At 69.4% G+C, this 83,851-nt stretch carries 81 protein-coding genes and 3 pseudogenes; 49 read left to right on the top strand and 35 right to left on the bottom strand.

What is annotated here, in order from left to right; translation table 11 throughout:
* Positions 1–255, bottom strand: a pseudogene (locus tag MKK65_RS28765) (hypothetical protein); the annotation flags it as partial.
* A 390-nt stretch (positions 256–645) separates the two neighbouring features.
* On the opposite strand from MKK65_RS28765, the gene dnaK reads away from it, so the two are divergent.
* The 3 genes from dnaK (at position 646) to MKK65_RS28750 (ending at position 4,819) form a co-directional block, all read left to right on the top strand.
* Positions 646–2,562 carry a molecular chaperone DnaK gene (gene dnaK, locus MKK65_RS28760; RefSeq protein ID WP_243961595.1) on the top strand — a complete coding sequence of 639 codons (1,917 nt, stop codon included), beginning with the start codon at positions 646–648 and terminating at the stop codon, positions 2,560–2,562.
* 271 nt (positions 2,563–2,833) lie between these two features.
* Positions 2,834–3,979, top strand: coding sequence for a molecular chaperone DnaJ (gene dnaJ, locus MKK65_RS28755; RefSeq protein WP_243961594.1), 1,146 nt, complete (start codon positions 2,834–2,836; stop codon positions 3,977–3,979).
* Between the two features lie 201 nt (positions 3,980–4,180).
* Positions 4,181–4,819, top strand: coding sequence for a class I SAM-dependent methyltransferase (locus MKK65_RS28750; protein ID WP_058191900.1), 639 nt, complete (start codon positions 4,181–4,183; stop codon positions 4,817–4,819).
* Positions 4,820–4,903: 84 nt separating this feature from the next.
* On the opposite strand, the pseudogene MKK65_RS28745 reads toward MKK65_RS28750, so the two are convergent.
* Positions 4,904–5,191, bottom strand: a pseudogene (locus MKK65_RS28745) (GIY-YIG nuclease family protein).
* 460 nt (positions 5,192–5,651) lie between these two features.
* Between MKK65_RS28745 and MKK65_RS28740 the strand changes: the two are divergent.
* Positions 5,652–5,981 carry a hypothetical protein gene (locus MKK65_RS28740; protein WP_243961592.1) on the top strand — a complete coding sequence of 110 codons (330 nt, stop codon included), beginning with the start codon at positions 5,652–5,654 and terminating at the stop codon, positions 5,979–5,981.
* An 18-nt stretch (positions 5,982–5,999) separates the two neighbouring features.
* Here MKK65_RS28740 and deoA read toward each other — a convergent pair whose 3' ends face one another.
* The 9 genes from deoA to MKK65_RS28695 form a co-directional block, all read right to left on the bottom strand.
* Positions 6,000–7,298, bottom strand: a complete 1,299-nt coding sequence (gene deoA, locus MKK65_RS28735) for a thymidine phosphorylase (protein WP_243961591.1) — start codon at positions 7,296–7,298, stop codon at positions 6,000–6,002.
* 5 nt (positions 7,299–7,303) lie between these two features.
* Entirely contained in the window at positions 7,304–8,035 is a 732-nt protein-coding gene (gene deoC / locus MKK65_RS28730; RefSeq protein ID WP_243961589.1) for a deoxyribose-phosphate aldolase, read from the bottom strand.
* Positions 8,028–8,852, bottom strand: a complete 825-nt coding sequence (locus MKK65_RS28725; protein ID WP_243961587.1) for a purine-nucleoside phosphorylase — start codon at positions 8,850–8,852, stop codon at positions 8,028–8,030. The genes deoC and MKK65_RS28725 overlap by 8 nt, the downstream gene beginning before the upstream one ends.
* Positions 8,845–9,273, bottom strand: a complete 429-nt coding sequence (locus MKK65_RS28720) for a cytidine deaminase (protein ID WP_243961585.1) — start codon at positions 9,271–9,273, stop codon at positions 8,845–8,847. The genes MKK65_RS28725 and MKK65_RS28720 overlap by 8 nt, the downstream gene beginning before the upstream one ends.
* Before the next feature lie 349 nt (positions 9,274–9,622).
* A complete protein-coding gene (locus tag MKK65_RS28715; RefSeq protein ID WP_243961583.1) occupies positions 9,623–10,387 on the bottom strand; it encodes an anti-sigma factor family protein in 765 nt (254 codons plus the stop codon).
* A gap of 89 nt (positions 10,388–10,476) precedes the next feature.
* Complete coding sequence (locus tag MKK65_RS28710; RefSeq protein WP_243961581.1) at positions 10,477–11,100, bottom strand: sigma-70 family RNA polymerase sigma factor; 624 nt, start codon at positions 11,098–11,100, stop codon at positions 10,477–10,479.
* A gap of 57 nt (positions 11,101–11,157) precedes the next feature.
* Positions 11,158–11,712 carry a glutathione peroxidase gene (locus MKK65_RS28705; RefSeq protein WP_243961580.1) on the bottom strand — a complete coding sequence of 185 codons (555 nt, stop codon included), beginning with the start codon at positions 11,710–11,712 and terminating at the stop codon, positions 11,158–11,160.
* A gap of 139 nt (positions 11,713–11,851) precedes the next feature.
* Positions 11,852–13,543 carry a methyl-accepting chemotaxis protein gene (locus tag MKK65_RS28700; protein ID WP_243961578.1) on the bottom strand — a complete coding sequence of 564 codons (1,692 nt, stop codon included), beginning with the start codon at positions 13,541–13,543 and terminating at the stop codon, positions 11,852–11,854.
* Between the two features lie 236 nt (positions 13,544–13,779).
* Positions 13,780–14,916 (bottom strand): patatin-like phospholipase family protein, encoded by a 1,137-nt coding sequence (locus MKK65_RS28695; RefSeq protein ID WP_243961575.1) that lies wholly within the window; start codon positions 14,914–14,916, stop codon positions 13,780–13,782.
* A 351-nt stretch (positions 14,917–15,267) separates the two neighbouring features.
* Here MKK65_RS28695 and ispG point away from each other — a divergent pair, with 351 nt between their 5' ends.
* Both ispG and MKK65_RS28685 read left to right on the top strand, forming a co-directional pair.
* Positions 15,268–16,602: a flavodoxin-dependent (E)-4-hydroxy-3-methylbut-2-enyl-diphosphate synthase gene (gene ispG / locus MKK65_RS28690; protein WP_409565511.1), complete on the top strand. Its 1,335-nt coding sequence runs from the start codon at positions 15,268–15,270 to the stop codon at positions 16,600–16,602.
* A gap of 450 nt (positions 16,603–17,052) precedes the next feature.
* Positions 17,053–19,083 carry a potassium transporter Kup gene (locus MKK65_RS28685; protein ID WP_058191888.1) on the top strand — a complete coding sequence of 677 codons (2,031 nt, stop codon included), beginning with the start codon at positions 17,053–17,055 and terminating at the stop codon, positions 19,081–19,083.
* 83 nt (positions 19,084–19,166) lie between these two features.
* Here MKK65_RS28685 and MKK65_RS28680 read toward each other — a convergent pair whose 3' ends face one another.
* The 4 genes from MKK65_RS28680 to MKK65_RS28665 all read right to left on the bottom strand — a co-directional run bounded on the left by MKK65_RS28680 (position 19,167) and on the right by MKK65_RS28665 (position 23,293).
* A complete protein-coding gene (locus tag MKK65_RS28680; RefSeq protein ID WP_243961572.1) occupies positions 19,167–19,565 on the bottom strand; it encodes a hypothetical protein in 399 nt (132 codons plus the stop codon).
* Between the two features lie 75 nt (positions 19,566–19,640).
* The gene (locus MKK65_RS28675; RefSeq protein ID WP_243961570.1) at positions 19,641–21,980 is read right to left on the bottom strand and encodes a xanthine dehydrogenase family protein molybdopterin-binding subunit; all 2,340 of its coding nucleotides are present in this window, start codon (positions 21,978–21,980) and stop codon (positions 19,641–19,643) included.
* A complete protein-coding gene (locus MKK65_RS28670; RefSeq protein ID WP_092042949.1) occupies positions 21,977–22,456 on the bottom strand; it encodes a (2Fe-2S)-binding protein in 480 nt (159 codons plus the stop codon). Before MKK65_RS28670 ends, MKK65_RS28675 begins: the two co-directional genes overlap by 4 nt.
* Before the next feature lie 414 nt (positions 22,457–22,870).
* Positions 22,871–23,293 (bottom strand): gamma-butyrobetaine hydroxylase-like domain-containing protein, encoded by a 423-nt coding sequence (locus tag MKK65_RS28665; RefSeq protein ID WP_243961569.1) that lies wholly within the window; start codon positions 23,291–23,293, stop codon positions 22,871–22,873.
* Positions 23,294–23,374: 81 nt separating this feature from the next.
* Here MKK65_RS28665 and moaA point away from each other — a divergent pair, with 81 nt between their 5' ends.
* A complete protein-coding gene (gene moaA / locus MKK65_RS28660; RefSeq protein ID WP_243961567.1) occupies positions 23,375–24,433 on the top strand; it encodes a GTP 3',8-cyclase MoaA in 1,059 nt (352 codons plus the stop codon).
* A 4-nt stretch (positions 24,434–24,437) separates the two neighbouring features.
* Here the strand turns inward: moaA and radA are convergent, their stop codons facing one another.
* Together radA and alr are read right to left on the bottom strand one after the other, a co-directional pair.
* A complete protein-coding gene (radA, locus tag MKK65_RS28655) occupies positions 24,438–25,874 on the bottom strand; it encodes a DNA repair protein RadA (RefSeq protein WP_243961566.1) in 1,437 nt (478 codons plus the stop codon).
* Between the two features lie 45 nt (positions 25,875–25,919).
* Positions 25,920–27,002, bottom strand: coding sequence for an alanine racemase (gene alr, locus MKK65_RS28650; protein ID WP_243961565.1), 1,083 nt, complete (start codon positions 27,000–27,002; stop codon positions 25,920–25,922).
* A gap of 707 nt (positions 27,003–27,709) precedes the next feature.
* On the opposite strand from alr, the gene MKK65_RS28645 reads away from it, so the two are divergent.
* The 8 genes from MKK65_RS28645 to MKK65_RS28610 all read left to right on the top strand — a co-directional run bounded on the left by MKK65_RS28645 (position 27,710) and on the right by MKK65_RS28610 (position 33,806).
* Positions 27,710–28,045, top strand: coding sequence for a DUF6968 family protein (locus tag MKK65_RS28645; RefSeq protein ID WP_243961564.1), 336 nt, complete (start codon positions 27,710–27,712; stop codon positions 28,043–28,045).
* Between the two features lie 265 nt (positions 28,046–28,310).
* Positions 28,311–28,919 carry a CvpA family protein gene (locus MKK65_RS28640; RefSeq protein ID WP_058191883.1) on the top strand — a complete coding sequence of 203 codons (609 nt, stop codon included), beginning with the start codon at positions 28,311–28,313 and terminating at the stop codon, positions 28,917–28,919.
* Between the two features lie 132 nt (positions 28,920–29,051).
* Complete coding sequence (purF, locus tag MKK65_RS28635) at positions 29,052–30,521, top strand: amidophosphoribosyltransferase (RefSeq protein ID WP_243961563.1); 1,470 nt, start codon at positions 29,052–29,054, stop codon at positions 30,519–30,521.
* A gap of 164 nt (positions 30,522–30,685) precedes the next feature.
* On the top strand, positions 30,686–31,435 hold the full coding sequence (locus tag MKK65_RS28630; RefSeq protein ID WP_243961562.1) for an SDR family NAD(P)-dependent oxidoreductase: 750 nt from the start codon (positions 30,686–30,688) through the stop codon (positions 31,433–31,435).
* Between the two features lie 63 nt (positions 31,436–31,498).
* The gene (locus MKK65_RS28625; protein WP_243961561.1) at positions 31,499–31,909 is read left to right on the top strand and encodes a dihydrofolate reductase; all 411 of its coding nucleotides are present in this window, start codon (positions 31,499–31,501) and stop codon (positions 31,907–31,909) included.
* A gap of 41 nt (positions 31,910–31,950) precedes the next feature.
* Positions 31,951–32,199: a type II toxin-antitoxin system Phd/YefM family antitoxin gene (locus tag MKK65_RS28620; RefSeq protein WP_058191879.1), complete on the top strand. Its 249-nt coding sequence runs from the start codon at positions 31,951–31,953 to the stop codon at positions 32,197–32,199.
* Positions 32,196–32,618 carry a type II toxin-antitoxin system VapC family toxin gene (locus MKK65_RS28615; RefSeq protein WP_243961560.1) on the top strand — a complete coding sequence of 141 codons (423 nt, stop codon included), beginning with the start codon at positions 32,196–32,198 and terminating at the stop codon, positions 32,616–32,618. The genes MKK65_RS28620 and MKK65_RS28615 overlap by 4 nt, the downstream gene beginning before the upstream one ends.
* 69 nt (positions 32,619–32,687) lie before the next feature.
* A complete protein-coding gene (locus MKK65_RS28610; RefSeq protein WP_243961559.1) occupies positions 32,688–33,806 on the top strand; it encodes a carboxylate-amine ligase in 1,119 nt (372 codons plus the stop codon).
* A gap of 134 nt (positions 33,807–33,940) precedes the next feature.
* On the opposite strand, the gene der is transcribed toward MKK65_RS28610, so the two are convergent.
* The 3 genes from der to MKK65_RS28595 all read right to left on the bottom strand — a co-directional run bounded on the left by der (position 33,941) and on the right by MKK65_RS28595 (position 36,749).
* Complete coding sequence (gene der, locus MKK65_RS28605) at positions 33,941–35,290, bottom strand: ribosome biogenesis GTPase Der (protein WP_243961557.1); 1,350 nt, start codon at positions 35,288–35,290, stop codon at positions 33,941–33,943.
* A gap of 30 nt (positions 35,291–35,320) precedes the next feature.
* The gene (locus tag MKK65_RS28600; RefSeq protein WP_243961555.1) at positions 35,321–36,031 is read right to left on the bottom strand and encodes a tetratricopeptide repeat protein; all 711 of its coding nucleotides are present in this window, start codon (positions 36,029–36,031) and stop codon (positions 35,321–35,323) included.
* 109 nt (positions 36,032–36,140) lie between these two features.
* Positions 36,141–36,749: an NnrU family protein gene (locus MKK65_RS28595; RefSeq protein WP_058191876.1), complete on the bottom strand. Its 609-nt coding sequence runs from the start codon at positions 36,747–36,749 to the stop codon at positions 36,141–36,143.
* A 322-nt stretch (positions 36,750–37,071) separates the two neighbouring features.
* Between MKK65_RS28595 and MKK65_RS28590 the strand changes: the two genes are divergently transcribed.
* The 4 genes from MKK65_RS28590 (at position 37,072) to MKK65_RS28575 (ending at position 39,758) form a co-directional block, all read left to right on the top strand.
* Complete coding sequence (locus MKK65_RS28590; protein WP_409565512.1) at positions 37,072–38,256, top strand: hypothetical protein; 1,185 nt, start codon at positions 37,072–37,074, stop codon at positions 38,254–38,256.
* A 105-nt stretch (positions 38,257–38,361) separates the two neighbouring features.
* Positions 38,362–38,994, top strand: a complete 633-nt coding sequence (locus MKK65_RS28585; protein WP_243961552.1) for a pyridoxamine 5'-phosphate oxidase family protein — start codon at positions 38,362–38,364, stop codon at positions 38,992–38,994.
* A 92-nt stretch (positions 38,995–39,086) separates the two neighbouring features.
* The gene (locus tag MKK65_RS28580; RefSeq protein WP_243961551.1) at positions 39,087–39,374 is read left to right on the top strand and encodes a hypothetical protein; all 288 of its coding nucleotides are present in this window, start codon (positions 39,087–39,089) and stop codon (positions 39,372–39,374) included.
* Positions 39,375–39,497: 123 nt separating this feature from the next.
* Positions 39,498–39,758 carry a hypothetical protein gene (locus tag MKK65_RS28575; RefSeq protein ID WP_243961550.1) on the top strand — a complete coding sequence of 87 codons (261 nt, stop codon included), beginning with the start codon at positions 39,498–39,500 and terminating at the stop codon, positions 39,756–39,758.
* A 14-nt stretch (positions 39,759–39,772) separates the two neighbouring features.
* Here MKK65_RS28575 and MKK65_RS28570 read toward each other — a convergent pair whose 3' ends face one another.
* The 4 genes from MKK65_RS28570 to MKK65_RS28555 form a co-directional block, all read right to left on the bottom strand.
* Positions 39,773–40,447, bottom strand: coding sequence for an SOS response-associated peptidase (locus MKK65_RS28570; protein ID WP_243961549.1), 675 nt, complete (start codon positions 40,445–40,447; stop codon positions 39,773–39,775).
* Between the two features lie 79 nt (positions 40,448–40,526).
* Positions 40,527–42,005: a PAS domain S-box protein gene (locus tag MKK65_RS28565; RefSeq protein WP_243961548.1), complete on the bottom strand. Its 1,479-nt coding sequence runs from the start codon at positions 42,003–42,005 to the stop codon at positions 40,527–40,529.
* Positions 42,006–42,397: 392 nt separating this feature from the next.
* Positions 42,398–43,579, bottom strand: a complete 1,182-nt coding sequence (locus MKK65_RS28560) for an SMP-30/gluconolactonase/LRE family protein (protein WP_243961547.1) — start codon at positions 43,577–43,579, stop codon at positions 42,398–42,400.
* Positions 43,580–43,670: 91 nt separating this feature from the next.
* The gene (locus MKK65_RS28555; RefSeq protein WP_243961546.1) at positions 43,671–44,846 is read right to left on the bottom strand and encodes a zinc-dependent alcohol dehydrogenase; all 1,176 of its coding nucleotides are present in this window, start codon (positions 44,844–44,846) and stop codon (positions 43,671–43,673) included.
* Positions 44,847–45,193: 347 nt separating this feature from the next.
* Here MKK65_RS28555 and MKK65_RS28550 point away from each other — a divergent pair, with 347 nt between their 5' ends.
* Positions 45,194–46,306, top strand: a complete 1,113-nt coding sequence (locus tag MKK65_RS28550; protein ID WP_243961544.1) for an alkene reductase — start codon at positions 45,194–45,196, stop codon at positions 46,304–46,306.
* A gap of 268 nt (positions 46,307–46,574) precedes the next feature.
* Here MKK65_RS28550 and MKK65_RS28545 read toward each other — a convergent pair whose 3' ends face one another.
* Positions 46,575–47,903, bottom strand: a complete 1,329-nt coding sequence (locus MKK65_RS28545; RefSeq protein ID WP_243961542.1) for a nucleotide disphospho-sugar-binding domain-containing protein — start codon at positions 47,901–47,903, stop codon at positions 46,575–46,577.
* Positions 47,904–48,371: 468 nt separating this feature from the next.
* Here MKK65_RS28545 and MKK65_RS28540 point away from each other — a divergent pair, with 468 nt between their 5' ends.
* Genes MKK65_RS28540 through MKK65_RS28530 form a run of 3 tightly spaced genes read left to right on the top strand, consistent with a single transcriptional unit; the run spans position 48,372 to position 50,334 of the window.
* Complete coding sequence (locus tag MKK65_RS28540; RefSeq protein WP_243961541.1) at positions 48,372–48,950, top strand: hypothetical protein; 579 nt, start codon at positions 48,372–48,374, stop codon at positions 48,948–48,950.
* 8 nt (positions 48,951–48,958) lie between these two features.
* Positions 48,959–49,849: a hypothetical protein gene (locus MKK65_RS28535; RefSeq protein WP_243961540.1), complete on the top strand. Its 891-nt coding sequence runs from the start codon at positions 48,959–48,961 to the stop codon at positions 49,847–49,849.
* Positions 49,825–50,334, top strand: coding sequence for a hypothetical protein (locus tag MKK65_RS28530; RefSeq protein WP_243961539.1), 510 nt, complete (start codon positions 49,825–49,827; stop codon positions 50,332–50,334). The genes MKK65_RS28535 and MKK65_RS28530 overlap by 25 nt, the downstream gene beginning before the upstream one ends.
* A gap of 39 nt (positions 50,335–50,373) precedes the next feature.
* Here the strand turns inward: MKK65_RS28530 and MKK65_RS28525 are convergent, their stop codons facing one another.
* Genes MKK65_RS28525 through MKK65_RS28515 form a run of 3 tightly spaced genes read right to left on the bottom strand, consistent with a single transcriptional unit; the run spans position 50,374 to position 52,453 of the window.
* The gene (locus tag MKK65_RS28525) at positions 50,374–51,006 is read right to left on the bottom strand and encodes a TPM domain-containing protein (RefSeq protein ID WP_243961538.1); all 633 of its coding nucleotides are present in this window, start codon (positions 51,004–51,006) and stop codon (positions 50,374–50,376) included.
* Entirely contained in the window at positions 50,996–51,817 is an 822-nt protein-coding gene (locus tag MKK65_RS28520) for a TPM domain-containing protein (protein ID WP_243961537.1), read from the bottom strand. The genes MKK65_RS28525 and MKK65_RS28520 overlap by 11 nt, the downstream gene beginning before the upstream one ends.
* Complete coding sequence (locus tag MKK65_RS28515; protein ID WP_243961535.1) at positions 51,818–52,453, bottom strand: LemA family protein; 636 nt, start codon at positions 52,451–52,453, stop codon at positions 51,818–51,820.
* A gap of 208 nt (positions 52,454–52,661) precedes the next feature.
* On the opposite strand from MKK65_RS28515, the gene MKK65_RS28510 reads away from it, so the two are divergent.
* The 5 genes from MKK65_RS28510 to MKK65_RS28490 all read left to right on the top strand — a co-directional run bounded on the left by MKK65_RS28510 (position 52,662) and on the right by MKK65_RS28490 (position 57,718).
* Complete coding sequence (locus MKK65_RS28510) at positions 52,662–53,072, top strand: hypothetical protein (protein WP_058191863.1); 411 nt, start codon at positions 52,662–52,664, stop codon at positions 53,070–53,072.
* A 2-nt stretch (positions 53,073–53,074) separates the two neighbouring features.
* Positions 53,075–53,995 carry a LysR family transcriptional regulator gene (locus MKK65_RS28505; RefSeq protein WP_243961596.1) on the top strand — a complete coding sequence of 307 codons (921 nt, stop codon included), beginning with the start codon at positions 53,075–53,077 and terminating at the stop codon, positions 53,993–53,995.
* 105 nt (positions 53,996–54,100) lie between these two features.
* Entirely contained in the window at positions 54,101–55,294 is a 1,194-nt protein-coding gene (locus tag MKK65_RS28500) for a CaiB/BaiF CoA transferase family protein (RefSeq protein ID WP_243961534.1), read from the top strand.
* Complete coding sequence (locus MKK65_RS28495) at positions 55,291–56,214, top strand: hydroxymethylglutaryl-CoA lyase (RefSeq protein WP_243961532.1); 924 nt, start codon at positions 55,291–55,293, stop codon at positions 56,212–56,214. Before MKK65_RS28500 ends, MKK65_RS28495 begins: the two co-directional genes overlap by 4 nt.
* A 178-nt stretch (positions 56,215–56,392) precedes the next feature.
* Positions 56,393–57,718 (top strand): MFS transporter, encoded by a 1,326-nt coding sequence (locus tag MKK65_RS28490; RefSeq protein WP_243961530.1) that lies wholly within the window; start codon positions 56,393–56,395, stop codon positions 57,716–57,718.
* Positions 57,719–57,833: 115 nt separating this feature from the next.
* Here the strand turns inward: MKK65_RS28490 and MKK65_RS28485 are convergent, their stop codons facing one another.
* From MKK65_RS28485 to MKK65_RS28475, 3 genes are all read right to left on the bottom strand, one after another.
* Positions 57,834–58,793 carry a helix-turn-helix domain-containing protein gene (locus tag MKK65_RS28485; protein ID WP_243961528.1) on the bottom strand — a complete coding sequence of 320 codons (960 nt, stop codon included), beginning with the start codon at positions 58,791–58,793 and terminating at the stop codon, positions 57,834–57,836.
* Positions 58,794–59,173: 380 nt separating this feature from the next.
* Positions 59,174–60,133: a helix-turn-helix domain-containing protein gene (locus MKK65_RS28480; protein ID WP_243961526.1), complete on the bottom strand. Its 960-nt coding sequence runs from the start codon at positions 60,131–60,133 to the stop codon at positions 59,174–59,176.
* A gap of 38 nt (positions 60,134–60,171) precedes the next feature.
* Positions 60,172–60,744, bottom strand: coding sequence for a helix-turn-helix transcriptional regulator (locus MKK65_RS28475; RefSeq protein ID WP_243961525.1), 573 nt, complete (start codon positions 60,742–60,744; stop codon positions 60,172–60,174).
* A gap of 251 nt (positions 60,745–60,995) precedes the next feature.
* Here MKK65_RS28475 and MKK65_RS28470 point away from each other — a divergent pair, with 251 nt between their 5' ends.
* Together MKK65_RS28470 and MKK65_RS28465 are read left to right on the top strand one after the other, a co-directional pair.
* Complete coding sequence (locus MKK65_RS28470) at positions 60,996–61,409, top strand: MucR family transcriptional regulator (RefSeq protein WP_058191904.1); 414 nt, start codon at positions 60,996–60,998, stop codon at positions 61,407–61,409.
* Between the two features lie 15 nt (positions 61,410–61,424).
* Positions 61,425–61,652, top strand: a complete 228-nt coding sequence (locus tag MKK65_RS28465) for a hypothetical protein (protein ID WP_058191856.1) — start codon at positions 61,425–61,427, stop codon at positions 61,650–61,652.
* A 103-nt stretch (positions 61,653–61,755) separates the two neighbouring features.
* Here the strand turns inward: MKK65_RS28465 and MKK65_RS28460 are convergent, their stop codons facing one another.
* Positions 61,756–63,384: an inorganic phosphate transporter gene (locus tag MKK65_RS28460; protein WP_409565510.1), complete on the bottom strand. Its 1,629-nt coding sequence runs from the start codon at positions 63,382–63,384 to the stop codon at positions 61,756–61,758.
* A gap of 533 nt (positions 63,385–63,917) precedes the next feature.
* On the opposite strand from MKK65_RS28460, the gene MKK65_RS28455 reads away from it, so the two are divergent.
* From MKK65_RS28455 to MKK65_RS28440, 4 genes are all read left to right on the top strand, one after another.
* Positions 63,918–67,067, top strand: a complete 3,150-nt coding sequence (locus tag MKK65_RS28455; protein WP_243961523.1) for an autotransporter domain-containing protein — start codon at positions 63,918–63,920, stop codon at positions 67,065–67,067.
* Positions 67,068–67,225: 158 nt separating this feature from the next.
* Positions 67,226–68,374, top strand: a complete 1,149-nt coding sequence (locus MKK65_RS28450) for a ceramide glucosyltransferase (protein ID WP_243961522.1) — start codon at positions 67,226–67,228, stop codon at positions 68,372–68,374.
* Between the two features lie 26 nt (positions 68,375–68,400).
* Entirely contained in the window at positions 68,401–69,087 is a 687-nt protein-coding gene (locus MKK65_RS28445; protein WP_243961521.1) for a DUF1045 domain-containing protein, read from the top strand.
* Positions 69,080–69,712, top strand: a complete 633-nt coding sequence (locus MKK65_RS28440) for a chloramphenicol acetyltransferase (protein ID WP_243961519.1) — start codon at positions 69,080–69,082, stop codon at positions 69,710–69,712. The genes MKK65_RS28445 and MKK65_RS28440 overlap by 8 nt, the downstream gene beginning before the upstream one ends.
* Before the next feature lie 207 nt (positions 69,713–69,919).
* Here MKK65_RS28440 and MKK65_RS28435 read toward each other — a convergent pair whose 3' ends face one another.
* On the bottom strand, positions 69,920–70,294 hold the full coding sequence (locus MKK65_RS28435; RefSeq protein ID WP_243961518.1) for a nuclear transport factor 2 family protein: 375 nt from the start codon (positions 70,292–70,294) through the stop codon (positions 69,920–69,922).
* Between the two features lie 163 nt (positions 70,295–70,457).
* Here MKK65_RS28435 and MKK65_RS28430 point away from each other — a divergent pair, with 163 nt between their 5' ends.
* The 5 genes from MKK65_RS28430 to phnE (MKK65_RS28410) all read left to right on the top strand — a co-directional run bounded on the left by MKK65_RS28430 (position 70,458) and on the right by phnE (MKK65_RS28410) (position 74,733).
* On the top strand, positions 70,458–70,811 hold the full coding sequence (locus MKK65_RS28430; protein WP_243961517.1) for a winged helix-turn-helix transcriptional regulator: 354 nt from the start codon (positions 70,458–70,460) through the stop codon (positions 70,809–70,811).
* 236 nt (positions 70,812–71,047) lie between these two features.
* Positions 71,048–71,896 (top strand): phosphonate ABC transporter ATP-binding protein, encoded by an 849-nt coding sequence (gene phnC / locus MKK65_RS28425; protein ID WP_243961516.1) that lies wholly within the window; start codon positions 71,048–71,050, stop codon positions 71,894–71,896.
* Positions 71,897–72,030: 134 nt separating this feature from the next.
* Positions 72,031–72,960, top strand: a complete 930-nt coding sequence (gene phnD, locus MKK65_RS28420; RefSeq protein ID WP_243961515.1) for a phosphonate ABC transporter substrate-binding protein — start codon at positions 72,031–72,033, stop codon at positions 72,958–72,960.
* 25 nt (positions 72,961–72,985) lie between these two features.
* Entirely contained in the window at positions 72,986–73,867 is an 882-nt protein-coding gene (phnE, locus tag MKK65_RS28415; RefSeq protein ID WP_243961514.1) for a phosphonate ABC transporter, permease protein PhnE, read from the top strand.
* The gene (gene phnE / locus MKK65_RS28410; RefSeq protein WP_058191845.1) at positions 73,864–74,733 is read left to right on the top strand and encodes a phosphonate ABC transporter, permease protein PhnE; all 870 of its coding nucleotides are present in this window, start codon (positions 73,864–73,866) and stop codon (positions 74,731–74,733) included. Before phnE (MKK65_RS28415) ends, phnE (MKK65_RS28410) begins: the two co-directional genes overlap by 4 nt.
* Before the next feature lie 39 nt (positions 74,734–74,772).
* Here the strand turns inward: phnE (MKK65_RS28410) and phnF are convergent, their stop codons facing one another.
* Complete coding sequence (gene phnF / locus MKK65_RS28405) at positions 74,773–75,516, bottom strand: phosphonate metabolism transcriptional regulator PhnF (protein ID WP_243961513.1); 744 nt, start codon at positions 75,514–75,516, stop codon at positions 74,773–74,775.
* Between the two features lie 79 nt (positions 75,517–75,595).
* On the opposite strand from phnF, the gene phnG reads away from it, so the two are divergent.
* From phnG to phnN, 9 genes and pseudogenes are all read left to right on the top strand, one after another.
* A complete protein-coding gene (phnG, locus tag MKK65_RS28400) occupies positions 75,596–76,063 on the top strand; it encodes a phosphonate C-P lyase system protein PhnG (RefSeq protein ID WP_243961512.1) in 468 nt (155 codons plus the stop codon).
* A 2-nt stretch (positions 76,064–76,065) separates the two neighbouring features.
* Positions 76,066–76,653, top strand: coding sequence for a phosphonate C-P lyase system protein PhnH (gene phnH / locus MKK65_RS28395; protein WP_243961509.1), 588 nt, complete (start codon positions 76,066–76,068; stop codon positions 76,651–76,653).
* Positions 76,654–76,656: 3 nt separating this feature from the next.
* Positions 76,657–77,757, top strand: a complete 1,101-nt coding sequence (locus MKK65_RS28390) for a carbon-phosphorus lyase complex subunit PhnI (protein ID WP_243961508.1) — start codon at positions 76,657–76,659, stop codon at positions 77,755–77,757.
* A 155-nt stretch (positions 77,758–77,912) separates the two neighbouring features.
* Positions 77,913–78,764, top strand: a pseudogene (locus MKK65_RS28385) (alpha-D-ribose 1-methylphosphonate 5-phosphate C-P-lyase PhnJ); the annotation flags it as partial.
* Positions 78,761–79,237 (top strand): GNAT family N-acetyltransferase, encoded by a 477-nt coding sequence (locus MKK65_RS28380; RefSeq protein WP_243961504.1) that lies wholly within the window; start codon positions 78,761–78,763, stop codon positions 79,235–79,237. The pseudogene MKK65_RS28385 and the gene MKK65_RS28380, both read left to right, overlap by 4 nt.
* On the top strand, positions 79,234–80,007 hold the full coding sequence (phnK, locus tag MKK65_RS28375) for a phosphonate C-P lyase system protein PhnK (RefSeq protein WP_243961502.1): 774 nt from the start codon (positions 79,234–79,236) through the stop codon (positions 80,005–80,007). Before MKK65_RS28380 ends, phnK begins: the two co-directional genes overlap by 4 nt.
* On the top strand, positions 80,004–80,708 hold the full coding sequence (gene phnL / locus MKK65_RS28370; protein ID WP_243961501.1) for a phosphonate C-P lyase system protein PhnL: 705 nt from the start codon (positions 80,004–80,006) through the stop codon (positions 80,706–80,708). Before phnK ends, phnL begins: the two co-directional genes overlap by 4 nt.
* A 9-nt stretch (positions 80,709–80,717) precedes the next feature.
* Positions 80,718–81,854, top strand: coding sequence for an alpha-D-ribose 1-methylphosphonate 5-triphosphate diphosphatase (locus tag MKK65_RS28365; protein WP_243961500.1), 1,137 nt, complete (start codon positions 80,718–80,720; stop codon positions 81,852–81,854).
* A complete protein-coding gene (gene phnN, locus MKK65_RS28360; RefSeq protein ID WP_243961499.1) occupies positions 81,854–82,384 on the top strand; it encodes a phosphonate metabolism protein/1,5-bisphosphokinase (PRPP-forming) PhnN in 531 nt (176 codons plus the stop codon). The genes MKK65_RS28365 and phnN overlap by 1 nt, the downstream gene beginning before the upstream one ends.
* Positions 82,385–82,535: 151 nt before the next feature.
* Here phnN and MKK65_RS28355 read toward each other — a convergent pair whose 3' ends face one another.
* Positions 82,536–83,399, bottom strand: a complete 864-nt coding sequence (locus MKK65_RS28355; RefSeq protein WP_243961498.1) for an outer membrane protein — start codon at positions 83,397–83,399, stop codon at positions 82,536–82,538.
* Positions 83,400–83,710: 311 nt separating this feature from the next.
* Here MKK65_RS28355 and MKK65_RS28350 point away from each other — a divergent pair.
* Positions 83,711–83,851: GTP-binding protein (locus MKK65_RS28350; RefSeq protein WP_243958598.1), on the top strand; the 141-nt coding region annotated here is incomplete at its 3' end.

Raw genomic sequence — 83,851 nt, 5'->3', positions numbered from 1 at the left:
CAGCACCACCGGCCGGGCCGGAACCGGCGCGGACCGGGGCGCCTCGGGGGCCGTGGCGGGCCCCGGCTCCCCGGGCGCCGGGGCGGCGGGGGGGCCCTCGGGCACGCCGCGGGGCGGCACCGGGGGCCGCTCGGGCTTGATGCCGAACAGGCGCTCGAAGAAATTCTGGGCCTGCGCCGGCGGGGCGGCCAGCAACGCGGGCGCCGCGACGGCGGCTGCCAGAAGGGGGAGCAGGAGGCTGCGGGTCCGTGGCATCGGGCTCTGACGGGGAAGACGAGGTGGCGGGGCCACGCTCAACCCCTTGTCGAAGTGTTAACACGCCATCGATGGCCTGGACGTGGCAGCGGCGCAACAAAATGCATCGACGCCAACCGGGCCGCCGCTGCCTCGCGGTAGGATTTTTCAGGCAGAACAACGCCTTGGCCAAAAACACGATGGCCGGGGCCAACGCGCCGGCTTTGCCTTGCGAGCCCGTCCAGGGGTTCTTATATCGCCCTCGACGCGGGATTATGCGCTGGATTTCAGCCGTTCACGGCCCTTGATCCGGCCCGGGTCCCATACTCACATCACACTCAATCCGCCATGGGCCGAGCTGCTTCGGGGCTCGGCGGTCTGCTTGAACGCGACGAAAAGAGGGATCCCACCATGGGTAAAGTTATCGGTATCGATCTGGGCACCACGAACTCTTGCGTGGCCGTCATGGAAGGCACGCAGCCCCGGGTCATCGAGAATGCGGAAGGCGCCCGCACCACGCCATCGATCGTGGCCTTCACGGATGACGGCGAGCGGCTCGTCGGCCAGCCGGCCAAGCGCCAGGCGGTGACGAACCCCGAGCGCACGTTCTTCGCCATCAAGCGGCTCGTCGGTCGTACCTACGACGATCCGATGACCCAGAAGGACAAGGGCCTCGTCCCCTATAAGATCGTCCGCGGCGACAACGGCGACGCCTGGGTCGAGGCCGACGGCAAGAAGTACTCGCCGTCTCAGATCTCCGCCTTCACGCTGCAGAAGATGAAGGAGACCGCGGAGTCGCATCTCGGCCAGCCGGTCACGCAGGCGGTCATCACGGTCCCGGCCTACTTCAACGACGCCCAGCGCCAGGCGACCAAGGATGCCGGCAAGATCGCGGGCCTCGAGGTGCTGCGCATCATCAACGAGCCGACCGCGGCCGCGCTCGCCTACGGCCTCGACAAGAAGAAGGCCGGCACCATCGCGGTCTACGACCTCGGCGGCGGCACCTTCGACGTCTCGATCCTCGAGATCGGCGACGGCGTGTTCGAGGTGAAGTCCACCAACGGCGACACCTTCCTGGGCGGCGAGGACTTCGACAACCGCGTGGTCGAGTACCTGACCGCCGAGTTCAAGAAGGAGCAGGGCATCGACCTGACCAAGGACAAGCTCGCCCTCCAGCGCCTCAAGGAGGCCGCAGAGAAGGCGAAGATCGAGCTGTCCTCGGCCACCCAGACCGAGATCAACCTGCCCTACATCACCGCCGACCAGACCGGCCCGAAGCACCTCGCGCTGAAGCTCAGCCGGGCGAAGTTCGAGTCGCTCGTGGACGATCTGGTGCAGCGCACGATCGAGCCCTGCCGCAAGGCGCTCAAGGATGCCGGCGTCTCGGCCTCCGAGATCGACGAGGTGGTGCTGGTCGGCGGCATGATCCGCATGCCCAAGATCCAGGAGGTGGTGAAGTCCTTCTTCGGCAAGGAGCCGCACAAGGGCGTCAACCCCGATGAGGTCGTGGCCATCGGCGCCGCCGTGCAGGCGGGCGTGCTCCAGGGCGACGTCAAGGACGTGCTGCTGCTCGACGTGACCCCGCTGTCGCTGGGCATCGAGACCCTCGGCGGCGTGTTCACCCGGCTCATCGACCGCAACACCACGATCCCGACCAAGAAGTCCCAGACCTTCTCGACGGCCGAAGACAACCAGAACGCCGTCACGATCCGGGTCTTCCAGGGCGAGCGCGAGATGGCGGCCGACAACAAGCTGCTCGGCCAGTTCGACCTCGTCGGCATCCCGCCGGCGCCCCGCGGCATGCCGCAGATCGAGGTGACCTTCGACATCGACGCCAACGGCATCGTCAACGTGACGGCCAAGGACAAGGCGACGAACAAGGAGCACCAGATCCGCATCCAGGCCTCGGGCGGCCTCTCGGACGCCGATATCGACCGGATGGTGAAGGACGCCGAGGCCAATGCCGAGGCGGACAAGAAGCGCCGCGAGCTGGTCGAGGTGAAGAACCAGGGCGAGAGCCTGATCCACGCCACCGAGAAGTCGGTGACCGAGTACGGCGACAAGGTCCCGGCGGCCGACAAGGGCGCGATCGAGACCGCGATGACCGCGCTCAAGACCGCGCTTGAGGGCGAGGATGTCGAGACCATCAAGGCCCGCACCACGGACCTGATGCAGGCCTCGATGAAGCTCGGCGAGGCGATGTACAGCGCCAACCAGGGCGCCAGCCCTGAGGCCGGTGCCGAGGCGGGCGCCTCCGAGAAGAAGGACGACGTCATCGACGCCGACTTCCAGGAGGTCGACGAGAAAGACCAGAAGAAGCGCGCCTGAGGCGCGGCTTCGACAGCAAACGCGCGGGGCCGGAGCGATCCGGCCCCGCCTCTGCTTGTGAAGCGCTGTTGCGCGGGCGCCGCAGGAACCGGATATCGTCCGATGTCAGCCCCGGACCGGTCGGCTCATGCTAGATCGGCGGGGTCGTCGTGATCGCGACGGTGCCTCAGCCCGCTCACCCTGCTCAAGATCTGCCCCGAGGGCCCCGCTGCGGCGGACCGGACGGGTCCAGGGATCACAGCGCCTTCTGATTGTCCGGAGACTGGGTGGGATGTCGAAGCGGGACTATTACGAGATCCTGGGGGTCGCCAAGACCGCCACGGAAGGCGAGTTGAAGGTCGCGTTCCGCAAGCTCGCAATGACCTATCATCCCGACCGGAATCCCGGCGACAAGGAAGCCGAGATCAAGTTCAAGGAATTGAACGAGGCCTATCAGTGCCTCTCGGACGGCCAGAAGCGCGCGGCCTACGACAAGTTCGGCCACGCCGCCTTCAGCCAGGGCGGAGGCGGCCCCGGATTCGGCAACGAGTTCGGCGACTTCATGTCGGACATCTTCGACAATTTCTTCGGCGACGGCCGCGGGGGCGGTGCCCAGCGCGGCCGCGGTGGCGGCACCCCGGGCCGCGAGCGCGGCTCCGACCTGCGCTACAACCTCGAGATCACCCTCGAAGAGGCCTTCATCGGCAAGGCCGAGACCATCCGGATCCCGACCTCGGTGACCTGCGAGGCCTGCGACGGCTCGGGCGCCAAGCCCGGCTCGAAGCCGCGCACCTGCCCGACCTGCGCCGGCTACGGCCGGGTGCGGGCGGCGCAGGGGTTCTTCGCCATCGAACGCACCTGCCCGAATTGCCACGGGCGCGGCGAGATCGTCGACGATCCCTGCACCACCTGTCAGGGCGCGGGCCGGGTCAATCGCGAGCGCACGCTCTCGATCAACGTGCCGGCTGGCGTCGATGACGGGTTGCGCATCCGGCTCGCCGGCGAGGGCGAGAGCGGGTTGCGGGGCGGGCCGCCCGGGGACCTCTACGTCTTCCTCTCGATCAAGCAGCACGAATTCTTCCAGCGCGACGGCGCCGACCTGTTCTGCCGGGTGCCGATCTCGATGGTCACGGCGGCGCTCGCGGGTGAGATCACCGTGCCGGTGATCGACGGCTCCCAGACCCAGGTGCGGATCCCGGCCGGGACGCAGACCGCCAAGCAATTCCGGATCAAGGGCAAGGGCATGCCGGTGCTCCGCTCCCGGGAGGTCGGCGACCTATACATCCAGGTCTTCGTCGAGACCCCGCAGAACCTGACCAAGCGCCAGCGCGAGCTGCTGCAGGAGTTCGACCAGTCGGCCTCGCCGGAGAACCACCCGGAATCGTCGGGCTTCTTCGCCAAGGTGCGGGACTTCTTCGGCAGCGCCGTTCGACCCTAGGATCGCCGATGCGACGCGATCGCCGAGGCCGAACGGGCATCCCGGTCGGGGGCGAGCGCGTCGGGCCGGATCCGAACCCGTGCACGCCCGTTATGCATCCGGCGAGCGTGGCATGCTTACCCTAGGCGCCGGGCCGGCTTGACTGTAAGACGGCGCGTTGCCTTAGCCTTCCATTCCCATCGGCTTCGAGGAATCCAGGACTTGCCGCCGCTCCGCCGTCCCAGTGCGAAGGCCCCTGCCGCCAGGGGTGAGAGTCTTGGGCCGCGGCGCGACCCCCTGGAGGACGAAGCCCGTTTCCTCCGATCCTGGTTCGAGCGGCCGCTCGTCACCGGCGCGGTGACGCCGTCCGGCAAGATGCTGGCCCGGACCATGGCGTCCTATGTCGATCCGCGCCGCGAAGGCCCGGTGGTCGAGCTCGGCCCCGGCACCGGCCCGGTGACGGAGGCGCTGATCCGCCGGGGCATCGCGCCATCGCGCCTGATCCTGGTGGAGTTCAACCCGGATTTCTGCCGCCTGCTGACCCGCCGCTTTCCGGGGGTGACCGTGATTCGCGGCGATGCCTACGACATGCGCGCGACTCTCAAGACGGCGCTGGACCAGCCCGCCGCGGCGACGATCTCGAGCTTGCCCCTGTTCACCAAGCCGCTGGAGCAGCGGCTCGACCTGCTCAACGCCGCCCACGACCTGATGCAGCCGGGCGCGCCCTTCGTGCAGTTCACCTATGCGGTCGTCCCGCCAATCCCGGCCCGCTGCGAGGCCGGCAGCTACACGGCCGACCGGTCGAACCGTGTCTGGCTGAACCTGCCGCCCGCGCGGGTGTGGGTGTATCGCCGGCCGTAGGGTACCTCTCTCCGATCTGGTGCACACCGCCCCGTCATTGCGAGCGGAGCGAAGCAACCCAAGGCTCCGCGACGCGAAGGGGCTTCACGCGAGGCCGGGATACAGATCGCGCCACTCCGGGTTCATCGCCTCGATCAGCGCGAGCTTCTTCGTCCGGGAGCCGGCCTTGATCTGCTTCTCGCGGGCGATGGCATCGGTCATCGTCGGGTGGCCTTCGTACCAGACCAGCAGCTTGCAGCCGTAGCGGCGCGTGAAGCCGGGACGGAGGGCTTCGCGGTGCTCGTAGACGCGTCGGGCCAAGTTCGCGGTGACACCGGTCTAGAGCGTCCCGTTGCGGCCACTCGCCATGATGTAGACGGCCGGCGCGCGCATGGTGGCAGTCCCGTCGAGCAGAACGATCGGCCGCGGAGCCCTGGGTTGCTTCGCTCCGCTCGCAATAACGGGATGGGCGTCATCACGCGGCGCGAGAGGCGTTTCGGGCCGGCGCTGCCTGCGTGAGCTTGCCGCCGCTGAATTGCGCCACGCTGGTGGGCTGGGTTCCGCGCCGGGGCGTTCAGGACATTCTTGGTGGGGTAAGAGCTTCCCCCGTCATTGCGAGCGCAGCGAAGCAACCCAGTAGCGCGCGATCCCCGAACGTGGCGGATCCCTGGGTCGCTTCGCTTCGCTCGCGATGACGGCTTGGCTGAAAGGGTACCAATCAGGGTCATTCCGGTGCCGGCCGAACCTGAACAACGCCTGAGGGCCGAACTCACGTCCGCGTCAACTTAAAGGCGTTACACCTGGGGCACAGCCGGTCGCGACAATGCGATCGGCGAGGCACAGGAGGACGCCGATGTTCACCAAGACCGCTCGCCTACGCCTGGCGGCCGCCGCCCTGGTGCTCGGGGGACTGACCCTCGGAGCACCCGCGATGGCTGCCCCGCTTGGCCTCGACACCGGGCTGCACCAGGGCGCCGGCGACATCGTGGATGTCCAGTACGGCTACGGGTACGGCCATCGTCATCACGGCTTCGGCCCCCGCCACGGCTTCGGCCCGGGCTTCCGGGGTCATCACCACCACGGCTGGGGTCGCGGCCACCATCGCGGCTGGGGTCATCACCGCGGGTTCGGCCATCACCACCATGGCGGCTTCGGCCACCGCCACGGCTACGGCCGCTGGTAAGGCGATCGGGGCCGGATCCTATCCGGCTCCCACCCGCTCGATGATCGCCGGCCGGCCGGGGGGCGCCTCGCCCATCCGGTAGGCCGCCCGCAGGGCCGCCTCCGCGCGGTCGGCGGCGGCCTCGTCGGCCGCGTGGACGATCCCGAGCTGACCGGACGCATCCCCTGGACCCGCGAGGTCGGTGAATCCGACCCGCGGGTCGATCGTGTCCTCCGGCCGGGTCCGGCCACCGCCGAGCCCGATCACCGCCAGCCCGATCGCCCGGGTGTCGATGCCCGCGACCGTGCCGTCCTGCCGCACCGATCGCCGTACGGGCGCTGCGGTCAGGTATCGCGCCGGCTGTTCCAGAAGATCGGCCGGGCCGCCGAGCGCCGCGACCATCTCGCAAAAAATCTCGGCCGCCCGGCCCGAGGCGAGGGCCCTTTCCAGGCGCCCGGACGCCGCATCGCGGTCCGGTGCGAGGCCGCCGGCCACCAGCATCTCTGCCCCGAGCGCCAGGGTGACCGCGTGGAAGCGCGGCTCCCGGCGAGTGCCGGTGAGGTAATCGATCGCGTAGGCCACCTCGACGGCGTTCCCGGCGGCGCTCGCGAGCGGCGCGTCCATGTCGGTGATCAGCGCCGCGGTGCGCAGCCCGGCGCCCTCGGCCACCGTGACGATGCTCTCGGCCAGCGCCCGGGCTTCATCCAAACCCGTCATGAAGGCGCCGGAGCCCTGCTTGACGTCCATCACCAGGCCCTGGAGCCCGGCGGCCAGCTTCTTCGACAGGATCGATGCGGTGATCAGGTCGAGGGATTCCACCGTGCCGGTCACGTCCCGGATCGCGTAGAGGCGCCGGTCGGCCGGGGCCAATTCGGCGGTCTGGCCGATGATCGCGCAGCCGACCCGGCCGACCACCCGGCGGAACGTGTCGAGGCCCGGGGTGGCGTCGTAGCCGGGGATGCTGGCGAGCTTGTCGAGCGTCCCGCCGGTATGGCCGAGGCCGCGGCCGGAGATCATCGGCACGTAGCCGCCGCAGGCCGCCACCATGGGCGCGAGCGGCAGGCTCACGGTGTCGCCGATGCCGCCGGTGGAGTGCTTGTCGAGCACCGGGCCCGGCAAGTCCCAGGCGAGCACGGCACCGGATTCTGCCATCGCCCGGGTCAGCGCCACCCGCTCCGGCAGCGCGAGGCCGCGGAAGAACACGGCCATGGCGAAGGCCGCCGCCTGCCCCTCGCCGACCGACCCGTTGGTGAGGCCGCGGACGAAGTCCGCGATGGCATCCGGATCGAGGGTCAGGCCGTCGCGCTTGGCCCGGATGGTTTCCTGCGGCAGGCGCATGCGCTTCAAGACTCCCGCGCCTGCATGAGCGCGCCGAACAGGCTGCTCGCTCCCAGCCGGAAGGTCTTCGGGCCGACCCAGCCCGGCCCCATGATCCGGTCGGCGAGCGCGAGATAGGTGGCGGCGTCGGCGACGCTGCGCAGGCCGCCCGAGATCTTGAGGCCCGCAGGGCGAGCGCTCGCCTGGATCTCGATCAGCATCGCTTCGGCGGCCTCCGGGGTCGCCGAGACCGGGCTCTTGCCCGTGGAGGTCTTCAGGAAGTCGGCCCCCGCTTCCAGCGCCAGCCGGCCGGCACGCCGGATGACGTCGGGATCGGCGAGTTCCCCGGTCTCCAGGATCACCTTGAGGATTGCGGCCCCGCAGGTGTCGCGCACCGCCTCGACCATGTCGCGGGCCGTCTCCGCGTCGCCGCGCAGGAAAGCCCGATAGGGCAGGACGAGGTCGATCTCGTCGGCGCCGTCGCGCAGGGCCTCCGCGGTGTCGTCGGTCGCCCGGGCGCAATCCTCGCCGCCGGCCGGGAAGTTGATCACGGTGGCGACCCGGATGCCGCTGCCTTTGAGCGCGCGCGCGCCCTGCGCCACGAAATGCGGCCAGACGCAGATCGCCGCGACGCCGCCGCTCAGCGCATCCCGGCAGAGCGCGTCGATCTTCGGCTCGGTGCAGGTCTCGGTGAGGTCGGTGAGATCGAGGAGCGGCAGCGCCCGGCGGGCGACCGCGGCGGCATCGGGTTCATCCATGTTCGGTCTCCTCGGCGGGCAGGCCGGCCACGAAGGCCCGGACCAGACGGCCGAGATCCGCCGCGGCCTGGGCCGCCACCGCCTTGGTCTCGGCGTGATGGGGGGCGCCCCCGGCGATCCCGGCGGCCAGGTTGGTCACCACCGACACGGCCGCCACCGGCAGGCCGAGGAAGCGGGCGAGGATCACCTCGGGCACGGTGGACATGCCGACGAGATCGGCCCCGAGGATGCCGGCCATCCGGACCTCGGCCGGGGTCTCGAAGCTCGGGCCGGAGAACCAGGCGTAGATGCCTTCCGTCAACGGAACCCCGCAGGTCCCGGCCGCCGCCCGGAGGCGCACGCGCAGGTCCGGATCGTAGGCTTCGGTCATCGGCACGAAGCGGGCATCGCTGGTCTCGCCGATCAGCGGGTTCAGGCCCGACAGGTTGATGTGATCTTGGAGCAGAACCAGGCTGCCCGGGCCGGTCTCCGGTCGCAGCGACCCGGAGGCGTTGGTGAGGAGCAGGCGCTTGGCGCCGAGGCCGGCCGCGCAGGCGAGCGGTATCCGCATCGCCGCCGCATCGCCCCGCTCATAGGCATGGGCCCGGCCCTCGAACACCAGCACGCGCCGCCCGGCGAGATGCCCGCGATGCAGCCGCCCGCCATGGCCGCTGACGCCGGCACCGGGGAAGCCCGGGATCGCCGCGTAATCCAGCGTGGCCGCATCCGTGAGCCCGGCCGCGATCCCGCCGAGCCCGGTGCCGGTGACGATGGCGCAGGCGTAACCGCTGCCGAAGCCCGCGGCCCGGAGCGTGTCGAGGGCGGCGGCCTCAGTCACCCAGCGTCTCCGGCCCGAACGATTCGGGCAACAACTCCGCCAGCGTGAAGGTTTTCGCGATACGATCCGGCCCGGCGGCGTGGATCGGCGTGTCCGGCCCGGCGAATTCGCGGATCCGCTGGCGGCAGGCGCCGCAGGGCGTCACCAGACCGGCGCCGTCGCCGCAGACCAGGATCTCGGCGATGCGCCGGCCGCCACCCGCGATCATCGCGGCGATCGCCCCGGCTTCCGCGCAGGTGCCGACCGGATAGGCCGCGTTCTCGACGTTGCAGCCGACATGAATCTCGCCCCGCTCGTCGCGGAGCGCCGACCCGACCCGGAACCGGGAATAAGGCGCATGGGCCCGGTCGCGCACCGCCCGGGCGGCGTCGAACAGGGCCGTCAGCCCCTCATTCCGTTGCGCTGAAGCGGCGGCCTGCATGGCCGATCTTTCGCACCCGCCGGGGCGGCCTGTCGAGGGGCGGGGACGCCGGCGCAGATCAGTTGCCCGTTTCCGGCGAGCGCTCCTGAACGGCTGCGTCGCGCCGGCTGGAAGCGCGCCTGGCAATTGAAGCGCCCTTTCCCGCGCACCGGGAACGTCAGTGGACGGTAATCGGGCATCCAGCAGAGACAGCGCCGCGCAGTGGCACGATCAGCAGCAACGTCGCTTCGGGCGGAGGCTTTGCGTTGTCTCGCCCTGGGTCACGGGGCGCATTCCGCTGTCGCTGCATGCGCCCGGGAAAAGGGACGCGCGGAATGAGAAGCTTTCCGCGACGGCCGTTCTCTCCGTCTCAGCGCGTCGTCGCGCCGGCCCCCAGCATCCCCGCAGCCTGTCGCAGGACCGTGTCGTCCTGCGGGCCGCTCAGCGCGTAGGCGGTGTCGCCGGCATTCCAGGACAGGAGCGCGCCATCGTCGGAGCCGGTGAGGGCCGCCGGGCCGCCGCGCAGCCCCCGTGTCGCGAACAGGGAGGCCTCGCCCAGGGCGCCGGCCTCGAAGGCGATCTCGATGCCGGTGCCGTGACGCCCGGGGAAGATCTGGATGTCGCGCACCTGCCAGCCGGCCGGGAGCGGCGGCAGATCGATGCCGGTGACCGATTGGAGACGGGTCCGGTCATAGACGGGGCGGTCGCCCTGGTTGGCGATGTTCTTGCGCAACTGCGCAACGGCGCGGGCCTGGCGGGCATCGGCGATCAGGGCCGGGTCGGGGGTTGCGGCCATCGTGTCGGGCACGCCGAACCGGCCGATCTCGTCATGGGCAAGCCAGCCCGCGCCGACCAGCACCACGATGGCGGCGGCGCGCTTGAGCCGCGAGGCGACGCGGCTCCAACGCAGGTTGCGGTCGAGGCGGCGCGCCAGCGCGACGTTGCGGTCCGGTCCCGGCCCCGGCAGGCGCCCGAAGCTGGCGCGAAGGGCGTCGCGGTCGTGCAGATCGGCCATCACCTGGGCGGCAGCCCCGGGATGGGCGGCCAGGTGCGCCTCGACGTCGAGGCGGCGCATCGGGTCGATCTGCCCGTCGACGAAAGCGATGAGATCGTCGTCTGTTATCGGATCCATCATCGGTGAAGTCCTCGATTCCAGCGTGCCGCAGGGGCAAATCCGCCGGTCGTCATCGTTTATGTGTGCCAGCGCGCTGCGGCCTTGATGCCTCAGGCATCGCCTGCGGCGCGTTTCATCGGCGGCCGGTCCCGGGCCTCATCGGACGCGACGAGGCGCAGGCCGGGGAAGGTGCCGCGCCGTGCCTCCGGTCGGGTGGTCTCGGGCTCGGCGTCGGCGCGGCCCCGGTTGCCGTCCTCGAAGGCCCGAAGTGCCGCCCGACCACGGCCCAAGCGGGACATCAGCGTCCCGATCGGGATGCCGAGCACCGCGGCGGCATCGGCATAGGCCATGCCTTCCAGGGTCACGAGGTGGAGGGCGGCGCGCTGCTCCTCCGGGAGGGTCAGGAAGGCCTGCCGGATCTGGGCGAGGCGGACGCGACCCTCCTGAGCCGGAGGCGCCATGTCCTCGCTCATCCGCACCAATGCGTCGGCGTGACGCGCCTCGACCTGGCGTCGGCGCTGCTCGTCGATGAAGGCGTTGTGCAGCACCGTCATCATCCAGGTGCGCAGGTTGGTGTTGGGGCGCAGGGAGCCCTGCATCTCCAGGGCGCGCACCAGCGTGTCGTGCACCAGATCGTCCGCCCGCAGCGCGTCGCGGGTCAGCGAGCGGGCATAGCGCCGCAGGGGCACCAGCAGGTCGACGATGTCCGGATGCGTGTACTTGTCTGATGCCATGGGGTGAGAACGCATCGGCCTGGGGGTTTAATCCCCGCCTTCAGCGTCCCAATGTCGTCAGGCCTGATCGAGGGTGGCGGCGATGCCCGAGACCATCCTGGGGTCGGTCGGCTCCACCTGCGTGGCGAAGGCGGCGGCGAGCGAGCCGTCCCGGGCGATCAGGTATTTGTGGAAGTTCCAGCGCGGGGTCTCGCCCGGCCGCTCCGCCGCCGCCCATTGGTAGAACGGGTGGGCGCCGGGCATCTTCACCCGGGTCTTGGCGGTCAGCGGGAAGGTCACGCCGTGATTCTTGCGCGCGGCCTCGGCGATGGCGGGGCCGTCGAGCGGCTCCTGATTGCCGAAATCCGGCGACGGCACGCCGATCACCGTGAGCCCCCTGTCGCCGAAGCGCGTCCACAGGGTCTGGAGCCCGGCGAGCTGCCCGGCATAGCCGCAGGCGGTGGCGGTGTTGACTACGAGGATCGGCCGCCCGGCATAGGCCGAGAGCGGCATCGCGCCGCCCTCCGGGTGCTCGAAGGCGAAATCGGTCGCCCGGCCCGACGGCGCAGCGCGAGCCGCGCCGGCACATCCGGCACCGAGCAGGATCAGGGCCTCGCGGCGCAACATCGTCATGGCAGCGGCCTCGCACGGTCACGGGCGCTCGCACGCCCGAACGGGATCTAGGGCGCACGCCGCGGAGATCCCGACACCGCAATCGTGAAGGGCCTTCGGCCCTTTGGCGGGGCCCAGGGGGGGCAGCGCCGAGCTTCGCTCAGGCGGCCCGGACCGTGTCGAGGAAGCGGTGGACCTCCTGGTCGAGCCGCTCGGCCTGGACCGAGAGTTCGGAGGCCGAGCCCAGCACCTGCTCGGCGGCGGCCCCGGCGCCCTCGGCAGCGCTGGCGACCCCGGCGATGTTGATCGTGACCTCACCGGCCCCGGTCGCCGCCTGCCCGACGTTCCGGACGATCTCCTGGGTGGCCGAGCCCTGTTCCTCGATCGCCGCGGCGATCCCGGTCGACAGCCCGCTCATCTCCGTGATGCGGCCGACGATGAGTCCGATCGCGTCCACCGTCTCTCCGGTCCAGGACTGGATCTCGCCGATCTGCCGGGCGATTTCGCCGGTGGCCTTGGCGGTCTGGCCGGCCAGTTCCTTCACCTCCGTCGCCACCACCGCGAAGCCGCGGCCCGCCTCGCCCGCGCGCGCGGCCTCGATGGTGGCATTGAGCGCCAGCAGGTTGGTCTGGCCGGCGATGCCGCTGATCAGGTCGACCACGGCGCCGATCTTGACGGCGCCGTCGCGCAGGTTGCGCACGAGGTCCGCGGATTTCCCGGCTTCCAGCACCGCCGCGTCGGCGAGGTCGGCGGAGGCTTGCACCTGGCGACCGATCTCGTTGACGGAGACGCCGAGTTCCTCGGCGGCGGCCGCCACGGTGTTGACGTTGGCGGCCGCCTGCTCGGCCGCCGCAGCCACATGGGTCGACTGGCTGGCGGTCTCGGCCGCCACGCTGCTCATATGCGCGGCGGTGGATTTCAGGTTCGCCGCGGCCGTCGCGACGGCGCGGATGATCCCGCCGACGGCACCCTCGAACGTGGCCGCCATCTCGCGCATCGCGGCCTTGCGCTGAGCCTCGAGCCCGGCCTGGGTCCGGGCGGCCTCCTCTTCGAGGGCCTTCGTCCGGGCGAGCCCGTCCCGGAACACCTGCACGGCACCCGCCATGGCGCCGATCTCGTCCCGGCGCCCCACGCCGGGAATCGCGACGGTGAGGTCGTTGGCGGCGAGTGCCGTCATGGCCTGGGTCATCCGGTGGATCGGCTTGCCGATGCCGTTGTGGAGAAGCAGCGACCCGACCAGGGCGGTGACAACGATCGATCCAAGGCCGATCAGGCTCGCCGCCCGCGACGCCGCGATGGCGGCCGCCGAGGCGGCGCTCCGATCCTTGAGCAGATCCTGCTCGACCTGCCCGATCTCCGCCGCCTTCGCGCGCAGGGCGTCCATCACGCCCTTCCCGACACCCGAAGCTTCAAGCCGGCGCGCCTCATCCCGGGTGTCGGGATCCTTCATCAGGGCGCGTTCGCGATCCGCGACCTCTGCGCTCCAGCGCTCGGCCAGGGTCTTCAACGCCAGGAGACGTCCCGGCTGCGTGGGATTGTTGGCGGTGAGCTGGCGTGCCGCCTCCCAGGACGCCGCGAAGGCCTTCCGCCCGGCCTCCTCGGGTTCGAGGAACCGTGGATCGGCCGAGATCAGGTAGCCGCGCAGGGCGGTCTCCCGGTCGACCATGGCCACGGTCATCCGGTCGACCTCGGCCAGAACCTCATGGGTATGGACGGTCCAGGCCTCCGCATCCTCGATCAAGCCGATATTGCGGAGCGAGACCGCCGAGACGCCGGCGGTGATCACCAGCATCAGGGCCATGACCAGCGCGATCTTCACGCCGGTCTTGAGGTCGATCAGACGAAATCTCATGGCCCGCCCTTGAGGTCAGAATCACCGGGCCTGATCGGGCTCCGGTCAGCGGGCCTGGATAGATCAGTTTTGTGAACGCCCTCTTACCGCCGGGCTTTTTTACTGTAGACGAATCGTTGATAGCGAAACGCACCACCGTGAAATGGCATGACTATCTTTGTAATCCGTCTATCGATCCTATATTGAGTGGAGTGTAATCTCAAAAGAACGGATATTTTGACATCAAGATTATCGATTTACTGATACGCATCCCGCAGATTGAGGGTACAGGCCTGCCCAATGGTGCCGTAGGTCTCGGACAGCCAAGCCTGCGCGGCGGCGCGGCCCTTGTCGCGCAGGCGCTTGAACACGGTCCAGCGCGCATCGAGCTTGGAGGCGGCGTTGTAATCCTCCAGCGCGTCGGTGCCGTCGATGCGGTGCACCAGAACGCGCTGGTAGCCGCCCTGGCCGAGGGTGCCGTCCTCGATCAGGCCGTCGATGAAGTCGATCGCCCGCAATTCCCGCATCAGGTTGGCGTTGAAGGTGATCTCGTTGAGCCGGTCGCGGATCTCGCTCTCCGTGCGGGGGGTCTCGCGCCGCTCGACCGGGTTGATCTGGACCAGCACGATGTCGCGGGTCTGGGCCGCCCGGTGCAGCGGGTAGAGCGGCGGGTTGCCGAGATAGCCGCCATCCCAATAGGGCACGCCGTCGATCTCCACCGCCTGGAACACCGTGGGCAGGCAGGCCGAGGCCATCAGGTGATCGACCGTCAGGCGCTCGCGCTCGAACACCGCGAGCTTGCCGGTCCAGACATTGGTGGCCGAGACGAACAGGCCCGCGGTCTCGGCCTCGCGCAGGCGCTCGAAATCGATCTGCTCGGCGAGCGCCTTGCGCAGCGGGTTGATGTTGAGCGGGTTCGACACGTAGGGGCTCGGCGAGAGCATCTTGGACCAGAACTCGGCCACCGGGTTGCCCTTCCACAGGCTGAACAGCCCGCTGACGAAGTTGCGCTGCGCCGGCCCGAGGTCGCCGTCGAGGCTGACCTCGCGCCAGAACCGCTCGAGTCCCTCGCGGGCGCCGTCCGGGCCGCCCTTGAGCCAGCCGTCCACCATCACGACGCCGTTCATCGCCCCGGCGCTCGCGCCGGTCACCGCCTCGAAGGACAGGCGCCCGTCCTCGATCAGCGCGTCGAGCACGCCCCAGGTGAAGGCGCCGTGCGCGCCGCCGCCCTGTAGGGCGAGCGCCACCGGCTTTTCGGCCCGGGGGCCGGCCAGGACTTGATGGGTTGGATGGGGCGGATGGGTGGCAAAGGGCTCGATCCCGTCCGAAACCGGGACCTCTGGGACGGCAGTCGCCGGATTGTGCGGCTCACCGCCGTGGGGGTGCTCGCTCATGTCGGCCTCCAGAAACAGGATCCCCTAAATGGGATGCTGCACTGCAACATCAACCGTGCGCGAATCTGGAGGGCCCCATGACAACCGGTCCGCGGCGCGCGATTCGGCAACAGGGGCCGACGAAAACCGATGTTGCGCACGCGGCAAACTCGACATCCGCATCCGGATACGACATGACAGCCGCGATGCTGTCATGCGCGGTGTCGGCTTGACGCTGCGCGGCGTCGTCCGCAGCTAACCCGCGGGCGGCCCGCAGCCCCGAAGCTCCGGCGAGGCGCGCGCCGCGAAACGCCCGACCGGCCCGAACCAGGGTCGGCGCTTTTTCGCGAAACGCGCACGCGAAGGTCCACGATGGAAGTCATGGAAGCCATCCGCTCCGAAAGTCCCGCCGCCGAGACCAGCCTGACCACCGGTGGTCCGGAGATCGCCGGCCCAGCGCCGCGCCACCGCACGGTGGGCGTCACGGTCGGCGAGGGCGAAGGCGCGGTCATGGTCGGCGGCGGCGCCCCGATCGTCGTGCAGTCGATGACCAACACCGACACCGCCGACATCGACGGCACGGTGGCGCAGGTCGCCCAGCTCGCCCGGGTCGGCTCGGAGCTGGTCCGCATCACCGTCGACCGCGATGAGGCTGCGGCCGCGGTGCCGAAGATCCGCGAGCGCCTGGACCGGATCGGCGTCCACGTGCCGCTGGTCGGCGACTTCCATTATATCGGCCACAAGCTGCTGGCCGACCATCCGGCCTGCGCCGAGGCCCTGGCGAAGTACCGGATCAACCCCGGCAATGTCGGGTTCAAGGACAAGAAGGACACCCAGTTCTCCTCGATCATCGAGCAGGCGATCAAGTACGGGAAGACCGTGCGGATCGGTGCCAACTGGGGCTCGCTCGACGGCGAGCTGCTCACCCACCTGATGGACGAGAACGCCAAGCTGCCGCGGCCGATCGATGCCCGCGCGGTGATGCGCGAGGCGATGGTGCGCTCGGCGATCGGCTCGGCCGACCGGGCGGTCGAACTCGGCCTCCCGCAGAACAAGATCATCCTGTCGGCCAAGGTCTCGGCGGTGCAGGACCTGATCGCGGTCTACCGCGAGGTGGCGCGCCGCTCGGATTACGCGATCCATCTGGGCCTGACCGAGGCCGGCATGGGCTCCAAGGGCCTGGTGGCGGCCTCGGCGGCGATCGGCGTGCTGCTGCAGGAGGGGATCGGCGACACGATCCGCTACTCGCTCACCCCCGAGCCGGGCGGCGACCGGAGCGTCGAGGTCAAGGCGAGCCAGGAGCTCCTGCAGACCATGGGCTTCCGCACCTTCGTGCCGATGGTTGCGGCCTGCCCGGGCTGCGGGCGCACCACCTCGACCACCTTCCAGGAGTTGGCCCGGGACATCCAGAACTGGATCGTCACCTCCATGCCGGAATGGAAGAAGACCTATCCGGGGGTCGAGGGGCTGAACGTCGCCGTGATGGGCTGCATCGTCAACGGCCCGGGCGAATCAAAGCACGCCGATATCGGCATCTCGCTGCCGGGCACCGGCGAGACCCCGACCGCCCCGGTGTTCATCGACGGCAAGAAGGCCATGACGCTGCGCGGTGCGACGCTCGCCAAGGATTTCGAGACGGTCGTGATCGAGTACATCGAGCGCCGCTTCGGCCAGCAGGGCGGCGACACGCGCACCGCGGCCGAATAGCCGGACGCAGGTCGCGCTGGACGGCAGGATTAACCGCCGTGTCATTCCGGGGCGCCGCAGGCGAGCCCGGAACCCAGAGCCGCCGACGGCGCAAGATTTTGAACTGTCGGCGGTTATGGATCCCGGGCTCCGCTTCGCGGCCCCGGGATGACAAGGCGGGTGATTAGAAGTTCGGAGAACTCTTGAGTCCCAAGAGAATTAAGTAAATTCCTCTGCCCCGGGCAGCCTTCCCCGCCGGCCCCGCTCCCACCGAAGCCCTGATCTTCGCCGTGCACCCGGTTTCCGGCCGCCCGAGGCCGTGATAGCAAGGCCGCACGATCCCGTGAGCGGTCGGCCTGGTGGCCGGCCCGCGTGGTTCGGCGGAGTTTTCGCGTCCTCCTGCCCGGCCCCACCAGGCCCCCTGAGCCGATCCGCGAAACGCCGGCCACGCCCGAGCCTCCGACATTCCGCATGAGCCAGACCTTCGCACCCGGCGTAGCACCTCAGCCCGTGCCCGCGGCCTCCGACGCCCCGCCCAACCCTGCCTCGGCGCCCGCCCCGGCGGGAGGCGAGACCGGCGGCTCCGGGCCCGAGCAGGCGGCGGCCCCCGCCGGCGCCCTTGATGCCCCCGAGAAAGCCGAGACGCGGCACGGCCATGCCGGCTTCTGGACGCTGCTGGTCGGCTCGGTCGGCGTCGTCTACGGCGATATCGGCACCAGCCCGCTCTATGCCTTCCGCGAGGCGCTGGTCCCGGCCCGCACCGACGGCATCCTGTTGCCCGAGGAGGTGATCGGCACCGTCTCGCTGATCCTCTGGGCGCTCTTCCTGATCGTGACGGTGAAGTACGTCCTGATCCTGCTGCGCATGGACAACAACGGCGAGGGCGGCATCCTCTCGCTGATGGCGCTGGCCCGCAAGGCGCTCGGCGGCTCGCGGATCGTCTTCATGCTCGGGCTGCTCGGCGCCTCGCTGTTCTACGGCGACGCGGTCATCACCCCGGCGATCTCGGTGCTCTCGGCCGTGGAGGGGCTGAAGCTCGTCACCCCGGCGCTGGACGATTACGTGTTGCCGATCACGGTGACGATCATCATCGCCCTGTTCCTCGTGCAGAATCGCGGGACCGCCAAGGTCGCGGCCTTCTTCGGGCCGATGACCGTCGTGTGGTTCGTCGCCATGGCGCTCGCGGCCCTGCCGCATATCGGCCTGCACCCGGAGGTGTTCCGCGCCGCCAACCCCTGGTACGCGGTGCATTACCTGCTCGGGCACGGCACCGGGGCACTGGTCGCGCTCGGTGCGGTGTTCCTGGCGGTGACCGGCGCAGAAGCGCTGTTCGCCGATCTCGGGCATTTCGGCCGCAAGCCGATCCAGGTGGCCTGGGTCTGCCTGGTCTTCCCGGCGCTCGCCCTGAACTATCTCGGCCAGGCGGCCCTGGTGCTGGAGAAGCCCGACACTGCCGACCCGTTCTTCCAGCTCGTCCCGGCCTGGGGCCTGCTCCCGATGGTGGTGCTGGCGACGCTGGCCACCGTGGTGGCGAGCCAGGCGGTGATCACCGGCGCCTTCTCGTTGTCCCGGCAGGCGATCCAGCTCGGCCTGCTGCCGCGCCTCGAGATCCGGCACACCTCCGAATCGCATGCCGGCCAGATCTACCTGCCGCAGATCAACGGGCTCCTGATGATCGGCGTCGTGCTGCTGGCGGTCCTGTTCAAGACCTCGTCGTCCTTGGCCTCGGCCTACGGCATCGCGGTGACCGGCACGATGCTGCTCACCGCCTCGATGACCTTCCTGGTGATCTGGCGGATGTGGGGCTGGTCGCCGGTGGCGGCCGCGCTGGTGATGCTGCCCTTCATCGTGCTGGAGTTCCTGTTCCTGCTCTCCAACCTGATCAAAGTGGTCGAGGGCGGCTACGTGCCCCTGATCCTGGCCGGTGCCCTGATCGTGCTGATGTGGACCTGGGTGCGCGGGGTTACGATCCTGTTCAACAAGACCCGCAAGACCGACGTACCGCTGGTCGAGCTGGTCGGCATGCTGGAGAAAAGCCCGCCCCACCACGTGCGCGGCACCGCGGTGTTCCTGACGAGCGACCCCGAGATCGCCCCGGCCGCGCTCCTGCACAACCTGAAGCACAACAAGGTGCTGCACGAGAAGAACGTGATCCTCACCGTCGAGACGGTGGACACCCCGCGCTCCAACGAAGCCGACAAGGTCCGGCTCGAGCCCGTGGGGCCGCATTTCTTCAAGGTCGTGATGAAGTTCGGCTACATGGAAACGCCGAACATCCCAAAAACCCTGGTGCTGCTGCGCCGCCAGGGCTTCAAGTTCGACATCATGGCGACGTCGTTCTTCCTGTCCCGCCGCTCGATCCGCCCGGCGACCCATTCGGGCATGCCGCTCTGGCAGGATCGGATCTTCATAACGCTGGCCAAGAACGCGAACGACGCCACGGACTTCTTCCAGATCCCCACGGGGCGGGTGGTCGAGGTCGGGACGCAGGTGACGGTCTGACGTCGCACGGCCCCTGGGATCGACGGAACGTCAAAGCGCTCCGCCAATCCTGAGGCGCGCGCAAGGAGGCGCGGAGCGGCGCTTCAGGGCGCCTTCTTCAACTGGCTCTCGGCGCGGGCTACGCCGGCCTCGCAGGCCGTCGCATCACCCTTCGAATCCGCGGTGCGCGCCTCGTCGAGCGCAACCTTGGCCTGCTGGGCGGCATCCGCACCCTCACCGGCCTGGGCCGACTTCTCCGGCGGGGCCTGGGGAGATTCGTTGGCGCGCTGGCCCTCGGTGCCGGTCATGCCCTCGCCGCTGCGCTTGGCGGCGTTGCCCTGGCCGCTGGTCGAGGCCGAGATCGAGGCGGTCGCCTCCGACGTCACCCGCTTGGACAGGGCGTCGATCTTGTCCGAGCAGGGGGAGGCGAGGACGGGGGCCGCCATCAGGATCAGGGCCAGGGGCACCGTGACGGAAACCGTGAAGGCGGCAGGACGCATCATCGTATCGAACTCTTTCATTGTGGGGGGCCGGGGATCAGGTCCCCGGTCCCCCAACGCGTCGCGAGGGAGCGCGGTTCAGGCGCTGAGCTGGTCGCGGATCGGCAATTGCCGCACGCGCCGGCCGGTGGCGGCGAAGACCGCGTTGGCGATGGCGGGCGCCACCGGCGGCACGCCGGGTTCGCCGACGCCGCCGAGCGGGCCGTCATAGGAGCCGGTCGGCACCAGGTGCACGCGGACCACCTTCGGGGCGGCGTCGATCCGGATGATCTCGTAGCCGTCGAAGTTGTTCTGCTGCGCCCGGCCCTGCTTGAAGGTGATCTCGGAGGTGAGGGCGAGCCCCATCCCCATGACCACGGCGCCTTCCATCTGGGACCGGATGCGCTCCGGGTTCACCTGCGGCCCGCAATCGACCGCGATGTCGATGGCGTGCACCTTCACCTGACCCTTGTCGTCGACCTCAACCTCAGCCGCCACCGACGTGTAGGTGACGAAGCTGTAGTGGCCGGCGATCCCGAGGCCGCGGCCCTTCGGCATCTGCCGTCCCCAGCCGGCGCCATTGGCGGCGGCCTCGATCACGCCGCGCAGGCGGCCGGTATCGATCGGGTAGAGCTTCGGGTCCTCGCCGTGGTTCCAGACGTCGCCGATGGAGGTCGGGTCGATCTTCCGGGCCGGGCCGATCAGGTCGAGCAGGTACTCCTTCGGGTCGCGGCCGGCGGCATGCGCCAGCTCCGACACGAAGGACTGGATCGCGAAGGCGTGCGGGATGTTCGAGACCGAGCGGAACCAGCCGATCCGGACATGGGCGGCGGCTTCCGGGTTCTCCATCCGGGCGTTGGGCAGGTTGAACGGCGTGTTCACCAGGCCCATCCCGAGCTCGAACGGCAGCTCGTGCTTCGGATCGGGCGCGAAGATCGAGCCGATCGTCGGCGCCACCGAGCGGTGCAGCCAGGCCACCGGCATGCCCTTCTCGTCGAGGCCGGCCTCCAGGTGCTCCACCGAGATCGTGTGGTAGTAGCCGTGGTGGATGTCGTCCTCGCGGGTCCAGGCGAGCTTGACCGGTGCGCCGTCCACCGCCTGCGAGCACAGGGCGGCTTCGACCACGTAATCCGGCTTGGACTTGCGCCCGAAGCCGCCGCCGAGCAGCGTGACGTTCACCTTGACCTTGTCGTCGGGCAGCTTGAGCGCCTTCATCAGGCGATCGTTGGCCGCCTGCGGACCCTGCGTGCAGGCCCAGGCCTCGCAGAACCCGTCCTTGACCCGGGCCACGGCGGCCGGGGGCTCCATCGGGGCCTGGACCAGGTGAGGCACGAAGTATTCGGCCTCGACCTTGGTCTTGGCCTTGGCCATCGCGCCGTCGACGTCGCCCTGGTTGCGCACCACCTTGCCGGGCTTGCGCGCGGCGGCCTCGAGCTCCTTGCGGAACACGTCGGTGTCGTAGCCGGCGTTCGGGCCGTCATCCCAGGTGATCTTGAGCGCGTCGCGCGCCTTCAGAGCCTCCCAGGTATTTTTCGCAACGACCGCGACGCCGCCCAGCGGCATGAACTCGGACGGGATCTCGCCGCCGTCGATCTTGAAGATCTTGACGACGCCCGCGACCTTCTTGGCCTCGGTGTCGTCGTAGGACTTGACCTTGCCGCCATAGACCGCCGGGCGGGCGACCACCGCGTACAGCATCCCGTCGAGCTTGGTGTCGAGGCCGTAGACGGCCCGGCCCGTGGTGATGTCGAAGTTGTCGATCAGCCCGATCTTGCCGGTGCCGATGTAGCGGAAGTCCTTCGGGTCCTTCAGCGTGACATTGGTCGGAACCGGCAGCTCGGAGGCCGCCTGCGCCACGGCGCCGTAGCCGAGGCTGCGCTTGGACTTGGCGTGCGTGAGGATGTGGTTGGACGCCGTCACCTCGGAGGCCGGCACGCCCCATTGCTTGGCCGCGGCCTCGATCAGCATCAGCCGCGCGGCGGCGCCGGCATGGCGGAAATGCTGGAAGAAGTGGCGCAGCGAGCGCGAGCCGTCGGTGTCCTGGTTGCCGAAGCGCGCCTCGTCGCCCCAGGCCTGGACCACCTTTACCTTCGGCCAATCGGCCTCGAGCTCGTCGGCGACGGTGAGCGCCACGGAGGTGCGCACGCCCTGGCCCATGTCGGAGCGGTGGTTGGTCACCGTGACGGTGCCGTCCGGGGCGATCGACACGAAGATCTTCGGATCGTCGCGCCAGCCATGCGGCATGCCGTCGGCGCCGAACTTCTGGGCCTTCTGCTCGGCGGTCTGGCCCTCGTCGGCGCGGGCGTCGCGCAGGGACAGGGCCAGCACCAGGGCGCCGGCGCCGCCGAGGATGCCGCGGCGGCTGACATTGGCGAGGACCGGCTTGGCGGTCGGCTTGGCTGAGGCCAGTTCGGCCATCATCTGGGCGTCGTGAATCACAGGCGCTCTCCCTTGCCGGCGGGCGCCGTCTGGCCGGCGGCCTGATGGATCGCCGCACGGATGCGCGGATAGGTGCCACAGCGGCAGATGTTGCCGCTCATCGTGTCGTCGATGTCCTGCTCGGACGGCTTCGGCGTGTCCTTGAGCAGCGCGGCGGCCTGCATGATCTGGCCGCACTGGCAGTAGCCGCACTGGGCGACGTTGAGGTCGCGCCAAGCGACCTGCACCGGGTGGTTGCCGTCGGGCGACAGGCCCTCGATGGTCACGACCTCCTGGTCGGCCGCCGCCGAGATCGGCGTGATGCAGGCCCTGGTCGCGGCGCCGCCCAGATGGATCGTGCAGGCGCCGCACAGCGACACGCCGCAGCCGAACTTGGTGCCGGTGAGGCCCAGCTCGTCGCGCAGGTACCACAGCAGTGGCATGTCGGGATCGCCGTCGAAGCTGCGCGCAGCCCCGTTCACGGTGAGTTTGATCATCGAAATATCCTGTCTGGCAACGCCGGAACGGCGCTCGGTCGGGTCTGAGCCGAGCCGGAGGCGACGACCGATCCTCTGGTCCACGCGTCCGCCTATGCGGGCTAACCCGACGAACGGGTCTCTGGGTTCAGAATAGGAAGAATTCTAATCCACCCAGGGAGTTTTGTGCAACGCAAGGTGGACGTGCCATGCAGCCGGAGACCCGCGCCGGGCACATGCCGCGTGCGGAGACGCACATGCCGCTCGGTGGACGGATCGTCTCTTCAGGGGCGTGCGGATGGAAATCCCTGTTGTTGCGCCGTCGCGATACGCAGGGCGCCGGCCCGCGCAGGTCGAGTCAAACGGGCGCGACGACGCGAGTGCCGATTTTGTCGGGCGACAGGCCGGCGGGGGCGTGCTGATGCCGATGCTGCCTCAGTGGCAGCCGCACGAACCCGAGCCGCACCCTCCGGTCTGCTTCGCCGGGGCGGTGCGCGCGGTCTCGCGGTCGAGGCCGCGCTCGGCCAGCTCGGACAGGTAGGTCTGCCAGCGCGCGTCGTAATCCCGGCCCAGCGTGTGCAGGTAGCCCCAGCCGTAGATGCCGGTGTCGTGCATGTCGTCGAAGCCGAGCTTGACGGCGTAGTTGCCGATCGGCTCCACCGCCAGGATCGCCACCGCGCGCTTGCCGCCGATCACCTTGCGCTCCAGGGGCGAATGGCCCTGCACCTCGGCGGACGGGCTCGACACCCGCAGGTACTCGGCCGGCAGGGCAAAGCGCGACCCATCCTCGAAGGCGACGTTGAGCACCCGCCGGTCGGCCGACAGGCGGATCTCGGTCGGCCACAGATCCTCGTTCACGGGTCACACTCCTCAAGCATCCGGGGGCTGCGGCCCGGGGGCTGCTTGCCCACGACCGTATCGGGCATCATATGCTCAATCATGCTCAATGACATCTCCAGCACGCCGCAGGGGTTTACGGCCGGTGCGCTCCGCACGCCGGCGCCCGCGCCGTTGATCGACCCGTTCCAGCGGGCGATCTCGTATCTGCGCATCTCGGTGACGGATCGCTGCGACCTACGCTGCGCCTACTGCATGTCGGAGACGATGCAGTTCCTGCCCAAGCGCGACCTGCTGACCCTGGAGGAGCTGGACCGGCTCTGTGGCGTGTTCATCGCCCGGGGCGTGCGCAAGCTCCGGATCACCGGCGGCGAGCCGCTCGTGCGCCGCGACATCATGCACCTGTTCCGCCGCCTGTCGCGGCACCTCGATTCGGGCGCTCTGGAGGAACTGACGCTGACCACCAACGGCACCCAGCTCGCGCGCTACGCGAACGAGTTGGCGAGCCTTGGGGTGCGCCGGATCAACGTCTCGCTCGATACCCTGGACGCGGCCAAGTTCCGGGCCATCACGCGCCGCGGCGATCTCCCGGTGGTGCTCGACGGTATCGCGGCTGCGCGGGCGGCCGGCATGAAGGTCAAGATCAACGCGGTGGCGTTGCGCGACGTCAACGCCGACGAGATCCCCGACATGATCGCCTGGGCCCACGGGCTCGGGATGGACATGACCCTGATCGAGGTGATGCCGCTGGGCGAGATCGAGGCCGACCGCACCGACCAGTTCCTGCCCCTGTCGGTGGCCCGGCAGCGCCTGGAGAGCCGCTACACCCTGACCCCGCTGCCCGATCGCACGGGCGGCCCGGCGCGCTACGTCCGGGTCGAGGAGACCGGCGGCAAGCTCGGCTTCATCACGCCGCTGACCCACAATTTCTGCGAGAGCTGCAATCGGGTGCGCCTGACCTGCACCGGCCAGCTCTACCTGTGCCTCGGCCAGGAAGACTCGGCGGATCTGCGGGCGGTGCTGCGGGCCTCAAACGACGATGCCGTGCTGGCCGCCGCCGTGGTCGAGGCGATCACGCGCAAGCCGAAGGGGCACGACTTCATCATCGAGCGCCAACGCCCGGCCGCGGTGCCGCGGCACATGAGCGTGACCGGCGGCTAGCCGTTCAGACCTCCTCGTCGGCGTAGCGCGATTGCGCCCGCCCGCGCTGCCCACCACTGCGCCGCGGCGCGCCGGCGCTGATCCCAGCCACGAGATCGGCGATGTGCCGGAGGGTCTCTACTGCCAGCGCCTTGTCGCCTTCGCCGCGGCCTTGCGGGATCAGGGCCTTGGCGAAGCCGAGCTTCTGGGCCTCCTTCAGCCGAGATCCGGCCTGGGCGACCGGCCGGATCGCCCCGGACAGGCCGATCTCACCGAAATACACGGTCTCCGGCGGCAGCACCGCCCCCGACAGGGACGAGACCAGGGCCGCGGCCACCGCGAGATCGGCCGCCGGCTCGGTGATCCGCAGGCCGCCGGCGACGTTCAGATACACGTCGTGGGTGCCGAGCCGGATGCCGCCATGGGCCTCGAGCACGGCCAGCACCATCGACAGCCGGTTCGGGTCCCAGCCGACCACGGCGCGGCGCGGCATGCCGAGCGAGGAGGGGGCCACCAGTGCCTGGATCTCCACCAGCAGGGGCCGCGTCCCCTCCATCCCGGCGAAGACCGCGGTGCCGGCGGCCTGATGGTCGCGCCCGGCCAGGAACAGGGCCGAGGGGTTGGGCACCTCGGCGAGCCCCGCATCGGTCATCTCGAACACGCCGATCTCGTCGGTGGGGCCGAACCGGTTCTTCACCGCGCGCAGGATGCGGAAATGGTGGCCCTGATCGCCCTCGAACGAGGCGACCGCGTCGACCATGTGCTCCACCACCCGGGGGCCGGCGATCTGCCCGTCCTTGGTGACATGGCCGACCAGGATCACCGCCGTGCCGGTGGTCTTGGCGAAGCGGATCAGCGCCTGGGCCGAGGAGCGCACCTGCGTGACCGTGCCGGGGGCCGATTCCACCGTCTCGGTCCACATGGTCTGGATCGAATCGATGATCGCCAAAGCCGGCGGGCGGCCCTGGCTGAGGGTCTCGATGATGTCCTCGACATTGGTCTCGGCGGCGAGGTCCACCGGCCGGTCGCTGAGCCCCAGCCTCTCGGCGCGCAGGCGGACCTGGCCGACCGCCTCCTCGCCGGAGATGTAGGCGACCCGCTCGCCGGTGCCCGCCATGGCGGCCGAGGCCTGCATCAGCAGGGTCGACTTGCCGATGCCGGGATCGCCACCGAGCAGGATCACCGAGCCGCGCACGAAGCCGCCGCCGGTCACCCGGTCGAGCTCGCCGATCCCCGAGGGGATGCGCGGCGCCTCCTTGGTCTCGCCGGTCAGCCCCTCCAGCGGAAACACCCGGCCGCGGGCACGCGACGGCCGGGTCGCGAGCGGGCCGGACTGGCCGGGCGCGGCGGCCGCCTCCTCGACGATCGTGTTCCAGCCGTTGCACGCCTCGCAGCGCCCGCGCCAGCGGTTGTAGACCGCCCCGCAGGATTGGCAGACGAAGGTCTGGTGGATCTTGGCCATTCGGGTCCGCGTGCCGCCGGTCCGGCATTCGAGGGTGGAGTCGGATCACCCTACATAAGTTCGAACATAACGCGAACCCAGCCCCGTCAGGATCTCGTAGCCGATTGTCCCGGCGGCGCGGCCGACCGTGTCGATGTCCAGGCTGTCGCCGATCAGCACGGCCGTCGCGCCGCGCCGGGCCGCGGGCGCCGCGGTCACATCGAGGATGATCAGGTCCATCGAGACCAGGCCCAGGATCGGGCAGGGCACGCCGCCGACCAGCGCCTGCCCGCGTCCGCTGATCGCCCGGGGGAAGCCGTCGGCGTAGCCGAGGGATAGGGTCGCGAGCCGGCTCGGGGCGGGGGCGGTCCAGCGGCCGTTATAGCCGACGCTGGTTCCGGCCTCGACAGGCCGCACCTGCGCAATCAGGGCCTCCAGCCGTACCACCGGGCGCATCGGGTTGGCGGAGTCCGGCGTCGGGTTGCCGCCGAACAGGGCGTAGCCCGGGCGCAGCAGGTCGTGCCGGGCGCCGTCGAGGAACACGCCGGAGGAATTGGCGAGGGACGCAAGCAGGCCCGGATAGGCCGCCCGGATCCGGGCGAAATCGGCGATCTGCCGGGCATTGACCGGGTCGGCCGGCTTCTCGGCACTGACGAAGTGGCTGAGCAGCAGATCGATGCCGGCGGCCGCGATGCACGGATCGCCGGCAAGCTCCAGCGCCTCCGGCACCGGCAGCCCCAAGCGGTTCATGCCGGTATCGACATGGAGCGCCGCCGCTCGACGCCCGCCCGAGAAGGCCGCCCATTCGGCGATTTCCTCACGGCTGCCTAGCACCGGGCGCAGGTCGTGCGCCGCGAAGGTCGTACAAGCGCCGGGCGGCAGGCCGTTCAGGATGTAGATCGCGGCCTCCGGCAGGGCGGCCCGGGCCGCGATGCCCTCGGACAGGTGGGCGACGAAGAAGGTCCGGCACCCGGCCTGCCACAGGGCCGGCCCGACCCGGGCGACGCCGCAGCCATAGGCATCGGCCTTCACCACGGCGGCGCAATCGGCCCCCCGGGCGGCCAGCATCCGCCAGTTCGCCGCGATCGCCCCGAGATCGATGGTCAGCCGGGCGCCGTGGGCGCTATCAATCGTTTGGGATTCAGTCATCTACCGGAAGCCTACCGTCCAATCATTCCTGAGCTGACATGCAAGATGCATGAACGGATTTTCGAGACGGATGTCTGTCTGCGGTTCATAGCAAAACAGTTGTCTGCAGAAAAGAAATCGTCCGGCTTGTGAACGGCGGGAGTCCGCCGGAGTAACGCTCGCGGCATGTCGACGGTTGGCACAATGCGTCATTCGGCGTGCGATCTGTTGACAGCGCCGGTGCCACGGGGTCGGCAAACGGATGCTCTACTGATAGGCTGCTTGACAATAGGAATTTATTCAGATAGGGATGCCCTGATTAAGGAGGCTGTACATGCGAAACGATTCAAAAATCGCCTTTGCGGTCGCTAGCAGACAGATAGAGTTATGCTGTCTTGAAATAAGGAGGGCGCTCATCGAAAACGAAATTACATCTAAGGAATACAATCCAAATCAGCCTCGCATTCCTGCAAGGCACACAGGCACTGGGCGATGAACTGACGGCGGAACTACCAACTTATCCCCGCCCCAAAAGATCGTGAATGCTCGCAAGTTACCCCTGTTCTCTCTTGCTGCATCTCAAGAAGACTGTGACGAACAGTATCGCCGCGATTTGATTGTTTGCAAATTTACTGGTCTGCGTGCATGCTACGCCCAAGCTATGGTTAGACTTGTTGCATGCGAGCGCGGGCATTCGATTCCGCCCCTAAACTTCTAAGGACGCTGCCATGATCATCGCAAAAAGAAATCTAGCGGTGCGTTTGCCGTCCGGTGATAACCAAGTGGAGATTTCTATCCATGCTCCAGAATTGCAGGACGGAGTTTGGGCGTGTCGATATCAGATTGGGTGGCCAAATCAAAACAGGGCGAGTTTTGCTGCGGGAGTCGACTCAATTCAGGCCCTTCATCTAGCCTTACAGAAGATTGGTATGGAATTGTATGTCAGTCCCTATCACCTGTCCGGCGACTTAAGGTGGGAAAAAACCGGGGACGGGTATGGCTTCCCGGTGCCCAAGAATGGTCGCGATATGCTCGTCGGTGCAGATAAGTCGTTCGAGGGCTGACGATGGGTGTGTGCTTCTATCCGCGTTGAGTGGGCGTCGAACGCTCGCGCCCAACGGGGTGACCTGCAAAACGCCGCCGCGGCGCCCCAGTCTGGCATTGAGCCGCCCTGTTGCCCCGGCCTGGTCTGATGCACGGACGGCACAGGCCGCACTGGAGGCCCCTCGCCGAGGGTGACGGCCGAGGTTCGGCTTGGTATACTTCGTCTGCGGTCCTGGGGAGCCGCAGGGCCGCCGCGGCATCCCCACTGGTGCCTAAAGTTCACAGATGCCGTTTACCGTCCTGGATCTCGTCGTGCTCGGCATCGTCGCGGTCTCCGCGCTGCTCGCGGCCGTGCGTGGCGTCACCCGCGAAGTGCTGGCGATCATCGCCTGGGTGGCCGCCGCCGCCGTCGCGTGGTCGTTCTATCCGATGCTGCTTCCGCTGGTGAAGCAGCACGTCAACAGCGATACCGTGGCGCTGGTCGCCTCCATCGCGGCGATCTTCCTCGGCACGCTGATCGTCGTCTCGATTATCACCGTGAAGATCTCCGACGTGGTGCTCGATTCGCGCATCGGCGCGGTCGACCGCTCGCTCGGCTTCCTGTTCGGGGCGGGGCGCGGCTTCCTGATCTGCGTGATCGGCTGGGTGTTCCTGTCCTGGCTGGTTCAGGGCAAGGTGCCGGACTGGGCGGCGCAGGCGCGCACGCGCCCGATGCTGGAGAAATCCGGCGACGCCCTGGTGGCCCAGCTGCCTGAGAATCCGGAGGGCTTCCTGAAGCAGTTCAAGAAGCCGAAGGCTGTCACGCCGCCCAACGAGGCGGCCGACGCGCCTGCCGAGACCGATCCGGCGCCCCAGCGCCGCACCGAGACCGCGCCGAGCCCGACGCGACGCTGATCTGCGGCACGCGCCGTTGGTCGGTCTGCGCGGAGCGCCTAGATAGCGGTTCCGGAACCAATCGGATGATATCCGCGACGACCGGCGCGCCGGCCCGTCGCCGCCGGGACTCGTGAAGTGATCGATCGCAGCATGTCCCACTCCGACGCTTATGCCTCCGATTTCGACCTCGACGGCGACACGCTGCGCGAGGAGTGCGGCGTCTTCGGCATCTTCGGGCACCCGGAGGCCTCGGCCATCGTGGCGCTTGGCCTGCACGCCCTGCAGCATCGCGGGCAGGAGGCGGCCGGGATCGTCTCCTTCGACGGCTCGGTGTTCCATTCCGAGCGCCGCCCCGGTCTCGTGGGCGATTCCTTCTCGGACGGCGACACCATCGCCCGGCTCAAGGGCCGCGCCGCCATTGGGCACGTGCGCTACTCGACCACCGGCGGGACCATCCTGCGCAACGTGCAGCCGCTCTTCGCCGAGCTGGCCAGCGGCGGCCTCGCCGTCGCCCATAACGGCAACCTCACCAACGCCCTGTCGATCCGGCGCGACCTCGTGCGCGACGGCGCGATCACCCAGTCGACCTCCGACACCGAGGTGATCCTCCACCTGGCGGCCCGCTCGCGGAAGCCCCGGATCGTCGAGCGCTTCATCGACGCCCTGCAGGCGATCCAGGGCGCGTATGCGATCGTGGCGCTTACCAACAAGAAGCTGATCGGCGCCCGCGACCCTCTGGGCATCCGCCCGCTGGTGCTCGGCGAGCTCGACGGCCGCTACATGCTCGCCTCCGAGACCTGCGCCCTCGACATCATCGGCGCTCGCTACGTCCGCGATATCGAGAACGGCGAGGTCGTGGTGATCTCCGAAGAAGGCGTCGAGTCGATCCGCTTCGCCGACGCCGTGCCGATGCGCCCGTGCATCTTCGAGTACATCTATTTCGCACGGCCGGATTCCTTGGTGAACGGCAAGAGCGTCTACGCGGTGCGCAAGGCCATCGGCCACGAGCTCGCCCGCGAGGCCGCCGTCGCGGCCGATATCGTCGTGCCGGTGCCGGATTCCGGCGTGCCCGCTGCGCTGGGCTTCGCCCAGGAGACCGGCATCCCCTTCGAGATGGGGATCATCCGCAACCACTATGTCGGCCGCACCTTCATCCAGCCGACCCAGTCGGTGCGCGAGCTCGGCGTGCGAATGAAGCACTCGGCCAACCGGGCGGCGATCGAGGGCAAGAGCATCGTGCTGGTTGACGACAGCCTGGTGCGCGGCACGACCTCGGTGAAGATCGTCCGGATGATGCGCGAGGCCGGCGCCGCGGAGGTGCATTTCCGGATCGCTTCGCCGCCGATCACCTACCCGGACTTCTACGGGATCGACACGCCGGAGCGGGAGAAGCTGCTCGCCGCGACGCACGATCTCGAGGCGATGCGCAAGTATATCGGCGCGGACTCGCTCGCCTTCCTGTCGATCCCGGGCCTCTACCGGGCGATGGGCGAGGAGGAGCGGAATACGGCCTGCCCGCAATACACCGACCATTGCTTTACGGGCGACTACCCGACCGGCCTGACCGACCTCTCCATCGCCGGCCCGAAGCGCTTCGCGATGCTAGCCGAAGCGGACTGAGCTGGCACAGAGGGGGCTCCTAAAGGGCAAGCCCTTTGGCGGGGTCCAGGGGCGGCGCCCATGGGCCTTCGCAGAGCTCTGCCCTGCACCCGCAAAAGGTCACGGACCTTTTGAAACCGGAATTTTCCGGTCCCCCTGGCGCGGAAATGCGCTAGGTCCTGATCATGGCTGATCCTCAGAGAAAGCTCGAAGGCCGCGTCGCGGTCGTCACCGGGGCGTCCCGCGGCATCGGGCGGGCTGCCGCCCTGGCCTTGGCCGAGGCCGGCGCCCACGTGGTCGCGGTGGCCCGCACGGTGGGCGCCCTGGAGGAGCTGGACGACGCCATCCGGGCGGCCGGATCCAGCGCCACCCTCGTGCCGTTCGACCTTGCGGATTACGACGCCATCGACCGGCTCGGCGCGGCGATCAACGAGCGCTGGAAACGGCTCGACATCCTGGTCGGCAATGCCGGCATCCTCGGCGCGCTCATGCCGATCGGCCACATCACCCCGAAGGTCTGGGGCCAGGTGATGGACGTGAACGTCACCGCCAACTGGCGCCTGATCCGCTCGCTGGACCCGCTGCTGCGCATGTCCGATGCCGGCCGGGTGGTCTTCGTCTCGTCCGGGGCCGCCTCGAAATGCCGGGCCTATTGGGGGCCGTACTCCGTTTCGAAGGCGGCGCTCGAAGCGCTGGTGCGGACCTACGCGGCGGAGACCGAGACCACCGCGATCCGGGCGATGCTGCTCAACCCGGGGCCGCTGCGCACCGGCATGCGCCGCTCGGCCATGCCGGGGGAGGACCCCGAGACCCTCAAGACGCCCGAGGATCTCGCCCCCCACTTCGTGCGGCTCGCCGCGCCGGACTGGACCGAGACCGGCAAGCTCTACGATTTCCCCACCGATCGGGTGCTGAGTTTCCGCACGCCCGCGTAGAGGGGTCCGGGGCCTGCGGCCCCGGCGGGTTGCGGGCGGAGCCCGCAGAGGTTGGGATTTACGATGATCGACGTCCGCTGCATCTGTGCGATCGGCCTGCGCGGCCAGCTCGGCCTGAACGGGCACCTGCCCTGGGAGGGCAACACCGACCCGCTGTTCGTGGAGGACGTGACGCGCTTCTTCGCGCTTACCATGGGGCACGTGCTGATCGCCGGCCCGAAGACCGTGGCCTCGGTCCCGGACTTCGCCTTCAAGGATCGCACCATCGACGTGATCCGCAGCCACGAGGATCCGGAGCAGGTGCTCAAGCGCTATCCGGGCCGGCGGATCTTCGTGGGCGGCGGCATCGCGGTGTGGAACGTCTACGCCAAGTACATCCAGAACTGGGACATCACGCGCCTGCCCTATGACGGCGAGGCCGACCGCTGGTTCGACCCGGCCTGGCTGGTGGGCGGGGCGCTGCGCTCGGCGTAAGCCGCTGGACAGGTCGCCGGTGTGCTTCCTATCATCGGCTCATGAGCGAGCACAGCGTCCAGGACGCGGAGCGAAACCTCACCGGCCTGATCGACCGCGCGCTCGCGGGGGAGGGCGTCGTGATCACGCGCGACGGGCGACCGGTGGCGACGCTGAACCCGATCCGTCGGGCCGGACGCCCGATCACCGCCGAAGACCTCGATTGGCTCGCCCTGCGGCGCGTGCCGATGCGGGCGCCCATGCAGGATGCCGGGCAACTGGTCCGCGCCCTGCGCGACGACGAGTGGTGAGAGCCTACCTCGACGCCAGTGTCCTGGTCGCCCTGCTGACGGACGACCCGCTGACGGCGCGGGCCGACGCCCTGTTCCGCGCCTTGGCGCCCATCCCCGTCGTCAGCGACTTCGCGGCGGCGGAATTCGCTTCGGCGCTCGGGCGCCGGGTGCGAACGGGCGAGCTCGCCGCCGAGCATGCGCGGATGGCCTTCGCCGATCTCGACCGTTGGAGTGAGGCGGTGGCCGAGCGTGTCGACCTCGGCCCCGGGGATGTCGCCGCAGCCGCGGGCTTCCTGCGCCGGCTCGACATCACGCTTCGAACGCCCGACGCCCTCAACATCGCTCTGTGCCAGCGCGTCTCGGCAACCTTGGCGACCTTCGACGACAAGATGGCTGCCGTCGCCGGCACCCTCGGACTTCCGGTCGCCACCGGATAGGTCGTCGCGCCACCGTCGAAACCCTTCCGGCCGCTGCTATGTGGTGGCGATGGCCCGCCGGAGACGCAGATGAGCGCCCACAGCTATCGCTTCGGCATCGAGGAAGAGTATTTCCTCGCCGATGCCGAGACCCGCGGAACGCCCCGGGGCGACCTCGCTGGCTTCCATGCCCGGGTGAAAGCGGAGCTGCCCGAGACCGGGCGCGAGTTGGTCGCCGCACAGGTCGAGGTCTGCACGCCGCCGCTGGCCAATGCGCAGGCCGCCCGGGACAATCTCGGCGGCCAGCGGGTGCAGCTCGCCGGCATCGCGGCCGAGAACGGCTTGAGCCTGCTCGCCTGCGGCACCCATCCGCTCGCGCGCTGGTCCCGCCAGACCGCCACGGACGGCGAGCGCTACAAGGGCATCCTGTCGGATGTCGGCATCGCGGCCAGGCGGGCGCTGATCTGCGGCATGCATGTCCATGTCGAGGTGCCCGACCCCGACGCGCGGGTCGACCTGATGAACCGGCTGCTGCCGTTCCAGCCGCTGCTGCTGGCGCTCTCGGCCTCCTCGCCGTTCTGGCAGGGCGAGGCGACCGGACTGATGGCCTACCGGCTCAGTGTCTTCGGCGAATTGCCCCGCACCGGCCTGCCCGAGCTCTTCGCCGATGCCGCCGCCCATGCGCGGTTCGTGGAGATCATGACCCGCTCCGGCGCCATCGCGGATGCGAGTTTTTTGTGGTGGTCCCTGCGCCCGTCGATCAAGTTCCCGACCCTGGAGCTGCGCATCGCCGATGCCTGCACCCGGCTCAACGATTCGCTGTGCGTCGCCGCCCTGTACCGCTGCCTGGTGCGCCTGTGCGTGCGCCGGCCCGACCTCAATGCCGGCCTCGACAGCGTCTCGCGGGCGCTGGCCTCGGAGAACCTGTGGCGGGCCCAGCACAGCGGCGTGCGTGCGACGCTGATCGACGAGGCGAAGGCCGAGGCGGTGCCGTTCGCCGAGGCGCTGGAGGCGGTCCTCGCCCTGGTGGCGGAGGATGCGGACGCGCTCGGCTGTGCGGCGGATGTCGCCCGCGCCCGGGCGATCGTCACCGAGGGCACCAGCGCGGACGGGCAGGTCGGGGCGTTCGAGGCGGCGCTCGCCGACGGAAAGGACGAGCGCGCCGCCTTGGCGTCTGCGGTGGACTGGATCGCCGACGCGTCCCGGTGATCACGTCCCTATCACGTCGTCATCGCGAGCGCAGCGAAGCGACCCAGAAATGCGCCACATCCCAGGATCGCGCGCTGTCCTGGGTTGCTTCGCTGCGCTCGCAATGACGGTGCGAGCTTTCGGTTGGAAACGCCTCAGCCCTTGTCGAACGGGTTCTGCGAAGTCCGCAGGCTCAGCCGGATCGGCGTGCCGGGCAGCTCGAACGCCTCGCGCAGGCCGTTCACCAGGTAGCGGGTGTAGGATTTCGGCAGGGCGTTGAGCTGGTTGCCGAACAGCGCGAAATGCGGCGGCCGGCTCTTCACCTGGGTGGCGTAGCGGATCTTGATCCGCCGGCCCGACACCGCCGGGGGCGGGTTGCGGGAGGTCGCCTCGCTCAGCCAGTCGTTGATGCGCGAGGTCGAGATCCGCTTGTCCCAGACTTCGGAGGCCTGCACCACCGCCTGCATGAGCTTGTCGAGGCCCTCGCCGGCGAGCCCCGAGAGCGGCACCACCGCGACGCCGCGCACCTGCGGCAACAGGCGGGTGCAATCCTCGCGCAGCTCCTTGAGCAGGCCCGGCTGGTCGGCGACGAGATCCCACTTGTTCAGGCCGATCACCACGGCCCGGCCCTCGCTCTCGACCAAGTCGATGATGGTCAGGTCCTGCTTCTCGAACGGGATCGTGGCGTCGAGCAGCACCACCACCACCTCGGCGAAGCGCACGGCGCGCAACCCATCCGAGACCGCGAGTTTTTCCAATTTGTCGTCGATCCGGGCGCGGCGGCGCATCCCGGCCGTGTCGTGGAGCTTGATCTTCCGGCCCCGCCACTCCCAATCCAAGGAGATCGAATCGCGGGTGATGCCGGCCTCGGGGCCGACGAGCAGCCGATCCTCGCCGAGCATGCGATTGATCAGCGTCGACTTGCCGGCATTCGGGCGGCCCACGATCGCGACCTTCAGGGAGCGGCCGCCGGGGGCGTCCTCGTCCTCGTCGTCCTCCGGATCGGGCTTGGGCAGGACGCCCTTGAGCGCCTCGTGCAGCTCGCCGAGGCCCTCGCCGTGCTCGGCCGAGAACGGGATCGGGTCGCCGAGACCGAGGGTGAAGGCCTCGTAGGCCCCGGCGAGCCCGGTGCCGCCCTCGGCCTTGTTGGCGATCAGGATGACCGGGCAGCCGGCCCGGCGCACCAGCTCGGCGAAGGGCTGGTCGGCCGGCAGCACGCCGGCGCGGGCGTCGATCACGAACAGCACCACGTCGGCGGCGAGAATGGCCGCCTCCGTCTGCATCCGCATCCGGCCCATAAGGGTCGCGGCGTCCGATTCCTCGAGCCCGGCGGTGTCGATCACCCGGAAGTGGAGGCCGCCGAACGCGACATCGCCCTCGCGCCGATCGCGGGTCACGCCGGGCCGGTCGTCCACGAGCGCGAGCTTCTTGCCCACGAGGCGGTTGAACAGGGTCGACTTGCCGACGTTCGGCCTCCCGACGATCGCGACGGTCGGCATATCCATGGTCTGTCTCGAAATGGTCGAAGAAAAAAATCAGCGCGTGATCGGCGGGGGCGGGGCGGCAACCTCGGGCTTGGCCTCGGTCACGGTGACCGGGCCGCCCGCTACGAGCGCCGCGTAGACCTCGATCCGCTCACGCAGGTTCCGGGGTGTCTCGGGATCGGCGACCAGCTGGTCGAACCAGCGGCCGGCCTCCTCGAAATCGCCCTTCTTCAAGGCCGCGAGACCCAGCATTTCGCGGGCGGTGTGCCGGAACGGCGTACCGGCGGCGAGCCCCTGAAGGTTGGCCAGCGCCGGATCCGGGTTCGCACTGTCGAGGCGCAGCAGAGCGGCGCGCAGGCGCGCCAGATCGCGCAGGCCGTCGCCGAGGCTGGTGTCGCCGGCGAGCGTGTCGAATTCCTTCGCGCCCGCCTCCGGGTCGCGCTTGCTGGTCTCGGCCGCCGAGCGGAACCGGGCGAGCAGGCGGTAACCGGCCGGGCCCTGGACTTCCAGCGCGTCGAAGACCTTGTCGGCCTCCGCAACCTTGCCGTCGCGCGCGAGGCGGTTGGCCTCGTCGAACTGCACCGATGCGGCCTCGGCGGCCACGCGCTGCTGGTTCTGCCAGTACCGCCAGCCGGCGACGCCCACCACCAGCAGCACGGCCAGGGCGATGATCACGCCGCTGTAGCGCTTCCAGATCTGAAGGATCCGGTCGCGGCGATAGTCCTCGTCGACTTCGCGGATGAACTCGTTGTTCTCGGCCATCATATCCCGGCCCGCGCCAATCGGCGGGCCACCTTGCACAGCTATCGAGCCCCGCGCCTAACACACGGGCGCCGGGTTGGCGACAGCGGGCGTGGGACGGCGGTGGCTCTCAGGCGGTTCCGGGCCAGACCGAAACGCCAATGAGCGGGTAATGCAGGTATCGGGCGAAGACGAACCAGACCGCCGTCCCGATCACCAAAGCCAGGATGTCGTTGCGCCAGCCATGCGGGGCCGCGACGGCGCCGCCATGCTGGGCGACCACCGCTCCGGGCGCCAGCGCCCGACGCTTGGCGCTGATCCGCGCCGCCACCGCCCAGGCCAGGAAGCCGCCGAACAACAGGATCGAGCCGAGATCGCCGTTGGCCAGGAGGTGGGCGGTCGCCCAGATCTTCACGGCGAGCAGCATCGGATGCTTGGCCTTGGCCCGGATATGGCCCGGCAGGTAGGCGGCGGCGAGACACACGAAGGCGAGCCAGACGAGCGTCAGGGCGAGGTGGCGCGTCCAGACCGGCGGATCCCAGACCGGGATGTAGCCACTGAGCCGGTAATCGTGGAAGCCGACCCCGATCAGCACGAGTCCGAGCAGCGACAGGGCCGTGTAGCCGAGCTTGTACCGGCCTTCGCCGATCTGGCCGACGACCGTGGCGCGCTGAGAGCGGACCATCGAGAAGGCATGCGTGCCGAGGAACAGCACGAGCCCGAGGATCAGAAGGAGCATGAAGGACTTTCGGGCGACGGCCAGGCAGCAAGTACTCTGTAACGGTTCTCAAGCGAATCTGGCGTGCTTTGTCCAGGCGTAGCCGGGACGCACCCGGATTTCGTCCATGGGCTTGGCGTACAGGATGGCTGGTGCGACGTGCGATGCGCCGCCACTTCTCCCTCCCCCCTCTGTGGGGGAGGGCGGGCCGGCCGTCAGGCCGGGTCGGGAGAGGGGAGCGACGCTTCCGGAGAGGTCGCGTCGCGTGCCACATCCTCCGGCGTCGCGCTGCCCCTCTCCCGACCTCCTTCGGGGGCCACCCTCCCCCGCAGAGGGGGGAGGGATCCGGCAGCGTTTCGCCCCACTCGCAGCCGCCCTCCTACCGCTCCTCCTCATCCCCCCGCCGGCCCGGGCCGCAGCCGAGCCGCCCCTCTCGGCCCTGACCCTGGTCGGGCCGCCATCAATCGTCTTCAAGGCCGGGCGCGATGCCTGCGACGGCGCCGATGTCCCGGACGCGCCGACCCGGGCGTTCCGGAATGCAACCGGGGCTGTGGCCCTGTTCGGCATGCATTATCGCAATCGCGCCCTGCGCGGGCCGGATCTCGACCACCTCAAGCTCGACTGCACGATCGTGCTCGATTCCGGCGAAAAGGCCGATCCGGCGGCCTATGACGACCGGTCCTGGATCACCGCCACCTGGACCGAGGACGGCAAGCGCGTCGCCGCGCTGCTGCACCACGAGTACCAGGCCAACGAGCATCCCGGCCGCTGCCCGGCCGGTTCCTACATGGCGTGCTGGTACAACACGATCACGGCCGCGGCTTCCGCAGATGGCGGGCGCAGTTTCCTGCACCAGAATCCGCCCGTCGTGGTGGCCGGCGCGCCGTTCCGGCAGGAGGTCGACCAGGGCCGGCATCGCGGCTTCTTCAACCCGTCGAACATCGTGGCGGACGGGCGCTGGCGCTATTTCCTGGCCTCGACCACGGGCTGGGACCGGCCCGGCAGCGACCAGGAGGCAGGTGTCTGCCTGTTCCGCAGCGACGACCCCGCCGACCCGGCCCGGTGGCGGGCCTGGACCGGCATCGGCTTCACCGCCGGCTTCCCGGACCCTTACCGCACCACCATCCAGCGGCCTGCCACCTGCCGGCCGGTGGGACCGTTCCCCGGTCCGGTCGGGGCTGTCGTCCGGCACCGCGCCACCGGTGCCTGGATCGCGGTGTTCATGGCCAAGGCCGGTGACGGCTTCGCCGAATCCGGTTTCTACTGGACGAGCTCACGCGACCTGATCGCCTGGGACACGCCCCGCCTGCTCCTCGCAGGCGCGACCCTGTATGACGATCCCTGCGCCGCGACCGCACCGCTGATCGCCTACCCGTCGCTCCTCGATCCGGGGGCGAAGGGGCGCAACTTCGACGATGTCGGCGATGGGGCGCTGCTGACCTACGCCAGCCTGCGCGTCGAGGGCTGCACCATCACCTCCGACCGGGACCTGCTGCGCCGCCCCGTGGCGATCCGGGTCTGGCCCTGATCGCTGGCCCGTTCCGAAAGCCTCGGCCCGTCCGCCGGGACGATGCTGTGTCTTGACGGCTGAGCGCCCGCCGCGCGAAACCGGAACGGCTGCCGCGAGGACCTCATGGACGCAGATATCGGAGGTCCCTCGACGATCCACGACGCGGCTGAGCTGCAGGCGCAGTTCGGTGCCGTCGGCCCCTTCGCCGCCCGCAAGGTGCTCGACCACATCGACGCTTACGCCCGCCGGTTCATCGCGCTCGCGCCGTTTCTGGTGCTGGCGAGCGCCGACGCGGATGGCCAGGCCGATGCCAGCCCCCGCGGCGACGCGCCCGGCGTCGTGGCCGTTCCCGATGCCCGCACCCTGGTGATCCCCGACCGGCGCGGCAACAACCGCATCGACAGTTTTCGCAATATCCTCGAGTGCCCTGGCATCGGGGTGATCTTCTTCGTGCCCGGCATCGACGGGACTCTGCGAGTGAACGGCACCGCCGCGGTGACGCGGGATCGCGCGCTGCTCGAACCGATGCGCGCCCAGGGCACGGTGCCGACGATCGGGCTGATCGTGCGGGTGCGGGAGGCGTTCTTCCATTGCGGCAAGGCGCTGATGCGCGCGCAGCTCTGGGATCCGGCGCGCCACGTCGCGCGCGACACCTTTCCCAGCCTCGGGCGCATCCTGGCCGAGCAGACCGCCGCGTCCGACGTACCGGAGGCCGAAGCCCGGATCGCGGACTCCTATCGGACGCGGCTCTACTGAAGGCTCTGATCCGTCTTCGGGGCTCCGCGCCCAGCCTTGCCGCGCTTCGAAGGGAGGGCGATATCCGAGGTCTTGCGGCGAGAGGATCTGGGATGCCCGAGGAGAGGATACGCCGCCCGGTCGAAGCTGGACCTGCTCCGTCCCGCCACACGGCCGCGCTCGGAGCGGGAGCCGTCGGAGCCGGTGCATTCGGGGCATCCGCGCTGGGAGCCCTGGCGATCGGGGCCGCGGCTTTCGGGGCGGTGGCGCTCGGCGCCTTCGCGATCGGCCGCCTTTCGGTCGGTCGTGCCCGGGTCGGGGCGCTGGAGGTGGCGTCCCTGACGGTGGGATCCCTGGAGATCGATACGCTGACGGTCCGGACGCGGCGCATGCCGGAGTGAGTGCGGAGCCCGGCTCGATCATCGTCGCGGATTGCGGCGGCCGGCACCCGAGGCTGGCCGGCGGGCATCCGATATCGTAGCCTTCCATTCATCAGACGGACATGCCCGCGAGGACAGCCCGCGATGAACGAGAAGACCAAGCCCTTTCGCCCCGGCGACGCGGTCGATGCCCTCGGCGAGACGGCGGGCGATTTCGTCCTGCCGCTCTGTCTACCGAAGCCCAGCCTTCTGATCGGCGAGGATCTCGCCATGATCGTCCTCGATACGATCCATGGCCAGCGGGTCGGGCTGCCCCTCAGCGCGCAAGGGGCGGCGGACCTTCACGCGTTGCTGGCCGAGGCCTTGCGGCTGCTGCAGGCGCGGGACGGCGGTTCGATCCAGTAAGGCCCGAACCGGCCTTACGTCTGGGGTTCGGCATCCGGCTCGGCGCCATCCGAGCGCGCGCCCCGGGCCACCTCCCGCATCGCCGAATCGGGCAGCGGGCGCTGCAGCGTGAGCGCCTCCGGGGTCGGCGCCTCCAGCCAGGCCGCCCATTCCTCCGGCTTGGTCAGCAGCACCGGCATCGCCTTCGGATGGACCGGGCCGACGATCCCGTTCGCCTCCGTGGTCAGGAACGAGAACAGGCGGTGCTCCTCCGCCACCCGGTCCGGGTTCTCGCGCTTGGTCCCGCGCACGCCGGTCCAGGGCCGCCAGATGCCCGCGAAGGCGAAGAGCGGCCGGTCCTCATCGAGCGCGAACCACACGGGCGTCTTGCGCGGCTTCGTGTCGGCGTACTCGCTGAACGCGGTCACCGGCACGAGGCAGCGATGGGCCGGACCGAGCCAGGGGCGCCAATGCGGGCTCGCGGCGTTGCGCACGTTGGTGACGGGATGCTCGCCGAACGCCTTCGGGCCCGGGATGCCCCAGCGCATCAGAGCGAGTTCCCGGCCCTCCGCCCCGTTCCAGACCACCGGTGCCATCTGGTCGGGGAAGATCGCCGGCAGCACCGGCAGGTTTCCGGTGCGGTCGCGGACGGTCCCGAAAGCGCGGCGCAGCGCCGCCGGGCCGGTGCGCAGGCTGTAGAGGTTGCACATGGGGTGTCGGATCGTCCGGGATGCGGGAGCCCACCGGCAACGCCGGCGGATGACGGGGCGATCCGGGCCGGCCGCGCGTTCAGGCGACGCTCTGGGCGGCGGCGCGTAACTGCTGGGTGGCGACGTCCGCCTGTTCGGCGGACCGGGCAATGAGCCCGAGATTGGTGCTGATCGCGCCGACCCCCTGGGCGGCCGTCTGCATGCTGGCCGACATCTCCCGCGTGACGGCGGTTTGCTCTTCGACGGCGCTCGAGATCGCGGTCGCGACCTCGTTCAGCTTCACGATCGTACCCTGGATCGAGCCGATCGCCTCGACGGCGTCCCGGGTCGCCTCCTGGCTCCCGGTGATCTGCGTGCTGATCTGCTCGGTGGCCCGGGCGGTCTGGTTGGCCAGTTCCTTGACCTCGGCGGCGACCACGGCGAAGCCCCGTCCCGCCTCGCCGGCACGCGCGGCCTCGATGGTGGCGTTGAGTGCCAGCAGGTTGGTCTGGGCCGCGATGCTCTGGATCAGCGCGACGACCTCGCCGATCTGCGCGGCCGAGGCGCTGAGGCCGGCGATGATCCGGTGCGTCTCCCGGGCCTGGCCCACGGCCTGCCCGGACATCTCGGAGGCGTGCACCACCTGCGCGCTGATCTCGGCGACCGAGGCGGCCAGTTCCTCGGCACCCGAGGCCACCGTGTGAATATCACCGGTGACATGCGTCGACGATTGGACCGCCTGTCCAGCCTGATGCGAGACGCTGGAGGCGGCGTCCGCGATCGCGTCCAGGTCGCGCGCGAGGGCGCTCTGCAACGCGGCCCGCCGCTGGCGTTCCAGCACCGCTTCGGTGACGTCGGTTGCGAACTTGACGATCTTGATCGGGTGCCCGTCGCGGTCGAAGATCGGGTTGTAGCTGCCCAGGATGAACACCTCGCGCCCGTCCTTGGCGAGGCGCCTGTACTCGGCGGCCTGATACGCGCCGCGGCCCAAGCTGTCCCAGAAGTGGCGGTACTCCGCGCTGGCGCGCTCGGTCGCGTCGATGAACAGGCCGTGGTGACGGCCCTGGACCTCCTCCAGCCGGTACCCCAGGGTGGTGAGGAACTTCTCGTTCGCGGTCAGGATCGTGCCGTCGAGCGCGAACTCGATCACCGCCTGCGACCGGTTGATCGCGGCGATCTGGCCCTCGTACGCGATGGTGCGCATCACCTGCTCGGTGACGTCGCTGGCGAACTTGACCACTTTGATCGGCTTGCCGCCGCGGCCCAGGATCGGGTTGTAGGTCGCCTGGAGCCAGACCTCGCGGCCTTCCTTGCCGACGCGCTTGAACTCGCCGGCCTGGAATTCGCCCCGCCGGAGCGCCGACCAGAAATCGCTGTAGGCCTCGCTCGCGCCATAGGCCGGCGGGACCAGCATCGCGTGGGACTGGCCGCGGATCTCGTCCAGGCTGTAGCCGACCGCGTCGAGGAAGTTCTTGTTGGCGGCCAGGATCGTACCGTCGAGAGCGAACTCGATGACCGCCTGGGACCGGTCCAACGCCTCCAATTTCGATTGAAGGTCCCGCGAGAACAGTATGCCCATCGGCTGTCCAGTCTTCGTGTGATGTCCCGCGAGCCGTGAATCGGGAGTGAGGCGGTCGGAACGAGCATCCACGAAAGCGTAATAACTTTATTGTCTCTAACGCAACGTTAATGTCGCCTGCTGGTCAGAGCGTATCTATGCACCAAAATTTAAATTGAAGCCGGTGTGTATTGTTTTGCTCGATCGACAAAAACTATGTCATCAAGCGCATTGATACAAGATCAGATGGAGATCGGAAAAGAAACTCCGCCCTTAGCGATGCCAGGCATTAAATGTCATGCCGATGAGGCAATCGCTCGACCCGTCGGACGGGGCCGCGCTCCGTCCCCATCGGGTCTCAGGAGGCCGGCACGCGCCGCCGACTCTCCCAAGGCCACGCTTGCTGTTCGGCCTCAGCGCGAGGCCGCCGGCGGCTTGAAGCTCCACAGCTCGGTCGGCAGAGCGATCGGTGCACCCTCCTTGTAGAAGGCCGAATCCTGGATGTGCGAGGTCGTGACGTAGACCGTCCCGTCCGGGCCCTGGCTGAAGGTGTCGGGCCAGCGCAGGCGTGGGTCCTGCACCAGCGTGGTCAGGCCGGCATCCTTGGACGACAAGGTGCGCACCTTGATCGAATCGTCCTGCGGTGAGGTCACGTACATACGGCTGCCGTCGCGGTCGATGAGCAGCCCGTCGGCCGGCCCGTTCTCGCCGACCGTAACGATCTTGCCGGCGAGGCTCTTGTCGGCCAGCGTCTCCGGTACGAGGCTCGCCGAGACCCAGCCGTTGAGCGCGTCGGTGGGCAGGCTGTAGAGGGTCTTGCCCTTGATCGCCTGCCAGTAGAGCGTTTTGCCGTCCGGCGAGAGCGCGATGCCGTCGGCCGAGAACTCGACGCCGCGTCCGTCGGGCCGCCGCAGGGGCTTGCCGTCATAGGTCACGGTGACGGTGGTGTCCGGCATGGTCGCGGGCACGCCGGCGAGCAGGCGCTTGGCCTTGCCGGAATCGATGTCGACCACAACCAGCGCACCCTCGGCGCCGGAATCGGTCAGGTAGGCGGTCTTGCCGTCGGGCGAGATCCGCACGTCGTTCAGGTAGGAGCCCTGCGGGGCGACCGACGGATCGAACGCGATCGTCTTGGCGACCGTGTTGGTCTTCAGGTCGATCGCGACGAGCTTCGGGCCGTCCTTGACGACGGCCGCCATGGCGGGCGCGGCGGCATCGACCACCCAGAGCCGGCCGTGCCGGTCGGCCACGACGCTCTGCACGCAGACGAAGTGGGTTTTGGGATCGACCTCGTCCTTGCGGGCATTGCGCCAGCTATTCCATTCCACGTCGGGGTAAGGGACCGGCTTGCCATCCTTCAACTCCGCCACCGAAACCGGCGAATCCTCGGTCCAGCGCGGGAAGTTCACGAAGATCCGCCCGTCCTGCGCGACCGTCACCCCGGTGACCTGATGCTGGAAGCGCGCGACTTGGGTCAGCGCGGATGATCCGGCGGGCGGCGGCGACGTCGCGGCAACGGGCTCCTGCGCCAGGGCTGGCCAAGCGAGGGTGGAGAGGAGGACAGGCAGCAGGGTACGGGCAACCGGCATCGTCATACGGGATCAATCCTGGGATACAGTGATGGTCGAAGCCCTGGTCCGCGGGGACCGGGGCCATGTCGGCAGCGTTGAACGCGTGGTGCCGGGCTCAGTTCGGGTGGAAGACCACCTTCACGCAGCCATCGGCCTTGTCCCGGAAGGTCTTGTAGAGGTCCGGGCCATCCGCCAGGTTCGTCGAGCGGTGGGTGATCATCGACGTCATGTCGAACTTGCCCTCCTGGATCAGCTTGGTCAGCGTCTCCAGGTAGCGCTTGACGTGGGTCTGCCCGCTCTTGAGGGTCAGACCCTTCTGCACGATGGAGCCCATATTGACCGGCACCGGGCCGCCATAGACGCCCGGCACCGAGACGATCCCGCAGGGCCGCACCGCCTTGATCGCCTCGCCCAGAGCGTAGGGCCGCTCGGTGGAGGTCAGCTTTTCCTGCAGCGTCGAGAGCACGCCGGTGAGGCCGCCATGGCCGGCGCTCGCCTCCATGCCGACGCAGTCGATCACGCCGTCGGCGCCCTGGCCCTTGCTGATTTCCTTGATCCGCTCGAACACGTCCTCGTTCATGAAGTCGATGATGTCGGTGGCGCCGGATTTTTTCGCCAGGGCGAGCCGCTCGGGCACCGTGTCGATGGCGATGATGCGCCCCGCGCCCATGATCTTGGCCGACTGGATCGCGAACAGGCCGACCGGCCCGGCGCCCCAGATCGCGATGATCTCGCCCCCCTGGATCTCGCAATGCTCGGCGCCCTGCCAGCCGGTGGGCAGGATGTCGGTGAGGAACAGGACCGACTCGTCGTCCATGCCGTCCGGCACCTTCATGGGTGCCACGTCGGCCATGGGGACGCGCACGTACTCGGCCTGGCCGCCGGCATAGCCGCCGGTGAGGTGCGAGTAGCCGAACAGGCCGGCGGTCGGGTAGCCGAACTGCGCGGCCGCCATCTCGCCGTTGCGGTTCGAACGCTCGCAGACCGACCAGTTGCCCAGCTTGCACTGGCGACAGGCGCCGCAATTGATGTTGAACGGCACGACGATCCGGTCGCCTTTCCGGAACTTGGTGAAGCCCTGCCCGACCTCGACAACCTCGCCCATGAACTCGTGGCCGAGCACGTCACCGGATTTCATGGCCGGCATCTGGCCGTCCATCAGGTGGAGGTCCGAGCCGCAGATCGCGCAGCTCGTCACCTTGATGATCACGTCGCGGGCATCCTCGATCACCGGATCCGGGACCGTGTCGCAGCGGATGTCGTTCTTGCCGTGCCAGCACAGGGCCTTCATCGCGTCGATTCTCCAAGCTTGGGGAGCAGAGCCGCAGGACGCAGCCTCGCAGGGGCAAGTGCCCAGCCGCCCGGTCAAGTTCCGCTGAGGCGATGCGCTGGGCCCAGCCGCTCGCGACGTCGCCTGTCAGGCAAGACATGCCTGATGCTCCGGTTCCCGCGGCATTCCGCACTCCGGCCTCGTGCCTGAGACGGTCCCGGCGGGGCGAAGCCCATCCGGGGAACCGAGGCTGGACCTCGACCAGTTGTTGACCATCCCAAGCGGGCCCACGCCGCAATGCCGACCCTCCGATGGCCGGCCCCAGGCGGTGCCGCTCGTCCCGTCAAGCGTGCCGTATCCGAGGTTTCATGCCGATCAGCCCGATCCTTCAGCCCGTCACCATCGGTGACTTGACCCTCAAGAACCGGGTGGTGATGGCGCCGCTCACCCGTAGCCGCTCCGACAACGCGGGCGTGCCGCCGGATTTCGCGGCCGATTATTATGGGCAGCGGGCCAATGCCGGCCTGATCATCTCCGAGGCGACGAACATCTCACCCCAAGGCGTCGGCTACGCCTACACACCGGGCATCTGGTCCGACGCGCAGGTCGAGAGCTGGTCCCGGATCGTGAAGACCATCCACGCCAATGACGGGCTGATCTTCCTGCAGCTCTGGCATACCGGCCGGATCTCGCATCCCGAGCTACAGCCCAATGGCGGGCTTCCGGTCTCGGCCTCCGCGATCAAGCCCGAGGGCACCGCCTTCACCCAGGACGGCATGAAGCCCCACGTGACGCCCCGGGCGCTCGAAACCGACGAGATTCCGGGGATCGTCGACGATTACCGGCGGGCTGCGGAGAACGCCAAGCGGGCGGGTTTCGACGGCGTCGAGATCCACTCGGCCAACAATTACCTGCTGGAGCAGTTCGTCCGCGACTCTACCAACACGCGCACCGACCGCTACGGCGGCTCGATCGAGAACCGCCTCCGCTTCCCCCTGGACGTGGTCCGTGCGGTCACCGAAGTCTGGGGTGGCGGTGCTCGGGTCGGCATTCGTCTGTCTCCCGCAACCACGCAGCCCGGCGAGACGCCTCTCGATTCCGATCCGCACGCCACCTATGGCGCCTATGTCGATGCCCTGAATGGCTTCGGTCTGCTCTATGTCCACACCATCGAGGGCGTGACCCAGCAGACCCGCGACGTGCCGGACGGGGTCGATTTCCTCGACCTGCGCCGCCGTTTCAAGGGCGCCTATATCGGCAACAACCAGATCACCCTCGATCTCGCCGAGAAGGAACTGGCCGAGGGGCGGGCCGACCTGTTCAGCTTCGGCCGGCCCTACATCGCCAATCCCGATCTCGTTCATCGCATGGCCAGCGGCGCGCCCCTGGCCGAGGCGCCGAAGCCCTATTGGTACGGCGGCGGCTCCAACGGCTATTCCGACTGGCCGGGCATGAACGGGCCGGTGGCCATTCGGCGCTGATCAGACTGGGAGGCCGCCTTCGAGGGACGCTTGGTCCCAGGAAGGCGGTCGAGCCAAATCTGAAAATGTTTCACGGGAAACATTTTCAGCTTCACGGTTTCGCAATCGGTTTGGAGTCTGCCCACGCTGCCCGACGATAGGGCGGTTTCGGCATCTGAAGCGGACGGGGCAGGCAAGCCCGTCAGACAGGACCATATGGTCCCGCCTCGCCAGAGGGTCCGACGTCGCGGCGATGCGATCTTTGGCATCGACCGCTCGGTAGCCGGCTTCAGGCCGATCGCGCCAACGGTACGGCCGCGCTCGCGCCACCGCGGAGCACGGAGCCGGTGCGAGCGAGGTCGTCGATCGCGCCGAGGATGCCGGTCATCGCATCCCGCGCTGCGAAGGCGTCCCGCAGCGCCGCAGCCTGTTGCCGGAAGCTCGGCTCGTCGAGCACCCGCGTCACCGCCATGCGCAGCGCATCGGCACTCGGCGTGTTGGTGGCCAAGTTGATGCCGGCACCCGACCAGCCGATACGGGCATTCACCTCGGCCTTGTCCTCGGTGAGGCCCGCCGACACGATGGGCACGCCATTCGCCAGAGCCTGCGAGACGCTGCCGTAGCCGCCATTGGTGATGAGAACGCTGACCCGCGGCAGCAATTCCCGGAACGGCAGGAAGCGCGCGACCCGGGTGTTGGCGGGGATCGGTCCCCGCAGCGCCTCGATCGGTCGGCCGCCTGTGGTGGCCAGAACAAGGAGGTCGTCCCGGTCGGCGAGGGCGGTGAGCGTCGGCTCCACCAGCGCACCGAAATCCGCGTTGGCGAGGGTGCCTTGCGTAACCAAAGCCACGGGCTTGCCCTCCGCGTTGGCCCGCTCCAGCTCCGGCCACCAATCCGGCAGATCCGCAGCCGGCGTCGGAGGCTGAAGCAGGCCGATGAAGCGGACGCTTTGGGGCAGGGGGCCGTAATCGTACTCGAAGCCCGGTACGGTCGGCTGAAGGAACAGATCCGGCAGCACGACGACGGAGTGCGGCAGCGAGGCCGGCAAGGGGGGCACGCCCAAGCGGGCAAGCTGGGCATCCGCATAAGCCCGGACGGGGTTGGTGAAAGCCGCATCCATGCCGGCCTTCAGGGCGGCGTAGCGGGCCAGCTCGGTCCGGTCGCGGGCGGGCGGCAGGCCGAGACCGACCGGAGCATGATCGGGCCGGTCAAGGAACAGGAAGCTGATATTGGCGGTGATGATCGGTGGCCGCGGTGCTGTGTCGAGGAGCAGCGGCAACACGCCGAGGAACATGCTGCCGGCCACGATCACGTCCGGCGCGTTCGCGGCGATCAGCGCCTTCAGAGCGGCTGTCTGGACCGGCATGGGATCGATGAACCGCCGTTGGAATTCGTGGCGGAACCGTTCCGGGCCGGCAGGCAACGTTGTCTCGAGGAAGCTGGCGGAGCCGTTGTCCGCGTAGGGCGCAAAGTTCAGGCCGGCCGCCTCGACCTTCGCCTGGAACGCCGGATCGGTGAGCACGATCACGTCGTCGCCCCGGGCGGCGGCGGCGCGGCCGATCGCGAGCATCGGATTGACGTGGCCGGTCAGCGGCGTCGCGGCGATCAGGATCTTCATAGCGGTCTCCTCGGGCGGTGCCGGTATCGCTCCGTTGTCTGGAACCGGCATCCCGCGGGCGGACGCGTCGGACGCGGTCTCACCCATGCGGTCTGTAAGAGAGAATCGCCGGTGAGCTGGCCAAGTTACCGGTGCCGGCCGGGCCCCGTGCGGCAGCGCACAAATCCCACCCCTTCGGCTCGCCGCGGAAATGGACCCTGCGTCCCGGCAGCGGACGAAACGTCAGTCTTGGGCATCTCGAAGCCGGCGCTTCAGGCTTGCGGGCGGAGAGCGTTCACAAGCAAATGCGAATGGTTAATTGGGTCGGTCAAACAAGTATCAGTAGAAAGCCGCCATTGACCTCTAAATTAATTGCCCGACATATCCGCTTATATTGATGCTCAAGAGAACTTAGTTAACGACGACCAATATGGGGCCGCATACCCGTGATCCGCGTATCGTGACGCCAGAATTCGGGGTGGAGGGGCAATGAAGGAGCGCCTGTCGCGTACGGCCGTTGTCGCCGCTCTATGCTTGGCAGGTCGGATCACTCCTGCATATGCAGAGCCTGTCGACCTGAAATGGGATGTCGTCTGCCCGTCGCGCGCGTTTCGCCAGACGGGTGCGGCGTCGCCCATATCCACCTTCGGTCTGCACCGTCCCAGAATCGGCACGGGCCTGGACGCCCTCCTCAGGGGGGATCCATTCGCTGGCTTAGTAACCTGCTTCGGGGGAGGGGCGGCCTTCTCGGGGCTCCTGTCGCCCCCAACCATCGGCTACGCCACGGCCGATTCGTCGTCTGCGCTCAACGGCTCCACGGTCGGCGGGTCGGGCGGCGGCTCGCGTGCGGGCGGGCGCACGGCCGCCGGCCTCGGTGCCGCATTCCCGGACAGGGCCGACGGAGCCATGGCCGGTCTCTTCGCCTTCGAGGCCGGTTTCGGCGATAGCTCCGGGGGCGCTTCCGGCGGTGCCCCCGCGCCTGAGATCAACGCGATGCTGGGTCTCGCGCTGGCGGCCGGCACCGTGGCCTTCCTCCGTCGCAAACGTCGCGCGCCGGCCGCCGCGTGAGCGCCCGAATGGCCGAGCTTCTGACAGGGTGCCGCGGAGGTGGGCCGGCCAAGGCCCCGCGCGCGCACGCCGCGAACCTGCCCGTCCGAGCCGCTCGCGGGAATCTGCTGGTCTTCGGGTGCGGCACGGCCATCTCGGCTGCGCTGCAGCGCCTGCTGCTCGATCCCGATCCTGGCATCCAGCGCCTCACCGAACTCAATTTCGGCGAGGTCTTCGCCACCCTCGCCACCATGGCGGTCCTGTTCAGCGACCGGCACGTCCGCCTCGCGCTGACGCGGGCCGACCGCGCCGTCCTGGTCGCCTGCGCGCTGACCTGGTTCCTGCCCGAGCCGCACGCGATTTATGCCGGCATGACGCTGGCCGCCGCCTGGCTCCTCGCCCGTCGCTCCCAGGATCGCGTGCTGGCCGATATCGGGCAGATCTGGCTCGCCCTGTCGCTCTGCGAGCTGTGGAGCAAGCTCGTCTTCAAGCTGTTCTACCACGCCATCGAACCGGTCGAGGTCGCCCTGATGGCCTGGGCGGGGCGCTTCGCCTATCCGGGTCTGCAGGCGAGCGGCGTCTATCTCAGCGCCCGCCCGGACTGGTCGATCGTCATGCTGGAGGGCTGTTCGGCGTTCCACAACCTCTCGCTGGCGGCCTTGATCTGGCTGTGTGTGCTCAAGATCGCCGGCCGATCGATCCGCCGCGAGGCGCTCGGCGCCCTGGCGGTGAGCGCCGTCCCGGTGGTGGCGATCAACGTCGCTCGGATCCTGGCGATGCTGCCCTCCGCGGAGGCTTACCGCTACTGGCACGACGGGGCCGGCTCGGTCACCGTGGCGCTGGTGTCCGTGGCGGCGTCGCTGCTGCCGATCGTGCTCCATGTCGAGAGGGCGCCGTGCCGGCTCGCGCGACCCGCCTGATCAACGCCGACCGGGCAGGGCTGGTCGCCCTGTGCCTGTTGCTCGCCCTCTCGGCATCGATGCGGGTCCAGGCCTATGCGAACCCGACGCCCCCGGACTGGGCCGACGCGGTCGCTGTCGATCTCGGGAAGGGCGTATTTCTGCCGCGCGCCGAGGCCGTGCGCCGGCTGGTCTGGACCAGCGCCTGCGCGCTGCCGGTGAGGGCCGACTTCGTCGAGCCCTTGCCCCACGGCACCGACACCTCCCTCGCGCCGTTGCGCGATCCCAACGACCGGGTCGCCTACGTCTATCGGGGCCGGACCCTGGATGGTCCCCGGGCCGCGATACAGCTGAGCATCCTGTCCGTCCTGCACCGGGCCGGCGCGGTTCTCGAAATGAACGGCGCCGCGACGCGGCATGAGCTGGCCGTGAAGCTGGTCGTGCCGGCAGGCTGCGACGCCGCGCCTGAGGAGGCCATGGCTGCGCTGCGGCAAGCCCGGGGCTAGGCTCGGGTTTCGGACGCGCGTGCGGAAAGCCGGCCGGCGCTAATCCGCCACGATCACCCGATTCGGCAATTCGTCCGGATCGTGCGGGCCGGCCGGGAGATGCTCGGCCAGGCAGGCGCCGATCCGCTCGACCGCCACGGTGAGGCCGCCCTCGATGTCGCCCCGCGCCAGGGCACGGGTGAGATCGGCCAGGATCCCGTCCCAGGATTGCGCCGGGATGCGCTGCAGCACCCCGAGATCCGTGACAATCTCGGCATGGCGCTCGGCCAGCGACAGGTAGAGCAGCACGCCGGTGCGGGACCGGGTGCGGCTCAGGCCCCGGGACCAGAAGGCCCGCTGCCCGGCCTCGCGGGCCCGGGCGCTGCGCAGCCGGCGCGACACGAGGGCCAGCCGCAGCCGTTCGTTCTGGCTCGCTGCCAGGATGGCGGCCACCAGCGCGGCCTGCGCCAGCAGGATCGCGGTGGCGCTCCAGCCAGTCAGCGCGATCAGCGGCCAGGGCAGGATCAGCGCGGTAATCAGGGCCGCGAGCAGCACCACGGAGCGGTAGGCGCCCGCCCGCCGGCTGATCATCACGACGATCTCGCCGGACGTGCCGGCTTCGGCCCGGGCGACCGCCGCGGCCAGGCGCTCGCAGGCCTCCGGGGGAAGAATGTCGGCGATCCTACCAGTCACCCGAGGATCCCCCACCACCCGACGAGCCGCCCCCGCCGGAGAACCCGCCGCCGAAGCCGCCCGACGCGCCCCCATCCGAGAAGCCGCCGCTCCATCCGCTCGAGCCGGAGCCCGGCAGGAACACGATGCCGCCGCCGCGCCCGGCCGGGCGACCCCCACGGCCGCCGCCCCCGCGGCTCATGCGCCAGGCTACGAAGAGCACGACCAGGAACAGGATCACGAAGACCGCGACCTGACCGGGGTCGACCTCGTCGGCGCGGACCTGCGGCTTGCGCTGCCATTCCTGCGCGTCCCCCGACAGGATTCCCAGGATTCCGTCGATGCCGGCATCGATCCCGCCGTAATAATCACCGGTCTTGAAGCGCGGCGTGATCGCGCTGGCGATGATCACCCGCGACAGCGCGTCGGTGAGCGCGCCTTCGAGCCCGTAGCCGACCTCGATCCGCACCTTGCGCTCGCTCGGCGCCACCAGCAGCAGCGCGCCGTTGTTGGTCTTGGCCTGCCCGAGCTTCCAGTCCCGAAACAGGCGGTTGGCGAAGTCCTCGATGGTCGTGCCCTGGAGGTTGGGCACGGTCGCCACAACGACCTGGTCCGAGGTCTTGTCCTCGTGCCCCTTCAGCTTGGCCTCCAGGGCCGTGCGCTGATCCGGTGTCAGGATGCCGGCGCCATCTACCACGCGGCCGGTGAGCGGCGGGAAGGTCAGGTCGGTGGCGAGCGCTCCGACCGCGTAGACCGCCAGACATGCGAACAGGACGACCAGCGCGAGGAAGAGCCGCACCAGCGTCCCGGTGCTCAAGCCCATGAGACGCATCTAGAACTTCACGTTCGGCGGCCGGTCGGCATTCGGGGTTGCCGAGAACGTCTCCATCGGCTTGGCCTCGGGATACAGGATCGCGGCGATCCAGCGGCCCGGGATGGTGCGCAACTCGGTGTTGTAGGCCTGGACCGAGCCGATGTAGTCGCGCCGCGCCACGGCGATGCGGTTCTCGGTGCCTTCGAGCTGCGATTGCAGGGCCAGGAAGTTCTGGTTCGACTTCAGGTCGGGGTATTTCTCCACCGTGACCAGCAGGCGCCCGAGCGCCCCGGAGAGCTGGTTCTGGGCGTCCTGGAATTCCTTGAATTTCTGCGGATCGCTCACCGTCGAGGCGTCGACCTTCACGCTCGACGCCTTGGCGCGGGCTTCGGTGACGCCGATCAGCACGTCCTTTTCCTGCTGGGCATAGCCCTTCACGGTCTCGACGAGGTTCGGGATCAGGTCGGCTCGGCGCTGGTACTGGTTCTCCACCTCGCTCCAGGACGACTTGGCCTGTTCCTCCAGGGTCGGCACGCGATTGATCGCACCGCAGCCTGAGAGTCCGATGGCAACCAGGAGGATCGTGAGCGCGCTCAGCAGGCGCGCCGCCGCGGAGGTTGGGCGCAAGGCGCCGGCATTCAGCATCGAAACCATTCAGGGTAACTCCCGTCCGGGCGAGGCCCGGTACACCGATCACAGTTCCGCGAGATAAGCGCTCACGTTGTCAAGGTCATGGCCCCGGCAACGGGCGGGACGGGCGCGCGTTCGAGACATCATGCGCGCGCATCGTCCCGAAGGTGGTTGCCGGCTTTCGGGAACGGACGATGCCTGATCAATGCGTGAGACCGCACGGAGACTCGGGATGGATGCAGAACTCGCCGACCATGTCAGGGCCGCCGCGGCAGCGGCGCGGCGCCACGCGCTGGCCTTCCGGGCGCCTGTGGACAAGGACGCGCTGCCCTGGTCGGTGATCGAGGCCTTCGACGCGAAAGTCCGCGGCCATGTCGAGCGCGACCGGCGGATCGAGGAGGAGCGCGACCGGGTGCTGATCGCCGCGGTGAACCTCGCCGAGACCCCCGTCGAGGAGGGGGAGGACGCGATCGCGGCGGCCCGCGCCCATCTCGTCGATGCGATCGCCTACCTGGAGCAGGCGGTCCTGCGCTTCGGCCTGGTCAACCGACAGGGCGCGAAGCTCGGCCACGGCGCATACGGCCAGCCGGTCGGCGCGCGGGACTGGCGCGGCCCCCAGGAGACGGCCAAGAAAGGATCCTGAGCATTCCCGACACGCTCCCCACCGCGGCCACCCTGAGCCGCCTCGATCTCAAGACGCTGCGTCTGTTCGCGGCGATCTGCGAGGCGGGGACGCTCAACGGCGCGGCGCGGCGGGCCGCCATTGCCCCCTCGGCGGTGAGCAAGCGGCTGGCCGAGCTGGAGCGCGCCCTGGGTTGCACGCTGCTCACTCGCGAACCGCGGGGGATGCGCCTGACACCGGCCGGCGAGACCCTGCTGCACCACACCCGCCGGATGCTGGCGAGCGCCGAGCAGATGGCGCTCGAACTCGCCGAGCACGCGCACGGGGTGCGCGGCTTCGTGCGGATGCTCGCCAACCTGTCGGCCATCGTGCAGTTCCTGCCCGAGGATCTTCAGGTCTTCCTGGCCGCGCAGGAGCGGATCCGCGTGGACCTGGCCGAGCGGCCGAGTGGCGGCGTGGTGCTCGGCGTCGAGGAGGGCGTGGCCGATCTCGGGATCTGCGCCGGCGGCACCGATACCCGCTCGCTCGCCGCCTACCCGTATCGCGGCGACCGGCTGGTCCTGGTCATGCCCGCCGACCATCCTCTGAGCGGGCGCGCCGCAATCGCCCTCGCCGACACCCTCGACTACGATCATGTCGGCCTGCACGTCGAGAGTTCGATCTACGCGGCCCTGCGCGACGAGGCCCGGCGCCTCGGACGCCCGCTGCGCCTGCGGATCCACGTGCCGAGCTTCGACGGGATCTGCCGGATGGCCCAAGCCGGGATGGGGCTCGGCACGATCCCCGAGGGGGTCTACGCCCTGCTCGGGCCGCAGATGCGGCTCGCCGCGGTGCCGCTGACCGACCCGTGGGCCACGCGGACGCTCACCCTGGTGGTCCGGCCCGGCGCCCTGCCGCCCGCCGCCGCCCTGCTCCTCGATCACCTGCGCACGGCCGGGGGTTAGGGCGAGCCTGCGTTCGCATCTGGAGAACGCAGGCTCGTGCATCGCGTTTGGACATCGCCCGCGTGACGGTCCTATCCTGTCCGCAAAGACAGGGAGAGAACGACGGTGTCAGGTCCGCTCAGCGGGATCCGTGTGCTGGAACTCGGCCAGCTCATCGCCGCACCCTTCGCCACCAAGCTCCTGGCCGAGTTCGGTGCCGAGGTGATCAAGGTCGAGGCGCCGGAAGGCGGCGACCCCCTGCGCACTTGGCGCAAGATGCACGGCGATACCTCGCTGTGGTGGTATCTCCAGTCGCGCAACAAGAAGTCGATCGCCGTCAATTTGAAGACGCCCGACGGGCTCGACATCGTCAAGCGCCTCGCCGCGAGCGCCGACGTGGTGGTCGAGAATTTCCGGCCCGGCGGCCTGGAGAAGCTGGGTCTCGGCTGGGACGTGCTCTCGGCCCTCAACCCCAATCTCACGATGGTCCGCATCTCCGGCTACGGCCAGACCGGGCCGTATCGCGACCGGCCGGGCTTCGGCGCCATCGGCGAGGCCATGGGCGGGTTGCGCTACACCACCGGCTCTCCGGACAGCCCCCCGGCCCGGGTTGGGGTCAGTATCGGCGACACCTTGGCCTCGCTCCACGGCGTGATCGGCGCGCTGATGTCGATCCTGAACGTCAAGGTGAACGGCGGCGCCGGGCAGGTGGTCGACGTCTCGCTGGTGGAGAGCGTCTTCAACGTGATGGAGAGCTTGGTCCCCGAATACGACCTGCTCGGCGAGATCCGCACCCGCACCGGCGGCGCGCTGCCCGGCATCACCCCGTCCAACACCTACCCGACCCAGGACGGCGGCTACGTCGTGATCGCCGGCAACAGCGATCCGATCTTCCGCCGCTTGATGAAGGCGATCGGCCGCCCCGACCTCGCCGAGGATCCGCAGATGCGCTCGAATGACGGCCGCTCGCAGCACGCCGCCATGCTCGACAGCGTGATCGGGGACTGGTCGAAGGCCCGAAGCGTCGACGACGCCCTGGCTGCCCTCGACGCCGCAGACGTGCCGGCCGGACGGATCTACTCGGTGGCCGACATCGTCGCCGATCCGCACTACCAGGCCCGCGACATGATCCTCGAAGCGGAACTGCCCGGCGGCACGCAGGTGAAGATGCCCGGCATCGTGCCGAAGCTCTCGGGCACCCCCGGGGCGGTGCGCTGGCAGGGGCCGGCGCTCGGCGCCCACACCGATGCGGTCCTGGCTGATCTCGGCCTCGACGCGACCGCGATCCAGACGCTGCGCGACGCGGGAGCGGTCAAATGAGCGACGCCACGATGCTGGTCCAGGAGGTCGCCCCCCGCGACGGCCTCCAGATCGAGGCGGCCTGGGTCGAGACCGCCGAGAAAATCGCCCTGGTGAACGCGCTCTCGGAGGCGGGTTTCTCCCGGATCGAGGTCTCATCCTTCGTCTCGCCCAAGGCGGTGCCGGCCCTGCGCGACGCCGCCGACGTGTTCGCCGGGATCCGCCGCCGGCCCGGCACGGTCTACGTGGCGCTGGTCCCGAACCCGAAGGGCGCCGAGCGCGCGCTCGCGGCCGGGGTCGACGAGATCAACCTCGTCGCCTCCGTCAGCGAGACCCACAACCGCGCCAATATGGGCATGAGCCCGGACGACTCGATCGCCGGGTTCTCCCGGATCATGGAGACCGTGAAGGGCGCGTCGGTCCTGACCAACGCCACGGTGGCGACCGCCTTCGGCTGCCCGTTCGAGGGCGATCAGCCGGTCGACAAGGTCGTCGCGCAGGTCGAGCGCTACCGCGCGCTCGGCATCACCGGCGTGACGCTGGCCGACACCACCGGCATGGCCAACCCGCGCCAGGTCGAGCGGCTCGTCGCTCGGGTGCTCGCCATCGTCCCCGCCGAACACCTGACGCTGCATTTCCACAACACCCGCGGGGTCGGCCTGGCCAACGTGCTGGCCGCCTGGCAGGCGGGCGCCCGCCGCTTCGATGCGGCGCTGGGCGGCCTGGGCGGCTGCCCGTTCGCCCCGGGCGCCACCGGCAACATCTGCACCGAGGATCTGGTCAGCATGGCCCACGAGATGGGGATCCCGACCGGCCTCGACCTGCCGGCCCTGATCGCCCTGTCCCGGGACCTGCCGCGGCTGGTCGGCCACGCGGTGCCCGGCCAGGTCGCCAAGGCCGGCCGCCCCTGCGATCTCCACCCGGTCCCCCGGGCTGCCTGACCGCACGGTGGGCTTAGCCGGATGCATCGGGGGCTCCGCCCCCGAACCCCGCCAAAGGGCTAAGCCCTTTGGAAACCCGTGACTTGAGACACCGTGCGAGGAAGCCGCCCGTCTGAAGGCGGTCCCGCGCAGCTGCCCCCCGTCTTCAACGGGCGGACCTAATCGAGGGAGGAACACGATGGCCATCGCGGTGACCGGCGCGCCCGCGCGCCCAGAGGACGTGACCGAGGCCGGCATCGTCCGGAAGGTGGCGTGGCGGCTGATGCCGCTGATCATGGTCTGCTACCTGTTCGCGTTCTTCGACCGGATCAACATCAGCTTCGCCAAGTTCCAGCTGCAGAGCGACCTCGGCTTCAGCAACGTCGCCTACGGGCTCGGTGCCAGCATGTTCGTGGTCGGTTACGTCATCTTCGAGGTGCCGTCGAACCTGTTCCTCTACCGGGTCGGCGCGCGCCGCTGGATCGCCCGGATCATGATCTCCTGGGGGATCGCCACGGCGCTGATGATCTTCATCCGCACCGAATGGCACTTCTACACCCTGCGCTTCATCATCGGCGCCATGGAGGCGGGCTTCGCGCCCGGCATCCTGTACTACCTGACCCTGTGGTTCCCGGCCTCGCATCGCGGGCGGATCACCTCGTTCCTGTTCGTGGCGTCGGCCTTCTCAGGCATCGTCGGGGCGCCGGTCGCCGGCCTGATCCTCGGCGGGCTCAACGGCGTCGCCGGGCTCGCCGGCTGGCAATGGCTGTTCCTGGCCGGCGGCCTGCCCTGCCTCCTGCTCGGCGCCCTGGTGCTGATGCGCCTCGACGACCGGATCTCCGATGCGCGCTGGCTCTCGGAGCCGGAGAAGGCGCTGTTGTCGGCCCGGATCGCCCACCACAACCGCGAGATCGGCGACCATTCGCTCCTCGGGGCGATCCGCCAGCCGGGCTTCCTGATGATCGGGCTCGTCTACTTCCTCCTCCAGATCGGCTCCTATGGGCTGAACTTCTGGGGGCCGGACCTGATCAAGACCGCGAGCGGCAGCAGCGCGGCCTATGTCGGCTTCCTGACGTCGGTCCCGTATATCTGCGGTGCGATCAGCATGGTGGTGGTCGGACGCCTGTCCGACGCGTCCGGCGAGCGGCCGAAATTCGTTGCCGGGCTGGCGATCGCCGCCGCCATCGGGTTCTTCACCGCCGGCCTGTTCGACCGGCAGATCGTGCCGTTGATGTTCGCGCTGGCGCTGCTGGGGGCCGGGATCGTCGCTTCGATCCCGACCTTCTGGACCCTGCCGGCCAAGCTCGTCACCGGCGTCGGCGCGGCGGGCGGCATCGCACTGATCAACACCCTGGGGCAGCTCGGCGGCATCGTCAGCCCGGTGATGGTCGGCTGGGTCAAGGACCTGACCGGATCCACCACGCCGGCCCTCTACGTCATCGGGTCCCTCTGCCTGGTGGCCGCCGTCCTCCTGCTGTTCGCGATGCCGGCAAGCCTGCGCCGGAGCGACCGCGGCCCTGAATAGGTGCGGCGGGCGGCTAGAGCCATTCCCGATCGCGCTGCGACCGGGAATGGCTCTAGGTCTTTGATTTGACGCGCTCGTTCACGCCGAACCGGTATTCACTTCGGCGACGAGCGCTCTAGTGCCCGGCCAGTCCGACGGCGTGCCGGAACTCGCCGGGCGCTAGGCCGAACCGGTCCTTGAACCGGCGGGAGAAATGGGTGCGGCTGCTGAAGCCGCAGCCGCCGGCCAGGGTACCGACGGTGATGTGGGCGCAGGCCGGGTCGGCGAGGCGATCCGCTGCGACCTCCAGCCGGCGCTGCCAGATCCAATCCGAGACGTGCTGGCCGCGCGTGCGGAACAGGTCCCGGAGCCGGTGCAGCGACACGCCGAGTGCGGCTGCGACCTGGGGCGGGTCGAGGGTCGGGTCGCCGAGGTTGGCCTCGACATGCGCCTTGGCCCGCTGGACCAGAACGGAGTCGCTGAGCGGCAGGGGCACGTCCCGGGCCATCCGTTCGGCGATGCTGGCCACGATCAGGTCCACGCCGATCGATCCCATGCGGACCGCCGTCGCGGCATCGAGTTGGTAATGCATGCGGCTCAGCTCCACGAAGAAGCTCATCGCCAGGGTCGCGGTGGCCAGCTCCGAGCCTATGGTCAGGGCCGCGTAGTGCCGGGCCGGGCCGAGCGCGCTCTCCAGACGTTCGCGGGGCATCTTCAGGTACAGGGACTGATTGCCCGGGCTCGTCGTCATCACCGTCGGCTGATGCTCGATCACCACCAAATCGCCCTGACGCTGGGCCGTTGCCCGATCCCGCTGCTGGACTTTCGTCATGCCGGCCAGCGTGAAGCCCACGCTGATGCAGCCCTCGTCACCGAGACGGCGGATCGCGCTCGGCGTCGCCTCGCTGCGCAGCGGGCCCTCCGACACCCGGGTCATCGTCAGGGGACCCAGCGTGGCGATCTCGAGCTTGGCCTCGAAGGGCGCGGCGTCGAGTTGCTCCTGCTCGAGCGGAAGGCGTTGCTCCTCAAGCATCTCGAGCCAGCGCTCGAACCTTGATTTGATCGGCAGCCTCTCGGTCGAAAACAATAATTTCATAAATATTATTCCATTCTTGTTGGTCGATCTCGCGAAATGAATTTGCGATGCGCTTTCGCAGAATGATCTATGGCTTTTGATTTTTCGTCGATTTTTTCTGGATAAGAACGAAATATCTGCTCTGAAAGGCGGCGTTTTTATTTGGTTGATTCCGCGTCTTCATATCAAAAACGACCTGGATTATGCAATACGGCACCGCAGGCACCTGCGGCTCCGGGTCTGGCAGATGGAGCCTGCCACGCTCATTCTCGCCCTGTCCGGGACGGGTCGCAGTTGGGAAGGCTGCGCTGGAGCAGGCGAAGTGCTCGCGCGGCGTCGATGGCACTTCTGCCGGTGTCCCAATGTCCTCAACGACTTTGGCGCAGCCGAACCACAGCCCCTCAAGCCGTGCGCAAAAGGGCCGCGTGTCGGTATTCGCTGGGCGGCATGCCGTAGCGTTCCCGGAAGCGGCGGGAGAAATGCGCCTGGCTGGCAAAACCGCAGCCGAAGGCCACCGCACCGATCTGTATGTGCGCGCCGCTCGGGTCGGCCAGCCGTTTGGACGCCGCCTCCAGCCGACGCTGCCAGATCCAGTCGGAAATGTGCTGGCCGCGCTCGTGGAACAGCTCCTGAAGCCGACGCAGCGACACACCCACTGCCGCGGCGAGTTGCGGCGGATCGAGGGTCGGGTCGCCGAGATTGGCCTCGACGAACGCCTTGGCGCGCTGGACCACGACGGTGCCGTGGAGCGGCTGCGGCACGTCCTTGGCCATCCGCTCGGCGATGCAGGCCACGATCAGATCGACGCCGATCGTCGACATCCGTTCCGCCGCGTCGGGATCGAGCCGGTGGCGCATCTGGATCAGCTCGCGGAAGAAGGCCGATGCCAGGCTGCTCGAAGCCAGCTCCGCGCCCATCGACAGCGCCGTATAGAGCCGGGTCGGGCCGAGCATGCTCTCCAGGCGCTCGCGCGGCAGCTCCAGGAACAGGGATTGGCTGCCGGGGCCGGTCGTCACCACGGCGGGCCGATGGTCGAGCACGACGATGTCGCCGGGTCGCTGCACCGAGTCTCGGCCGTCCTGAAGGCAGGACGACGCGCCGGCGAGCTTGAACACCACGACCGCCATGCCGGCCCTGTCGTGCTGGCGCGCGGCCTGGGGCGTCGTCTCGCTGCGCAGGGCGCCCTGCGTGACGCGGCTCATGTTGAGGGAGCCGACATTGGCGACCTCGATCCTGCCCGCGAACGGCCGGTCGTCCAGCCGCTCCATCTTGATCGGCACGAGCCGTTCGAACAGCACCTCCCGCCAGATCTTGAAGCTGTTCTGCGGGTGGAGGCCGTCGGTCGAAAAAACGGGTTGCACGGGTCCTGTTCCCTGGCGATGCCGGGTAGCGCGGTGGCCTACGGAATGCTTTCAAATGCGGCGTGGCGATACTCGCGGGGAGTGCTGCCGTAGCGCTCTTTGAAGCGGCGGGAGAAATGGGCCTGGCTGGCGAAACCGCAGCCGAAGGCCAGTGTGCCGATCGGCAGGTGGGCGCTGCCCGGGTCGACCAGGCGCCCGGTCGCGACCGCCAGTCGGCGCTGCCAGATCCAGTCGGAGATGTGCTGGCCGCGCGCGTGGAACAATTCCTGGAGCCGGCGCAGGGAGACGCCCACCGCCGCGGCGAGTTGCGGCGCGTCGAGGGTCGGGTCGCCGAGATGGGACTCGACATGCGCCTTGGCGCGCTGGGCCACGACGGTGCCGTCCTTGCCGTTGCGCTGGATCAGCCCGCGCGTCGCCTCGCTGCGCATCGCGCCATGCGAAACGCGGGTGAGCAGCAGAGGGCCGACGCGGGCCGCTTCCAGCTTGGCGGCGAACGGACCGTCATCGAGGCGCGCCTGCTCGAGGGGGACACCACGCCCGACCAGCGTTTCCCGCCACCGCCGAAAGCTCTGCGAGGGGTTAAGCCCGTCGGTCGAAAACAATGCTTTCATAAGTAAATTTTTTTATCGACCGGCGTTTCGCGCGGCGGGGACAAGGGATCCGCGTCTTCAGACAAGCGCCGCCGGACACATATTGTATATTGTTTCCAGCCTCAAGGGATGCACTGAAGCAACTTGAGGTTTCCGTGGCAACCCGGCCGCGGCGGGCCATCCTGCGGCGATCGATCACTGGGGCGGACCTTCGGGCCGTCGATCGATCACCAGGGGTATTCATAGCGAAATTTTGAACAGTGACCTCCGACATGATCAACCCGTCCGAACCCCGCTCATCCTTCCTGCTTGAGAAAGTCGGCGCGATCGTCGCCGCCTACGTGTCGCGAAACCCCGTGGGGGCTGGGGAATTGCCGGTGCTGATCGACCAGGTTCATGCGGCGATCGCGGTGCTTCACAAGAACCCGGCCGGATCCGCCACGGCCTGGAACGGCCCGTCCGCCGCACAGATCGAGGCCTCGATCGGTCAAGACGGCCTGATCAGCTTCATCGACGGCCGGTCGTACAAAACGCTCAAGCGCCACCTCACCGCCAACGGCCTGACGCCCGAGCGCTACCGGGCCAAGTTCGGCCTGCCCGCCGATTATCCGATGGTCGCTCCGGGCTACGCCGCGCGGCGCTCCGAGATTGCCCGGGCGATCCAGCTCGGCAACCAGGTCGGTTGAGCGATGGCCTGCGCCATGACCCGGCCTGTCCATGGGCTTTCCGAGATGGACCGCTCCGCGGCGATCCTGGACCGCATCGCCGATACGCTCCACCTGCCGGTCGCCGCATTCTTCCCGGATGAGCCGGAACCGAGTGAGATCGTGGTCCAGGCGGCGGACCTCGTGACGGCCTTCATGGCGATCGAGACCGTCGCCGCACGCCGGACCTGTCTGGCCTATGTGCGCGCCATGGCGCGCCCCTGAGACGTCCCGAATAGCCGGGACTGAAAGCGACAGGGCCGCTTCCGCCGATCGCGGAAACGGCCCTGCCTGTCTGAACGCCCGCCCGGGGGGCGGGATTGCCGCGTCAGAACACGTAGCGCAGGATGTAGAACAGCACCGCCGCCAGGGTGATGGCGGCCGGCAGGGTCAGCACCCAGGCGAGCGCCATGTTGCGCACCGTGGCCATCTGCAGGCCCGAGCCGTTGGCCGCCATCGTGCCGGCGACGCCCGACGACAGGATATGCGTGGTCGAGACCGGCAGGCCGTACAACTCGGCGAGCCCGATCGTGCCCGCGGCGACGATCTCGGCCGACGCGCCCTGGGCGTAGGTGAGGTGGGTCTTGCCGATCCGCTCGCCCACCGTCACGACGATGCGCTTCCAGCCCACCATCGTGCCGAGGCCGAGCGCCAGCGCGACGCAGACCTTCACCCAGCCCGGAATATAGCGGGTGCCGTCGTTGAGCAGCCCGGTATAGCTCTTCAGGGTCGCCTTCTCGGCCTCCGACAGATCGGCCCCGGCGGCCGGCAGCAGCCGCACCGCGTCGGCGGCGAGGTACATGTCGCTGCGCATGTTCTCCGTCTGGGCGGCCGGCACCGTGCGGATCGCGCCGTAGTTCTTCACGCTGGTGGCGATGCCGGTCGAGAGCGCGGCGAGCGCGGCGTAGACCGGCGGCTTGTTCAGATCCTTGGACTTCAGCGCGTCCGTCACCGTGTCGCGGGCCTGCGCAACTTCCGGCAGGGCCGTCTCGCCGGCCCGGGTGGAGAAGACTTGGCTCGCCGCCATCGAGGTCTGGATGAAGGCCGGGGTCGTGGAATCCGACATGGTCCGGTTGAGCGCGTAGGCCGTCGGGGCGGCGCCGATCAGGATCAGCATGATCAGGCCCATGCCCTTCTGCCCGTCATTGCCGCCGTGGAAGAACGACACCAGGGTGCAGGTCAGGATCAGGATGCCGCGGATCCACACCGGCGGCGGCGCCTCGCTCTGGGGGGCCTCGTAGAGGTCCTTGCGCCGCACCGCGAATTTCAGCGCGAGCAGCAGCAGCGCCGCGAGCACGAAGCCGCAGACGGGCGAGAACAGCAGGGCCTTGAAGACGTTGAGCACCTGGTTCCAATCCACCCCGGCGGTGCGGGTGCCGCCGTTCATCAGCTGGTTGGCGAGGCCGACGCCGATCACCGAGCCGATCAGCGCGTGCGACGAGGAATTGGGCAGGCCGAAGGCCCAGGTCCCGAGATTCCAGATGATGGCGGCGAGCAGCAGCGCGAAGATCATCGCGTAGCCGGCCCCCGAGCCGACATGCAGGATCAGCTCCACCGGCAGCAGGGTGACGATGGCGTAGGCCACCGCGCCGGAGGACAGCATCACCCCCAGGAAGTTGAAGAAACCCGACCAGACCACCGCCACCAGCGGCGGCATCGAATGGGTGTAGATCACCGTCGCCACGGCGTTGGCGGTGTCGTGGAATCCGTTCACGAACTCGAAGGCGAGGGCGATCAGAAGGGCCAGCCCGAGCAGCGCGAAGGCTCCGTAGGCCAGGGGCGCTTCGCCGACCGCGTTCATGTCGGTGACGAGGCTCACCACCGCGTAGCCGAGGCCGGCCACCAGCACCGACAGGAAGGCGATCACGCCGGCCATCGGCGTCCCGGATTCGAGGCGCGGACTGCCTTCGGGCCTGACTCTCGTTATGGGCGGCGACATTACGGCGGAATCGGACATGGGCCCTCGCGTTGACTCGTCTTCGGAAGCGAGGCGGGATTAGGATTGCGGGATGACGGTTCAGTGACGTTTTACAGGTCGGATTCGACGAAGCATTATATTCGTTCGTCTTCTGCAAATGATCCGAAGATATTAATTGGGACGAGGTCTAGTCCGTCTTCCCAAAGCCTTGGGCCCAGGTATTTACTGATCGGGCGCCGGCCAGTCCGTGTGCCGAAATCAGACATCCAACCGCGGATCGTGCGAGCCTGAAACGAAGGATTCGCGTTGCGCCAGGCGCCGCGCGGGAAGATTTTTTGGCCGGATTTCAGATCGATGCTTAGGGTATTGCCGGTAAGAGTCACAACAGATTTGTGCCGGCTAAGATATGGATCTGTTGCAAGTGGGATACAATTGACGATTCAAGTTATTATGACTTCATTATGACGCATGCGACCGTGTCGTTTCCGCTAAATCACCCGCCGCAGGCCGAATGGCCGCAGGCTTGGGGGCCGGGAATGAAACTTTGCTACGGGGTCTCGATCGCGACCTTGATGGTCGCTGCATATAGTTCGGGTGTGCAGGCGCAGACCGCCAACACGACTGCATCGGATGTCAACGTCCTCAATCTGCTGGCCCCGTTCCTGTCGCTCAATGCGACGGCGGCCGGGCAGGCGACGCTGGACTTGAACCTGGCGCAGACAGCCGTGCTGAATAACGGCGCCGGGCTCGCCCGGCAGCAATTGGCGATCAGCGACAAGAACCTCCTGGCGTCGGCCAGCAACAACCTGTCCTCGGTAGGGCTCGGCTCTTATGGCGTTGCCGCCAATATCGGCGGCGGCCTCCCCGGCCAGAATCCGATCAACGGCCGCGTCCCGCAGCAGCGCATCGGCGGTCTCGGCCCGCAGCTCGGGCCGATCTTCCAGCGTGGCCTCGCCCAGGGCACCAACGGCGCGCTCGGCAGCGTGATCAATCTGCTGGTCGATGCCAACACGTTCACGGGCAACAACCTGGGCGTCGCCAAGAACTACTTTGCCAACGGCGCGGCCAACAACCCGAGCGTGACACCGGCCAACTACGTGGCGACACCCGCCGTTGCGCCGGCGGGCTATAGCCTGCCCAGAGCCAACGGCCTGCCCAACACCATCAACAGCGTCTACGACCTCGGCTACGGCGTCACGAACACGCAAGCCGGCCAGGACGTCTATGGATCCTCCCGGCCCGTTCAGGTCGCGCCGAGCCGCTTCAATGCCTTCGACCCGACGGCGCTCAACGGCATCGCCACCAACCCGTCCTTCCCGAGCGGGCACACCACCTACGCGTATACGAGCGGCTATCTGCTGGCGATGCTGGTGCCGCAGCAATACCAGAGCCTGCTGCTGCGCGCGTCCGAGTACGGCGAGAGCCGTATCGTCCTCGGCGTGCACTACCCGCTCGACGTGATCGGCAGCCGCGCGCTCGCCGCCTACGACCTCGCGCAAGCCTTCACCAACCCGGCCTACATCAACAACGCGGCGATGACCGGGCGGGCGATCAACATGCCGAGCCAGTTCGTCCAGGCCCAGGGCCAGCTTCAGGCCTACCTCGCCGCCCAGTGCGGCAACACCGTCGCGGCCTGCGCCGGCAGCGCCGCCAACATGGCCGGCAATCCCTATGTCCCCTCTGCCGCCAACCAGGCCGCCTACCAGGCCCGCCTGACCTACGGCCTGCCGACCCTCACCTTCGCCCAGGCCCCGCGCGAGGCCGCCCCCGCGGGCGGGCCGGACGCCTCGATCCTGCTCGCGCCCCTCTACGGCGGATCGACTTCGGCCGCCCGCACGCTCGCGCCGAACGGCGGCCTCTACGGCCAGCTTGCGACCGAGACGATCAACCAGATCGTGGTCAACACCGAGACCAACGCGCTCGCCGCCTTCTACGGCAGCCCGCTGAGCTACTGGAGCCGCATCGACCTGTATTCCGCCGCCGGATATTTCGGGAACGTCACCGGCACCCTGCGGATGGACACGAGCGACCGCCTCGGCATCGATGTCGGCATCGGCCAGGGCGGCGCGCTCTACGCCAATGGCACCATCGCCGGCACCGTCTCGGTCAATGCCGGCGGTCTGCTCGGCGGTTCGGGCTCCGTCGGTGGGATCGCGGCGCTGTCGGGCGGCACCGTGGCGCCGGGCAACTCGATCGGCACTTTGACTGTGGCAGGCTCGGCCGCCTTCGCGCCGGGCTCGGTCTACCGGGTCGAGGCCAACGCCGCCGGACAGGCCGACCGGATCGCGGCCGGGGGCGCCGCGACGCTCGCCGGCGGCACCGTGCAGGTGCTGGCGGCCCCGGGGGCGTACAACCCGCGCACCACCTACGCGATCCTGACCGCTTCCGGCGGCGTCTCCGGCCGGTTCGACGGGGTGACCGCGAACCTCGCCTTCCTGTCGCCGGGGCTGCGCTACCTGCCCGACGCGGTCGACCTGACGCTCACCCGCAACGACGTGCCGCTCGCCGCCAGCGCCACCGGCCGCAACGGCATCGCGGCGGCCAACGCGCTCCAGGCGGCGGGGTCCGGCCGGGCCTACGACGCCGCCCTGGCCTTCACCACGAGCGAGGCCGCCGATGGATTCCGGGCGCTGTCGGGCGACATCCATGCCGGCACGGTCTCGGCCGCCTACGAGACGGCGTTCTTCGTGCGCGAGGCGGTGCTCGACCGGCTGCGCTGGGGCGGCACGGCCGCGAGCCTGGACGGCACCCGCGTGCCGGCGGCCTACGCCGCCGACCTGCCGGGCCGGGCGCCGGTGGTGGCGAGCGTGCCGGTCCAGACGCTGGACCCGCGGGTGTTCGGCCTCTGGGGGCAGGGGTTCGGCGCCTTCGGCACGGCGGGCGATGGCGGCAACGCCTTCGACCTCGACCGGCAGATCGCCGGCTTCGCGCTCGGCGCCGACATCCGGCTGCCGAGCGGGCTGCGGCTCGGCCTGGTCGGCGGCTACACCGAGGCCAATCTCGACAGCGCCGGCCGGCAGGGCGGCGGGGCCCGGACGGAGAGCGCGACGCTCAAGAGCGGCTTCGGCGGCGTCTACGGCGACTATGCGTTCGGCCCGGTCTCGGTCCGGCTCGGCGCGCTCTACGCCGACACCGACACACGCACCCGGCGCAGCGTGCTCTACGGCCTGTCGGACAGCCCGACCGGGCATGGCGGCGGCCACACGGTCCAGGGTTTCGGCGAGATCGGCTATCGCTTCACGCTCAGCGCGCCGTCGGCCCTGGCGGCGCCGGACGGGCCGGCGCTGCAGCAGGCCTCGACCTATATCGAGCCGTTCGTGGGCGGGGCCTATATCGGCATACGGCGGGACGGCTTCGCGGAGACCGGGGGCGCGGCGGCGCTGGTGAGTTACGCGCGCGATTACGATCTCGGCGCAGTGACCGCGGGGGTGCGGGCGCAGAGCAGCCTGGATCTCGGCCTCGGGCTTCCGGTGAAGGCCTACGGTCTGATCGGCTACCGGCGGGCGTTCGGGGACGTGGTCCCGACGGCGCTGCTGAGCTTCGGCACCGGCCCGGCCTTCCTCAGCGCGGGCGTGCCGATCGACCGGGACGCGCTGGTGGCGAGTGTGGGTCTCGACCTGCGGGTGGCGCCGAACGCGACGCTGGGCGTGGCCTATACCGGCCAGGTCGGCGCCCGCGCCCAGGACCAGGCCGTGAAGGGCAATTTCACCCTCCGGTTCTGACGAACGCTTTCCGGGCCGCCGCGGCGGCCCGGGATCTGTCACACGACTGACGCCGTCCGGCCGCTAGAGCCGCGCCCGACCAGGCGCGGCTCTAAGTCGTTGATGCGACGCGCGCGCCGGCGAGCCGGGCCGATCACGCGCGTGAACGAGGCATCCGCATGCTTGACCCTACGGTGTCGGCCCTGTCCCTCGGCGCGCTCCTGGTTCTCGTCCAGATCGCCAGCATCGCGATCGCGGGGCGGCGCATCGGCAAGGTCCACGGGGCATCCACCTTCCCGGCCGGGGCCCCCGTGTCCCTGGTCCGCCCGCTCCACGGGATCGAGGCGTTCAGCGACGAGATGCTGGCCCGCAGCTTCGCTCTCGCCTATCCGGCCTACGAGCTGATCTTCTGCGTGGCCGACCCGGACGATCCGATCGTGCCGCGGGTGCAAAGCCTGATCGCAGACCACCCGCAGGTGCCGGCCCGGCTGATCCTCGGCGACGAGCGCGTCAGCGACAACCCGAAGCTGAACAACTGCCTGCGCGGCTGGCGCGCCGCCGCGCATGACTGGGTCGTGCTCGCCGATTCCAACGTGGCCATGCCGCCGGACTACCTCCAGCGGCTCCAGGCGGCTTGGCGGGATGAGACCGGCTTGGTCTGCTCGACCCCGGCGGGCGCCCGGCCCGGCAGTTTCATGGCCGAGGTCGAATGCGCCTTCCTCAACACCCTGCAGGCGCGCTGGCAATACGCCGCCGAGGCGTTCGGGCTGGGCTTCGCCCAGGGCAAGAGCATGCTCTGGCACAAGCCGTTCCTCGAGGCCCGCGGTGGCCTGCAGGCCCTGGCCTCCGAGATCGCCGAGGACGCCGCCGCCACCAAGCTGGTGCGCGCAGCGGGCAAGCGCGTCCACCTCGTGGCGAGCCCGTTCGAGCAACCGCTCGGGTCGCGGGGGTTTCGCGAGGTCTGGGCGCGGCAGCTGCGCTGGGCCCGGCTGCGGCGGGTGACGTTCCCGCTGTTCTTCGCCCCGGAGATCGGCAGCGGCGTCCTGCTGCCGGCGCTCCTCCTGGCGCTCTGGTCCGGCAGCCCCGTCGGGTTCGCGGGCGCTGCCGTCCTGGCGGCGCTGTGCTATGCCGCGGAATACCGGCTCGCGATCCGCGCGGGCTGGCATCGGGCACCGCGCATGCTGGCGGCGTTCCTGGTGCGCGACGCCCTGATCCCGGCGATCTGGCTGGGGGCCTGGGTGCGGAGCGCCATCGTCTGGCGCGGCAACGCCATGGATGTGCGCCCGCGCCGGACGGGCGTCGACCGCGCCTGCGCGCCGACGGCGTGACCGCGCCGGGAGCCGGAGACCGGGACATGACGCGCCGCTACGCCCTCTACTGGCTCCCCGCGCCCGGCTCGGGCCTCGCGGCCTTCGGCAACGCCGTGCTCGGCTACGACAATGCCGCCGGTGCCCCGGTCCCGCATCCGGACGGGCTCGGCGATCTCGCCGCCGTCACGACGGGCGCCCGGATCTACGGCTTCCACGCGACCCTCAAGGCGCCGCTGCGCCTCGCCCCGGCGGCCGAGGAGGACGACCTTCTCGCCATGGCCCGGGACCTTGCGGCCGGGCACCCGCCGGTGGCGCTGGGCCCGCTGGTCGTCGCCGCGCTCGGGCCGTTCCTCGCCCTGGTGCCCGAAGCCCCGCCGCCGGAACTCGGGCTGCTCGCCGCCGAATGCGTCGCCGCCCTCGACCCGCTGCGGTCACCGCTCTCGGAGGCCGAGCGCGCCAAGCGTCGCCCCGAGCGCCTCGATCCCCGCGGCCGCGCGCTGCTGGCCCGCTGGGGTTACCCGTATGTCTTCGAAGCCTTCCGGTTCCACATGACGCTGACCGACGCCCTGCCGGAGCCCGACCGCGCCGCCTGGCTCAGACGCCTGACCGAAGCCTACGCGGCCTCGAGGCCGGCGCCCGCGGTGATCGATGCCGTGTACCTCCTGTCCCAGGACGGGTCCGAGCCGTTCCGGCTCCTCGCGCGCCTGCCCTTCGGGGGCGACCATGGCTGAGCCGCATCTCGGCCTCGCTCCCGCAATCGATCCGAGCGCCCGGATCGTCGAGTGCCATCTCGGCCGCTACACCGAGATCGGCCCGCGCACGCGCCTGACCGAAAGCGTCCTCGACGATTATTCCTACATCGCCCAGGATGGCGAGGTGATCTACACCACCATCGGCAAGTTCTGCTCGATTGCCGCCAGCGTGCGGATCAACCCGGGCAACCACCCGATGGAGCGCGCAAGCCAAGCGCATTTTACCTACCGCGCCCATGCCTACTGGCCCGAGGAGGCGGATGAGGATGCCTTCTTCGCGCGCCGCCGGGCGAGCCCGGTGACCATCGGCCATGACGTCTGGATCGGCCACGGCGTGGTGGTCCTGCCAGGCCGAACCATCGGCACCGGCGCGGTGGTGGGGGCGGGGGCGATCGTCACGCGGGATGTCCCGGCCTACACGATCGTCGTCGGCAATCCGGCCCGGCCGGTGCGCCGCCGCTTTCCCGAGCCGATCGCCGAGCGGCTGGAGCGTCTCGCCTGGTGGGATTGGGACCACGAGCGCCTGCGCCGGGCGCTTCCGGACTTCCGCGCGCTTCGCATCGAAGAATTTCTGGAGCGGTACGCGAGCTGGGCGGGAGCGTAGCGCTCCGCCATGTCGAGCGTACGCCAAGGCGACGCACGGTCTGTCCTCGAGGCGGAACGCGCGAGCGGCAGCGGACTTAGAAAACCCGTCTCAGGCTTCGGCTGATCGTTCCCATCCGTGCATCTTCCGGAGCGATCGGGAGCCGATCATCCAGGGGTTCGATGCGAGCCACGCCCAAGATCAGGACGCTCCGACATCAGCATCCTCCTAAGCGCGCATTGATCGCGCGTTGATCGCGGCGGTGTCCGCGATCTGCCGGAATGCCACGAGGGATGCGTCGCGGACCGTCCAAACATGCGCGAAATCCGCTTCGCCGGGAACGCCGGACGGGCTGGAAATGCGATAGAGGCCGGTCGTGATGACGGTTTCGCCGTCGGCCATGAATGTCTTCGGATGTGTTTCGTAGGCGCTGAAATGCGCCTTCACGGATGGAAAGAAGCGACCGATGACGTCGTCCCGCCCACGATAGATCCCGCCCGCAGGAAAGCTCTCCAGCACCCGCCATTCGATGTCCGGCGACAACAGATCGGGATTTCCGGTCCGGTACCAGTCCTGCACGATTCTCAGTGCGCCGCTGTCCATCGTCATCTCCAGTCTTGCCGTCGATGGCTTCCGCAGCGGAAGCCTGACAGCACGCGGGACGCGTCCTGTTCTTCGACTTGCTGAATGAGAGACAGGATAGGTATCGTGCCGTCCTGCGCAAGAACGCACATGAACAGCAGATAGTGTCGATAAGGATACCACTATGGCGCGCACTCGTCATTCGCGTCTGGATTGCGGGCCCGGCTGCCCGGTCGAAGCGACACTTCAGTTGATCGACGGAAAATGGAAGGGCGTGATCCTCTTTCATTTGCTGGCGGGTCCGATGCGCTTCGGTGCGTTGCGACGGATCTTGCAAAACTGCACGCAGCGGATGCTCACCAACCAGCTACGGGATTTGGAGGCGGACGGGCTCGTCGATCGGACAATCTATCCTCAGGTCCCGCCCAAGGTTGAGTACAGCCTGACCGCCCGCGGCCGGACGCTCGGGCCCGTGATCATGGCGCTCAAGACTTGGGGTGAAACCCACGGGGTTGCGTCGGTACCGGACGCCGCCTGAGGGGACGCGGGCGCGAGGTCCCTGCGGGGCTCCGTGGACAGCGCCGACACAGATGCAGCGTTTGGCTGCGCAAGCCCCGTCGGACCGTCGCGACGGAAGACGCCGTCGCGCCGCCGGTTGTCCAGGCGCCACGACACCAGATTTGTGCGCCGACTAAATAAAAGGAATTGTATTCGTCATCCAATTGTCGCCGAAGAGGCGTTTAGCTGCGCCCATTCCGCAGCGGACCGATATTTATGCTCGTCGTCGAAGACCTGACACGTCAATACAGCGGCCGCCGTGCCGTCGACGGCGTTTCACTGAAGATCGAGCGGGGCAGCTTCGTCGGCGTCATCGGTCGGTCCGGAGCCGGCAAATCGACCTTGTTGCGTCTGATCAACCGCCTGGCCGACCCGAGTTCCGGACGCATCCTCTATGACGGGCGCGATGTCACCGGCCTGACGGGCCGGCCCCTGCGGGAATGGCGCACCCGCTGCGCCATGATCTTCCAGCAATTCAACTTGGTCGGCCGCCTCGACGTGATGACCAACGTGCTGATGGGCCGCCTCAGCCACGTGCCGACCCACCGCGCCCTGCTCCGGATGTGGTCGGACGAGGACCGGGCCATGGCGCTCGCCGCCCTGGAAAGCTTCGATATGGGCGAATTCGCCGGCCAGCGGGCCGATGGCCTGTCGGGCGGGCAACAGCAGCGCGTCGCCATCGCCCGCGCGCTCGTGCAGGAGCCCGAGATCCTGCTGGCCGACGAGCCGGTGGCCTCACTGGACCCGCGCAACACCCGCCTGGTGATGGATGCCCTGGCCGCCGTGAACCGGCGCTACGGCATCACCGTGCTGTGCAACCTGCACTCCCTGGACCTCGCCCGCGCCTATTGCGACCGCCTCGTCGGGCTCGCCGCCGGCCGGGTGGTGTTCGAGGGCGGCCCGTTCGACCTCACCGAGGACGTGGCGCGCCGCCTCTACGGTCTGGAGGCCGGTGAGGTGCTCGACGATTCCGCGGCGCGCGAGGCGGAGCAGCGGGCCGCCATGCCAGGGCTGCCCGGCCTCGTGCCGGCTCAGCCCATCCGCGAGGCTGCCATCGGCGTCTGAGCCATTGGCGCCGGTCACCGGTGCACTGTGCTTGAGGCTCCCAACAACAACGGACGGAAACGCCTGACCGGATCGGATGCGCCGAGCGCGCGGCCGGCCAATTCCGCGCCCGAGACCACTTTGAGGACCACACGATGATCACCCGACGCACCCTTGCCGCCGCCGCGGCGGCGTTCACCCTCCTCGGCCTGCCGGCCACGGCCCAGGACTGGAAGGCCAAGTATCCCGAGCTAACCCTGGCGGTCATCCCGATGGAGAACGCCAGCGGCACCAACGACCGCTATGCCCCCCTGGCGGATTACCTGACCAAGACGATCGGCGTGCCGGTGAAGCTGCGGGTCGCCAGCGACTACGCTGCCGTGATCGAGGGCCAGCGGGCCGGCAACATCCAGATCGCGTTCTACGGCGCCGTCTCGTTCTCCCGGGCCGTGATGACCGGCGTGAAGATCGAGCCGCTCGTGAACCCGCAGCACGAGACCGGCGCCTCGGGCTATTACTCGGTGCTCTACGTGCTGGCCTCCAGCCCGTACAAAAGCGTCGATGACCTCAAGGGCAAGAACCTCGCCCTCGTCGACCCGAACTCCACCTCAGGCAACCAGGCGCCGCGCTTCTTCCTGAAGCGGGCCGGCTACGACGTGGACAAGCATTTCGGCAAGGTCCTCTTCGCCGGCAGTCACGAGAACGCCGTGCTGGCGCTGACCCAGGGGACCGTCGATGCCGCCGCCAACCTGTGGAACTCCGAGACCGACACGATGGTGACCCGCATGGTCGCCAAGGGCGTCCTGAAGAATCCCGACGGTACGCCGATGAAGCAGTCGGACTTCCGGGTGGTGTTCAAGTCCGACTTCCTGCCGGAAGGCCCCTACGCCGTGCTGGCGAGCCTGCCGGACGACCTGAAGGCCAAGATCCGCCAGGCCTTCCTCGACGTGCCGAAGGCCGACAAGGCGGCATTCGACAAGCTGTCCGACGGCAAGGATCTCAGCCTCACCCCGGTGACGCTCAAGGATTACCAGCCGATCATCGACATGCTGAAGGCCAACGACGAGCAGCGCAAGAAATCCTGATCGCAATTTTGATCGGACGCCCGCCTTGCGCGGCCTGACACCCCTGCCGCCGGAGCGGGAAGCCGCCCTCTCCGGCCTGTACGCGGCGGCAAGCGGCGCCGCGCGGCGCCGCACGCTCGCGAGCTTCGCGGTCGTCGCGGTGCTGGCGCTGCTCGCCGGGCTCGCCGCCGAGGTGCGCCCGTTGGTCTTTGCGGAGAATATCGGCAAATTCACCGCCTATCTCGCGCAAATCTGGCCGCCGGTCGGCCTCGAACATCCGCTGGAGGACGTGCGCGCCTGGTACTGGGGCCTGCCCAAATGGCTCGCCCTGCTCGGCGAGACCGTGCTGATCGCCTATCTCGGCACCCTGCTCGGCGGTCTCGCGGGCTTCGCCCTCAGCTTCGTGGCCGCCGCCAACCTGGTGCGGTCGCCCGTGGTGCGGTTCGTGGCCAAGCGCTTCCTGGAAGTGTGCCGCACGATTCCCGACGTGGTCTTCGCATTGCTGTTCGTGATCGCCTTCGGGCTCGGCCCGATGGTCGGCGTGCTGGCCCTGGCGGTCCACACCACCGGGGCGCTCGGCAAGCTGTTCTCCGAGGTGGTGGAGAATGTTGATATGCGCCCGGTCGAGGGCCTCTCGGCCTCGGGCGCCAGCTGGATCGAGACCGTGCGCTTCGCGGTCCTCCCGCAGGTCCTGTCGAACTTCGCCTCCTATGCGCTGCTGCGGTTCGAGATCAACGTCCGGGGGGCGGCGGTGCTGGGCTTCGTCGGCGCGGGCGGCATCGGCCAGGAGTTCCTGGCCGCGATCCGCAACTTCTACTACGCGGATGTCAGCGCGATCCTCGGGCTGATCATCCTCACCGTCATCTGCATCGACCTCGCCACCGAGCAGGTCCGGCACCGGCTGACCGGCAGCGAGGAAGCCCGATGAGCGCCGCCCGCTCCGAGACCCTGCGGGCGGAGGCCCGGGCCGATCTCGCGCGCCTGCGCGCCCGCTATCCGGCGCAGTTCCGGACGGACCGGGCCGCACGGCTGCGCGTGGTGGTGATCGTCTGCGCCGTGATCGGGCTGGCCGGCTTCGGCGCATGGCAGTTCGAGATGTCGCCCGCGCGAATCTTTAACGGCCTCGGACGACTCGGCACCTTCGCGGTGCTGATGCTGCCGCCGTCGCCGGAGGGTCAGTTCTGGACCTTCCTGCACGCCCTGGGCGAAACCCTGGGCATCGCCTTCCTGGGGACCCTGACGGCGGCGATCCTGGCCTTCCCGGTGGCGCTGCTCGCCGCCCGCAACGTCGTGCCCAACCCGTTCGCGCATTTCGCCGTGCGCCGGGGGCTCGACGTGATGCGCTCGGTCGACGTGCTGATCTGGGCGCTGATCTGGATCAACGTCGTCGGCCTCGGCCCCTTCGCGGGCATGCTCGCCATCGCGTGCTCGGATTTCGGGGCGTTCGGCAAGCTGTTCTCGGAGGCGATCGAGACCTGCGACCGAAAACCCGGCGAGGGCGTCGTCGCCTCGGGTGGCTCGGCCCTGCACCGCATCCGGTTCGGGCTGATCCCCGGGGTGCTGCCGGTGCTGGCGAGCCAGGTCCTGTACTTCTTCGAGTCGAACACCCGCTCGGCCACGATCATCGGCATCGTCGGGGCGGGCGGCATCGGGCAGTACCTGACCGAGCTGATCCGCGTGCTGGAGCTGAAGCAGGTCGCCTTCCTGGTGCTGATGATCCTCGCCACCGTGGCGGCGATCGACTGGGTCTCGACCCGGCTGCGCCGGGCGATCATCGGTCCGGCGGCGCGGTGAGCGGCGCCAAGTCCTCGATCCGATTCGGTGGGGCGCGTTCTAGCCGCCGATCACCAGCTCGACCCGGTCGGCGGCGAACAGGGTGCGGTTCGCCTGGATCGGCAGACCCGCGGAGTCGATGTTGACGCTCGACACCACCATGACGACCCGCCCGGGGGCGATGTCGAGGCGTTCCGCCTCCTGGGCGTCGGCCGGCCGGGCGCGGATCCGCGTCGAGAGCCGGGTGTAGTCGTGGACCCCGCAGGCCGCGAACGCCCGGGTGATCGAGCCGCGCTCGGCATAGGCCGCGGCGAAGCCGGAGAAGCGCGGCAGGGGCAGCCAGGTCTGGGCGGTCGAGATCGGGGCATCGTCCGCCCGGTGGATCGTCAGCAGTTCGAGGATCGGCGCGCCCGGCTCGATCGCCAGCGCCGCCGCCTGCTTGGGGCCGGCCGGGACGGTGGCGGAGGCGAGGAGGTCGCCCCAGGCCTCGCGCCCCGCCCCGGTGACGATCTCGGAGAAGCGGGTGCGCGGGCCGATCGGGTAGGCCAGGGGCGCCTCCTCCACGAAGGTGCCGCGCCCCTGGCTGGCGCGCACCAGGCCGCCCTCCGCCAGGGCGGCGAGAGCCCGCCGGACCGTGTGCCGGTTGACCGCGAAGCGCGCGGCCAGTGCCGCCTCGGTCGGCATCTGCTGGCCCGGCACGTAGCGCCCGGCCGCGATATCGGCGGTCAGCGCGTCGGCGATCTGCCGCCATGCCGTCAGTCCCTCGCCCCGGACGAGGCCGGGCGCCTGCTCCTGTGCATCCATGCTGTCATCCAAACTTCATTTGCGCCCGGCACGCTAGTTGTCTACACGACTAGACAACAACCCGACAGAGGGATTTGCCATGGCGACGCGCCCACTTCAACCGGATCCCGAGGAGGTCGCCGCACGGCAGGCCGTGATGGCGCTGTGCGCGGATGCCAACCGCGACGACCTGGACGCCGCGGTGAAGGCACTGGCAGCGCCTGCCGTCGAGGATCTGCGTCCGCCGGAGACCGGGCTGGTGATGGCCACGGGCCGGATCGGCGGCGACGGGCGGCCGTTCAACCTCGGTGAGGTCAGCGTGACGCGGGCGGCCATCCGGCTGCCCGACGGGGCCAGCGGCTTCGCCTACCATCTCGGCCGCGACCGCACGAAGGCGCGGCTCGCCGCGACCCTCGACGCGCTCTGGCAGGATCCGGCCCGGCGCGCCAGGGTCGAGGCGGCGCTGGAACCTGCAGCCCGGCGAGCCGACGCCGATCGTCGGCAGGCGGCACGGCGCACCGCCGCCACCCGGGTCGAGTTTCTGACCGTCGCCCGCGGGGAGGATTGACCATGCTCGCACCCGGCTTCGCCGATCCGGTCCACGGCGCGCAGGGCACGTTCCGCGCCGTCATGGACGCGCTCGCCCGCCCCGGCCTGCTCCAACCTCTCGACGCCGGGCTGAAACCCCCGGCGCCCCTGACCCCGGAACTCGCCGCCCTCGCGCTGGCGCTCACCGATGCCGACACGCCGGTCTGGCTCGATGCCGGCCTCGCGGCCTCGCCCGAGGTCGCCGCCTATCTGCGCTTCCACACCGGGGCGCCGCTCACCGACGATCCGGCCCGGGCGGCCTTCGCGTTCATCCGCGATCCGGCGCGCCGCCCGCCGCTCGCCCGGTTCGCGCAAGGCACCCCGGCCTATCCCGACACGTCGACCACTCTGGTGCTCGCCCTCGACATGATCGCGAACGGGGAGGGGCTGCACCTCGCCGGCCCCGGCATCAAAGGTCCGACGTGGATCGCGCTCACGCCCCTTCCGGAAGGGTTCGTCGCGCAGCTCGCCGAGAACCGCGCGGGCTTCCCGCTCGGGGTCGACCTGATCCTCACCGCCCCCGGCTCGGTCGCCGGGCTCCCACGCTCCACCGCCGTCACGGAAAGCTGACCGATGTATGTGGCCGTGAAGGGCGGCGAGGCCGCCATCGACAATGCCCACCGGCTGCTGGCCGAGGCCCGCCGGGGCGACCCGGCCGTGCCGGAGCTCACCGTCGCGCAGATCCGCGCGCAGATGGCGCTCCTGGTCGACCGGGTGATGGCCGAGGGCTCGCTCTACGATCCCGATCTCGCGGCGCTCGCCCTCAAGCAGGCCCGTGGCGACGTGGTCGAGGCGGTCTTCCTGGTCCGCGCCTACCGGACGACGCTGCCCCGGTTCGGTGCCTCGACCCCGGTCGATACCGGCGCCATGGCGGTGGCACGCCGGATTTCGGCGACCTTCAAGGATCTGCCGGGCGGCCAGGTGCTCGGCCCGACCTTCGACTACACGCACCGGCTGATCGATTTCGCGCTGGCCGCCGAGGGCACGGTCGAGCCCGCCGCCGAAGCCGAGCCCCGCGACGATGCCGCAACCTGCCCGCGGGTCACCGACCTGCTCGCCCAGGACGGCCTGATCGAGCCCTCGCCCCCGGATGACGGCGCCCCGGTGGGCGACCTCACCCGGGAGCCGGTGGATTACCCGGCCGACCGCGCCCTGCGCCTCCAGACCCTGGCCCGGGGCGACGAGGGCTTCGTCCTCGGCCTCGGCTACTCAACCCAGCGCGGCTACGGTCGCACCCACCCGTTCGTGGGCGAGATCCGGGTCGGCGACGTGGCGGTGGAATTCGTGCCCGAGGAGTTGGGCTTCCCGGTGCCGCTGGGCCGGATCCGGCTCACCGAGTGCCAGATGGTTAACCAGTTCAAGGGCTCGGGCGCGGCCCCGCCGCAATTCACCCGGGGCTACGGGCTCACCTTCGGTCAGAGCGAGCGCAAGGCGATGGCGATGTCCCTGGTCGACCGGGCGCTCCGGGCGGAAGAACTCGGCGAGCCGGTGACGAGCCCGGCCCAGGACCAGGAATTCGTGCTCGCCCATTGCGACAGCCTCCAGGCGACCGGCTTCGTCGAGCACCTGAAGCTGCCCCATTACGTCGACTTCCAGGCGGAGCTGGAGCTGGTCCGGCGCCTGCGCGCCGAGTTCTTCCGGGACTCAGACAGCATGCAGGAGGCGGCCGAGTGAGCGCGATGGGTATGCTTCCGCAGACGGAGTCTTCCCCCTCCCCCTTGCGGGGAGGGGTCAGGGGTGGGGGTGGTGCAGACGGCACCGTTGAGCCCCGTTCGGCTTTACCCCCACCTCCGGCTCCTCCCCGCAAGGGGGAGGAGAGTGGTTCCGAAGCCGGCTACAATTTTGCCTACCTCGACGAGGGCACGAAGCGGATGATCCGCCGGGCGATCCTCAAGGCGATCGCGGTGCCGGGCTACCAGGTGCCGTTCGCCTCCCGGGAGATGCCGATGCCCTACGGCTGGGGCACCGGCGGCGTGCAGGTGACCGCCGCGATCCTGGGACGCTCGGACGTGCTCAAGGTGATCGACCAGGGCGCCGACGACACCACCAACGCGGTCTCGATCCGGCGCTTCTTCGCCCGCACCTCCGGGGTCGCCACCACCACCCGGACCACCGAGGCGACGATCATCCAGACCCGCCACCGCATCCCGGAGACGCCGCTGCGGGAGGGCCAGACCCTGGTCTACCAAGTGCCGATCCCCGAGCCCCTGCGCTTCCTCGAACCGCGCGAGACCGAGACGCGCCAGCTCCATGCGCTCGCCGAGTACGGGGCCATGCACGTCAAGCTCTATGAGGATATCAGCCGCCACGGCCACATCGCCACCACCTACGCCTACCCGGTGGAGGTCGCGGGCCGCTACGTGATGGACCCGTCGCCGACGCCGAAATTCGACAACCCCAAGATGGACCAGAGCCCGGCGCTCCAGCTGTTCGGGGCCGGGCGCGAGCGGCGCATCTACGCGGTGCCGCCCTACACGTCCGTGCGCAGCCTCGACTTCGAGGACCATCCGTTCCGGGTGCAGCAGTTCGACCAGCCCTGCGCCCTGTGCGGCGCCGAGGGCGTCTATCTCGACGAGATGCTGCTCGACGATGCCGGCCGGCGGATGTTCGTCTGCTCGGACACCGACCATTGCGAGGGGCGCCGCGCGGACGGCCATGTCGGCACGGGAGACGCGGTATGACCGGCCTCACGGTCCGCCGGGCCGAAAAGCCCGATCTCCCCGCGATCCTCCTCCTCTATGCCGAGCTGAACGGCGGGCGGGTGGCGACCCGCGATCAGGCCGAGGCGCTCCTCGACCGGATCGTCACGGCCTACCCGGATTACGGGGTCTACGCGGCCGAGGTCGACGGCGCGATCGTCGGCACCTTCTGTCTCGTCATCCTCGACAACATCGCCCATTGGGGCATGCCGTCGGCCCTCGTCGAGAGCGTCGTGGTCGCGTCCGGGCATCGCGGCGGCGGTCTCGGCCGGGCGATGATGCGGGAGGCGTTCCGCGTTGCCCAGGACCGGGGCTGCTACAAGCTCGCCCTGTCCTCGAATGTCGACGCCAAGCCGGCGCACGCCTTCTACGAGAGCCTCGGCTTCGAGCGCTACGGCTACAGCTTCCGTCTCGATCCGCCCTTCGTGCCAGACCCCGCAGAGGTGACCCGATGAGCGCGCCCCTGCTTCAGGTCCGCGGCCTGACCAAGCGCTACGGCGCCCGCCTCGGCTGCGCCGACGTGTCGTTCGACATCGATCCCGGCGAGGTGCTGGCGATCGTGGGCGAGTCCGGCTCGGGCAAGTCGACGCTGCTTTCCCTCGTCGCCACCGAGCTCGCCCCGGATGCCGGGACGGTCTCCTACCGGATGCGCGACGGCGTGCTGCGGGACCTCGCCGGCCTGAGCGAGGCCGATCGCCGGGCGTTGATGCGCACCGATTGGGGCTTCGTGCGCCAGGACGCGGCCCAGGGCCTGCGCATGGCGGTCTCGGCCGGCGGCAATGTCGGCGAGCGGCTGATGGGGCTCGGCGAGCGCCATTACGGCCGCATCCGCGGGACGGCGCTCGACTGGCTCGGCCGGGTCGAGATCGCCGCCGACCGGATCGACGATCCGCCCACGCGCTTCTCCGGCGGCATGCGCCAGCGCCTGCAGATCGCCCGCAACCTCGTCACCAGCCCGCGCCTCGTGCTGATGGACGAGCCGACCTCCGGGCTCGACGTCTCGGTCCAGGCCCGCCTGCTCGACCTGATCCGGCGGCTTTCGGCCGAGCTCGGGCTGGCGGTGATCATCGTCACCCACGACCTCGCGGTGGCCCGCCTGCTCTCGCACCGGATCATGGTCATGCGCGCCGGCCGGGTGATCGAGACCGGCCTGACCGACCGGGTGCTCGACGACCCCGAGCACGCCTACACCCAGCTCCTCGTCTCCTCGGTGCTCGCCGCATGACCGCGCTTCTGACCTTCCAGGATGTCGCCAAGAGCTTCACCCTGCATCTGCGCGGCGGCGTCGTGCTGCCCGTGGTGGGCGGCGTCAGCCTCTCGGTGGCGCCGGGCGAATGCGTGGTGCTGGGCGGCCCCTCGGGGGCCGGCAAGTCCTCACTCCTCAAGATGGCCTACGGCAATTACCGCTGCGATGCCGGCGCGATCTGGGTCCACGACGGAGACGCCGTGGTGGACGTGGTGCGGGCCGACCCGCGCGTCATGCTGTCCCTGCGGGCCCGGGTCATCGCCTACGTCTCGCAGTTCCTGCGGGTGATCCCCCGGGTTTCGGCCCTCGACGTGGTCGAGGCCGCCGGCCGCGAGGGCGGATTGTCCGAGGATGAGGCCCGCGCGCGGGCAAAAAATCTGCTGGCCCGGCTCAACCTGCCCGAGCGGCTCTGGAGCCTGCCGCCCGCGACCTTCTCGGGGGGCGAGCAGCAGCGGGTGAACATCGCCCGGGGGCTGATCGCCGACCGGCCGCTGCTCCTGCTCGACGAGCCCACCGCGTCGCTCGACGCCAGCAACCGCGCCGTGGTGGCCGAGCTCGTCCGCGAGAAGCTGGCCGCCGGGGCCGGCGTGCTCGGCATCTTCCACGACGGCGAGATGCGCGACGCCGTGGCGACCCGAATCGTCGACGTGACGCGCTTCGCGCAAGCCCGTGCAGCCTGAGGAGTTCCGATGAGTGACCTGATCCTCGAGAACGCGATCCTGGTCCTGCCGGACCGGGTCGAGCACGGCTGGCTCGCCGTGACCGATGGCCTCATCGCTGAGATCGGCACCGGGCGCGCGCCCGAGCGCGGCCTCGACCTCGGCGGCGACCACCTGATCCCCGGGCTGATCGAGCTGCACACCGACCATCTCGAGAGCCATTTCGCGCCCCGGCCCAAGGTCCGCTGGCATCCCCTCGGCGCGGTTCTGGCCTACGACGCGCAGATCACCGCCTCGGGCATCACCACGGTGTTCGATTCCCTGCGCGCCGGCAGCGATCCCGACGGCAGCGGCCTCGGCTCCGAGCTGAAGCAGCTCGCCGGGGCGATCGAGACCGCGCGCGCCGGCAACCTGTTCCGGGCGGAGCACTTCACGCATCTGCGCTGCGAATTGCCCTCGGCGGACGTGCTCGACACGGTGGCGGATTTCAACGCGCACTACCCCATCGGCCTGATCTCGCTGATGGACCACACCCCGGGCCAGCGCCAGTTCCGCGATATGGAGAAGTACTACACCTACGCTACGCGGGGCGGCCGCACCCTGGAGGAGATCCAGCTCAACACCGAGCGCAAGATCCGGGAGGGGCAGGCGCTGAACGGCCGCAACCGTCCGGCCCTGGTCCAGTTCGCGCAGGAGATGGGCATCCCCCTGGCGAGCCACGACGACACCACCCTGGCCGATGTCGAGCTCGCCGCCGGGGAGGGGGTGGCGCTGGCCGAGTTCCCGACCACTTTGGAGGCCGCCGAGGCCGCCCACGGGCGCGGGATCACCGTGATGATGGGGGCGCCGAACCTGATCCGCGGCGGCTCGCATTCCGGCAACGTCGCCGCCCTGGCGCTGGCCGAGGCCGGCCATCTCGACATCCTGTCGTCGGATTACGTGCCGGCGAGCCTGCTGATGGCGGCCTTCCTGCTGCCCGAGCAGGCGCCCGCGATCACGCTGCCGCAGGCGCTGGCCACCGTTACGGCCAATCCCGCCCGCGCCACCGGCCTGACCGATCGCGGCGCCCTGCAGACGGGCCTGCGGGCCGACCTCGTGCGGGTCCAGCGCGCCGAAGGCGTGCCGGTGGTCCGGGAGGTCTGGCGCGCCGGCTCGCGGGTCGCCTGATGGCGGGCTGCCTGGTTCTGGTGGTTGGCCCGAGCGGGGCCGGCAAGGACACGCTGATAAGGCTGGCCCGGGCGGCGCTCGCGGGCGACCCGCGCTACGTCTTCCCCCGCCGCCTCGTGACCCGTCCGCCCTCCGGCGACGAGGACAACGACGAGATCGACGAGGCCGCCTTCGCGCGCGGCTGCGCGGCCGGCGCCTTCACCCTGCATTGGCGCGCCCACGGCCTCGGCTACGCGATTCCGGCGCAGGCCGCCGATCGCGTTGCCGCTGGGCATGTCGTGGTCTGCAACGTCTCCCGCCGGATCGTCGAGGACGCCCGGGCACGCGGTCTGCCGGTCAGCGTGGTCGAGGTGACGGCGCCCCCGGGAATCCTGGCCGGCCGGATCGCGGCCCGGGGACGGCCGGAGGACGGCGACCTCGCCGCGCGCCTCGCCCGGGAGGCCCGGGTCCGGGCCGACCTGACCATCCTCAACACCGGAACGCCGGAGGAAGCGGCGGCCCGGCTCACCGCGCATCTGCGCGCCTGCTAGGCCTTTCGCCCGGGGGCGGGAGGACGGGCCGAGGGGGGCTGTCGAGGCGCGATCGGCACCCCAAAACGAAAAGGGCGCGCGCCGATCACGGCACGCGCCCTGGGCAGGCAGCCCGGAGGATAAACCCCCGGGCTGCCTCTGCCGGTCAGTCCTAGAAGCCGCCGAACTTGTAGTTGAAGCCGGCGCGGACGATGCTGCCCTCGGTCCGGAAGCGCGAGATGTACGAGCCGGTGCCGACGCCCGGGATGGCGGCGACGAGCACGTTCTGGTTGCCGAGATCGTAGTGCACGTACTCGGCCTTGATGGTCACGGCGTCGTACTTGATGCCGAGATACCGGCCGATCGCGAAGGTGTTCAGGAAGCTGTCGGTCGGGATCGCGAACTCGATGCCGCCGCCATAGGCGAAGCCGGTCTTGAAGTCGTCGTAGCGGCCGGCGAACTGCAGGGCGCCGCCCGGGGTGTAGAAGTTCGCATCGTGGAACACGTTGCCGTAGGCGAGACCGCCCATGCCGTAGACCATGACCCGGTCGAACGCGTAGCCGACGCGGCCCGTGAGCGTGCCGAGCCAATCGACGCTCTGGCGGAACTGGCTGAGGTTCGGCGGGCCGCCGGCGACGTTGCCGGTGCCGAGGACGACCCGGTTCTTGGTGATGTCCGTCCAGTCGATGCTGTTGGCGACACCGACCACGAAGCCGGAGCCCGGCGTGAACTGGTAGTTGTAGCCGGCGGTGCCGCCGATGTTGGCGATGCCGTCCTGCGAGGTCGAGGTCAGGAACGGGCGGCGGCCCAGCGCCACGTTGGTGGCATTGCCCGGCAGGACGCCGACCGTGGTGATGCGCTCGCGGTCGGTGAAGGTGTAGGCCGACTCGAGACCCGCGTAGAAGCCCGTCCAGCTGAAGACCGGCACCGGGGTGAAGACCGGCGGCGGCGCGGCGCGGCGCGGCAGGTCGGCGGCGGCGGCGGCCGTCGAGACCAGGGCCGTCGCGGCGCTGGCGAGGAGGAGCTTCTTCATCATGTTTGCGAGACCCGGAGTGACCAGTGGTTGTCCCCACTTAAGCTCGGCCGCGTCGGCTCCGCTATGCCCTGCAAGCCACACTGTGTCTCGAAAGTGTCCACCGGATTCGCCGAGGATCAATATCCATGCAGTCTAGCGTGGCCGTCCGGTGCTTGACAGGACGCGTCGCGCCGGGGCCGTCCCGGCTGCCGCACCTTGATCGCGGGCGGCCGACCCTCTAAGCGGACCGCGTTTTTCGCCCCGCTTCCGCGTTCGGGGCGGCCGACCAGGATCCGGGGAACAGCGTGGTCCCCGCCGCAGGAATGGGAATCATGGGCAAGGAAAAGTTCTCCCGCACCAAGCCGCACTGCAACATCGGCACGATCGGTCACGTCGACCACGGCAAGACGTCGCTGACGGCGGCGATCACGAAGGTTTTGGCGGAGACGGGCGGGGCGACGTTCACGGCCTAC

It is taken from the genome of Methylobacterium sp. J-001, assembly GCF_022829565.1.
GTDB lineage: Bacteria > Pseudomonadota > Alphaproteobacteria > Rhizobiales > Beijerinckiaceae > Methylobacterium.
Note: the sequence above shows the minus strand (reverse complement) of the source record. Positions and strands in the feature narration are given on the sequence as shown.

Bases quoted from the DNA above. Each gene is read 5' to 3' on its own strand.
- dnaK (WP_243961595.1), top strand. From the start codon at position 646: ATGGGTAAAGTTATCGGTATCGATCTGGGCACCACGAACTCTTGCGTG.
- dnaJ (WP_243961594.1), top strand. From the start codon at position 2,834: ATGTCGAAGCGGGACTATTACGAGATCCTGGGGGTCGCCAAGACCGCC.
- MKK65_RS28740 (WP_243961592.1), top strand. From the start codon at position 5,652: ATGTTCACCAAGACCGCTCGCCTACGCCTGGCGGCCGCCGCCCTGGTG.
- deoA (WP_243961591.1), bottom strand. From the start codon at position 7,298: ATGCGCCTGCCGCAGGAAACCATCCGGGCCAAGCGCGACGGCCTGACC.
- deoC (WP_243961589.1), bottom strand. From the start codon at position 8,035: ATGGATGAACCCGATGCCGCCGCGGTCGCCCGCCGGGCGCTGCCGCTC.
- MKK65_RS28720 (WP_243961585.1), bottom strand. From the start codon at position 9,273: ATGCAGGCCGCCGCTTCAGCGCAACGGAATGAGGGGCTGACGGCCCTG.
- MKK65_RS28715 (WP_243961583.1), bottom strand. From the start codon at position 10,387: ATGATGGATCCGATAACAGACGACGATCTCATCGCTTTCGTCGACGGG.
- MKK65_RS28710 (WP_243961581.1), bottom strand. From the start codon at position 11,100: ATGGCATCAGACAAGTACACGCATCCGGACATCGTCGACCTGCTGGTG.
- MKK65_RS28705 (WP_243961580.1), bottom strand. From the start codon at position 11,712: ATGACGATGTTGCGCCGCGAGGCCCTGATCCTGCTCGGTGCCGGATGT.
- MKK65_RS28700 (WP_243961578.1), bottom strand. From the start codon at position 13,543: ATGAGATTTCGTCTGATCGACCTCAAGACCGGCGTGAAGATCGCGCTG.
- MKK65_RS28695 (WP_243961575.1), bottom strand. From the start codon at position 14,916: ATGAGCGAGCACCCCCACGGCGGTGAGCCGCACAATCCGGCGACTGCC.
- ispG (WP_409565511.1), top strand. From the start codon at position 15,268: ATGGAAGTCATGGAAGCCATCCGCTCCGAAAGTCCCGCCGCCGAGACC.
- MKK65_RS28685 (WP_058191888.1), top strand. From the start codon at position 17,053: ATGAGCCAGACCTTCGCACCCGGCGTAGCACCTCAGCCCGTGCCCGCG.
- MKK65_RS28680 (WP_243961572.1), bottom strand. From the start codon at position 19,565: ATGATGCGTCCTGCCGCCTTCACGGTTTCCGTCACGGTGCCCCTGGCC.
- MKK65_RS28670 (WP_092042949.1), bottom strand. From the start codon at position 22,456: ATGATCAAACTCACCGTGAACGGGGCTGCGCGCAGCTTCGACGGCGAT.
- moaA (WP_243961567.1), top strand. From the start codon at position 23,375: ATGCTCAATGACATCTCCAGCACGCCGCAGGGGTTTACGGCCGGTGCG.
- radA (WP_243961566.1), bottom strand. From the start codon at position 25,874: ATGGCCAAGATCCACCAGACCTTCGTCTGCCAATCCTGCGGGGCGGTC.
- alr (WP_243961565.1), bottom strand. From the start codon at position 27,002: ATGACTGAATCCCAAACGATTGATAGCGCCCACGGCGCCCGGCTGACC.
- MKK65_RS28645 (WP_243961564.1), top strand. From the start codon at position 27,710: ATGATCATCGCAAAAAGAAATCTAGCGGTGCGTTTGCCGTCCGGTGAT.
- MKK65_RS28640 (WP_058191883.1), top strand. From the start codon at position 28,311: ATGCCGTTTACCGTCCTGGATCTCGTCGTGCTCGGCATCGTCGCGGTC.
- purF (WP_243961563.1), top strand. From the start codon at position 29,052: ATGTCCCACTCCGACGCTTATGCCTCCGATTTCGACCTCGACGGCGAC.
- MKK65_RS28630 (WP_243961562.1), top strand. From the start codon at position 30,686: ATGGCTGATCCTCAGAGAAAGCTCGAAGGCCGCGTCGCGGTCGTCACC.
- MKK65_RS28625 (WP_243961561.1), top strand. From the start codon at position 31,499: ATGATCGACGTCCGCTGCATCTGTGCGATCGGCCTGCGCGGCCAGCTC.
- MKK65_RS28620 (WP_058191879.1), top strand. From the start codon at position 31,951: ATGAGCGAGCACAGCGTCCAGGACGCGGAGCGAAACCTCACCGGCCTG.
- MKK65_RS28610 (WP_243961559.1), top strand. From the start codon at position 32,688: ATGAGCGCCCACAGCTATCGCTTCGGCATCGAGGAAGAGTATTTCCTC.
- der (WP_243961557.1), bottom strand. From the start codon at position 35,290: ATGGATATGCCGACCGTCGCGATCGTCGGGAGGCCGAACGTCGGCAAG.
- MKK65_RS28600 (WP_243961555.1), bottom strand. From the start codon at position 36,031: ATGGCCGAGAACAACGAGTTCATCCGCGAAGTCGACGAGGACTATCGC.
- MKK65_RS28595 (WP_058191876.1), bottom strand. From the start codon at position 36,749: ATGCTCCTTCTGATCCTCGGGCTCGTGCTGTTCCTCGGCACGCATGCC.
- MKK65_RS28585 (WP_243961552.1), top strand. From the start codon at position 38,362: ATGGACGCAGATATCGGAGGTCCCTCGACGATCCACGACGCGGCTGAG.
- MKK65_RS28580 (WP_243961551.1), top strand. From the start codon at position 39,087: ATGCCCGAGGAGAGGATACGCCGCCCGGTCGAAGCTGGACCTGCTCCG.
- MKK65_RS28575 (WP_243961550.1), top strand. From the start codon at position 39,498: ATGAACGAGAAGACCAAGCCCTTTCGCCCCGGCGACGCGGTCGATGCC.
- MKK65_RS28570 (WP_243961549.1), bottom strand. From the start codon at position 40,447: ATGTGCAACCTCTACAGCCTGCGCACCGGCCCGGCGGCGCTGCGCCGC.
- MKK65_RS28565 (WP_243961548.1), bottom strand. From the start codon at position 42,005: ATGGGCATACTGTTCTCGCGGGACCTTCAATCGAAATTGGAGGCGTTG.
- MKK65_RS28560 (WP_243961547.1), bottom strand. From the start codon at position 43,579: ATGACGATGCCGGTTGCCCGTACCCTGCTGCCTGTCCTCCTCTCCACC.
- MKK65_RS28555 (WP_243961546.1), bottom strand. From the start codon at position 44,846: ATGAAGGCCCTGTGCTGGCACGGCAAGAACGACATCCGCTGCGACACG.
- MKK65_RS28550 (WP_243961544.1), top strand. From the start codon at position 45,194: ATGCCGATCAGCCCGATCCTTCAGCCCGTCACCATCGGTGACTTGACC.
- MKK65_RS28545 (WP_243961542.1), bottom strand. From the start codon at position 47,903: ATGAAGATCCTGATCGCCGCGACGCCGCTGACCGGCCACGTCAATCCG.
- MKK65_RS28540 (WP_243961541.1), top strand. From the start codon at position 48,372: ATGAAGGAGCGCCTGTCGCGTACGGCCGTTGTCGCCGCTCTATGCTTG.
- MKK65_RS28535 (WP_243961540.1), top strand. From the start codon at position 48,959: ATGGCCGAGCTTCTGACAGGGTGCCGCGGAGGTGGGCCGGCCAAGGCC.
- MKK65_RS28520 (WP_243961537.1), bottom strand. From the start codon at position 51,817: ATGCGTCTCATGGGCTTGAGCACCGGGACGCTGGTGCGGCTCTTCCTC.
- MKK65_RS28515 (WP_243961535.1), bottom strand. From the start codon at position 52,453: ATGGTTTCGATGCTGAATGCCGGCGCCTTGCGCCCAACCTCCGCGGCG.
- MKK65_RS28510 (WP_058191863.1), top strand. From the start codon at position 52,662: ATGGATGCAGAACTCGCCGACCATGTCAGGGCCGCCGCGGCAGCGGCG.
- MKK65_RS28495 (WP_243961532.1), top strand. From the start codon at position 55,291: ATGAGCGACGCCACGATGCTGGTCCAGGAGGTCGCCCCCCGCGACGGC.
- MKK65_RS28490 (WP_243961530.1), top strand. From the start codon at position 56,393: ATGGCCATCGCGGTGACCGGCGCGCCCGCGCGCCCAGAGGACGTGACC.
- MKK65_RS28485 (WP_243961528.1), bottom strand. From the start codon at position 58,793: ATGAAATTATTGTTTTCGACCGAGAGGCTGCCGATCAAATCAAGGTTC.
- MKK65_RS28475 (WP_243961525.1), bottom strand. From the start codon at position 60,744: ATGAAAGCATTGTTTTCGACCGACGGGCTTAACCCCTCGCAGAGCTTT.
- MKK65_RS28470 (WP_058191904.1), top strand. From the start codon at position 60,996: ATGATCAACCCGTCCGAACCCCGCTCATCCTTCCTGCTTGAGAAAGTC.
- MKK65_RS28465 (WP_058191856.1), top strand. From the start codon at position 61,425: ATGACCCGGCCTGTCCATGGGCTTTCCGAGATGGACCGCTCCGCGGCG.
- MKK65_RS28460 (WP_409565510.1), bottom strand. From the start codon at position 63,384: ATGTCCGATTCCGCCGTAATGTCGCCGCCCATAACGAGAGTCAGGCCC.
- MKK65_RS28455 (WP_243961523.1), top strand. From the start codon at position 63,918: ATGGTCGCTGCATATAGTTCGGGTGTGCAGGCGCAGACCGCCAACACG.
- MKK65_RS28450 (WP_243961522.1), top strand. From the start codon at position 67,226: ATGCTTGACCCTACGGTGTCGGCCCTGTCCCTCGGCGCGCTCCTGGTT.
- MKK65_RS28445 (WP_243961521.1), top strand. From the start codon at position 68,401: ATGACGCGCCGCTACGCCCTCTACTGGCTCCCCGCGCCCGGCTCGGGC.
- MKK65_RS28440 (WP_243961519.1), top strand. From the start codon at position 69,080: ATGGCTGAGCCGCATCTCGGCCTCGCTCCCGCAATCGATCCGAGCGCC.
- MKK65_RS28435 (WP_243961518.1), bottom strand. From the start codon at position 70,294: ATGGACAGCGGCGCACTGAGAATCGTGCAGGACTGGTACCGGACCGGA.
- MKK65_RS28430 (WP_243961517.1), top strand. From the start codon at position 70,458: ATGGCGCGCACTCGTCATTCGCGTCTGGATTGCGGGCCCGGCTGCCCG.
- phnC (WP_243961516.1), top strand. From the start codon at position 71,048: ATGCTCGTCGTCGAAGACCTGACACGTCAATACAGCGGCCGCCGTGCC.
- phnD (WP_243961515.1), top strand. From the start codon at position 72,031: ATGATCACCCGACGCACCCTTGCCGCCGCCGCGGCGGCGTTCACCCTC.
- phnE (WP_058191845.1), top strand. From the start codon at position 73,864: ATGAGCGCCGCCCGCTCCGAGACCCTGCGGGCGGAGGCCCGGGCCGAT.
- phnF (WP_243961513.1), bottom strand. From the start codon at position 75,516: ATGGATGCACAGGAGCAGGCGCCCGGCCTCGTCCGGGGCGAGGGACTG.
- phnG (WP_243961512.1), top strand. From the start codon at position 75,596: ATGGCGACGCGCCCACTTCAACCGGATCCCGAGGAGGTCGCCGCACGG.
- phnH (WP_243961509.1), top strand. From the start codon at position 76,066: ATGCTCGCACCCGGCTTCGCCGATCCGGTCCACGGCGCGCAGGGCACG.
- MKK65_RS28390 (WP_243961508.1), top strand. From the start codon at position 76,657: ATGTATGTGGCCGTGAAGGGCGGCGAGGCCGCCATCGACAATGCCCAC.
- MKK65_RS28380 (WP_243961504.1), top strand. From the start codon at position 78,761: ATGACCGGCCTCACGGTCCGCCGGGCCGAAAAGCCCGATCTCCCCGCG.
- phnK (WP_243961502.1), top strand. From the start codon at position 79,234: ATGAGCGCGCCCCTGCTTCAGGTCCGCGGCCTGACCAAGCGCTACGGC.
- phnL (WP_243961501.1), top strand. From the start codon at position 80,004: ATGACCGCGCTTCTGACCTTCCAGGATGTCGCCAAGAGCTTCACCCTG.
- MKK65_RS28365 (WP_243961500.1), top strand. From the start codon at position 80,718: ATGAGTGACCTGATCCTCGAGAACGCGATCCTGGTCCTGCCGGACCGG.
- phnN (WP_243961499.1), top strand. From the start codon at position 81,854: ATGGCGGGCTGCCTGGTTCTGGTGGTTGGCCCGAGCGGGGCCGGCAAG.
- MKK65_RS28355 (WP_243961498.1), bottom strand. From the start codon at position 83,399: ATGATGAAGAAGCTCCTCCTCGCCAGCGCCGCGACGGCCCTGGTCTCG.